Annotated in this window: 109 protein-coding genes, 1 tRNA gene and 1 riboswitch (1 of these 111 only partly in view); of the genes, 54 read left to right on the forward strand and 56 right to left on the reverse strand. The window is 62.4% G+C overall.

The window, feature by feature from the left end; genetic code table 11:
- From KP701_RS06770 to KP701_RS06800, 7 genes are all read right to left on the reverse strand, one after another.
- The coding region (locus KP701_RS06770) for a hypothetical protein (protein WP_215746460.1) at positions 1-348 on the reverse strand (348 nt) is incomplete at its 3' end.
- On the reverse strand, positions 345-1,352 hold the full coding sequence (locus KP701_RS06775; protein WP_215746461.1) for a VOC family protein: 1,008 nt from the start codon (positions 1,350-1,352) through the stop codon (positions 345-347). The genes KP701_RS06775 and KP701_RS06770, both read right to left, overlap by 4 nt.
- Before the next feature lie 92 nt (positions 1,353-1,444).
- Positions 1,445-1,864: a DUF1489 family protein gene (locus tag KP701_RS06780; protein WP_215746462.1), complete on the reverse strand. Its 420-nt coding sequence runs from the start codon at positions 1,862-1,864 to the stop codon at positions 1,445-1,447.
- 26 nt (positions 1,865-1,890) lie between these two features.
- Positions 1,891-2,991, reverse strand: coding sequence for a nucleoside hydrolase (locus tag KP701_RS06785; RefSeq protein WP_215746463.1), 1,101 nt, complete (start codon positions 2,989-2,991; stop codon positions 1,891-1,893).
- Positions 2,992-3,027: 36 nt separating this feature from the next.
- Positions 3,028-4,206 (reverse strand): radical SAM family heme chaperone HemW, encoded by a 1,179-nt coding sequence (hemW, locus tag KP701_RS06790; RefSeq protein WP_215746464.1) that lies wholly within the window; start codon positions 4,204-4,206, stop codon positions 3,028-3,030.
- On the reverse strand, positions 4,203-6,230 hold the full coding sequence (locus KP701_RS06795) for a potassium transporter Kup (protein WP_215746465.1): 2,028 nt from the start codon (positions 6,228-6,230) through the stop codon (positions 4,203-4,205). Before KP701_RS06795 ends, hemW begins: the two co-directional genes overlap by 4 nt.
- A 115-nt stretch (positions 6,231-6,345) precedes the next feature.
- Positions 6,346-7,044, reverse strand: a complete 699-nt coding sequence (locus tag KP701_RS06800; RefSeq protein ID WP_215746466.1) for a YggS family pyridoxal phosphate-dependent enzyme — start codon at positions 7,042-7,044, stop codon at positions 6,346-6,348.
- A 57-nt stretch (positions 7,045-7,101) separates the two neighbouring features.
- Between KP701_RS06800 and KP701_RS06805 the strand changes: the two genes are divergently transcribed.
- Complete coding sequence (locus tag KP701_RS06805) at positions 7,102-8,445, forward strand: RsmB/NOP family class I SAM-dependent RNA methyltransferase (protein ID WP_215746467.1); 1,344 nt, start codon at positions 7,102-7,104, stop codon at positions 8,443-8,445.
- Positions 8,446-8,494: 49 nt separating this feature from the next.
- Here KP701_RS06805 and KP701_RS06810 read toward each other — a convergent pair whose 3' ends face one another.
- The 4 genes from KP701_RS06810 to KP701_RS06825 form a co-directional block, all read right to left on the reverse strand.
- A complete protein-coding gene (locus KP701_RS06810) occupies positions 8,495-9,541 on the reverse strand; it encodes an aldo/keto reductase (RefSeq protein ID WP_215746468.1) in 1,047 nt (348 codons plus the stop codon).
- Positions 9,542-9,629: 88 nt separating this feature from the next.
- Positions 9,630-11,240: an ATP-binding protein gene (locus KP701_RS06815; RefSeq protein ID WP_215746469.1), complete on the reverse strand. Its 1,611-nt coding sequence runs from the start codon at positions 11,238-11,240 to the stop codon at positions 9,630-9,632.
- 5 nt (positions 11,241-11,245) lie between these two features.
- Complete coding sequence (locus tag KP701_RS06820; RefSeq protein WP_041111923.1) at positions 11,246-11,971, reverse strand: response regulator; 726 nt, start codon at positions 11,969-11,971, stop codon at positions 11,246-11,248.
- A 99-nt stretch (positions 11,972-12,070) separates the two neighbouring features.
- A complete protein-coding gene (locus tag KP701_RS06825; protein WP_215746470.1) occupies positions 12,071-13,126 on the reverse strand; it encodes a cysteine synthase A in 1,056 nt (351 codons plus the stop codon).
- A gap of 57 nt (positions 13,127-13,183) precedes the next feature.
- Between KP701_RS06825 and KP701_RS06830 the strand changes: the two genes are divergently transcribed.
- Positions 13,184-13,612, forward strand: a complete 429-nt coding sequence (locus KP701_RS06830) for a rhodanese-like domain-containing protein (protein ID WP_215746471.1) — start codon at positions 13,184-13,186, stop codon at positions 13,610-13,612.
- Here the strand turns inward: KP701_RS06830 and KP701_RS06835 are convergent.
- The 5 genes from KP701_RS06835 to KP701_RS06855 form a co-directional block, all read right to left on the reverse strand.
- Positions 13,588-14,508, reverse strand: a complete 921-nt coding sequence (locus tag KP701_RS06835; RefSeq protein WP_052327647.1) for a DUF2272 domain-containing protein — start codon at positions 14,506-14,508, stop codon at positions 13,588-13,590. The genes KP701_RS06830 and KP701_RS06835 overlap by 25 nt on opposite strands.
- Positions 14,509-14,563: 55 nt before the next feature.
- Positions 14,564-14,983, reverse strand: coding sequence for a hypothetical protein (locus KP701_RS06840; protein WP_215746472.1), 420 nt, complete (start codon positions 14,981-14,983; stop codon positions 14,564-14,566).
- 33 nt (positions 14,984-15,016) lie between these two features.
- Entirely contained in the window at positions 15,017-16,123 is a 1,107-nt protein-coding gene (gene mtnA / locus KP701_RS06845) for an S-methyl-5-thioribose-1-phosphate isomerase (RefSeq protein WP_215746473.1), read from the reverse strand.
- 163 nt (positions 16,124-16,286) lie between these two features.
- A complete protein-coding gene (locus KP701_RS06850) occupies positions 16,287-17,657 on the reverse strand; it encodes a glycosyltransferase family 1 protein (protein ID WP_215746474.1) in 1,371 nt (456 codons plus the stop codon).
- A complete protein-coding gene (locus KP701_RS06855) occupies positions 17,654-19,129 on the reverse strand; it encodes a glycosyltransferase family 1 protein (protein ID WP_215746475.1) in 1,476 nt (491 codons plus the stop codon). Before KP701_RS06855 ends, KP701_RS06850 begins: the two co-directional genes overlap by 4 nt.
- Before the next feature lie 402 nt (positions 19,130-19,531).
- Here KP701_RS06855 and KP701_RS06860 point away from each other — a divergent pair, with 402 nt between their 5' ends.
- On the forward strand, positions 19,532-21,526 hold the full coding sequence (locus tag KP701_RS06860) for a hypothetical protein (RefSeq protein ID WP_215746476.1): 1,995 nt from the start codon (positions 19,532-19,534) through the stop codon (positions 21,524-21,526).
- A gap of 110 nt (positions 21,527-21,636) precedes the next feature.
- Positions 21,637-22,869, forward strand: a complete 1,233-nt coding sequence (locus KP701_RS06865; protein ID WP_215746477.1) for an HAD-IIIA family hydrolase — start codon at positions 21,637-21,639, stop codon at positions 22,867-22,869.
- 20 nt (positions 22,870-22,889) lie between these two features.
- Here the strand turns inward: KP701_RS06865 and KP701_RS06870 are convergent, their stop codons facing one another.
- The 3 genes from KP701_RS06870 to KP701_RS06880 form a co-directional block, all read right to left on the reverse strand.
- Positions 22,890-23,798, reverse strand: coding sequence for a GDP-mannose 4,6-dehydratase (locus KP701_RS06870; protein ID WP_215746478.1), 909 nt, complete (start codon positions 23,796-23,798; stop codon positions 22,890-22,892).
- Between the two features lie 12 nt (positions 23,799-23,810).
- On the reverse strand, positions 23,811-24,794 hold the full coding sequence (gene gmd, locus KP701_RS06875) for a GDP-mannose 4,6-dehydratase (RefSeq protein WP_215746479.1): 984 nt from the start codon (positions 24,792-24,794) through the stop codon (positions 23,811-23,813).
- Positions 24,795-25,273: 479 nt separating this feature from the next.
- The gene (locus KP701_RS06880) at positions 25,274-27,022 is read right to left on the reverse strand and encodes a bifunctional diguanylate cyclase/phosphodiesterase (protein ID WP_215746480.1); all 1,749 of its coding nucleotides are present in this window, start codon (positions 27,020-27,022) and stop codon (positions 25,274-25,276) included.
- 118 nt (positions 27,023-27,140) lie between these two features.
- Here KP701_RS06880 and KP701_RS06885 point away from each other — a divergent pair, with 118 nt between their 5' ends.
- On the forward strand, positions 27,141-28,223 hold the full coding sequence (locus KP701_RS06885; RefSeq protein WP_252345462.1) for a glycosyltransferase family 4 protein: 1,083 nt from the start codon (positions 27,141-27,143) through the stop codon (positions 28,221-28,223).
- A gap of 2 nt (positions 28,224-28,225) precedes the next feature.
- Here the strand turns inward: KP701_RS06885 and KP701_RS06890 are convergent, their stop codons facing one another.
- Entirely contained in the window at positions 28,226-29,224 is a 999-nt protein-coding gene (locus tag KP701_RS06890) for an aldo/keto reductase (RefSeq protein ID WP_215746482.1), read from the reverse strand.
- A gap of 51 nt (positions 29,225-29,275) precedes the next feature.
- On the opposite strand from KP701_RS06890, the gene KP701_RS06895 reads away from it, so the two are divergent.
- The 5 genes from KP701_RS06895 (at position 29,276) to KP701_RS06915 (ending at position 35,208) form a co-directional block, all read left to right on the forward strand.
- Entirely contained in the window at positions 29,276-30,607 is a 1,332-nt protein-coding gene (locus tag KP701_RS06895; protein WP_371818908.1) for an O-antigen ligase family protein, read from the forward strand.
- 19 nt (positions 30,608-30,626) lie between these two features.
- Entirely contained in the window at positions 30,627-31,625 is a 999-nt protein-coding gene (locus KP701_RS06900; protein WP_041111934.1) for a GTP-binding protein, read from the forward strand.
- Positions 31,622-32,662: a WD40 repeat domain-containing protein gene (locus tag KP701_RS06905; protein WP_215746483.1), complete on the forward strand. Its 1,041-nt coding sequence runs from the start codon at positions 31,622-31,624 to the stop codon at positions 32,660-32,662. Before KP701_RS06900 ends, KP701_RS06905 begins: the two co-directional genes overlap by 4 nt.
- Before the next feature lie 162 nt (positions 32,663-32,824).
- Positions 32,825-34,813: a GAF domain-containing protein gene (locus KP701_RS06910; protein ID WP_215746484.1), complete on the forward strand. Its 1,989-nt coding sequence runs from the start codon at positions 32,825-32,827 to the stop codon at positions 34,811-34,813.
- Positions 34,814-34,836: 23 nt separating this feature from the next.
- Positions 34,837-35,208 (forward strand): response regulator, encoded by a 372-nt coding sequence (locus KP701_RS06915; RefSeq protein ID WP_215746485.1) that lies wholly within the window; start codon positions 34,837-34,839, stop codon positions 35,206-35,208.
- A 12-nt stretch (positions 35,209-35,220) separates the two neighbouring features.
- On the opposite strand, the gene KP701_RS06920 is transcribed toward KP701_RS06915, so the two are convergent.
- Positions 35,221-35,526, reverse strand: a complete 306-nt coding sequence (locus KP701_RS06920) for a SelT/SelW/SelH family protein (protein ID WP_215746486.1) — start codon at positions 35,524-35,526, stop codon at positions 35,221-35,223.
- Between the two features lie 145 nt (positions 35,527-35,671).
- On the opposite strand from KP701_RS06920, the gene KP701_RS06925 reads away from it, so the two are divergent.
- Positions 35,672-36,481, forward strand: a complete 810-nt coding sequence (locus tag KP701_RS06925) for a phosphatase PAP2 family protein (RefSeq protein WP_215746487.1) — start codon at positions 35,672-35,674, stop codon at positions 36,479-36,481.
- Between the two features lie 24 nt (positions 36,482-36,505).
- Here the strand turns inward: KP701_RS06925 and KP701_RS06930 are convergent, their stop codons facing one another.
- From KP701_RS06930 to KP701_RS06940, 3 genes are all read right to left on the reverse strand, one after another.
- Positions 36,506-37,948, reverse strand: coding sequence for a chloride channel protein (locus KP701_RS06930; RefSeq protein WP_371818909.1), 1,443 nt, complete (start codon positions 37,946-37,948; stop codon positions 36,506-36,508).
- Positions 37,949-38,146: 198 nt separating this feature from the next.
- Positions 38,147-39,040, reverse strand: coding sequence for a cation diffusion facilitator family transporter (locus KP701_RS06935; protein ID WP_215746488.1), 894 nt, complete (start codon positions 39,038-39,040; stop codon positions 38,147-38,149).
- Positions 39,041-39,049: 9 nt separating this feature from the next.
- Positions 39,050-40,105 carry a cation diffusion facilitator family transporter gene (locus tag KP701_RS06940; RefSeq protein WP_215746489.1) on the reverse strand — a complete coding sequence of 352 codons (1,056 nt, stop codon included), beginning with the start codon at positions 40,103-40,105 and terminating at the stop codon, positions 39,050-39,052.
- Between the two features lie 159 nt (positions 40,106-40,264).
- Between KP701_RS06940 and KP701_RS06945 the strand changes: the two genes are divergently transcribed.
- From KP701_RS06945 to KP701_RS06955, 3 genes are all read left to right on the forward strand, one after another.
- A complete protein-coding gene (locus KP701_RS06945) occupies positions 40,265-40,846 on the forward strand; it encodes a DJ-1/PfpI family protein (RefSeq protein WP_215746490.1) in 582 nt (193 codons plus the stop codon).
- Between the two features lie 64 nt (positions 40,847-40,910).
- Positions 40,911-41,528 carry a TIGR00645 family protein gene (locus tag KP701_RS06950; protein WP_215746491.1) on the forward strand — a complete coding sequence of 206 codons (618 nt, stop codon included), beginning with the start codon at positions 40,911-40,913 and terminating at the stop codon, positions 41,526-41,528.
- Positions 41,528-43,135: an NAD(P)/FAD-dependent oxidoreductase gene (locus KP701_RS06955; protein ID WP_215746492.1), complete on the forward strand. Its 1,608-nt coding sequence runs from the start codon at positions 41,528-41,530 to the stop codon at positions 43,133-43,135. The genes KP701_RS06950 and KP701_RS06955 overlap by 1 nt, the downstream gene beginning before the upstream one ends.
- On the opposite strand, the gene KP701_RS06960 is transcribed toward KP701_RS06955, so the two are convergent.
- Positions 43,132-44,415: an MFS transporter gene (locus tag KP701_RS06960; RefSeq protein WP_215746493.1), complete on the reverse strand. Its 1,284-nt coding sequence runs from the start codon at positions 44,413-44,415 to the stop codon at positions 43,132-43,134. The two genes, KP701_RS06955 and KP701_RS06960, sit on opposite strands and share 4 nt — an antisense overlap.
- A gap of 292 nt (positions 44,416-44,707) precedes the next feature.
- Here KP701_RS06960 and KP701_RS06965 point away from each other — a divergent pair, with 292 nt between their 5' ends.
- Positions 44,708-45,679 (forward strand): EAL domain-containing protein, encoded by a 972-nt coding sequence (locus KP701_RS06965; RefSeq protein ID WP_215746494.1) that lies wholly within the window; start codon positions 44,708-44,710, stop codon positions 45,677-45,679.
- A 64-nt stretch (positions 45,680-45,743) separates the two neighbouring features.
- Here the strand turns inward: KP701_RS06965 and KP701_RS06970 are convergent, their stop codons facing one another.
- Both KP701_RS06970 and KP701_RS06975 read right to left on the reverse strand, forming a co-directional pair.
- The gene (locus KP701_RS06970; protein ID WP_215746495.1) at positions 45,744-46,142 is read right to left on the reverse strand and encodes a YidB family protein; all 399 of its coding nucleotides are present in this window, start codon (positions 46,140-46,142) and stop codon (positions 45,744-45,746) included.
- Between the two features lie 164 nt (positions 46,143-46,306).
- On the reverse strand, positions 46,307-47,011 hold the full coding sequence (locus tag KP701_RS06975; RefSeq protein ID WP_215746496.1) for a pirin family protein: 705 nt from the start codon (positions 47,009-47,011) through the stop codon (positions 46,307-46,309).
- Positions 47,012-47,110: 99 nt separating this feature from the next.
- Here KP701_RS06975 and KP701_RS06980 point away from each other — a divergent pair, with 99 nt between their 5' ends.
- Both KP701_RS06980 and hemA read left to right on the forward strand, forming a co-directional pair.
- A complete protein-coding gene (locus tag KP701_RS06980; protein WP_215746497.1) occupies positions 47,111-48,070 on the forward strand; it encodes a LysR family transcriptional regulator in 960 nt (319 codons plus the stop codon).
- Positions 48,067-49,284: a 5-aminolevulinate synthase gene (gene hemA, locus KP701_RS06985; protein WP_215746498.1), complete on the forward strand. Its 1,218-nt coding sequence runs from the start codon at positions 48,067-48,069 to the stop codon at positions 49,282-49,284. The genes KP701_RS06980 and hemA overlap by 4 nt, the downstream gene beginning before the upstream one ends.
- A gap of 122 nt (positions 49,285-49,406) precedes the next feature.
- On the opposite strand, the gene KP701_RS06990 is transcribed toward hemA, so the two are convergent.
- Complete coding sequence (locus tag KP701_RS06990) at positions 49,407-51,275, reverse strand: Hint domain-containing protein (RefSeq protein WP_215746499.1); 1,869 nt, start codon at positions 51,273-51,275, stop codon at positions 49,407-49,409.
- Positions 51,276-51,701: 426 nt separating this feature from the next.
- Here KP701_RS06990 and KP701_RS06995 point away from each other — a divergent pair, with 426 nt between their 5' ends.
- The 3 genes from KP701_RS06995 to purF are packed head-to-tail and all read left to right on the forward strand — an operon-like array spanning position 51,702 to position 53,932.
- Entirely contained in the window at positions 51,702-51,902 is a 201-nt protein-coding gene (locus KP701_RS06995) for a hypothetical protein (protein WP_252345463.1), read from the forward strand.
- A gap of 1 nt (position 51,903) precedes the next feature.
- Entirely contained in the window at positions 51,904-52,467 is a 564-nt protein-coding gene (locus tag KP701_RS07000; RefSeq protein ID WP_215746500.1) for a CvpA family protein, read from the forward strand.
- Positions 52,468-52,492: 25 nt separating this feature from the next.
- Positions 52,493-53,932, forward strand: a complete 1,440-nt coding sequence (gene purF / locus KP701_RS07005) for an amidophosphoribosyltransferase (protein WP_215746501.1) — start codon at positions 52,493-52,495, stop codon at positions 53,930-53,932.
- Positions 53,933-54,014: 82 nt separating this feature from the next.
- On the opposite strand, the gene KP701_RS07010 is transcribed toward purF, so the two are convergent.
- The 13 genes from KP701_RS07010 to KP701_RS07070 all read right to left on the reverse strand — a co-directional run bounded on the left by KP701_RS07010 (position 54,015) and on the right by KP701_RS07070 (position 67,066).
- Positions 54,015-56,180 carry a histidine kinase dimerization/phosphoacceptor domain -containing protein gene (locus tag KP701_RS07010; RefSeq protein ID WP_252345464.1) on the reverse strand — a complete coding sequence of 722 codons (2,166 nt, stop codon included), beginning with the start codon at positions 56,178-56,180 and terminating at the stop codon, positions 54,015-54,017.
- Between the two features lie 201 nt (positions 56,181-56,381).
- Positions 56,382-57,866 (reverse strand): S10 family peptidase, encoded by a 1,485-nt coding sequence (locus KP701_RS07015; protein ID WP_215746503.1) that lies wholly within the window; start codon positions 57,864-57,866, stop codon positions 56,382-56,384.
- Positions 57,867-57,986: 120 nt separating this feature from the next.
- Positions 57,987-59,390, reverse strand: coding sequence for a lyase family protein (locus KP701_RS07020; protein ID WP_062501470.1), 1,404 nt, complete (start codon positions 59,388-59,390; stop codon positions 57,987-57,989).
- Between the two features lie 125 nt (positions 59,391-59,515).
- Positions 59,516-60,412, reverse strand: coding sequence for a DMT family transporter (locus KP701_RS07025; protein ID WP_215746504.1), 897 nt, complete (start codon positions 60,410-60,412; stop codon positions 59,516-59,518).
- A 55-nt stretch (positions 60,413-60,467) separates the two neighbouring features.
- Positions 60,468-61,466 (reverse strand): hypothetical protein, encoded by a 999-nt coding sequence (locus KP701_RS07030; protein WP_215746505.1) that lies wholly within the window; start codon positions 61,464-61,466, stop codon positions 60,468-60,470.
- Between the two features lie 129 nt (positions 61,467-61,595).
- A complete protein-coding gene (locus KP701_RS07035; protein WP_215746506.1) occupies positions 61,596-61,877 on the reverse strand; it encodes a DUF2089 domain-containing protein in 282 nt (93 codons plus the stop codon).
- A complete protein-coding gene (ccmI, locus tag KP701_RS07040) occupies positions 61,874-62,614 on the reverse strand; it encodes a c-type cytochrome biogenesis protein CcmI (protein WP_215746507.1) in 741 nt (246 codons plus the stop codon). Before ccmI ends, KP701_RS07035 begins: the two co-directional genes overlap by 4 nt.
- A 5-nt stretch (positions 62,615-62,619) precedes the next feature.
- Positions 62,620-63,090 (reverse strand): cytochrome c-type biogenesis protein, encoded by a 471-nt coding sequence (locus tag KP701_RS07045; RefSeq protein WP_215746508.1) that lies wholly within the window; start codon positions 63,088-63,090, stop codon positions 62,620-62,622.
- Positions 63,087-63,641 (reverse strand): DsbE family thiol:disulfide interchange protein, encoded by a 555-nt coding sequence (locus tag KP701_RS07050; RefSeq protein ID WP_011253172.1) that lies wholly within the window; start codon positions 63,639-63,641, stop codon positions 63,087-63,089. Before KP701_RS07050 ends, KP701_RS07045 begins: the two co-directional genes overlap by 4 nt.
- A 12-nt stretch (positions 63,642-63,653) precedes the next feature.
- A complete protein-coding gene (locus KP701_RS07055) occupies positions 63,654-65,633 on the reverse strand; it encodes a heme lyase CcmF/NrfE family subunit (RefSeq protein ID WP_194264256.1) in 1,980 nt (659 codons plus the stop codon).
- Between the two features lie 7 nt (positions 65,634-65,640).
- Complete coding sequence (gene ccmE, locus KP701_RS07060) at positions 65,641-66,144, reverse strand: cytochrome c maturation protein CcmE (protein ID WP_215746509.1); 504 nt, start codon at positions 66,142-66,144, stop codon at positions 65,641-65,643.
- Positions 66,141-66,308, reverse strand: coding sequence for a hypothetical protein (locus tag KP701_RS07065; RefSeq protein ID WP_167315815.1), 168 nt, complete (start codon positions 66,306-66,308; stop codon positions 66,141-66,143). Before KP701_RS07065 ends, ccmE begins: the two co-directional genes overlap by 4 nt.
- Positions 66,305-67,066, reverse strand: a complete 762-nt coding sequence (locus tag KP701_RS07070) for a heme ABC transporter permease (RefSeq protein WP_215746510.1) — start codon at positions 67,064-67,066, stop codon at positions 66,305-66,307. The genes KP701_RS07065 and KP701_RS07070 overlap by 4 nt, the downstream gene beginning before the upstream one ends.
- 174 nt (positions 67,067-67,240) lie before the next feature.
- On the opposite strand from KP701_RS07070, the gene KP701_RS07075 reads away from it, so the two are divergent.
- On the forward strand, positions 67,241-67,657 hold the full coding sequence (locus tag KP701_RS07075) for an EVE domain-containing protein (protein ID WP_215746511.1): 417 nt from the start codon (positions 67,241-67,243) through the stop codon (positions 67,655-67,657).
- Positions 67,658-67,663: 6 nt separating this feature from the next.
- On the opposite strand, the gene KP701_RS07080 is transcribed toward KP701_RS07075, so the two are convergent.
- Entirely contained in the window at positions 67,664-68,197 is a 534-nt protein-coding gene (locus KP701_RS07080; protein ID WP_041111960.1) for a hypothetical protein, read from the reverse strand.
- A gap of 141 nt (positions 68,198-68,338) precedes the next feature.
- On the opposite strand from KP701_RS07080, the gene KP701_RS07085 reads away from it, so the two are divergent.
- Positions 68,339-69,178, forward strand: coding sequence for an EcsC family protein (locus KP701_RS07085; protein WP_215746512.1), 840 nt, complete (start codon positions 68,339-68,341; stop codon positions 69,176-69,178).
- A gap of 27 nt (positions 69,179-69,205) precedes the next feature.
- The gene (locus KP701_RS07090; RefSeq protein ID WP_215746513.1) at positions 69,206-69,595 is read left to right on the forward strand and encodes an MAPEG family protein; all 390 of its coding nucleotides are present in this window, start codon (positions 69,206-69,208) and stop codon (positions 69,593-69,595) included.
- On the opposite strand, the gene KP701_RS07095 is transcribed toward KP701_RS07090, so the two are convergent.
- Positions 69,582-69,785: a hypothetical protein gene (locus KP701_RS07095; RefSeq protein WP_215746574.1), complete on the reverse strand. Its 204-nt coding sequence runs from the start codon at positions 69,783-69,785 to the stop codon at positions 69,582-69,584. The two genes, KP701_RS07090 and KP701_RS07095, sit on opposite strands and share 14 nt — an antisense overlap.
- A gap of 105 nt (positions 69,786-69,890) precedes the next feature.
- Between KP701_RS07095 and aat the strand changes: the two genes are divergently transcribed.
- The 11 genes from aat to KP701_RS16480 all read left to right on the forward strand — a co-directional run bounded on the left by aat (position 69,891) and on the right by KP701_RS16480 (position 82,576).
- Entirely contained in the window at positions 69,891-70,568 is a 678-nt protein-coding gene (gene aat / locus KP701_RS07100) for a leucyl/phenylalanyl-tRNA--protein transferase (protein ID WP_215746514.1), read from the forward strand.
- Entirely contained in the window at positions 70,565-71,482 is a 918-nt protein-coding gene (locus tag KP701_RS07105) for a DUF4412 domain-containing protein (RefSeq protein ID WP_215746515.1), read from the forward strand. The genes aat and KP701_RS07105 overlap by 4 nt, the downstream gene beginning before the upstream one ends.
- Entirely contained in the window at positions 71,479-72,099 is a 621-nt protein-coding gene (locus KP701_RS07110) for a hypothetical protein (RefSeq protein WP_215746516.1), read from the forward strand. Before KP701_RS07105 ends, KP701_RS07110 begins: the two co-directional genes overlap by 4 nt.
- A 166-nt stretch (positions 72,100-72,265) precedes the next feature.
- Positions 72,266-72,646: a hypothetical protein gene (locus KP701_RS07115; RefSeq protein ID WP_215746517.1), complete on the forward strand. Its 381-nt coding sequence runs from the start codon at positions 72,266-72,268 to the stop codon at positions 72,644-72,646.
- Between the two features lie 63 nt (positions 72,647-72,709).
- The gene (gene bcp / locus KP701_RS07120; RefSeq protein ID WP_215746518.1) at positions 72,710-73,216 is read left to right on the forward strand and encodes a thioredoxin-dependent thiol peroxidase; all 507 of its coding nucleotides are present in this window, start codon (positions 72,710-72,712) and stop codon (positions 73,214-73,216) included.
- A 59-nt stretch (positions 73,217-73,275) separates the two neighbouring features.
- On the forward strand, positions 73,276-76,542 hold the full coding sequence (locus KP701_RS07125) for a DUF3971 domain-containing protein (protein WP_215746519.1): 3,267 nt from the start codon (positions 73,276-73,278) through the stop codon (positions 76,540-76,542).
- Between the two features lie 126 nt (positions 76,543-76,668).
- A complete protein-coding gene (locus tag KP701_RS07130; RefSeq protein ID WP_215746520.1) occupies positions 76,669-78,078 on the forward strand; it encodes a replication-associated recombination protein A in 1,410 nt (469 codons plus the stop codon).
- On the forward strand, positions 78,075-79,082 hold the full coding sequence (locus tag KP701_RS07135; RefSeq protein ID WP_215746521.1) for an RluA family pseudouridine synthase: 1,008 nt from the start codon (positions 78,075-78,077) through the stop codon (positions 79,080-79,082). Before KP701_RS07130 ends, KP701_RS07135 begins: the two co-directional genes overlap by 4 nt.
- Entirely contained in the window at positions 79,079-81,598 is a 2,520-nt protein-coding gene (locus KP701_RS07140; protein WP_215746522.1) for an AsmA family protein, read from the forward strand. The genes KP701_RS07135 and KP701_RS07140 overlap by 4 nt, the downstream gene beginning before the upstream one ends.
- Complete coding sequence (locus tag KP701_RS07145) at positions 81,595-82,290, forward strand: ATP12 family protein (RefSeq protein WP_215746523.1); 696 nt, start codon at positions 81,595-81,597, stop codon at positions 82,288-82,290. The genes KP701_RS07140 and KP701_RS07145 overlap by 4 nt, the downstream gene beginning before the upstream one ends.
- A 154-nt stretch (positions 82,291-82,444) precedes the next feature.
- Complete coding sequence (locus tag KP701_RS16480) at positions 82,445-82,576, forward strand: hypothetical protein (protein WP_255314061.1); 132 nt, start codon at positions 82,445-82,447, stop codon at positions 82,574-82,576.
- Between the two features lie 81 nt (positions 82,577-82,657).
- Here KP701_RS16480 and KP701_RS07150 read toward each other — a convergent pair whose 3' ends face one another.
- The 4 genes from KP701_RS07150 to metZ all read right to left on the reverse strand — a co-directional run bounded on the left by KP701_RS07150 (position 82,658) and on the right by metZ (position 86,086).
- Complete coding sequence (locus tag KP701_RS07150; protein ID WP_215746524.1) at positions 82,658-83,092, reverse strand: lysozyme inhibitor LprI family protein; 435 nt, start codon at positions 83,090-83,092, stop codon at positions 82,658-82,660.
- 34 nt (positions 83,093-83,126) lie between these two features.
- Complete coding sequence (locus KP701_RS07155) at positions 83,127-84,293, reverse strand: bifunctional 2-C-methyl-D-erythritol 4-phosphate cytidylyltransferase/2-C-methyl-D-erythritol 2,4-cyclodiphosphate synthase (RefSeq protein WP_215746525.1); 1,167 nt, start codon at positions 84,291-84,293, stop codon at positions 83,127-83,129.
- Positions 84,294-84,377: 84 nt separating this feature from the next.
- The gene (gene apaG, locus KP701_RS07160) at positions 84,378-84,851 is read right to left on the reverse strand and encodes a Co2+/Mg2+ efflux protein ApaG (protein WP_215746526.1); all 474 of its coding nucleotides are present in this window, start codon (positions 84,849-84,851) and stop codon (positions 84,378-84,380) included.
- A 41-nt stretch (positions 84,852-84,892) separates the two neighbouring features.
- Positions 84,893-86,086, reverse strand: coding sequence for an O-succinylhomoserine sulfhydrylase (metZ, locus tag KP701_RS07165; RefSeq protein WP_215746527.1), 1,194 nt, complete (start codon positions 86,084-86,086; stop codon positions 84,893-84,895).
- Positions 86,087-86,159: 73 nt separating this feature from the next.
- Positions 86,160-86,239, reverse strand: a riboswitch (SAM riboswitch).
- Between the two features lie 109 nt (positions 86,240-86,348).
- Here metZ and KP701_RS07170 point away from each other — a divergent pair.
- Positions 86,349-86,422 (forward strand) — tRNA-Gly (locus KP701_RS07170).
- A gap of 20 nt (positions 86,423-86,442) precedes the next feature.
- Here KP701_RS07170 and KP701_RS07175 read toward each other — a convergent pair.
- The 5 genes from KP701_RS07175 to KP701_RS07195 all read right to left on the reverse strand — a co-directional run bounded on the left by KP701_RS07175 (position 86,443) and on the right by KP701_RS07195 (position 91,359).
- Positions 86,443-86,982 (reverse strand): hypothetical protein, encoded by a 540-nt coding sequence (locus tag KP701_RS07175; protein WP_215746528.1) that lies wholly within the window; start codon positions 86,980-86,982, stop codon positions 86,443-86,445.
- A 52-nt stretch (positions 86,983-87,034) separates the two neighbouring features.
- Positions 87,035-87,784 (reverse strand): 2OG-Fe dioxygenase family protein, encoded by a 750-nt coding sequence (locus KP701_RS07180; RefSeq protein WP_215746529.1) that lies wholly within the window; start codon positions 87,782-87,784, stop codon positions 87,035-87,037.
- A gap of 80 nt (positions 87,785-87,864) precedes the next feature.
- Complete coding sequence (locus KP701_RS07185) at positions 87,865-89,094, reverse strand: NAD(P)/FAD-dependent oxidoreductase (RefSeq protein WP_215746530.1); 1,230 nt, start codon at positions 89,092-89,094, stop codon at positions 87,865-87,867.
- Between the two features lie 98 nt (positions 89,095-89,192).
- Positions 89,193-90,428 (reverse strand): bifunctional glutamate N-acetyltransferase/amino-acid acetyltransferase ArgJ, encoded by a 1,236-nt coding sequence (argJ, locus tag KP701_RS07190; protein WP_062497502.1) that lies wholly within the window; start codon positions 90,426-90,428, stop codon positions 89,193-89,195.
- 4 nt (positions 90,429-90,432) lie between these two features.
- A complete protein-coding gene (locus KP701_RS07195) occupies positions 90,433-91,359 on the reverse strand; it encodes a peptidylprolyl isomerase (protein WP_011253199.1) in 927 nt (308 codons plus the stop codon).
- A gap of 45 nt (positions 91,360-91,404) precedes the next feature.
- Here KP701_RS07195 and KP701_RS16485 point away from each other — a divergent pair, with 45 nt between their 5' ends.
- The 16 genes from KP701_RS16485 (at position 91,405) to glmM (ending at position 108,282) form a co-directional block, all read left to right on the forward strand.
- Positions 91,405-91,527: a hypothetical protein gene (locus KP701_RS16485; protein WP_256445007.1), complete on the forward strand. Its 123-nt coding sequence runs from the start codon at positions 91,405-91,407 to the stop codon at positions 91,525-91,527.
- Between the two features lie 167 nt (positions 91,528-91,694).
- Positions 91,695-94,460, forward strand: a complete 2,766-nt coding sequence (gene secA, locus KP701_RS07200) for a preprotein translocase subunit SecA (RefSeq protein WP_215746532.1) — start codon at positions 91,695-91,697, stop codon at positions 94,458-94,460.
- A 34-nt stretch (positions 94,461-94,494) separates the two neighbouring features.
- Entirely contained in the window at positions 94,495-95,244 is a 750-nt protein-coding gene (locus tag KP701_RS07205) for a YebC/PmpR family DNA-binding transcriptional regulator (protein WP_215746533.1), read from the forward strand.
- The gene (ruvC, locus tag KP701_RS07210; RefSeq protein WP_062507447.1) at positions 95,241-95,747 is read left to right on the forward strand and encodes a crossover junction endodeoxyribonuclease RuvC; all 507 of its coding nucleotides are present in this window, start codon (positions 95,241-95,243) and stop codon (positions 95,745-95,747) included. Before KP701_RS07205 ends, ruvC begins: the two co-directional genes overlap by 4 nt.
- Positions 95,744-96,346, forward strand: coding sequence for a Holliday junction branch migration protein RuvA (ruvA, locus tag KP701_RS07215; protein WP_077802342.1), 603 nt, complete (start codon positions 95,744-95,746; stop codon positions 96,344-96,346). Before ruvC ends, ruvA begins: the two co-directional genes overlap by 4 nt.
- Positions 96,343-97,392 (forward strand): Holliday junction branch migration DNA helicase RuvB, encoded by a 1,050-nt coding sequence (gene ruvB / locus KP701_RS07220; RefSeq protein WP_041111981.1) that lies wholly within the window; start codon positions 96,343-96,345, stop codon positions 97,390-97,392. Before ruvA ends, ruvB begins: the two co-directional genes overlap by 4 nt.
- A gap of 52 nt (positions 97,393-97,444) precedes the next feature.
- Entirely contained in the window at positions 97,445-97,870 is a 426-nt protein-coding gene (gene ybgC / locus KP701_RS07225; protein WP_215746534.1) for a tol-pal system-associated acyl-CoA thioesterase, read from the forward strand.
- A 29-nt stretch (positions 97,871-97,899) separates the two neighbouring features.
- The gene (gene tolQ / locus KP701_RS07230; protein WP_172492883.1) at positions 97,900-98,691 is read left to right on the forward strand and encodes a protein TolQ; all 792 of its coding nucleotides are present in this window, start codon (positions 97,900-97,902) and stop codon (positions 98,689-98,691) included.
- Positions 98,692-98,694: 3 nt separating this feature from the next.
- Entirely contained in the window at positions 98,695-99,135 is a 441-nt protein-coding gene (gene tolR, locus KP701_RS07235; RefSeq protein WP_062029159.1) for a protein TolR, read from the forward strand.
- Positions 99,136-99,147: 12 nt separating this feature from the next.
- Positions 99,148-100,143 (forward strand): energy transducer TonB, encoded by a 996-nt coding sequence (locus KP701_RS07240; RefSeq protein WP_215746535.1) that lies wholly within the window; start codon positions 99,148-99,150, stop codon positions 100,141-100,143.
- A gap of 16 nt (positions 100,144-100,159) precedes the next feature.
- Positions 100,160-101,521, forward strand: a complete 1,362-nt coding sequence (gene tolB / locus KP701_RS07245) for a Tol-Pal system beta propeller repeat protein TolB (protein WP_215746536.1) — start codon at positions 100,160-100,162, stop codon at positions 101,519-101,521.
- A 487-nt stretch (positions 101,522-102,008) separates the two neighbouring features.
- A complete protein-coding gene (gene pal / locus KP701_RS07250; RefSeq protein WP_011253210.1) occupies positions 102,009-102,488 on the forward strand; it encodes a peptidoglycan-associated lipoprotein Pal in 480 nt (159 codons plus the stop codon).
- A 143-nt stretch (positions 102,489-102,631) separates the two neighbouring features.
- On the forward strand, positions 102,632-103,498 hold the full coding sequence (locus tag KP701_RS07255) for a hypothetical protein (RefSeq protein ID WP_215746537.1): 867 nt from the start codon (positions 102,632-102,634) through the stop codon (positions 103,496-103,498).
- Between the two features lie 23 nt (positions 103,499-103,521).
- A complete protein-coding gene (tilS, locus tag KP701_RS07260; RefSeq protein ID WP_252345465.1) occupies positions 103,522-104,754 on the forward strand; it encodes a tRNA lysidine(34) synthetase TilS in 1,233 nt (410 codons plus the stop codon).
- Positions 104,755-104,925: 171 nt separating this feature from the next.
- Positions 104,926-106,830: an ATP-dependent zinc metalloprotease FtsH gene (ftsH, locus tag KP701_RS07265; RefSeq protein WP_011253213.1), complete on the forward strand. Its 1,905-nt coding sequence runs from the start codon at positions 104,926-104,928 to the stop codon at positions 106,828-106,830.
- 93 nt (positions 106,831-106,923) lie between these two features.
- Positions 106,924-108,282, forward strand: coding sequence for a phosphoglucosamine mutase (gene glmM, locus KP701_RS07270; RefSeq protein ID WP_215746538.1), 1,359 nt, complete (start codon positions 106,924-106,926; stop codon positions 108,280-108,282).
- Positions 108,283-108,352: 70 nt separating this feature from the next.
- On the opposite strand, the gene KP701_RS07275 is transcribed toward glmM, so the two are convergent.
- Positions 108,353-109,096 carry a response regulator transcription factor gene (locus KP701_RS07275; RefSeq protein WP_215746539.1) on the reverse strand — a complete coding sequence of 248 codons (744 nt, stop codon included), beginning with the start codon at positions 109,094-109,096 and terminating at the stop codon, positions 108,353-108,355.
- A 188-nt stretch (positions 109,097-109,284) separates the two neighbouring features.
- On the opposite strand from KP701_RS07275, the gene fliI reads away from it, so the two are divergent.
- Together fliI and KP701_RS07285 are read left to right on the forward strand one after the other, a co-directional pair.
- Positions 109,285-110,643: a flagellar protein export ATPase FliI gene (gene fliI / locus KP701_RS07280; protein WP_215746540.1), complete on the forward strand. Its 1,359-nt coding sequence runs from the start codon at positions 109,285-109,287 to the stop codon at positions 110,641-110,643.
- A gap of 11 nt (positions 110,644-110,654) precedes the next feature.
- Positions 110,655-111,080, forward strand: a complete 426-nt coding sequence (locus KP701_RS07285) for a flagellar export protein FliJ (RefSeq protein WP_215746541.1) — start codon at positions 110,655-110,657, stop codon at positions 111,078-111,080.
- On the opposite strand, the gene KP701_RS07290 is transcribed toward KP701_RS07285, so the two are convergent.
- The 3 genes from KP701_RS07290 to KP701_RS07300 all read right to left on the reverse strand — a co-directional run bounded on the left by KP701_RS07290 (position 111,062) and on the right by KP701_RS07300 (position 113,396).
- Positions 111,062-111,493 carry a hypothetical protein gene (locus KP701_RS07290; protein ID WP_215746542.1) on the reverse strand — a complete coding sequence of 144 codons (432 nt, stop codon included), beginning with the start codon at positions 111,491-111,493 and terminating at the stop codon, positions 111,062-111,064. The genes KP701_RS07285 and KP701_RS07290 overlap by 19 nt on opposite strands.
- 68 nt (positions 111,494-111,561) lie before the next feature.
- Entirely contained in the window at positions 111,562-112,116 is a 555-nt protein-coding gene (locus tag KP701_RS07295) for a hypothetical protein (RefSeq protein WP_215746543.1), read from the reverse strand.
- Entirely contained in the window at positions 112,113-113,396 is a 1,284-nt protein-coding gene (locus KP701_RS07300) for an aminopeptidase (RefSeq protein ID WP_215746544.1), read from the reverse strand. Before KP701_RS07300 ends, KP701_RS07295 begins: the two co-directional genes overlap by 4 nt.
- A 54-nt stretch (positions 113,397-113,450) precedes the next feature.
- Here KP701_RS07300 and KP701_RS07305 point away from each other — a divergent pair, with 54 nt between their 5' ends.
- Positions 113,451-113,901, forward strand: partial view of a glycosyltransferase family 2 protein gene (locus KP701_RS07305; RefSeq protein ID WP_371818910.1) — the 5' portion only. 392 nt of this gene lie beyond the right edge of the window; 451 of the gene's 843 nt are visible here — the first part of the coding sequence; its start codon is at positions 113,451-113,453; the stop codon falls past the right edge of the window.

Genomic DNA, 113,901 nt, shown 5'->3' on the forward strand with positions numbered 1-113,901 from the left:
AGATGTGTATAAGAGACAGCCGCCACCTGGGCCGCCTGGTCCACCACCGTGCCCGCCGCCGCCCATATTGCCACCACCGTGGCCGCCCCCGCCGGGACCACGGCCGCCGGGGCCGCGTCCACCGCCAGGGCCACGTCCGCGATAGGGACCGACGCCATAGCCCGGGCCCCAGCCGCCACCCCAGCCACCGCCCCAGCCGGTATCGTAGCCGCCATAATAGCCACCGCCGCCATAGCCGCCGTAACCGTCATAGCCATATCCGTCATATCCGACGCAGCCTGACAGCATGCCAAGCAGGCAGAGCGCACCGCCAATGCGGGCGAAGGTCTTTGCTGTCCGACGGATCATTTCGCGTCTCCTGTCAGGCCGGTGTCATGCAACTCCATGACGCCGAAGGCAGCGCCCGCCGGATCGGCGAGAACGGCGATCATGCTGTTCTGGTGATCGAGATGCGGCTCGACCAGAACGCGGCCGCCAAGCTGCACGGCTTTTTCGGCTGCACTGCCCACACTGTCCACCTGCACGAAGCTGAGCCAGCGGGCCCGCGCGTTCGGCGGCAGACGCGGCGGGAGTGGATTGACCGTCGCACGGGCCACGGACTGCGATTCAAGAATATAACGCTGGTTGGTGTCAGGCGCCGGAGCGGCCTCGACCTGATAGCCGAAGAGCTTCTGGTAGAACCCCGCGCTGGCAGACGGCGTGGAAGTCAGGAGCGCGTTCCAGATCCAGTCTCCCTGCGCCGTAGGATCCGTATCGTTCGGATCGCCATGCGGGGCCTGCAGGGTCGCAAAGAGGGCTCCCTGCGGATCGGCGATGATGGCCTGCTCGCCCCGGCCCTGGATCATGGTCGGGCGAAACAGCACCTTGGCGCCCCACTGGCGCGACGACTTTGCCAGTGCGGGGACGTCCGCCGCTGAAATGAAAGGCAGCCAGAGCGGATGGGGCGGGTTGTCGGTGTCGGGCAGGGGGCGCTCGACCAGACCGGCCACGACATGCCCGTTTACGAGGGCTTCGGCATAATGCCCGCGTGAGACGGGGCGGTCCTGAAAGGTCCAGCCCAGAAGGCCGCCATAAAATGCCTTGGCCTTGGCAAGATCGGGAGTCGTGAGCTGGGCATAGACGATCTTGCCCGGCAGGACCTTGGCCTCGCTGGCGGGAGCCGGGGCCGTCGTCTGCGCATGGGCGCCGGAAAGCGGGGCTGTCAGGCCGAGACCAATGGAAAGAGCCGCTGACAGCGTGACGGCAGCCGTACCTGCTCGGGAAGGACGGGGAAAGGGCGGCAAGGCGGCACTCCTTCTGTTCTGGCCCGCACGCAGTGCCTGCTGGCACCCGGCGGGGCGGAGAGGGGACATCCTGTGGTTCCCCGGAATAGGGGCATGACGTTTCATGTCCCATTCCGTTCCCGGAATGCAGCAAAAATGAGGCAGGCCCCTGTCGGGGAAACTCAGATCAGGGCCAGCTCGGCCAGTTCGCGCCGCAGCTGGGGCGGAAGATCCGCAATTCCGTCCTGCGTCAGGCTGTTGCCCAGATCCGGCGGGGCATCTTTGGGATCGAGGTAGCGCCAGCCCTGAAAGGGGCGCATGGGGCGTGGCTGGACCGGGATGATGTCATCGGACACAACGATCAGCGTGCCCGTGCTGCCATCCGCGCGCTGGCAGGATTCCAGCCCGATGATCGGCTGCCGGCACAGGATCATGCCGTCCATCACGCGGTACAGCGAGCCACCGTCCAGCACCTCTTCGGCCCGTTTGGGCATGGTGCGGGTCTGGACGGTGGCGTGGCCGTTGACGCGGTAGTGGTTCAGTCGCTCGCGCAGGACTTCAAGGCTCGGGCAGCCGACGGCCAGCTTGATGATGTTCAGCATGTGTGTCGGGTGCCCTCCTTGAGTTCTTAGTGCGTGCCCAGAGCGTTCTGGGACTGCGAGACGAAATCGTTGATGAAGCGCGTCTTGTCGATGGACTGTACGATCTTCACCTTCCGCAGGTTAACACCCTTTGGAGCCGTGGAATCCGGCCAGATATGGGCGTGGCCGTAATCCATGCCGTGCTCGATATTGATATCCATGACGGCCGTGACGGACTTCGTGACCAGTGTGGGATCAACGGCGATGGCGGAGGTCAGTTCATCCCACAGCGGCAGGGGCGCCTGATACTTTTTCAGATAGTCCGTGACGGCGTTGTGCTTTTCGTCGATGCGGCCGGCGAGTTCGGGCGTCATCATGATGTCGTTCGAGACGTTGCCGACGCAGGTGATGGAGGCCCAGGGCGCGGTCAGGGTGATGCGCGCGGCTTCGGGGTCCATGATCATATTGAAGTCGGATGCGAAATCGGCATTGCCGGTGACGGACATCATGCTGGCATCGAGCAGACCGCCCATGAAAACAAGCTGTCTGGCGGTTGCGGCAAAGGTCGGGTCGATGCGGATGGCGAGGGCGAGGTTCGTCAGCGGACCGGCAGCGATAACCGTAACCTGATGCGGATGGGCATGGACCTCGCGGATCAGGAACATGGCGGCCGGGAGCGGATCAGCAGCGATATGCGGTGCGCCTTCAGGCAGTTTGCCAACGGGGGGCTGCGTAGCCGGGACGTGATCGATGGAGCCGAGACCGCCCCAGGCGCCCTTCCATGGAATGATGCCGAACTGCTGTTCGCGCAGCTTCGTCTCGGCCACCGTGTTGACCAGCGGCGTGGTGGCACCGTCAGCCACGGGGATCTGCGTCTGGCGGGCGATTTCCAGAAAGCGGAGGGCATGCGCCGTGCCCGCGTTTTCCCAGTCATCGCCGACGACGGAGGTCAGGCCGAGCAGCGTCACGCCGGGACGGTTGAGCAGCGGGATGATGGACTGAATGTTGGAGCCGCCCGGGCCTAGGAAGTCGTTGTCGAGCACGACATAGTTCGGAGCGGGGCTTGAGGCAGGAGCAGCGTTCGCAGCGGCGAACGGGGCCAGCACGGTGCAGGCGGCCAGAAGGGCAGAGAGAATGGGTCGGCGCATGGTCTCTTCCAGATGGATTAAGACCGGATCATGCCTTCAAGTGACAAGACGCGCCAGTATTGCTTCAAGCCGGAGCCGTCCTTCGCTCGTAGCGCGCAGGATGCCGTTGGCCTGTTCAAGGTAGTTTTCCTCAATGCAGGCTTCGAGCAGGGCCGGATTCACGCACTCCATGAGCGTGCGACCGGTACGGGCGGCGAAGCGGGCTTCGTTGATCCCTTCGGACAGGCGCAGGCCCATCAGCAGGGCTTCGCGGCCTTTTTCTTCCGGGGAGAGGAGCGTTTCTTCCGTGCTGCCGGAGCCTGTCTTTTCGACGCGTTCAGCCCAAGGCTCGGGGGCGCGATGGCGGCGGGTGGCGTACAGCTCTCCATCCAGCGTGAGGCGCCCGTGAGCGCCGGGGCCGATGCCGATATAATCCGCATAGCGCCAGTAGGTCAGGTTATGCCGGCTTTCCGCGCCGGGGCGGGCATAGTTCGAAACTTCATAGGGCAGCAGGCCGTGACGGGCGGCAATTTCGCCGGTCAGGTCATACAAACGGGCGGCCGTGTCTTCGTCGGGCAGAGTGAGTTCGCCGCGCCGGTGCATGGCTTCAAACTTCGTGCCGGGCTCGATGGTGAGCTGATACAGCGACAGGTGATCGGCCACGAGGTCGAGCGCGGTGGTCAGTTCGTCCGTCCAGTCGGCGTCGCTCTGGCCGGGGCGGGCATAGATCAGGTCGAAGGAAATGCGCGGGAAGAGCGTGCGGGCGGTTTCAAGCGCGCGGATGGCCTGCGTGGCGGAATGTTCGCGGCCGAGCTTGTGCAGCGCATCGTCGCGCAGACTCTGCACGCCGAGCGAGACACGGTTGACGCCCGCCTGACGGAAGGCCGCGAATTTTCCGGCCTCCACGCTGGTCGGGTTGGCTTCGAGCGTGATTTCCAGATCATCTTCCGCATCGAACAGGCGATGTGCGTCTTCGATCAGGGCGGCAACGGTTTCGGGGGCCATAAGCGAGGGCGTACCCCCACCGAAGAAGATCGAGCGCAGGGGGCGTTTGACGCCGTTGCGGGTCAGGCGGGCGGCATCATGTTCCAGTTCGCGGCGCAGGGCTGCGGCGAAGCGCTGCTGCGGGATCACCTCCCGGACATGGGAGTTGAAATCGCAGTATGGGCACTTCGCCAGACAGAACGGCCAGTGGATGTAGAGGGAAAGCGGCCCGGGTGGTGGTGCGGTTGTCAAATGGCGATCCGGACACCGAACTCCACAACGCGGTCAGGCGGGATGCGCAGGAACTCGGTCGTGGAGGCGGCATTACGCAGGAGGAGAAGGAAGATCCACATCCGCCAGAGCTGCATCTTCGGAACACGCGAGCGCACGACAAGCTCATGCGATGTGAAATAGGATGCCTGGATGGCGTCGAACGCCACGCCCAGCGCATTCAGTTCCAGCAGGGCACGGGGAAGATTGGGCATTTCCATGAAGCCGTAGCGGACGATGACGCGATGGATGTTGGGCGCCAGTTCCTGAACGATGGCGCGGTGGCCGCGCTCGGCTTCGGGCTTGTCGAGGTTTTCGACCGTTACGAACAGGATGTGGTCGTGCAGGACCTTGTTGTGTTTGAGGTTATGCAGCAGCGAGTTCGGCACGATGTCCGGGTTGGCGGTCAGGAACACGGCCAGACCGGGAACGCGGATCGTGCGGGACTGCGGCAGTCGGGCGAGGAAGGAGCCCATCGGCATGGAATCCGCCTGCTGACGGGCGGCGATGAGGCTGCGTCCGCGCTTCCAGGTGGTCATGATGATGGTGCTGATGATGCCGATTGCCAGCGGGACCCAGCCGCCATCGGGGATCTTGAGCACGTTCGCCGAGAAGAAAATGCTGTCCACGATGAAGAAGAAGCCGAAGACAATCCCGACCGTTGCGGACTTCCATTTGAAGACGCGGCGGAACACAACCATCGCCAGCACGCAGGTGCACAGGAACGTCCCCGTCACGGCAATACCGTAAGCTGCGGCGAGGGCCGAGGAGGAGCGGAAGGCCAGGACCAGCACCAGCGCGCCGAAAGCGAGGATCCAGTTGAGGGAAGGCAGGTAGATCTGCGCTTCCTCCGACGCATTGGTGTGCATGATGCGGGTGCGGGGCAGGTAGCCGAGCTGGATGAGCTGGCGGCACAGCGAGAAACTGCCCGAAATACCGGCCTGCGATGCAATGACGGTCGCAAACGTCGCCAGGATCAGCATCGGGATCTGCGCCCAGTGCGGCACCAGCAGGTAGAACGGGTTGGACAGGGCGTGCGGATCGCGGATCAGCAGGGCGGCCTGTCCGAAATAGTTGAGCGTCAGGGACGGCAGGACGAAAAACAGCCACGCCTTGCGGATCGGCGCGCGGCCGAAATGACCCATATCGGCGTAAAGCGCTTCCGCACCGGTGACGGACAGGACGACCGAACCCAAGGCGATGAACGACAGGTAGCCGTGCATGATGATGAATTCGAGCGCGAAAGTCGGGGACAGGGCGAGCAGGATATGCGGGTAAAGGAAAATGCCCTTGATGCCGAGAATGGCGAGCACGCTGAACCAGCAGACCATGATCGGCCCGAATGCCTTGCCGATCTTGCCAGTGCCCAGCACCTGCACCGAGAACAGGGCGACGAGCACGACCATCGCCAGCGGAATGATGATGTGGCTGGCCGAGGGAACAGAAGTCTCAATACCTTCCACGGCCGAAAGCACGGAAATGGCTGGGGTAATGATGCTGTCACCAAAGAACAGACAGGTGCCCGCAATGCCCACGAGGCCGAAGAGCCATCGGAAATGCTGTGACTTGCATACGCGCTGGGCCAGTGACATCAGCGCGATGATGCCGCCTTCGCCATCATGGTCCGCCCTCATGATGAGGATGACGTATTTGATGGTGACGATGAGCATCAGCGCCCAGAAGGTCAGGCTGGCGAGGCCCATGATTTCCCAGGGCTGGGCCGGCGCCTTCGGCGAACTGACGATGCTGACCGAAGATTGCAGGGCGTAGAGCGGGCTTGTGCCGATATCGCCATAGACCACACCCAGAACCGCCAGCAGCGCACCCATTCCTGCGGGACGGTGATGACTGGAGCCGTCCTCTTCGCCGCCGATTTCGTGGGTATGCCCTTCCGAGCGGGCCTGTTCGATCGTCTGGACGATTTCACCGGAGTCGTTGGGAATTCCTACGCCATGAGGAGGGTTGGAGGCGTGGTCACCGTCATGTTCAGGCATTGCTGGTTCCATTTACGGGCGTCAATAGAGTGCCGTTGTCTACTGTCGCAGCACCCTTCAAGCGCGGCTCCGCATCACGGCAACTGTCCCTCATGACAAGATTTCTGCGACGGACGCAAGCCGCGTGTCAGGATTGTGGCGCGGGACGGCTTCCGAAAATGGCGGTCCCGACCCGGACCAGCGTTGCATTTTCGGCAATGGCGGTTTCGAAATCCGCCGACATGCCCATCGACAGCACCGGTAGCCCGTGACGCTGGCTCATCTGGCGCAGGAGACGGAAATGCGGGGTGGGGTCATCACCTTCAGGGGGAATGCACATCAGCCCACGGATTTTCGGACCGAACCTTTCGAGCGAGGCTTCGATGAAAGCATCGGCCTCTTCGCGCGGAACGCCGGATTTCTGCGGTTCGTCGCCGGTGTTGATCTGCACGAGAAGCTCGGGAAGACGCCCGGCTTTCTGCGCACCCTTCTCGATGGAGTCGGACAGGGAGGGGCGGTCGAGGCTCTCGATCATGTCGGCGATCTGGCAGGCTTCGGCCGCCTTGTTGGTCTGAAGTCCGCCGATGATATGCAGCCGCAGGTCGGGCCAGCGCTTCCGGAGTTCGGGGAATTTCGAGGCAGCTTCCTGCACGCGGTTCTCGCCAAACAGGCGCTGGCCGGCGTTCAGGGCGGCTTCCACACTCTCGATCGGGTGGAACTTGCTGACGGCGACGAGCGATACATCGGCCTCTGCACGTCCGGCCTTTTCGCAGGCCAGGGCGATGCGATTACGGATGGCGGCGAGGTTTTGGGCAATCTGATCGAACATGCCCGGAGAAGACGCCATTGCGTCCGTGGCCGCAAGATGCGATTTCGGCAGGATGCGAGAGATCGATAGCCTGTCATGACCCAGACCCCTTCCAACACGTCGCCCCGCAATCCGGCCTCCAAAACCCGGAACGGCGGACCACGCCGCCCTCAGGGAGGCCGTACGCCGCAGCGCCGTCCCGCGCCCGATCCGACCCGGGATCTGGCCTTTGATATCGTCTGTGGCGTGGTCGAGCATCGCCGGATGCTGGAGACGACGCTGGACCGTGCGGGCGCGATGGACGCGCGCGACCGTGCGTCCGCACACCGTCTGGCGGCAACGACCCTGCGTCATCTCGGCAGCATGACCGAACTGCTCCAGCCGCTTCTGCGGCGCGAACCGCCCGAGCCCGTGCGCTGTGCGCTGCTCATGGGCGTGGCGCAGTTGCTGCATCTTGAAACACCGCCTCATGCGGCCGTGGGCACGATCGTGGACCTGCTTCGCCGACGTGGTCTGGCACCGTTCGCGGGGCTGGCCAACGCCGTCCTGCGGCGTGTCGCGCGTGAGGGGCAGGAGCTTCTGGACGGTCTGGACGAGGATCGGCTGGACGTGCCGCCCTGGCTGTGGAGCGCTTGGGGCAAGCGGGCCCGGGCGATTTCGCGTGGTTTGCACCGTGAGGCGCCGCTGGATCTGACGCTGCGTCCGGGTGCGGTTGCGCCCGAAGGGGGCGAAGTATTGCCGACCGGCTCTGTCCGCTACCCTGCCGGCACGCGGATCACAACGCTGGAAGGCTTCGAGGACGGTGCATTCTGGGCACAGGACGTGGCGGCGACGATGCCGGTGAAGCTCATGGGAGATGTGGCGGGTAAGACCGTCGTGGATCTCTGCGCAGCTCCCGGAGGCAAGACGGCGCAGCTTGCAACGGCGGGCGCGCATGTCGTGGCGGTCGAGCGTGAGGAAGCGCGGGCAAAGCGGCTTGAAGAAAACATCGCGCGCCTGAAGCTGACGGCGAAGACGGTTGTGGCTGATGCCGCAACATGGCGTCCGCAAACGCCGGTGGACATGGTTCTGCTTGACGCGCCGTGTTCCGCGACGGGGACGCTGCGTCGTCATCCGGATGTGCTGTGGATCAAGCGGCCGCGTGATGTGACGGCGCTGGCGGAAGGGCAGGATGCGCTGATCGACGCGGCAYACGAGATGCTCAAGCCGGGCGGCGTGCTGCTTTACGCCGTATGTTCGCTGCAGGACGAAGAAGGTCCGGAGCGGATCAAGGCCGCGATCGCGCGTGGTGGCTGGAAGTTCGATCCGTTTTCGGAAGAAGAACTGGCCAGCATGGCCGTCGCCCGGACGTGGGACGGAATGTTCCGCACCCATCCGGGCCTGTGGAGCGAACTCGGCGGCATGGACGGGTTCTTCGCCGCGCGACTGATCAAGGTCTGATTCCGCCCGGCACCGGGAACTCTGCGCTCCTGATGCCGGATGCTCCGCCTCAGGGAGCCGGGTTGGAGTGGACCTGATGGATGGCGTTGATCTTCTCTTCCAGCTCGGGAGTGATGGTCACGCTTTCTGCGCCAAGAATGGTGTGGAGCTGGTCGAGGGTCGTGGCACCAATGATGTTGGACGTCACGAAGGGCCGTGAGGTCACGAAGGCGATGGCAAGCTGAACGGGGTCAATCCCTTCTTCGCGGGCGAGGACGTGATAGGCCGTGACAGCCTCATCAACGCCGGGCTTCTGGTAGCGCTGGCCGCGATCGAACAATGTGGTACGGGCGCCTGCGGGACGGGCTCCGTTGAGATACTTTCCGGTCAGATAGCCCTGAGCCAGCGGCGAATAAGCCAGCAGCCCGACCTTCTCCTGAAGCGCCATTTCCGCCAGACCGATTTCGAACGTCCGGTTGATCAGGTTGTAGGCGTTCTGGATGGAGGCTACCCGGGGCAGACCGGTGCGGGAGGCTTCCAGAAACTTCGAGACACCCCAGGCGGTCTCGTTGGAGAGGCCGACATGGCGGATCTTGCCTTCGTTCACGAGGTCCCCGAGTACGCCCAGCGTCTCTTCAATGGGCACGGATGCTTCTTCCGGCAGGTCACGGAAGGTCGTGCCGCCTGCGCCGAACAGACCGATTTTCCGGTCCGGCCAGTGAAGCTGGTAGAGGTCGATGTAGTCGGTGCCAAGGCGGCGCAGGGAGCCTTCGAGGGCGTAGCGGATCTGCCGTGGGGTCAGGCGCGCTTCCTCGCCGTCAGGCCGGAACCACGGCATGGCGGTGCGTCCGACGACCTTGCTGGCGATGACGAGGCGGTCACGGCCACCACGGGCTTTCAGCCAGCTTCCGATGATGGTTTCCGTTGAGCCCTGTGTCTCGGCGCGGGGCGGGATGGAGTACAGCTCGGCGGTATCGATGAAGTTGATGCCGTGGTCCAGCGCCATGTCGAGCTGGGCGTGGCCTTCGGCTTCGGTGTTCTGCTGACCGAAGGTCATGGTGCCGAGGCAGATTTCGCTGACGGCAATGCCGGTGCGGCCAAGTTCACGCTGTTTCATGAGAAAGACCTGATCAGAAAATGGGGGAAGTCCCCAGCATGGAAGCACTGGCGCCATTGATCAAGGCGCTGGCTCTTCCATGCCGACACTACGGGGCCAGTGTGACGATGACGCGCAGGCCGCCGCTCGGACGGTTCTCAAGCCGGACATTGCCGCCCTGACCGTGCAGGATGGTGCGGGCGATCGAAAGGCCCAGACCGCTGCCACCGGTCTCGCGGTTGCGGCTGCTTTCGATGCGGACGAAAGGCTCGAACACACGGTCAAGCTCGCTTTCCGGCAGACCCGGACCATTATCCTCGATCAGGATCTTGACCACATTGTCCTTCTCGCCCGGATTGGTGGCGGGAATGAGCGTGACATGCGCGCTGCCCCCGTATTTCAGAGCGTTGAGGATCAGGTTGTTCAGCGCACGCTTCAGTGCCACCGAGCGGGCCTTGATCCGCACAGGAACATTGGGCGGCTCATAGAACAGATCGTCAGCCTTGTCCGGCACGCTTTCCGCAGCCTCGTCCATGATGGTCTGGAGCAGGGCGCGCAGGTCGAGCGAGACGATGGGTTCGGCGGAGGCACTGTCACGTCCAAAGGCCAGCGTGGCCGAGACCATGGATTCCATCTCGTCCAGATCAGCCAGAACCTTGTTGCGCAGTTCCTCGTCGTCAATGAATTCGGCGCGCAGTTTCAGGCGTGTGATGGGCGTGCGCAGATCATGGCCGATGGCCGTCAGCATGAGCGTACGATCCGTCACGAAACGGCGGATGCGCATGGCCATCGTGTTGAAGGCGATGGCGGCGCGGCGGATTTCGGACGGACCATTCTCGGGCAGCGCAGCCGTGTGGACATCCCGCCCCAGCGCTTCCGCGGCATTGGCCAGAGTCGTCACGGGTGCGATCAGACGCTGCGTGGCCCAGACGATCATCGCACTCCCGGCAATCGACATGACGAGGAAGGCGATCATGAAGGTCGGGGAACCGAACGGATTGGGCAGGGGGGTGACGAAACGCACCACGAGCCAGCAGTCCCGGTCCGGCAGGAGGATCGAGGTCGAATGCGTGCGCATTTTCTGCCCGATCAGGACCTTGCGCGGATAGAGCGAGGACGGCAGGAGCGCCCAGCGCATGAAGGGCGGCATGTCACGGCGCCGTATGGCGCCGGGAAAGCGGGGGTCGCCGTTCAGATGCTCGGCATCCGCGCGCTCACCATCGGCGTGGTCGGCGGGAAAATGAAACTCCGGTCCGCCACCCATTGGGCCCATCGGTCCGGGACCAGCACCGGGAAATCCCGGCCCCCCCATGTCGGGGCCAGAGTGTGGCCCGCCCGGATCCATCGGACCGGGAGGCAGAAATCCTTCATGGCCCTGCGGATCCTCATGCAGACGATGCAGGAAGGACGGCGACGTCATCGCCGGGAACGGGATTTCATGCCCCTCGATCAGCGGGTCCGGCTCCTTGAGTAGCAGGACGGTGACGTTGGAGGGGACGTGCAGGTCGTCGATCGCGTCGTGACGGTCGGCGGGTTTGGCTTCCGCGACCGTACGGTAGATGGAAAAGACCTGCACCTGTTCTTCGTGGACCTGGCTGCGTTCCTCCAGGTCAAAGCGGTCCAGCGCATGGATTCCGAGCCCTGCAGCTTCCACGACCGCAAGGCCCACGATCAGCAGAAGGCTGGTCCGGGCAACAAGAGACCGTGGCAGGATGTGCATCGGGTTCAGAGACGCTCCACTTCCGCTGCGAGCACGTAGCCACCGCCACGGACCGTCTTGATGACCTGTGCATTGCGCCCGTCATCCTCGAGCTTGCGGCGCAGGCGGCTGATGGCGACGTCAATGGCGCGGTCGAACGGTCCGGCCTGACGACCCCGTAGCAGTTCGAGCAGCATGTCGCGCGTCAGAACGCGGTTGGCACGTTCGAGCAGCGCCATCAGCAGATCGTACTCGCCGCCCGTGAGGGAAACTTCCGCCCCGTCCGGGTTCAGAAGACGGCGGCGCACGGGGTCGAGGCACCAGCCGGCGAAGTGGATCTTGCGGGTATCGGCGGCCTGACGCTTGTCTTCCACATCGACTGTCCGGCGTAGCACGGCGCGGATACGGGCCAGCAGTTCACGCGGATTGAACGGCTTGGCGACATAATCGTCCGCACCGAATTCAAGGCCAATGATCCGGTCCGTCTCATCGCTCATCGCCGTAAGCATGATGATGGGAACATTGTCCTGCGAGCGCAGCCAGCGTGCGACTTCAAGGCCGCTCTCGCCAGGCAGCATCAGGTCCAGCACCACCAGCTGGTAATGCCCGTTGGCCCAGGCCTTGCGGGCTTCACGGGCGTCACGGGCGGCCGTGACGCGGAAATGGTTGCGTTCAAGGAACTGGCTCAGCAGTTCGCGGATTTCGCGGTCATCATCCACGACCAGAAGATGGGGCAGGGTTTCCGTGCTCATGACCAGAGGCCTTTCGGGAATGCTGTGACCGCGTTCAGACTGCGTATGCCGCCCGACCGGAAAACGGTATTTCCGGCCGGGAGAGACAGTGGAGCGATGTTAGGCCAGCCACGGCGGAACAGGCAGGTTTTTCGCACGCAGGAACTCCGGATTGAACAGCTTGGACTGATATCGGGCGCCACCGTCGCACAGAATTGTAACAATCGTATGTCCGGGACCAAGTCTGCGTGCCGTCCGTATTGCCGCAGCAACATTGATTCCGGATGAACCGCCCACCGACAGACCTTCTTCGGAAGTCAGGGAAAAGATCTGCTCCAGCGCTTCGGCATCGGGGATGCGTTCGGCATCATCGGGATGAGAGCCTTCGAGATTGGCCGTCACACGGCCCTGTCCGATGCCCTCGGTGATGGAGCCGCCCGTGATGGTGAGGTCATTGGATTTGACCCAGCCATAAAGCGCGGACCCTTCCGGATCGGCGAGGACGATACGCGGGGCCATCTTCCCGGCAGCCTGCGCCTGATCGCGCAACCCGAGTGCGATGCCCGCCAGCGTTCCGCCGGTGCCGCAGGCGCAGGTGAAGGCATCGACCTTCCCGCCCGTCTGCTCCCAGATCTCACGCGCCGTGGTGGCACGATGGCCTTCGCGGTTGGCGGTGTTGTCAAACTGGTTGGCCCAGAACCCGCCGATCTCTTCAGCCAGACGGCGCGAGACGTGAACATAGTTGCCCGGATCGCGATACGGCTTGGCGGGAACAAGGCGGAGATCAGCGCCGATCATACGCAGGAAGTCCAGCTTCTCACGGCTCTGTGTTTCCGGCACGACGATCACGGCCTTGCAGCCGACGGCATGGGCGACCAGTGTGAGGCCGATTCCCGTATTGCCGGCCGTCCCCTCCACGACCGTACCGCCGGGCTTCAGCGCTCCGCTTTTCAGCGCGTCCTCGATGATCGCCAGGGCTGCACGATCCTTGACGGAGCCGCCGGGGTTCATGAATTCGGCCTTGCCGTAAATGTCGCAGCCCGTTTCTTCCGAAGCGCGTCTGAGACGGATCAGGGGGGTCCCCCCGATTGCGGCGGTCATGCCCGGAGAGATAGTCTGCCACCCCTTCGTGGGCGTCTGGGGGATGGTTTGGCGGTTCGGGGAGATGTCAGTCATAGTTCACTCCTGTGCTGGGTGAATTATAGAACGCGTTTTGGAAGGATGAGGAAGAGCATGAAGGTCCTGACGGCAAGACAGGCATGGGAAATGCTTGAAAAAGACCCTGAAAACGCTGCCGGCAATGCCGATGAAGGCACGCCGCGCCCCATTCTGGTAGATGTCCGGACACCGCCGGAATGGATGCATGTGGGCCTGCCGGACGCGGATGCGATGACCGCGCCGCTTCTGTGCATCACCTGGCAGCCGGACCGCCAGCAGGAATTCGTGGAAGCGCTGCTCGAAGCCGTCCCCGACCAGCAGACGCCGCTGCTGTTCCTCTGCCGGTCGGGTGTGCGCTCGCATCATGCCGCACTTCTGGCGGAAAACGCCGGTTATGCGGATGTCAGCAATATCGTGGACGGATTCGAGGACCAGCACGGCCCCGGCAAGGGCTGGCGCTCCAGCGGTCTGCCGTCCTCTTACATGCCGCTGTCGGGTTCCTGATCCGCGTCGTAATGGACTTCCAGCACGGCACACCACGGATAACGGCTGTCATAGCTGTGCCCTGAGCCATCGGCGATCATGCCGTTGGCGTCCGTGGGAACATGGGTGAGCGCCACGGCATCATCCACGTTGCCGCCGACAATGCTCAGCTCATGACCGAAGGGCTGGGCGTTCTGGTTGGTCGCGGACACGATGCCGCAATGCGCCGGAAAGCCGTAGCTCGTGGGCAGCATGGAGAAGGTGACGGTCTTGCTGCGTCCGCGCCCGACGCAGATCAGGTCGCCGATCTTCGGCGCATAGGTTCCCGGATCATGGGCTGTGACACCGCTGGACTGCCCGCTGGCAGCGGCGTTGATATAGGTCGAGTGATTGGGCGAATACGGGAAGCGGTCGTTGGCTCCGGCAACACGCATTACATAGGAAATGAAAGCTGCGGACCAGGCGTAATGGCCGTCATGCTCGATTTCAAAACGGGTGCCCTGGGAGTCCGTCTTGCCTGTCCAGCCGACTTCCGTCTCATACGGGTCCTGTCCGATCCACCAATATTCGCCAACGCGCTGCCACAGGCCGGGGAGGCGCTCGGGCTTCAGTGCGGCATCGGTGGGTTCTGGACGGTCTTCGGGGTCGTCGTCCGAGACGGGGGAGCCGAACATCCGCCATTCGCGCAGGGCGATGGCCGCGACGTCCTGCCGGTTGAACGGCTCGAAATTGCGGGTGGCAAAATCCGGGACGTGGCTGTCATAGCCAGCCGGACCAGTGGTTCCGTTCGCATACTGGGCGTTCGGCGTGCGGGCCGGGTACGGGCGGACACTCTGCTGGCTGGAACATGCAGCCAGTGCGAGCAGGGCGGCCGTAGCAGCTGCTCGCCTGAAAATATGCGAATCTGGCACTGTTATCCTCGTTGGGGGATCTGTTTCCCAGGCTGAATGAAGGGCCAAGACGACCGGGGCGTCAAGGACGGGCGCTCAGCGGGGCATGGCTGGTCGCATAGGCTGCCATGATTTCCGTACAGGCTTTCGCAAGCAGTGGCACGCCCGTGGGAAGGAACCAGATGCCGAGCAGAACTGTCGAAACCAGCGTGTTCACGATCATCCGCATCCGAGACATGGGCGCTGTTCTGAAGAGGAGCATGACCGTAACGATGCAGATGACCGGCAGGAGCAGGAGGTAGAAAAGCAGGCACCATCCGAAAAGCGGCTCGTTGGCGGGGCTGGACAGGGACATGCCAGCGCCGAGCCCGATACCCGGAAGAAAGACACTCGCGACCATTCCGGCAATGACGTTGGCCGTCAGGAAACCCCGTATGATGCGGAACCATAGTGGAAGGAGGGCCGCAGGTCGTTCCCCGGAGACCGGAACAGGAGCGGGCATTACGCAGTCCCGCTCCTGGCAGGAGGACACCCGTCAGAGGGCTTTCGTCTGCTCGGGAAAGAGGGACTGCAGACCAGCCTCCGAAGCCTCACAGCGGCCGCGTTCGGTGATGAGACCCGTCACGAGCCGCGCAGGCGTTACGTCGAAGGCGGGGTTTGCCGCCGGGCTGCCCTGCGGTGCGATCCGCACGCGGCCGGCTTCCCCGTTGCTGTCCAGTCCCGTCATGAACAGGACTTCGTCCGCGCTGCGCTCCTCGATCGGGATTTCCTTCACGCCATCGCGGACGCGCCAGTCGATCGTCGAGGACGGCAGCGCCACCCAGAACGGGACATTGTTGTCGTGGGCCGCGAGGGCCTTGAGATAGGTGCCGATCTTGTTGGCCACGTCCCCCTGAGCGGTCACACGGTCGGTGCCGACAATGACCATGTCCACACGACCGGCCTGCATGTAATGCCCGCCGGCATTGTCAGCGATCACGGTATGCGGCACGCCGTGGCTGCCGAGCTCCCAGGCGGTCAGAAGGCTGCCCTGGTTGCGCGGGCGCGTCTCGTCCACCCAGACATGCACCGGGATGCCTTCGTCATGTGCCATGTAGATGGGCGCGAGTGCCGTGCCCCAGTCCACGGTTGCGATCCAGCCGGCATTGCAGTGGGTCAGCAGGTTCACCTGTCCCTGATGGCCCTTGTGTTCCCAGATCTCGCGGATCAGCTCCAGCCCGTGACGGCCGATGGCCTCATTGACCTGCACGTCCTCATCACAGATCGCATCGGCCTCGACATAACCCGCCGCCACGCGCTCCGTCGGCGGCACGGCTTTGAGACGCGCAACCATCCGTTCGATGGCCCAGCGCAGGTTGATGGCCGTCGGGCGTGTGGCCACCAGAAAGGCCGCGGCCTTCTCCAGAGCCTCGTCCGACGCATCGTCCTGAAGCGCGAAGACCAGCCCATAGGCTGCAACCGCCCCAATCAGCGGCGCGCCACGCACCTGCATGCTGGTGATGGCGTCAGCGACGGCGCCCACATCCCGAAGCTCCAGGATCTCCACGTTCCAGGGAAAGCGGGTCTGATCGAAAATCCGGATGCTGCCCGCATCATCGGAAGGGCGCCAGAGACTGCGATAGGAAATGCCGTTGATTTTCAAGGGAACGCTCCTTGCGGACGGAAAAGGAGGGTGGGTCGCTGACCGGCCCGCAGGAACAGGGGCACGCGCGGCCCGCGACATGCTGGACCAGAGGTTCCTGCATGTGCGTGATCCGCCGCCCTAACTCAAGACCCTTCGCATGAAACTTTCACGCGAGAGAGATTCAGAGAACCCTGTCGAGAATGGCCCGGGCGCTGTCTTCCCAGGGAACAGGCCGGAATTCGGCCCGGACCTTCGCCGTCCATGCCGCCAGCCCCTCGGGATCCTCGATCGTCTTGCGGATCACCGTATAGGCCTCATCAAGGCTGTAGGGGCTGAAATATCGTCCGAGCGGCCCGCCTGCTTCGGGAATGGAGGTCGTGTTGGACACCACGCACGGGCGCCCCATGGAGAGGCTTTCCGTCACGGGCAGACCCCAGCCTTCGAAGAAGGACGGGAAAACGGTGAAGCTGCAATCGGCGTAAAGGCGGCGCAGGTCTTCGTCCGTCGGATTCCGGATGAACCGGATCTTGCCCTTCAGCCAGTCCGCGTTTTCGAGCTGCTGCATGAAATCGGAAACCAGCCAGCCTTCCCGTCCGGCAAAAACAAGGGTTGGCACCCGCTCCGCCGGCATCTCTTCCAGCATTCGTCTCCAGACCCGGAAGAGAAGGGCATGGTTCTTGCGGGCCTCAATGGTCGATACGAACAGCACATAAGGCTCACGCACCAGCGCTTCCGCACTCATACCCCCATCGGAAAGACCAAACCCGGTCCCCAGGGGAATGGGATGGACAGGAATATCCGTGCCGATGTCCTGTTCCGCAAGATACGCCCGTACGTCTTTTGCCGTGGCGTGGCTGATGGCGAAAAGCGTATCTGCGAGAGGCAGGATGTCCTGATGCCAGGCGCGGAAAGTCGTGATGATGCCGCGGTTGCACCATTCCGGACAGCGGATCGGGACCAGGTCGTACATGAGCAGCGCATAGGAGAGCCGCAGGTCGTCGCGCAGCCATCTGACGGTCTGGCTGTAACTGGCGTGGTGCCAGGGAGAGCCGAGGGTCAGGAAGACATCACCGGGACGGGCGACATCTGCGAGCTGTGTGCCTTCCGAAAAGGTCGGCAATTCAGGCCGGGCGCGGCGCGCTTCGAGGCGGGTCTGGAGAGCTTTCAGACCCAGCCGTGCGAATGTGCGGGGGAGCCCCGCGAGACCTTTCAGGATCCGGCTTTCCGTCCGCAGGAAGGCGGAGAGCGTGTCTTCCGGCGCAACCTGTTCGAGCGCCTGGACTGTCAGGGGCGGGGCATTGACCGAGGACGACCCGGGTTTGACGCTGCTGTTGGTGGCTTCGCGGAACACGGTTTCGACCATGGTCCAGTCGACGGTTCTGAAATCCCGGGCATCACTGGCACCAGAGCCACGGCGCACGAACTGGACATTGTGACCGGCGAGGTTGCGCAGGGCGGAACCGATTTCGAACACGACGCGCTGGATGCCGCTTGGCCGGCTGTGATGCAGCAGGTGATGCAGCAGATCGTCGATGTCGATCCACAGGGTCATGATGTCTGTCCGTTCATACGACCCATCAGATGGGCGGAATGGCAGGCGTCGAGGATTGCATCCGCGCTGCGTTCCCAGGGGACGGGCTGGAACTGCTCGCGGACCTCGTCCTGCCATTTTTTCAGGCCGGCCCTGTCCTCGATCGTCTCCCGGACGACACGATAGGCGTCGTCGAGGTCTTCGGGGTTGAAGTATCGCGTCAGTGGGCCGCCCGCTTCGGGAATGGAAGTCGTGTTCGACGCGATGCAGGGGCGTCCGTTGACGAGGCTCTCGGTCACGGGCAGTCCCCAGCCTTCATAAAGGGACGGGAAGATCGTGAACATGCAGCCATCGTACAGATGGGCCAGTTCCTCATCTGACGGGTCACGGAGAAGACGGATTTTCCCCCGCAGCCATTCGGTATTTTCAAGCTGCTGCATGAGGTCGGAGACGAGCCAGCCGACCCGGCCCGCAAAGACGAGGGTCGGGACCTGATCCCGCGGCAGCTCCGTCACGAGACGGCGCCAGATGCGGAATGCCAGCAGGTGGTTCTTGCGGGCCTCAAGGGTGGACACGAACAGCACATAGCTGCCTTTCGCGGGAAGGCCCTTGGGACGTTCGTTCCCGACCTTGCGGGGTGGCCCGAAGCCGCTGCCGATCGGGATGGTCTGTACGGGCGCCAGCAGTTTCAGGCGCTGTTTGCGGGCGTAATCCTCTACGGTCTCAGCCGTGGCGTGGCTGATGGCCAGAAGGCGACCGCACTGGGGAAGGGTTGTGTCGAGCCAGTGCCGGAAATCCCGGATCAGGGAAATCGCGCACCATTCCGGCCGGACGGCAGGAATGAGATCATAAAGCAGCAGGACAGGCTGGATGCCGTAGGCCTTGCGCATCCGGGCCAGACGTTCGCCGAAATCGGGTTCAGACCATGCCGCACCGAGGATCAGGAAGATATCACCGGGTTTTGGGACGTCGGCCGAAGTGGCTGCGGGTGCGGTTGGGGACAGGGGAGCCTGCACTGTGTTGCGCGACGGGGTGGCCCGCTGGAACTTCGCGCGGGCGTAACGGCGTAAGAGCTGCAGGGCTCTGAGCTGATTGACGGCGAGGTTCAGGAGCGGACGTGCCAGTTCCGGCGGCAGGCTCTCGATGCGCCGGATAACGGCATGACGCAGACGGCGCATCAGGGAGTGGGACGGCGCATGGGCAGCGCTGCGTTCCCCTGCCCGAGTGGGCGTTGTTTCGTCGGTATGGGTGGAAAAAAGCGTGTTCAGCGCGTCAAAGGAAACGGGAGAAAGGAGAGGGCCTGTCTCGGGGGGGGCACCTGTGTTCCGGCGGGTAAGAACGATACGGCCAATATCCGGTTTTGCGGCAGCCTGGTGGCGGATGACACTGAGTATTTCGAACACAAGACGCTGGATGCCGCTGGGGCGAGTGTTGTTTTCGAAATACCGGAAGATATCTTCGACATCGATCCAGATGGTGTACTCTTTGGTCATGTGTCCGAACTGGCTTCGCTATTGCCGACGAAATCGTCGGTCTTTCAAATATCGTTAACGCGATGTTATAGAAGAATCATCGTCTTGTGGGCAAGGGGTGGCCATAACGTCGCAGGCAGGTGAGTATTTTCCCTGAATATTCTGGGGATACATTTCATAAAACTTGCGACATATTTCCGACATATTTTATTTCATCTGGAAATACATTCGGGAACCCCGAGCGTTTTCTGAAGTATTCGGCTGCAAAGGCTCTGTAGGGCAAGGGGACGGGGCTGATTTTTCGCGGCCCCGTAACCATGACCCCGTGAGTTCCCGCGTTTTGTCCCTCGGGAACGTGGTCGTCCCCGAAGCAGGCTCGTTTTTTTTCTGACCGTTCCTTAAGACGGTTAGAAAAAGAAACGGATGTTTGCCAATGATTGCTGTCTCGTGAAAGCTGCCACAAAGATACGAACCGGTGCGTTCGTGCTCTATTTCGCACTTTCTGCCTTACTGCTCGTCAAAGGGTTTTCCCTGCGTCACCACCTGATTGGTATGGGGGCGGATGTGGAGTCCTTTGCCTGGATGCTTTACTGGTGGCCCTGGTCCATCGGACACGGCATCAATCCGTTTGTGACAGATCTGGCGTGGAATGGCCTGGGCTATAATCTGACCTGGGCAACCGCATTGCCGACGTTCGGGCTTCTTCTGGCGCCTCTGACATGGCTGGGTGGCCCGGTTCTGACAACCAATCTTGTGATCGTACTGGCTCCTGCCTGTGCGGCTTTCGCGGCATTCCTGTTGCTGCAGTCCGTGACCGGACGCTGGGGGCCGGCGTTTCTGGGGGGGCTGGTTTTCGGGTTTTCGCCGTATGAGATGGGGCAGTCGCTTGGTCATCTCAATCTGACGAGCATTGCGCTTGTTCCGCTCTGTCTGCTTGTGTGCAAAGCCTATCTCGACCAGACGATCACAAGACCCCGCTTTATTGCGGCGCTGTCGATGACGGCCTTGCTCCAGCTCGGCATCTCCACGGAGGTCCTGTTTACGTCTGCTGTGATGGGAGTTGTGACCTGGTGTGTGTTTGTGGCGACTGCGCCGGCTAAGGTACGACACATTTATTTTCTGCTGGCATGTGATGTTGTGCTTGCCGGGATTGTAACGGTTATTCTTGCATCGCCGTTTTTATTCTATCTGATCAAGGGTATGAAGGTCGTACCGGGGCAGTTGAATGATGCTGATTTCTATTCTGCGGACATTCTCAATTTTCTGGTTCCCACGCCGGTGACGTTTCCCGGTGGGGTACTGTTCAGTTCGATATCCGATCAGTTTACGGGGAATATCAGTGAGCAGGACGCTTATATCGGGTTGCCGTTTTTTCTTCTGGCCGTCTATTTTTCAACCATCGCCTTCCGGAGTTCGCTTCTGGCAAAACGGTGTGTGCTGGTATTCTGGATTTCCGTTCTTTTCTCGCTGGGCGGTGTCCTCCATGTGGGGAAGAACGTCGTTCATGTTCCCCTGCCATGGCATCTCGTGGACCATCTGCCGGTTGTGAGTTCGGTTCTTCCAGTCAGATTTGCGATGTTTACCAGTCTGGCTCTGGCTGTCCTGTGTGCGGTATTTCTCGCGCAACGCCAGTCACTCAGTCGCTATGGCGTTGTTCTGTGTGGGTTTCTGTTCCTGTTTCCCGCTCCGGCCGCGCAGGGCTGGGAAGCGACGACGTCCAGTCCGTTTTTCACCGAGGCCAGTATAAAGCGTCATTTCGGAAACGATCCCGTCCTGGTGGTACTGCCGTTCGGTTATCTGGATCATTCCATGGCGTGGCAGCTTCAGTCCGGTTACGCCTTCCGGCAGACGGGCGGATATCTTGGCTATACTCCGACCAGTGAACATAATGACGCTGTTCTTTCAGCCTTTCTGAATAACGCCATACCGCCACATTTTGATGAGCAACTGGGTTTTTACTGCGTCGCTCATCACGCGACCGCTATTGTTATCGGGCCCAGGACGAAGGACGTATTGAGGCAGGCGATCCTCGGAATACACTGGCCCGTGGAACGGGCTGGAGACATGATCATCGTGCGGGTTCCCCCGCGCGAGACGCTGCCGCTCTTTCACATCTCGGGAGACTATTGGCCCAGTTCCGCTGAAGTGAACTGGATGGGGCAGCAGATCGTGGTCGAGACGGGTGTTGTGCCAGGGCGGCTTGAAATTGGCCGGCCTTATACCGTTTCTTCGCCCGGAGTGTCGGTCTCTACAGGCAGTATTGTACGACATATTGATTTTCAGCCGGGAGCGAAGACGGTGATCGATCTTCCGGCCAACAGCAGGACGATCATCCGGGCAGATAAGGTGTTTGTCCCCGCAAAGGAGGGGATCAATATGGATCAGCGGGCCCTTTCTCTCCTGATTGGTCGGCGCTGATGCTACATGAGAGGGAGTTTTCGATGCTTTTACGGAGGATGGATATAAGAATTGAATTCTGTATTTCCATGATGATTTCTGCAGCATGGAAATCTGGCGCTGGATTTTGAATGAGGTGGGATGATTTCGTGGGGGGAATTACCGTTCGGCAGTGTGTAATTGTTCTTGAAGATGGCGTATCTGCTTCTTTGCCGGCAGAAAGCGCGCGTTCCAAGGCACTTGCTCCATGTGGAGACAGGCCGTTTCTGGCTTGGTTAATGCGGGAAATGCAGCGCTTCGGGGTCGAGGAATTTGTTGTTCTGGTATCTTCCTGCTCTGCTCAGCTTGAAGACGTGATCGAACAGATCCGTTCCTTTTTGCCAAAGCAGCCTGAAATTATTCTGAGTACCTGTCCTTTTTCTTCGGGAACGGGGGGCGCCCTTCTGAATTCAGAGCCCTTGCTGCAGGAGCGTTTTTTTTTCTGTCACGGAGAAGCGCTGTTTTCGGGTAATCTTTCGCGTTTTCTGCAACAGGCGCGAGAAGGCAACTCGGTCCTTGTCAGATCTGCCGACTGCCTGAGTCGTTACGGCAATGTTCGCCTGCAGCCTGATGGCGAATATGTGGAAGATTTATATTTTGAGCCTGCTCGGTCCAGTGCGGTGGGATTTGCCAGCAGCGGCATTTATATTTTTGATCATTCGGTTTTCGATCATCTGATTGAAAACTGTTCTCTGGAAAAAGATGTTCTTCCGGCTCTCGTGCGAAATCGTAACCTGAGAGCTGTGCCGCTTTCGGGGACGTTCTGGGATATCGGGAAGATGGCCGACGATGAGATCCAGGCTCTGGATGTGTCTGGGACCCTGCTTCGGCCGGCAGTGTTTCTCGATCGGGATGGTGTTATCAACCGCGATCATGGCTGGGTCGGAACACGTAAGCGGTTTGAATGGGAAAGCAATGTCCGCGAAACCATCGCCCGCATTGCGGATTGTGGATATCATATTTTTATCGTAACGAACCAGTCCGGGATTGCGCGCGGTTTTTATTCCGAGCGCGATCTTGAGCATCTCATGGACTGGGTGATCGACAGTATCCGGGAATACGGTGGAAATATTGATGACTGGAGATATTGTCCCATGCACCCTGAGGCGATTATTGAAAAATACCGCGGGGCGAGTATGGATCGCAAACCCGGACCAGGGATGCTTCTCGACTTGATGAAGCGGTGGGAATTATGTCCATCCAGCTGCCTCATGTTCGGGGATCAGCCTTCCGATATGGCTGCCGCTCGCGCAGCGGGTATGGAAGGCGTTACCGTGGGGCCTGCGTTGCTCGCAGAACTGATCGCTTCAAGGGAGGGTTTCTGACTCCCGGCGTCCCTTGAGGGTCAGGCCGTCGTCTTTCGCATGCAGTCTTCATAGACATCACGCAGGGTGTCTTCCCATGCGATCTGCCGTCTCCATCCCAAGGTCGAGGCGATGAGTGTCGCATCGCCTCGGGCAACCGGGATATCCGAGGGGCGTAACCTGTCAGGATCCGTGACGATCTCGGCATTGATGCCGCTGATGACCAGAAGATCGTCCAGAATGGAGCGAATGGAACGCGTCTCACCAGAGCACACATTCAAGATCGTGCCTGGTGTCAGAGGCTTCTTCGCTGTGAGGACATCAAGATAGGCGTCGCACACATCGCGCACATCGAGAAAGTCGCGCTGGGCGTCCAGATTGCCGACGCTGATTTCCGGTTTCTGAAGCCCTTTCGCGATGCGTGCGATCTGGGATGCAAAGGCCGGAACCACGAAATCGGGAGACTGGCCGGGACCGGTATGGTTGAACGGACGCATCCGGATAACCCGTAGGCCCTCTCTGGCCATTGCGCCCAGGGCCAGATCGGCAGCAGCCTTGGTCGCGGCATACGTATTGCCCGGGGCGAGGGGGGCATCCTCGCTTAGGGCCGTCCCGAGCTGGAACGTGGTGCCATAGGCTTCCGCCGTCGAGGCAAAGAGGAAAGTGCTGTGTGGAACATGGCGCAGCATGGCGCGTGCGACATTGAGCGTTCCGTGCAGATTGACGTCCCACGCGTGGTCCGGAGATTTCCGGGCTGCCCCAATGGTCGAAACGGCGGCGAGATGGATGCAGTGATCCGGTTTTTCGGCAGCGATGACCTTCTCAACAGCCTGCGCATCCCGGATATCCGGGATGCTAGCCATAATCTCGCTGCCGGGGAAACGTTTCCGCACTTGGTGTTGCAGGTGCTGTCCGACAAAACCCCTCAGCCCTGTTATGAGAAGGCGCATACGACCGTCCGCTTAAAGGCCGTTGCGTTTGCTGTGGCGGGCCAGATCAGCTTCCACCATCTCTGTAATCATCTCTTCCAGCGTGGTTTCCGGCTCCCAGGCAAGAGTTTTTTTCGCTTTACTGGCATCGCCCAGGAGTACTTCGACTTCTGCCGGACGCAGGAAGGCCGGGTTGGTGACAACGTGATCTTCGTAATTCAGGCCAACTGAAGAGAAGGCGATACGACACAGGTCACGGATACTTGTGGTGCGGCCTGTTGCGATGACGTAGTCGTCTGGAACTTCCTGCTGGAGCATCAGATACATGGCACGGACATAATCCCGCGCATGTCCCCAGTCACGGGTGGCATCCAGATTGCCCAGAGCCAGTTCTTTTGCCAAGCCGAGCTTGATGCGGGCGACGCCGTCCGTAACCTTGCGGGTTACGAATTCGATGCCCCGCAGCGGGCTTTCATGATTGAACAGGATGCCGGAGGAGGCATGCATCCCGAAGCTCTCGCGGTAATTTACGGTCATCCAGTGCGCGTAAAGCTTGGCGGCGGCATACGGAGAGCGCGGATAGAACGGCGTTTTTTCGTTCTGTACCGGCTCCTGGATCAGGCCATACATTTCAGAAGAGGACGCCTGATAGAAGCGGGCATCGCTTTTGACGATGCGGGCTGCTTCAAGCATGTTGACGGCCCCCATGCCGGTTACATTTCCGGTCAGCAGGGGCTGCTGCCAGGATGCGGCGACGAAGCTCTGAGCGGCAAGGTTGTAGATTTCGTCGGGCTTGACGGTTTCCACAATGCGAATGAGCGAGGACAGGTCGGTCATATTGCCGTCGAGCAACTCGACATCATCCAGAATGCCGAGCCAGCGGAGACGCTCGCCGATGACATCCGCGGAAGCTGAACGGCGCAGGAGGCCTACGACCCGGTAGCCTTTTCCAAGCAGAAGCTGACTGAGATAGGCGCCGTCCTGGCCAGTGATTCCTGTAATGAGAGCTGTAGGCATGTTTTTCCCAGTCCGGCTTGATGACAGTCTGTGCCCACAATACGGGCTCGTAGGGTTTCAGGGGTTAACCTTCCGTATCACAGTGGTCAATGTCTGAGCGGGTCCTGCCGGGACACTCGGGGACGGAAATAGGGACTGTCTTGTGCAACTCACGAAGAGGTGTCTGGGGAGACGGAAATATGCTCACACTATCGCAGGTAAGGGAGGCACCAGGACCCTCTCGACAGCTCGGAAGGGTTCCGGTTACAATCTGTAGCAAAATATATGAATGGAAAGATGATGGCATCTTACAGGAAACCTGAAAGGTCTTCGTTTCATATTCCTGCAGAGCCACAGGATGGCCGGTCCTCTGCAGCGGAGGGCAAGCCAGCGCTGTCGGCCGTGGAGAAGTATCGTCTGCTGCGTGAGACACGGCGTGTGCTCAGGCGCGAGCGTCTCGCCGGAGAGCGGAAAGCCGATCTGCGTTAAGAGGCGGATGCCTAGGGGCTGCTGTTCTGGCCGGATATGACGGGAGTATCGGTCATTCCGGGATAGGCTGACAGGTTGGCGAGGGGGGCGGGGCGCCCCATCAGAAAGCCCTGTGCCGTGCTGCAGGAGGTGTGCCGCAACATGTCGAGTTGGGCTGCGGTTTCGACGCCTTCGGCGATGACTTCCATCGACATGGCGTGACCCAGTGTCATGATGGCGCTGACGATGCTCTGGGCCTGCGGGTCGTTCAGCATGTCCCGGATGAATGAGCGGTCGATCTTGATCCTGTCGAAGGGGAAGCTGCGCAGGTAATTGAGACTTGAAAACCCGATGCCGAAATCGTCCATGACGATTTTGACGCCGAGAGCACGGATCTTGCTCATGGTTTCCAGATTGCGCTGCACGGCCTCGAGAAAGATGCTTTCCGTCAGTTCGAGTTCGAGCCGCTCCGCTGCCAGACCTGTCTGGAACAGGGTCTGGATTACGGCGGCGTACATGTCATCGTGAAGGAACTGGACTGCGGAAATATTGACGGCGACCCTGACATGCGAGGGCAGTCTGCTGACCTGGGCGCAGGCTTCGAGCAGCACCCAGCGGCCGATCGAGACGATGAGGCCGCTCTCTTCCGCTATGGGGATGAACTCGTTGGGAGAAATGACCCCTCTTGTGGGGTGCTGCCAGCGCAGGAGCGCTTCAACGCATTCGATCCGGTTTGTCCGGAGGCAGATCAGGGGCTGGAACTCCAGAAAAAACTGGTTTGTCTCAAGTGCCCGTTGCAGATCGTGTTCCAGCTCCGAGCGATGATGGACATCGGCCTGCATGAGGGGGGTGAAGCTGATCCAGTCCGGCGACTGAAGGCGGCGTGCCTCGTTCAGGGCCAGCTCTGCGTAGTGGCAGGCGGTTTCGAAACGATAGGTGTCGAACGGGATGAGGCAGCATCCGATGCTGGCCGTCAAATGGATCCTGTGCCCGTTTATCGAGAGGGTGGTGTGGAAAATATCCCGGACGATCTGGGCCCAGCGCGTTGCCTGGTCCGGGTGTTCGTAAGGGAAGGGGCAGAAAATGCCGAAATCGTCGCTGCCCAGTCGTGCGACGATGCACTCTTCGGTCAGGAAAGCCCGAAGACGTTGCCCGATTTCGCTGAGAACGTTATCGGCGATGCGGGTGCCATAACGCTCGTTAATGGTGCGGAAACGATTGATGTTGGCGTGCAGGAGGATCCCTGCAGGCTGGCGCGTTGTTCCGTTGCCGAGAAACGCGCTCACGGCTTTCTCGAACTCTTCCCGGCCGCCTAATCCCGTGACACTCTCCGGGGACAGGCTGCGGGAGGCGGAGAGGCAGGGGGGAAACGTGACGGCCAGGGCCAGGCAGTCCAGATCATTGCGTCGAAGGGGCGTCAGTCGGAATTCGACCTGAAAGCTCCGCCCTTCCAGGGTGCGGAGGACACCGGGATGGTAACTGTTATCCGGTGGGGTTTTCAGGGCTCCGGGAAGAATATCGCGGATGGAGGGGACGTTCTGGAGATCGGTTCCAACGCAGGAGAGAAGGGGCCTGTTGGCCTCAATGATCCGGCCCCGATAGAGGATGGCCAGTCCTTCGCTGGAGGCATCGGCGAGATGATGGATAGGAAACAGCGCCGTGATGTTTTCTCGTGATGTGCTGCCGAGTGTCTTTCCCCGGGGCGCAGTCTTCGGGAAGGTGACGTCCACACGATGTGGAGCTCCTTCCTGGCTGATCCTCTGGGAAATATGCACAATCATTTCTGTTCCTCTATCTCTCCAGAAGATGGCCCGGCTTCTGTTAAGAAACTGGAAATGTCAGACAGTCATGAACTGCCCAAACTGAAACAAAATGTTTCTGAACGAGGATCCGGCCATCATGCAGCACCCCGTCCTGACCATTCTGCCGCCGCGGGAGCGTTATGAGGCGGGGCATGCGGGGGCGATTTCCCTTCTTGTCAGCCGGGAAGCGCAGTTTTCGGATGTTGTGGCGGGGATGGGGCGGATTGGTACGCCTCTGCCCGGTGGGCAATACAGGCCGTTAATCCTGCCCCGGGTTCCGCTCTTACGGAATTGGCGTCTGCGTTTCGCCTGTGTGGCGATGATGCGGTTTTGTCGCCCTGCTTTGACGGAAATTCACAATCGGCCCGATCTGGCACGCTTTCTGGCCCGGTTCGGGCCCGTCAGACTGATTCTTCATAACGATCCCTGCACCATGCGCGGTGCGCGTTCCCTCCGGCAGAGAGAAGATCTTGCCCGGCATGTTCTGGTCTGTGGGGTCTCGGAGTGGGTGACCGGGCGTTTTTGTGAGGGATGCGGGCCGATCCGGACGGAGGTGCAGCCCAACTGTATCGACCTGTCCGTATTGCCGACGGTCGGTCTGCGGCAGAAAATAGTGTTGTTCGCGGGGCGGGTTGTGGCGGACAAGGGGGTGGATGCGTTTGTCCGCGCCTGGGGGGCGATCCGGGCGCAATATCCGGGATGGCGGGCTGTCATCATGGGGGCGGACCGCTTTGGACCTGACTCCCCGGAAACGCCTTTTCTGGAAAAGCTGAGGCCTCAGGCCGCGGCCGTGGGGATCATGATGACGGGATACCGGCCTCATGATGATGTGCTGGAGGCCATGGCCGGGGCGGCTGTTGTGGTGGTGCCCAGTCGCTGGGAAGAGCCTTTTGGCATGACTGCGCTGGAGGCCATGGGGTGTGGCGCGGCAGTTGTTGCGTCACCCGTGGGTGCGCTGCCTGATCTGGTGGGAGATGCGGCTTTGCTTGCAGCGCCGGACGAAGCCGGGGCTCTGGAACAGGCTCTGAGCCGTCTGATGGGCGACGAGGGGCTCAGAACCCGGTTGGGAGAACGGGGGCGGGAACGGGCAGCGCTGTTCGATGTTGCGGCTGCCCGTGTCCGGCAGGAAGAACTGAGGCGGGCGGCGATTGCATTCGCGCGCCGCCCGCCGCGGCTTTGAGGTCAGTCCCGTGCCGGGGGCGCCATAAAGGTCGGATCGATGGGATGGGGGATGTGCCGGGCCAGAATGTCATCCACGGCTTTCTTTTCCTCGTCGGTCAGGGACCAGCCGAAGACGTCCTTTACGCCTGAGACCTGACCTGGCTTGCGAGCGCCCCACAGGGCGATGACGGGGCCCTGGTCAAGAACCCAGCGAACGGCGAAGGCCATCACCGACTTGCCGCGCTTTTCGGCAAGCTTTTCGAACTCGTCCACGGCTGCGAGATACTTCTCGAAATTCGGCTTCTGGAACTTCGGATCGTTCGAACGCAGGTCGTCTTTCGGGAAGGTCGTGTCGCGGTTCATCTTGCCTGTCAGCAGGCCGCGGCAGAGGGCACCGTAGGCCAGAACGACGGCGTTGTGCTTTTCGGCGTAGGGCAGGATGTCCTTTTCAATCGTGCGTTCGAAAAGGTTCAGCGGGGGCTGGATCGTGGCGAGCGGGGCGACTTCGCGGAAGATGTCCATCTGCTCGGGAGAGAAGTTGCTCACGCCGAGGGCGCGGATCTTGCCTTCCTGATGGAGTTTCTGAAGCTCGCGGGCGCTCTCGTCGATCGGGGTTTTGTCGTCGGGCCAGTGGATCTGTTCGAGGTCGATCGTCTCCACGCGCAGACGACGCAGCGAGTCTTCGACTTCCTTGCGGATGCGGGCCGGGCGGGAATCCCGGAAGACCTTCATGTTCTTTTCGTCTTCGCCAACCCAGTGCAGGCCGAGCTTGGTGGCGACATGAGCCTTGTTGGGCTTTTCAGCCAAGGCGCGGCCGACGATTTCTTCGGAATGGCCAAAGCCGTAGACCGGGGCGGTATCGATCAGGTTGATGCCTTCATCGAGGGCCGCGTGAATGGTGCGGACACCGTTGTCATCGTCGGAGCCGCCCCACATCCAGCCGCCGATGGCCCAGGTGCCGAGGGCAACGCGGGAGAGGGGCGTGTCGATGCCGGGGATGCGGATGGTGTCGGATGCCATGAGTGTCTCCACTTGAAATGGACGGTAACGAAAAAGCGCTTCGGACTGTAAGTGGTTGCATGGCAGCGGGAAACCTTCCATCCACGCCAGATGCGTTTCTCTCCTTCTGTCCTGACCCGGATCGGCCGCTGGGCCGCCGTGGTCCTGCCTCTGGCCCTGACGCATGTGCGCGTGGCAGGTGAGGCCGATCTTGATCTTCTGGCCGTGCTGCTTCTGCTGCATTCGGGCCTCACCGGGCGGCGGCAGGGCGGATGGGACTGGTTCCGGGAGCCGTGGGTTGTTGCCACGTTCTGCTGGTGGGGCTGGCAGATGCTGTGCACGCTGTGGGTGTCACCGGGACATGGGGCGCTGGTTCAGTCCCTGCTGGCGATCCGGTTCCCTCTTGCTGCTGCTGCGCTGGGCTGCTGGCTTCTGAAGGATGCGCTCTGGCGCCGACGGGTGTTGTGGCTGGCCTGTGCGTGCGGGGTCTATATCGCGTTTCAGATGCTGATCCAGGCCGTGTTCGGGCGCAATCTGTTCGGGATTCCGCGCTTTCATGACGGAACGCTGACCGGGCCGTATGAACATCCGCGGGCTGCAGCACCTCTGTCCAGACTGATTTTGCCGCTGCTGATGGTCGGGTGTGCGGCGGTGGAAGGGGCGCGTAGCCGTCTGGTGCGGACGTTGGGGCTCTGTACGGCAACGGTTGTGGCGGTCGGGATCATGGTTCTGGCCGGGCAGCGGATGCCGCTTGCCTTGTCCCTGCTGGGGATTGGTGTCTGTGCGCTGCTCTACCGGCCGATGCGCCCGGCGGCGCTGGCGGCGGCGGCGATGCTGCCGGTTCTGGTTCTGGTGGCGCGGGTGTTTTCGCCGGGCAGCTTCTTCCATCTCGTGACGCTGGCGCGGCAGCAGCTCACGCATTTTGGACAGTCGCCTTATGGGGAAATCTATACGCATGCGGTCGTGATGGCGCAGGCGCATCCATGGATCGGGCAGGGTTATGATGCTTACAGGCATTTCTGTTCGGACCCGTCCACGTTCCATGGGATTTCCGGATTGTCTGAAGCCGTGCCGGAGCGGGGATGGCTGGATCTGTGTGTGCAGCATCCGCACAACCATTACCTTCAGGCACTGGTCAATGCCGGAGTGCCGGGGCTCATCCTGTTCGTGCTGATGATCGCGACATGGCTGAAGGCGATCTGGCCGGGGCGGAATGGCGCGGCAATTTCGATCGGACTGTTCGCGGCGGTGTTCATTCAGGAATGGCCGATCGCGTCGTCGTCGGACTTCCTGAACCTGCCCCTGAGCGGATGGGGCTTCCTGCTTCTGGGGCTGGCGCTGGCCTATCGGACATTCCGGGGTGGGGACGGGTTTCAAGCAGGCAGGGACCGGCCTATATCGTAAGGCAGATTACGGAGGCCTTATGTCCAGCACCCCTGACACTACTGCGACCCCGGCGCGGACCGGAACCGTTCCCGTGACGGTCCTCACCGGCTTTCTCGGCGCCGGCAAGACGACGCTTCTCAATCACATTCTGACGGCCGAGCATGGCCGTAAATATGCGGTCGTCGTGAACGAGTTCGGTGAACTCGGGATCGACAATGACCTCGTCGTGGATGCCGATGAAGAAGTGTTCGAAATGAACAACGGCTGCATCTGCTGCACGGTGCGCGGGGATCTGATCCGCATTCTGGGCAGTCTGCTGCGGCGCCGGAACCGGTTTGACGGCATCATCGTCGAGACGACCGGGCTGGCCGATCCGGCCCCGGTCGCGCAGACATTCTTCGTGGACGAGAACCTGCGGGAGAAGGCGCGGCTGGATGCGGTCGTGACGGTTGTGGATGCGTTCAACGTCATGGAAACGCTGGACGAAAGTCCCGAGGCCGTGAACCAGATCGCGTTTGCGGATGTGATCGTGCTCAACAAGGTTGATCTTGCGGATGAAGAACGCCGCAAGGAGATCGTGGCACGCCTGCGGAAGATCAATGCGGTGGCGCAGATCCATGAGGCGCAGCATGGCGGCGTCAAGCTGACGGATATCCTTGACCGTGGCGGCTTCGATCTGACGCGCGCGCTCAAGACGATGCCGGATTTTCTGGAAAACGAGCATCACTCGCACGAAGAGGGCATCACCAGCATTTCCCTGAGCATCAAGGATCTGATCGACCAGCGCAGGTTTCAGGCGTGGATCGGGGCGATCCTTCAGGAGCAGGGCGCGGACATCCTGCGGGCCAAGGGCATCCTGCACTTCAAGGGCGAGAAGGACCGCTTTGCGTTCCAGGCCGTGCACATGATGGCGGATGGCGATTTCATCGGTCCGTTCCGCGAGGGCGAGAGCCGGGAGTCCCGTCTGGTGTTCATCGGGCGCAATCTCAACCGTCCGCAGCTTCGTCGCGGATTTGAAAGCTGCATTGCGGAATGATGGGCGATCTTCTGACGGACCGGGGCGGAGAGTGCCGGTTCGAGAGCCCGGTCGTGCATGTGGTTTCCGCACGGAATGGCAACAGTTTTGCGGCGTTGACGGCGGACGGGGAGCTTGTGCTGATCCCTCGGGACTGTCTGCGGGATCCGGAAAGCTGGACGGTTGTTGCGGCGCATGATGGCGGGTTGTGTCTGGCGCAGGATTGCGCTCCTGATGCGTTCCTGTCCGGCGGCGAGGACGCAAAGCTCGTCCGGACCTTCGCCGATGGACGCAGCGAAACCCTGCATGAGGGCCGGCGCTGGATCGAATGTGTGGCGAGTATGACGGGGCATCTGGCGTTCTCGACGGGCAAGCAGATCGAGGTCCGGGCTGCGGAAGGGCGGCAGACGCTGAAGGTTCTGGAGCATCCTTCGACCGTGACCGGCATCGTGTTCGATGCGAAGGGCAAGCGGATTGCAGCGTCACATTATAATGGCGCGTCGATGTGGTTCGTGCAGGCGAAGGTCGATACCGTGCGGCCGTTCGAATGGAAGGGCAGTCATATCGCGATTGCCATTCATCCGGGCGGAGAGGCGCTGGTGACGTCCATGCAGGAAAATGATCTGCATGGCTGGCGGCTGTCGGACGGGCACAACATGCGCATGAGCGGCTATCCGAAGCAGGTGAAATCGCTGGCCTTCACGCGCAACGGCCGCTGGCTGGCGACGGCCGGGGCGGATGCGATTATCCTGTGGCCGTTCTTTGGCGGTGGGCCGATGGGCAAGGCGCCGGCCGAGCTGGCCCGTCTGCCGGGGCTGTTTGTCAGTGCGGTCTGTCCGAATCCGAAAGAGGACATCATCGCGGCAGGTTATGAGGACGGGACAGTCGTTCTGGCTGAAATCGGAGGGGGCGACCAGCGTGTCCTGCCGCTGTGCTCCGGACAGGATACGAAGCGGGGCAAGGTGACGTCGCTGGCTTTCACGCCACAGGGCGGGTCTCTGGTGTTCGGAACCGAAGAGGGTGTTCTGGCGGCGATCGACCTGTCCAGTGCGGGCTGAAGCCTGAAAGGGGCAGCAACTTTTCTGATGAATTGTTGCTGCCCCTGAAACACGGTATGTTCGCTCATGCCCAGCATGGACCCCGCCCCAAAAGCGTCTGTGAAGACCGTGGTTTCGTCGGACGCACTGCCGTTTCCGGCGGAGAGGTCTGCTGATCTGAATATGTACGGGGATCTGAAGGCGTTTTCGGATCTCGACCTTGATGACATTGCCATTGCGGCGGCGGCCGTCTGTCGCACGCCGATCGCGCTGGTGAGTATTCTCGACGGGGATCAGCTCTGGTTTTCCGCGCGGGTCGGTACGGATCAGCCGTCCGGGGCCCTGGCCAATTCGGGATGTGCTCCCGTCATCGCGCGCAGGGTTCCGGTGGTGATCCCCGATATGATGGCCGATCCCGAGACGCGGAAGAACGGTCTCGTCTGCGGGGAGCCGGGTCTGCGCTTTTATGCAGGCTATCCGCTGTTCACCGCAGAAGGCGAGGTTTTCGGCACGCTGTGCGTCGTGGATCTTCAGACACGTCCGCAGGGTCTCTCGCAGGCGGAAAGTGACGGGCTGGCGGCTCTGGCGCGTCAGGCCATGCGACTGATGGAGATGCGTCGGGAAACCGTGGCGCAGGAGCGGCGTCTGACGGCGCAGCAGATCCGCAGGGAGCGCGCCACCCGGCAGGCCAGACAGGCGGAGGCGGAGCGTCGGCACACCCTGGAAAAATACGCCATCCAGCAGGCGGCCGGTGCAGCCGGCGGGGTCGGAATCTATGAATATGATCTGACCAGCGGGGACATCGCCGTTTCCCCGGAAGTCTGCCGCATCATCGGCCTGCCCGTCACGGATGTCGTAACGGTGCGGCAGTGGGTGGCGCAGGTGCATGAAGACGATAAGCCGCAGATCCCGGCCCTGTCGCAGTTGCTGGACGGATCGGCACCGCTGAAACTCGAATATCGCGTGGTACGTGCGGATGACCAGCGGGAACGCTGGGTCCTGCGTCAGGGTGTGCTGGACCGTGATGAGGCGGGGCGTCCCGTTCGCCTGATCGGAACAATCCAGGACATCACGCCCGAGCGGAATGCGACCAGCCGTCTGACGACTCTTCTGGCGGTGGGCGATGCCCTGCGGACGGCCACGACGCGCAGACAGGCGCTGACGGAGTCCTGCCGCCTTCTGGGGCAGCGGCTGGAGGTGCAACGTGTCGGGTTCGCGGCCATTACGGTACGCGACGAACTCTTTACCGTCGATGAGGGATGGTGCGCGCCGGGGATGCCGGTGGTTTCGGGCGCGTTCTCCTTCAGGGCTTTTCGCCGGACGTCGGATTTCCTGCGCAGTGGAGCCGTCCTTATTCTGGATGATCTCTCCAGCCCGTCCTGGATGCGCGAGGAACGGGAGGCCTGTCGTGAGGTGCAGATCGAGGCGCAGATTGTCGTCCCGAAAATGGATCATGGCGAACTGACGGGCTGTCTGTTCGTTCACAGCGCGCTTCCGCGGGAATGGACGCTGGACGAGACGTCCTTCATCCGTACTGCTGCAGACCGGATTTTTGCGGCACTGGATGAGTGGGATGCCGAGACGCGTCAGGAGATCGTCAATCATGAAATCCTGCACCGTCTGAAGAATACGCTGAGCATCGTGCAGAGCCTGGCGCATCAGGGGTTCCGCAGCGTGGATGATCAGGGGCCGCTCACGACCTTCACCTCCCGTCTGGTGGCGCTGAGTGCGGCGCATGATCTGTTGATGCGCCGGAACTGGCAGTCCACGGATCTGGCGAGTCTGGTGCAGGGGGTGCTGACGCCGCTGGGCGTGGAGAACAGGGTTCAGGTCTCGGGGCCGTTTCTCAAGCTGGGTCCGGATACGGCGACGTCCTTCTCAATGCTGCTGCATGAACTGGCGACGAACGCCATGAAATACGGTGCGCTGAGTGTTGCTGAGGGGACGGTGTCCCTGCACTGGACGATGACGGGCACGGGTGAAGGGGCCGTCATGGCATTGCAATGGCGTGAGGCCGGTGGCCCACAGGTTACGCCACCCGCGCGCACCGGCTTTGGCGTGCGTCTTCTGAAGGCCGGACTGGGGCGGCACGGGAAAACGGAACTTCACTACGCCCCAACGGGTTTATGTGCAGACCTGACCGCCCCCATCCTGTCGCTTGCGACGGTCTGAGACACACCGGAGACCCGTTTTACATGCCGGAGGACCCTGACACACGGCCCACGATCCTTATCGTCGAAGACATTGTCTTCATCCGTATGATGACGGAGGACTACTTCGCGAATGCCGGTTTCAGGACCCTGAGCGCGCGTACGACGGCAGAGGCCATTGTGCTTCTCGAAACCGATCCGACGATCCGGTACCTGTTCGCGGATATTCACCTGCCAGGCGGTGAGGACGGCCAGAAACTGGCTGCCACGGCCCGGAAGCGCTGGCCCCCCGTGAAGATCATTCTGACCTCCGCCGACATGCCTGCGGATAAGGTTCGGCTGCCTGTGCGCGGACTGTTCGTTCCCAAGCCCTACAGTCTGGACCGGGTCAGGCAGGCTTTCGAGACGATGCCCTGATCGGACTGTGCCTCAGCGTTCCGGCTGCGGATCCGAGGTCCGGTCCGTGTGGCCGAGGTCGCGTTCGGGGGCAATGATGTCCCTGACGCGCTGTTTCAGTTCTTTCGGACCAGGAAAGCCGCCGTCGCGCTTGCGCTCCCAGATCAACGTTTCGTTCACATGGATTTCGAATCGGCCACCCGTATCGGGGATGAGCGCCACTTCGCCGAGGGCCTGACCGAAGGTGGAGAGCAGCTCCTGCGCCATCCAGCCCGAGCGGAGCAGCCAGTTGCACTGCGTGCAGTAGCGGATGGAAACACGGGGTGAAACAGGTGTCATGAAGATCCTGGGGAGGCTTTGGAATGTTTGTCCCGAGACAGTCTCATAAGAGTTTCATACGTAAAAGCCTTCGCGCCCGCAGCCGTGAACGTTAAGGATACGGACTGGTTCCTCATTCCGTTTTCCTGACTGGATTTTCCGGCTTATGCGTCCTGCCTTTCGTCTGCCCGCGGCACTGCTCCTGTGTGCGACTGTTCTTTCCGCCTGCGCACCTGCGGCGCATACGTCCGCTACCGCCCAGGGCGGCATCCTGCCTGACAGTGCGGCTCCGGACGAGCGCCTCGTCCTGGCTCCGCCGCCCGCCCCCGGAAGTGCTGCGCAGAGTGATGACGACCGGGTGTTTCATGTCACGCGTGCGCTGAAGGATACGCCGCGCTGGAAACTGGCGCAGAGCGATGCAGATCTGGATCCGGCGCATCTGGTCCGGGATTTCTCCTGTGCGGCGGGTTTCGAGATCGATCTGGCAAAGGCGCCGCATCTGGCCCGCGTGCTGGAGCGGATACGCCATGCTGTCGGACACCGGACTTCGGACGTGAAGAAATACTGGCACCGTACGCGGCCGTTCGTGGGCACGAATCTGCCGATCTGTACGTCTCCCGAAGGTCTGGGGCTGAACGCGTCCTATCCGTCAGGTCATACGACGGCGGGATACGGGATGGCGCTGCTTCTGGCGCATCTGATGCCGGAACATGCCTCGGCCATTCTCCAGCGCGGGCGTGTGTTCGGGGAAAGCCGGATCGTCTGCGGGGCGCACTGGAAGTCGGATGTTCAGGCAGGATATCTGAACGCGTCCTCGCTGATGGACGTGCTGCTGGCGCGGCCGGAACTTCAGGACGATCTGGCGTCGGCGCGGCAGGAACTGCTGGCCATGCAGGGAACGGCCCCGGCTCCTGAAGCGGGGACGTGTGCCGTCGAGCATGACGCCGCGATCCATTCCCTGCTCACCGAACCTTAAGTTCGTGACAGGTGCCCGGAGGGATCAGGGCACCTGTTTCCTGTCAGCAGGCGGTGGATGATTATGGTGAGCGCCTCGGTCATTGGCTTCCATGAAGCGGTCGGCCAGACTGCTGTAGAGCGAATGCGGGCAGATCATTTTTGAGACGCCGAATGCCAGAAAGGACGTGGCCAGAAGCGCCAGCGTGACCTGCTGGTTGTCGCACATTTCCATGACGATGATCGTTGCTGTCAGGGGCGACTGCGACATGCCGCAGAAATACGCCACCGTACCAAGCAGTACGACTGCGCCGGGCGTAGTGTGGGGCAGGAACTGCTCCACCCAGCCGCCGATCCCCGCCCCGATGGCGAGCGAGGGCGCGAACATGCCGCCCGGGATGCCGGAGCAGTACGAGACGATCATCGCCAGATATTTGAGGATGAAGAACGAGGCCGGGTAGTGCTCGGTCCCGTTGAAGATGGCGCGGGCCTGATCATAGCCCGTGCCATAAGTCGCCCCCTTGGAGACAAGGCCGATCAGGGCCAGCACGAATCCGCAGGCTGCGGCAAAGGCGATCGGGCGTTTGGCAGCGAACTGCCCCACCCTTCCGGGAATGCCGCGTGAGGCCTTGATGAGAATGGCCGAGAAGCTGCCTCCTGCAAGGCCACCGAGGATGCCGCAGGTCAGCACCGCGATCCATGCCGTGCCGACCGGCACGTCCACATCCGCATGGCCGAAATAGGTGTAATTGCCGATCAGCGCGATGGCGGTGACACCGGACAGAACCACGACGGTCAGGGTACGCCCCGAGGCCTTCTGCTCGAAGGAGTGGGATAGCTCTTCGATGGCGAACATGATTCCCGCGAGCGGCGTGTTGAAGGCGGCGGCCATGCCGGCAGCCCCACCGGCCAGAATCATGCTGCGCCGTGCGGTGATGTTCGACTGTCCAAGCAGCCGGGAGAAGGCGTGCATGATGGACGCGCCGACCTGTACGCTGGGGCCTTCACGGCCAATGGATGCGCCGCAGATCAGCCCGAAAGACGTCAGCAGGATTTTGCCAAGGGACGTCTTGAGAGACAGGACGCGGTCCACGACGGCAACGTTCTCGATGTGTAGTGTCGCGATCGTCTGCGGGATGCCGGAGCCCTGCGCGCCCTTGAAGATGGTGCGTGTGGCCCAGGTGATGAGGGCGAGTCCTGCAGGAGCGACAACCAGCATGGCGGTGGGGTGCCAGCCTACGATCTGATGGCGTACACCTGCCGCCCAGTCACCCAGCCGGGCGAACAGGACCGCCACGATGCCCACCAGAACCGCACCCACCCAGTAGACCGCTGTGCGGCGCCACTGGTGCGTCGTGACCTTCGCCGAGCGTCGCAGATGCAGGATGCGGTCCTTGCGGCGCATGGCATGCTGCGAGGAGCGGGCTTCCGGGAACGGAGGCTCGGGCGGGACGGCGGCGACGGGTGAAGGAGGCGGTGTATCAGCCAATATTCGGACGTCCGGGAGGGAGGGGCGGGGTGTGGAAGAGACGCCCGGTTCAGGCCCGTGCGCTGATGTTCTGCACGTGCCATTAACGCGGGAAAGGGGTCAAGAGTTCTTGCCCGATGGGGGGCAGGGGGCTCAATCCGTCTGGATATGTGTCATAAACCGCACAGTCTGATGCGGATTCTCCGCAGTCATGGTGGGTTATGTCAGGACGAGCGCACCGGAATGCTTGGCCTTGTCTTCGGGCTCAACATGGATGTGAATGGAGGCTCGGCCGAGTTCGGAGCGGATGGCGGCTTCGATCTGGTCGCAGATCTCGTGGGCATCGTGCACCGTGAGCGTGCTCGGAACCACGAGGTGGAACTCCACGAAAGACAGGGCGCCAACCTTGCGGATGCGCAGGTCATGGGCCTCGAGCGCACCCGTGGCGCTCTCGGAAATGACAGCCTTGACCGCATCCATCTGCTCGGGCGAAGGGGCTTCATCCATCAGCCCGGACAGGGAGTGCTTCATCATGGAGAAGCCCGCGCGCATGACGTTCAGCGCCACCAGTGCGGACAGTACGGCATCGAGCCGGTCCCATTTGAGCAGCGGGATCAGCGAGACGCCGATCACGAGCGCGATCGTGGCCCAGACATCCGACACGACATGCTCGCCCGCGGCCTGAAGCGCCTGTGAGGACTGTTTGCGGCCGACCGTGATCAGGGTGCGGCCCCATGCGAGATTGACCAGACCGGCCAGCGCGTTGAGCGCCACGCCCTGGAAGGGTGCATTGACCGGTTCGGGATGGCGCCAGTCATGGATGGCAATGACCAGAATGCCGATGGCCGTGAGGACGACCAGCACGCCTTCGATGACTGCGGAAAGATATTCCGCCTTGCCGTGACCGTAGGGGTGGTTGTCATCGGCGGGCATGGCCGCGACGGACATGGCCCAGAGCGTGCCGACGGCTGCGACGACATTCAGAATGGTCTCGATCGCGTCCGAAAGCAGGGCTTCCGAGCCCGAGACCACGTAGGCCGCGTATTTGATGGCCAGCACCACCACACTCAGCACGATGGAGGCGCGGGCGACCTTGATGCGGGTGGATGTCATGACAGGTCCTCAGCAGCAGGGCTGGTGCGTGTCGCAGACCGAGGGCTGTGTTTCAAGCTGAAAAGTGGGATGGGCGATATCAAAACGCGTCCGGACCAGTTCTGCGGCGCGGGCGATGACAAGATCCGTGCTGACGGGTTTCGTGGGATCGCAGACGAGATGGACAGTCAGGGCCGTCTCGGTCGTGCTCATGGCCCAGATGTGCAGGTGATGCAGTTCGGAGACGCCATCAAGCGACAGGAGGGCGGCCTGCACGGCATCAGGATCGATCCCTGCCGGAACCGCATCAAGCGCCAGATCCAGCGAACTTCGCAGCAGCGACCATGTTCCGATCACAATGGAGACGGAGACGATCAGGCTCATGATCGGATCGATCATCGTGTAGCCCGTGAACGCGATCAGCAGTCCCGCGATGACGACTGAAAAGGCCATGACAGCATCGGCCGCCATGTGCAGGAATGCGCCGCGCACGTTGAGATCGCTCGAGGCGCCTTTCATGAAGAGCAGGGCTGTCACGGCATTGACGGCGATCCCGACCAGCGCGACCCAGCTGATGACCTCGCCCTGGACATTCTGGTGCGAGAACAGGCGCAGGACGGATTCCCAGACGATGCCACCGGTGACGAGCAGCAGGATCATGGCGTTCGCGAGAGCCGAGAGGATTGTCGAGCGTCGCAGGCCGTAGGTAAACCGCGCGCTGGACGGGCGCGTGGCGAGAACCTGCGCCAGCCAGGCGCCCGCGAGACCAAGCACGTCCGACAGGTTGTGGCCCGCATCGGCCAGAAGGGACAGCGAATGCGCCCAGACGCCCCACAGGGCCTCACCCGCGACATAGGCCGTGTTCAGGGTGATGCCGACTGCAAACGCCATGCCGAAACTGGCGGGAGCATGGACGTGCTGGTGGCCGAATCCGAAACCGTGGCTGTGCCCGTCGCAATGGTCGTGATCATGGTGATGGTCATCATGATCGTGGTCCGCATGGTCATGTGCGTGATGCTCATGCGGAACGGTGGTGCCATGATGAGCGTGATCGCAGGCGCAGTCGTGATGGGGATCCGGGGTCATGGAGGCCAGTGCTGTGAGAATTGAAAGCCGACCTTACTGCATGTGAGGCGGCCGTCCCATATCTATTGCCGAACCGTGCATGGCATGGTGTCGTGACTGATATGAACGGCAGCGCTCCTGATGCGTCAGGATGTGCACACGAAGAAGGATAAAGAGACGATGGCTGAAAAGCGTATTCTCATGATCGCGGGTGATTTCGTCGAGGATTATGAAATCATGGTGCCGTTCCAGATGCTGCTTCTGGTCGGGCACAAGGTGGATGTCGTTTCGCCGGGCAAGAAGTCCGGAGAGCTGGTCGTCACGGCCATTCATGATTTCGAGGGGCACCAGACCTATACCGAAAAGCGCGGCCATAACTTCACGCTGAACGCGACCTATGCGGGCGTGACGGCCGGTGCCTATGACGCGCTGGTCATTCCGGGCGGTCGTGCGCCGGAACAGCTCAGCACTGATGAAAGCGTGCTGGATCTGGTCCGCGCTTTTGTGGAGAGCGGCAAGCCGGTTGCGGCAGTGTGTCACGGTCCGCAGCTTCTGGCGGCAGCGGGTGTCATCAAGGGAAAGAAGATTTCGGCCTATCCGGCATGCCGGGCGGAAGTGCTGCTCGCCGGTGCCGAGTACCAGTCCGTCCCGATGGATGGTGCGGTGACGGACGGGCAGTTCGTGACGGGACCGGCCTGGCCTGCGCATCCGGCCTGGATCGGACAGTTCCTCAAGGTTCTGGGCACGCAGATCACGCCGTAAGGGATTCACCGGCGGCGTTCACAACACTGTGGCGAAACGCGGCCTGAAATCGTAGAGAGGAAGCATGACGACTTCCTCTCATTCTCCCGATCCGCAGTCCACCCGACGTACCGGCAGTTTCGGCCGTGCCGAAGGCTTCATGGAGCGCGCCTTCTTTGCGACCCGATGGATCGCCGCACCGCTCTATTTCGGCCTGACGATCGGGCTGCTGCTGGTGGCGTTCAAGTTTTTCCAGCAACTGATCGGGCTGGTGCTGAAGGCGACGGGGCTGGATTTCGACGACGTGTTCGTCGGCGTGCTGGACCTGATCGATTTGGTCCTGCTGGCCAATCTTCTGCTGATCGTGATGTTCTCAGGCTACGAGAACTTCGTTTCCCGCCTCGATATCCGTACGCACGAAGATTATCCGAGCTGGATCGGGCATGTCACGTTCGGGGACATCAAGATCAAGCTCATGGCGTCGATCGTGGCGATGTCCGCGATCCATGTACTGGCCGATTTCATCCGCGTGGATGAAACGTCAACGCGCGCTCTGGAATGGAGCGTTGGCATCCATCTGGCCTTCGTCGTGTCCGGTGTGCTGATGGCCATCATGGACCGGATCATGGAAGGCTCGCCTGACACGCATCACGCTGATCCTGCACCGCCTGTCTCGAAAACGGCAGGAGACGGGCACCACTGATGATCCGCATTACCGAACTGCGCCTGTCACTGGACCATCCGGAGGAGGCTTTGTGCGAAGCAGTGCTCGCGCGCCTGAACATTGCCCCTGAAGACCTGAAGTCCCTGCATGTCGCGCGTCGTGGATATGATGCCCGCAAGCGCGGCCATATCGTGCTGGTCTATAATGTGGACTGCGATGTTGCTGACGAGGCTGCGGTGCTGGCAGCGCATGAGGGCGACCAGCATGTGCGTCCGACGCCGGACACGACGTATCATGCGCCGAAAGCGACGTTGCCTGAAGGCATGCCGCGTCCTGTCGTGATCGGCGCGGGACCGTGCGGGATTATGGCGGCGCTAACGCTGGCACAGGCCGGGCTGAAACCCATCATCATCGAGCGTGGTAAGGACGTAAAGGCGCGGACAGTCGATACGTTTGCCCTGTGGCGCAAATCCGTCCTGACGCCTGAGAGTAACGTGCAGTTCGGCGAAGGCGGAGCTGGGACGTTCTCGGACGGCAAGCTCTATTCGGGTGTTTCGGACCCGCGACATCTGGGGCGGCATGTTCTGGAAGAATTCGTACGGGCGGGAGCTCCGGAAGAAATCCTGACCATTTCCAAGCCGCATATCGGCACGTTCCGTCTGGTCACGATGGTCATGTTTATCCGTGCCGAGATCGAGCGTCTGGGCGGCGAGTACCGTTTCGAGACCCGTGTCGAAGGGTTCGAAATGGAAGGTGAGGGCACGGAGCGTCGTCTGCGCGGCCTGCATCTGTCCAGTGGCGAAACGCTGCCGGCGGAACGTGTCATTCTGGCTGTCGGACACTCGGCGCGTGATACGTTCGAGATGCTTCGCGACGCTCAGGTGGAAATGGACGCCAAGCCGTTCTCTATTGGTGTGCGGATCGAGCATCCGCAGTCAGTGATCGACGTGGCCCGTTTCGGGGCGAGCGCCGGGCATGAAATGCTGGGGGCGGCGGATTACAAACTCGTCCATCATGCGTCGAATGGCCGTGCGGTCTATTCGTTCTGCATGTGCCCGGGAGGGCAGGTCGTGGCGGCGACATCCGAAGAAGGACAGGTCGTTACCAACGGCATGAGCCAGTATTCGCGGGCCGAGCGCAATGCCAATAGCGGCATCGTCGTCGAGGTGAAGCCCGAGCTGGATTTCCCGGACGACGTACTGGGTGGCATGGCCTTCCAGAGGAAATGGGAAAAAGCGGCGTTCGTTGCGGGGGGCAACAACTACAATGCCCCGGCCCAGAGGGTCGGAGATTTTCTGGCCGCTCGCCCGTCCACATCGCTTGGTGCGGTAGTGCCATCCTATCAGCCGGGTGTGACGCCGACGGATCTGACGAAATGCCTGCCGACTTTCGTGACGGATGCCATCCGCGAGGCCCTGCCGCAGTTCGAGCGCAAGCTGCGCGGATTTTCGATGGAAGATGCGGTCATGACCGGCGTGGAAACGCGGACGTCCTCTCCGATCCGTCTGCGGCGTGACCGTGAGGGCCAGAGTCCGACATTGCGGGGTCTGTTTCCGGCCGGTGAGGGCGCAGGATACGCTGGTGGGATCCTGTCCGCCGGGATTGACGGCATCCGTGCGGCGGAGTGGCTGGCGGCCTCGCTTTAAGAGGCCGTCTCGTCACCTTCCATATGTTCGCCCGGAAGTTCTTTCGGGCGGATAAGGGCGATGGCACCGGTCACGAGGCTGGTGCCCAGTACGAAGATTTCCGCTGACAGCGGCAGGGTGAGGGCTGTGGGTCCGAACATGGGCACGAATTTCTGTGCCATGCCCTGCCCGATGGAGCCGAGCGCATAGCCCAGCCCCATGCCGAAGCTGCGTGTGTCGGACGGGAAGCGCTGCGCCAGATAATGTGGGACAAGCGCGAAGATGCCTGAAGCGGCCCCGCCCATGACGAAGGCAGCGACCAGCAGCATGTTCCAGCCTGGGGCGCTCAGGAATGGCCAGATTGTCAGCATCACGACAACCAGCGCACTGAGCATGACGCGGACTTCCCCGAACCGCTCTGCCAGCCAGCCGCAGAAGACCTTTCCGCTGAACGATCCGATGCAGTAGAGCGTAACCGGCCAGAAGACCGCCTGCTGGGTCAGATGATGGCTGCCGCGCAGAATTGTCGGATAATAGGTGTAGATCGCGGCTTTCTGGAATTCGAGAAAGCTCATGAACGCAATGGCCTGAAAGGCTGCGCCCGTCAGACGGAATTTCGGACGCAACTGGGGCGGCGCATGCTCCTTTCGTCCCTGTGCCAGACGTGCTTCGCGGTTGCGAAGCCACACCGGGCTTTCTGGTACGCCAATCCGGATGAACAGCGCCAGAGCGGCGGGGGCCAGACCGATGAAGAACAGAACGCGCCAGCCGTAATGCGGCAGGATCAGAGCCTGCACGCCGGCCGCGACAAAATAGCCGACTTCATAGCCGGACATCATGAGGGCGGAGGCCATGGGCCGTGTCCAGGCAGGGACGCTTTCCATCAGAAGCGCGGCCGAGGCGGTCCATTCGCCCCCAAAGCCGATTCCGAACATGAACTGTACGGCCATGAGCACATAAAAGTGATGGGAGAGGCCTGTCAGAGCCGAAAAGACCGCAAACCAGATCACGCCGAGCATGAAGGCCGGCTTGCGACCGTAGCGGTCGGCCAGCCATCCCCAGCCGGTATTCCCGACAGCACGACCGATGGACTGTCCCATCAGAACGGCCCCCAGATCGGCGATCGTACACCCGAAATCATGGGCGATGTCCGGCAGCGTGAACATGAGCGTCGTCTGGTCGAAAGCATCCAGAAACCAGCCCAGGAAAGACGCAAAAGTGACCTGCCAGTAGGGCAGGAGGGCGCTCAGGGAGCCTTGGGAAGAAGAGGTTACGGCGGAGCGGGTGGTGGCATCCGTCATGCAGAATGGGTCCTGTTCCGGCATCGGAGAGAAGCCGTGCCGAAGGGGTGTCACAGGCCCGGAAGAACGTCCGGGCGGGAAACCGTAACAGCTTTGTCCGGATTGATCGAACGAAGAGTTCGGGGGGCCAGGGAATGGATAGGCCGGGCGGGTATGAGAGCGCGACGTGTGCCCGGATCGCGCCATAAAAACCCATTCCATTAAGGAAAAATTAGGCTCTTGAGCGGCATTGTCCCCGACATGAAGAACGGAGGTGTCCGCATTGGATGATCTAGGACAGGGAGCGACTTCGGTGCCGGCAGCCCCTCAGGACCTGCATGCCGGCCGGACAGTCATGGCAGAAGGACTGTCCGACCTGCCGAAAGGCAAGACCGGCCACGCCTTATCGATGACTGCTTCCAGCGCAGGGATGTTTGCAACGACATTAAGGAGTCGGAGAGCGCGCCAGAAAAGTGCGCTGCCCCCTCTGCGATGGCTGCCGCGCTTCGTGGTGGGCCGCAGTGGAGCAGACAGGGTGATCGGGGCGCAGGTGGACATGAGCCAGCTCTGGCTCTCGGTTCCACGCCGAACCCTGCGCAAGAGCCGGCGCAAGAGCCTGGGTCAGCAGCAGCGGGAATTTGACTCGGATCTGCTGGGAAATGCCTGTGCACAGGCTGCGACATGGCCGAAAGGCATGCGGTTGATGGTCTCGCTGGAAGACGATCAGGCACCGGATGGAGATTTCAACAACCGCCTGAATACCGTTCTTCAGGACAGCGGTTTTCCGGTCAGCCGGCTTGATCTCGTGTTTCAGGAAAGTGGTCTGGCGCAGGACGACAAGGAAACATGTTACACGTTGTCAGCGCTGCGCGATCAGGGGTGCCAGATTTTTCTGGGCGGGTTTGGCAGCGCGCCTTCCAGTCTGAGTCTTCTGCGGGAACGCGCGATGGGAGGATTGCTGGACGGGGTTCAGTTCGATGCATCCATGCTCGCGCCCTCCGGCATGACCTGGCGTCAGTCCGGTGATGCTCCGCTGCTGGATGAATCCGCCACGGTCTTTTACCGCGCAGCTCTTGAGACCGTGAAGGCCCTGGGCCTGAAGGTCCGCAGTATCGGCGTGGATCTTCCCGAGCTTCTGGCTTTCGTACAGAAAGTCGGATGTGTCGAGGCATCCGGAACGGTGCTGGCTGCACCGGAAACGACCGCGCAGATCAGCGAGCGCTTCGAGGAAGCCGCGGGGGTTCCGCGCCGTCGTCGTATGGCAAGAACGGCGGAAGGTCTCTGAGGAGACCTTCCGCCGTATTGGCCGGAAAGGAACAGGACCACCTGTCAGAACGGGAGAGGATCGTTCAGTTGATTCTGCACTGATAGCTGAAGAGGCGTTCCGGATTTTCCCGGAGCATGGTGGCCAGCATCGGCAGCACTTCGGTCAGTGCCGTTTCAACGGCTTCAGGCGACTGGCCGGTCTGGTCACAGATATAGTTCAGCCGCTTTTCTCCCATGAGGTCCTCGACCTGTTCGGGAGACAGGGGCGTTGAAGGAGGAAGCCGGATTTCGCTGATGGTGGTGGCGAACTGGCAGTCCTCCTTCATCATCTTGATGGTGACTTCCGTCAGGCCGGAACGATCCGTGCTTGCGCCACTCAGCCAGTCACCGAAACGGGTGAACACGGATGTTGCGGCCTGGGCTTCGGTCTGGCCTTTGCCGGATACCGGAGACTTGGTTGTGAATGTGTTCTGAATGGTCATTGTCAGGCTCCTTCATCTCAGGAGAAAACGGGCCTTTGCCGGGCTGGTGGCCCTGCGATCACAACGCCCTTCAGGACTGAAGGCTGCGCGACCGGGACAACACCTTTCTGTGTGATCTGTCACAGAATCTCCGGGTGTTGTCACAATCCGCTGCATGGCTCGTTTCAGCGGAGCGCGGCACTTTCCACGAGAACGATTTCCGCATCTTCCAGCGCGGTGATCGTGAAGCGCTCCACGTCATGAATGGCGGCGCCATCCCTGTGTCCGACAATCCGGCCATCGATTTCCACGCTGCCAGTGGCGGGAACGAAATAGGAAAACATGCTGCGATCCGTCTCGTAGGTCAGCGTCTCTCCTGCCTTCAGCGTCGCTCCGAGAACCCGGCCGCGGGTACGGATCGGGAGTGCATTGTCTTCCGGAAAGCCGGATGCGAGCGGAACGAACCGGCCGTTGCGCTCGTGCCGGGGAAAAGGACGTGTCCCCCAGGACGGTGTGCTGCCCGTTTCATCCGGGATCAGCCAGATCTGGAAGAGCGTCGTGGCGTCGTCATCCCGGTTGAATTCGGAATGGATAATGCCACTTCCCGCTGACATGACCTGCACATCGCCTGCTTCGGTGCGGCCGCGATTGCCGAGACTGTCCTCATGCGTGATGGCTCCCGTACGGACATAGGTGATGATTTCCATGTCGCGATGGGGATGCGCGCCAAAGCCGTTATGGGGCGCGATGCGGTCGTCGTTCCAGACGCGCAGGCGTCCCCAGTGCATGCGGTTGCGATCGTGATAGTCCGAGAAGGAGAAATGGTAGCGGGCGTCGAGCCAGCCATGGTTGGCATGACCGAGGGTCTTGAAAGGTCTGATGTCCAGCATGGGATCATGCTCCTGAATTGATGTTCTGTCGTAGATAATGGGGTATGGAGACCATGAAGAAAACGGAAAGGATGGAAATGTGAAGTTTCCGAAAACGGCATGACAGCTCTGCCCGACTTCGAAGGCTGGGCCGTTTTCGCGCGGGTTGCGGAAAGCGGGTCCTTTGCTGCCGCCGCGCGCTCCCTGGGGCTGTCGGCTCCCACGGTGTCCAAGATCATGGGGCGCTTGGAACATCGTCTTGGCGCGACGCTGTTTCAGCGCAGTGCGCGCCATCTTTCCCTGACCGCAGAGGGAGCGGAATGTCTTGAGCGTGCGCGTCGCATCTTGTCGGAAGGAGAGGGGCTGGAAACCGAACTTCGTGAAGGAACGGCGACGCCACGCGGCATGATCCGGCTGGCAGCCCCGATGACTTTCGGCCGCGAGGTGCTCGGGCCAGCCTTGCCCGGATTTCTGGAACAGTATCCGGACATCACGCTGGAGATGGATCTGGATGACGGGGTCGTGGATCTGCTCGGCGGCAGGTTTGAAGCGGCGGTCCGGATCACGTCCGGTCTGCTGCGTCCGGCGGTGTCGGGACAGGCGTTTCTGCTGTGCCGGTCCGTGACGCGGTTTGTCTGTTCGGAGCAGTTTCGTGCCCGGCTTGATGAGGTGGAAAATCCCGAGGATCTGGCGGGACAGGCGGGGCTTCTTTACACCAATGCGGCCGTTCCGGATTTCCTGCGCCTCAGGCACACCGACGGTCGTCAGGCATCTGTCCGGCTGAAGGGGCGGATGAGTGCCAATAGCGGAGACATGCTCCTGCCGGCCATCCGGGCCGGACTGGGGATCGCTCTTCTGCCCGATTTCATGCTGAGGCCGGATATGGAAAGCGGCCGGATTGTGGAAGTGCTTCCCGGCTGGACAGGGGCGGAATTGTCCGTCTGGTTCATCGTCACGGGCTGCGGAGCCACGCGGACGCAGATGTCCGCAAGACTGCGGGTTCTGCTGGCTTATCTGGAGAGAGTGCTTGGCGAGATCGTGTCACAGGATTACAGTGCCGGGCAGGAGAAAACGCGATGAACTATGATGCGATGTTTCAGTCCGCCCTTGACGGTCTGCATGCGGATGGCAGCTACCGTTACTTTGCGGATCTGGAGCGCCGGGCCGGAAATTTCCCCAAGGCATTCCATCATGGCCTGGGCCGTGATGTCACGGTCTGGTGCTCCAACGACTATCTCGGGATGGGGCAGCACCCTGAAGTCCTGACGGCCATGCACAAGGCGCTGGACGAAACGGGCGCCGGAGCCGGCGGAACCCGCAATATTTCGGGCACCAACCACTATCATGTAGAGCTGGAAAAGGAGCTCGCCTCCCTGCATGGCAAGGAAAGCGCGCTGCTTTTCAACTCCGGTTACCTGTCGAACTGGGTGACGCTCGGGACCATCGCGGGACGTCTGCGTAACTGCGTCGTGCTGTCCGATGAGCTCAATCACGCTTCCATGATCGAGGGCATCCGTCATTCCCGCGCCGAGAAGCAGATCTTCCGTCACAACGATATCGAGGATCTGGAACGTCGTCTGAAGGAACTTCCCGTGGATGTTCCGAAGATCATCGCTTTCGAGTCGGTCTATTCGATGGATGGCGACATCGCCCCGATTGAGGCGTTCTGTGATCTGGCCGACAAATATGGCGCCATGACCTATCTCGATGAGGTTCATGCCGTCGGCATGTATGGCGATCACGGCGCAGGCGTGGCTGAGAAACTTGGTCTGTCCCATCGTCTGACGGTTATCGAGGGAACGCTGGGTAAAGGCTATGGCGTTGTGGGCGGCTATATCGCTGCATCCGCTGCCCTCTGCGATTTCGTTCGTTCCTTCGGGTCCGGGTTCATTTTCTCCACGGCTCTTCCGCCGATGATTGCGGCCGGTGCTCTGGCCAGCGTGCGTTACCTGCGCAGCAGCAGTGCGGAGCGTGAAGGCCAGCAGCGTGCGGTCGCCTATCTTCGTCAGGCCCTGGACAAGGCTGGCATCCCGCATGTCATGAACCCGAGCCATATCGTGCCCGTCATGGTGGGCGAGGCAGAGCTGTGCCGCAGCCTGTCGGACGAGCTGCTGAACCGCTTTGGCAACTACATCCAGCCGATCAATTTCCCGACTGTCCCCCGTGGCACGGAGCGTCTGCGTATTACGCCGACGCCGCTGCATACGAATGAGATGATCGACGAACTGGTCGAGGCTCTGGCAACGCTGTGGCAGGAGCGTCAGCTCAAGACTTCCAAGTCCGCTGCAGCCTGAAACGGAACGGGGGGGCGTTCGCACGCGAACGCCCCCCCGTTCATTTCCGGAAGTGTCATGAAAAAAGGCAGACCCTCTTCAGGGCCTGCCTTTTTTGTTTCAGGTCATCCGAAGACGGCTGATCAGGCTGCGGCTTTTGCCTCGGCCTGGGCACCGTGGGAGAGGATCTGCAGGCTGAGGATGCCACCGGACATCTTCAGCGTCTGGCCAAGGTCCAGACGGGCATTGCCGCCGGTCCAGCGCGCATGGCTGGTTTCGATACCCCACCATCCATCAGCATAGGGGTCCGAAAGATGGCTGGAGATACGGTGGGTGTGTTCGCCGCTCCAGATCGTGACTTCACCCACGAGAACGCCGAGTGTGCGGCGATCGTCAACGAAGGGTCCGATCCGGTCAGCCGGACGGGCGGCCTGACTGATGATGCGGACGCTCTGGCAGCCTTCGGGAAGCATGAAGACAAACTGCTCACCGTTGGCGCGGATCGGGTACAGGGCCGTGCCGTCTGCCAGGACGAGATGGGTCTCGCTCATGACATCTGCCGGCGGGGCCGCCTGCGGAGCGGTGTAACCCAGCGTCTCGGCGCGCAGGGCAATCGCTGCGAACAGGGGCTCGACATGCTCACGATCCGTGACCAGCGGCAGGGCGGCGTCCTTTTCCCAGCTCAGAGGGCGCAGACGGGTCACCTGGCTGCCCTGCATGAGGGTGTCCGGACGATGGCCTGCATCCAGGAAGCTTTCCGACAGCGCACCATTCGCCACCAGCACCGAATGCTGTTCGGTTTCGATATGGTAGTAGTCGTAGTCCGTGATGGAGTGGTCGTAGGCAATGCTCATGCCGTTGACCAGCATCCGGACCGGAACGAAGCTGCCTTCGAGCATCATGCAATGCTCGGGCGTGACCAGCAGATCACGACTGGGGATACCGTCGGCCAGTGCTCCGGCGCGCACGCGCACGGGAACGGCGTCCACATCGGCATGTCCCGTCGTTCCGGTCGTCGCATGGGCGTGTCCAACGCGCAGGATCGTCTGCGTGCTGGTCGTGCCATTGGCATAGACCATGACCTTATCGCCAGCCTCGAGGGTCTCGATGGCGCGTTCGCCTTCCGGCGTCAGGATCATGGTTCCGGCCAGGTAGCAGATCTGCCCGTTATAGCCGGTTGCGCCGCCAACGACGCTCCATGTTCCATCGGCATTGTGCACGATCGTCGGTGTGCCCGGGGCCGAATTCGGACCGAAGCAAACGTCTGTCAGGGTGATGCCGTTGCCATACTGATCGAAGGCAATTTTAAGCGTGTAGGTGCCGTTCCCATTGTCCGTGAACGTGGCGCTTGTCGGAGGCGTGTTGCCACTCCCGATGGTGATGACTGAATTTGCGTCATAACCCGTGATTGGCGTGTTTACCGTCTGGTTGTAGTCGGCAAAGACGAGCTGGCTGGATGTGCCATCCACTGCGTCACGGCCAAAGACGATCTTGCCGCCAGCGGTCGCATTGTTGACGTAAAGCGTCGCACCGTTCTGAAGAACCGTGGTGAGGGACGAGCCCATCTGGAACTGGGCATTTGCGCTGCCTATCGTCGTTCCGTCGAGGATCAGGGTGCCTGTGCCGCCGATGCTGTTGCTGTTGATAGAGACAGCCGGATTGCCGCTGATCTGCAGGGTGCCGTTTACCGTCGGGCTGTTGCCCAGGCTCACCGCATTGGACGTATCGATGTCCAGCGTACCGCCTTCGGCGACCGTGAGGCTGTTGACGTTGAAGACTGTGGCATTGGCATCGGAAGAGGTCGCCGTGACATCAAGTGTTGCGTTGGCGGCAACAGTGACCTTCTGGAGCGTTGTCGCACTTGCTGTCGCAAAGGCGATGGTCACAGCGCTGCCATCAGGATTTCCTGCCAGGACGTCGATCCAGGCCTTGTCCTGCGGGACGTTGTTATCGTTCCAGTTTGCTGCAGCGAACCAGTTTCCGGTTGCGCCACCCTTCCAGTAGTTTGTCATTTCTTAGAGTCCTGAGGAGGCCGGGAGCCGTTCCAAAGAAGAGGGGGTGGGTTCCAGGGCCTGACTGTGACGCGTTGTCTTATGCGGAGAGTTAATTATTAGATAATTTAAGCGCAAGATCATTCAGGTTTTAAAAATGAAAACGTCAGTGACAAAACGTTAAAGCGTTATTTTTCAGTTGCTTGCGCGAATCTCATCCGCTGTGGTCCAGAAGGTGACGCTGGACTTGAATCTCTGCTTTTCAGAGAAAACAGGACATGATTCTGGCAGGAAAAAACGGCGGCACGGGTTGCCTGTCAGCAGGCTTCCGACCATCATGTCGTGATGGTGTCACAGGAAAAATCGGTTCCCTTCCGTAAGAATCGGAAAGTAACGAAGCTTTCTCAAAGAATGGGAATTGCGGGAGCTTCCTGTGTACTGGATGTCATGATCAATGACCGGTCTGCCCTGGTCCGGGACAGCGCAGCTTTCATTGTGCTTCTGGAAAGAATCTGGAAAGCGCGTGATGTCGAGGCGAGCCTGGTCTGGTCGGAGCTCGACGAGCGGATCCGTCTGGCGGACGAGTTGCGTGCGAGTGGGATCCGTCCCTACAAGGGGGGCCGTTTCCGCTCGACGAAGCTGCCGTGACATGCCGCCCCTGCCAGACCTGTCCCATATCAACCCTGACGATTTGACCCGTCTCGACATCGTTGCCCTGATCATCATGGCGCTTTCGGCGTTATGGGGGCTGACGCGGGGTTTTGCGACCGAACTGGCCGGGCTTCTGGCCTGGGTGGGGGCGATTGTCCTGACCTACCGGTTCCACGGGATGCTCGAGCCTTATCTGGAACCCTATCTGCATCAGGCAGCACTGGCCGGGAGCGCGAGTACGGCGATTCTTTTTGTTGTCGTGCTGCTGGTCTTCACCATGATCGGCGCGCGGGTCGGTTCGGCGGCACGGGGCGTTCTGTCTGGCGGCGTGGACCGTATTCTGGGTGCCGTGTTCGGGGTGGCGAGGGGTTATGTGGCCCTGATCGTGCTTTATCTGCTGGCGGGGTCTTTTTTCGGGTCCTGGATGACCTATGTGATGCAGGGAAGCCTCATCGGCCCTTACATTGCCGCTGGAGCCACCCATCTGACAGGTTATCTGCCTCATTTCCTGCAACCGCATCTTGCGTCTCCGTTCACAAGCGGCCATGAGGCGTCCTTGTGAAACCAGTCCGGAAAGGCCGCGCCGCATGACCCAGTCCGACAGTCTCAACCGCCCCTACGAAGAGTGTGGGGTTTTTGGCGTCTGGGGTGTGCCTGATGCGTCCGCCCTGACGGCTCTGGGGTTGCACGCCCTGCAGCATCGCGGCCAGGAAGCCGCCGGTATCGTCAGTTTCGATGGCGAACGGTTCCACCAGCACAAGGGTCTGGGGCTGGTTGGCGACGTGTTCGGTGACAGTCGCGTCATGGCGACGCTGCCCGGCACGGTGGCCATTGGTCACAACCGCTATGCCACGACGGGCGGAACTCATGTCCGCAACGTGCAGCCGCTTTATGCCGATTATGAGTTCGGTGGTCTGGCCGTCGCGCATAACGGCAACCTGACCAATTCCGCGACCCTCAAGCAGGCGCTGGTCAAGCGTGGATGCATCTTCCATTCCTCCACGGATACGGAAGTCTTCATCCACCTGATCGCCATCTCGCTTTACACGACCGTGCTCGACCGGTTCATCGATGCGGTCAAGCAGGTCAAGGGTGCGTATTCCCTGGTGACGCTGACGCCGGATGACGGGTTGATCGGCATGCGCGACCCGCTGGGCGTGCGTCCGCTCGTTCTGGGCCGGATGCCGGGCTATGAGCAGGGTAATGGCGGCTGGGTGCTGGCTAGTGAGACCTGTGCGCTGGACATCATCGGGGCGGATTATGTCCGGGACATCGAACCCGGCGAGATCGTCGTCATCAACGGGGACGGATTGCGCTCCCTGCGGCCGTTCGGTGATCAGGGCGGGCGGTTCTGCGTTTTTGAATACATCTACTTCGCGCGGCCTGACTCCGTGCTTGAGGGCCAGCCGGTCTATGAGGCGCGGCGGCAGATCGGCTGCGAACTTGCGCGGGAGAGCGCGGTTGAGGCGGATGTCGTGGTGCCTGTGCCGGATTCCGGTGTGCCGTCCGCGATTGGCTATGCGGCGGAGAGCGGCATTCCGTTCGAACTTGGTATCATCCGTAACCATTATGTGGGCAGGACGTTCATTGAGCCGACGGACCAGATCCGAAATCTTGGCGTAAAGATGAAGCACTCCGCCAACCGTCCGGTTCTGGCGGGCAAGCGCGTTATTCTGGTGGATGATTCGATCGTCCGTGGCACGACGTCGCGCAAGATCGTGGACATGGTGCGTGCGGCCGGGGCGACGGAAGTGCACATGCGCATCACGTCTCCGCCGACGAAGCATGCATGTTTCTACGGGATCGATACGCCTGAAGAGAGCAAGCTGATGGCGGCGACGCACACGCTTGAGGAAATGGCACAGGCGATCGGTGCGGACAGTCTGGCCTTTGTCAGCTTCGATGGGCTTTACCGGGCGCTGGGTCACGCCAATCGGGCCGAGGGCGCGCGCCGTTACTGCGATGCGTGCTTCACCGGGGATTACCCGATCGAACTGGTGGACAAGGAAGGCAATCTGGTCGCGTAAGGCCGGATTTTCCCAGAGAACACAAAAAAGGCGCCGGGCCGCAGGTCAGGCGCCTTTTTTCATGCCTGAATGCGGGGAAGGCTCAGGGATATGGGTAGGGGGGCTGGGACAGGGCAGCCTCGGTGCTGGCATCCGCTGCCGAAGGCAGGATGGAGTCCAGCGGCAGGGTCATGACGGCTTCCAGGCCCGGGGTGAGCGTGGTGTAGGTCAGTGTGCCCGAGAGGCTGCTGACGACGGCATTCATCATGCGCGTCCCGAAACCCGTTCCCTTGAGCTGAGGCGTGCATTCGCCCTGATCCGAGACGGTCAGCACCAGACGGTCGCTGGTCTGGGCCAGGCCGACATGCAGCGGGCCGGCCTTGCCGTCATAGGCGTATTTGCTGGCGTTGATGACCAGTTCGGTCAGGACCAGGCCGATATTGATGGCGCGGTCGGCGGAGATCATGATCGGGAAGAGGGAGAGGTGCAGCTGCTCCTGCCAGTCCCCGCCCAGCGACGAGCACAGCTCCTCCATCAGTTCTTCAAGATAGCGGCCGAGATCCACGATGCCGAAATGCTCGTCCCGGTACAGGCGGCGATGCACGAGGCCGATGGCGGCGATGCGATGCTGGGCTTCGGTCAGGGCGGTTGTGGTTTCTTCGTTCGAAGCGCTGCGGGCCTGGAGCTTGAGGAAGGAGGCAACCATCTGCAGGGAGTTCTGCACGCGGTGATTGACTTCCCGGATCAGGAAATCCTTCTGGCGGAGCAGGCTTTCGCGCTCTTCCAGCGTGGCGGCAAGGGTCGCATTGAGCTCGCGGAGCTGCTGGGTCTGGTAGTCCGCGATCAGGACGCGGCGCAGGCGGCGGGCGGCCTGTTTCTGTTCGCTGGTCCAGCGCGTGCTGTGACCGCGGATCGTCTGTTCCCAGGTCCTGAAGGACGCGCGGGGACGCAGAACGTCGCTGCCTTCTGCCGTGTCTTTGTGAGGGTTTCCGGCCCATTCGATGGTCTGGATGATCTCGACGCGGCTCCAGATCAGGCAGGTCGGCGTCCGGAACGGGAGCGTGATGGCCAGAAGACCCGCCGAGCGTTCCGGCCACTCGGCTGCGGGGGGATAATCTTTCCCCAGCATGGTGCTGACGAAAATGCCGCCGTTCGTGCCCAGTCTCAGCCAGTCATGCAGCCGGTGCAGGTTGTCCGCATCGGGCAGTACGCCGGTCCCGGTAATGGTTCCGTCACTGATGACGGCAAAGCCATTGCACGGGAACAGGGACTGCAGTTCGCCCATGAAGCTGCGCAGGTTGCTTTCGATGGGATGGCGCACGTCGAAATGGGACGTGACGAACTCCATCGCATTGCGAAGGCGAAGGCGCTCCTGATAGGTGACCAGCTCTTCCTTGTTCCGCAACTGGCGCGACATGACGCCGGCCAGGGTGCGGCAGGCTGCGCGGATGTCTTCGGACAGGCAGCGTGGCGTCGCATTGTGGCAGGCGATCAGCCCCCACAATACGCCATCCACGACCAGTGAGACGGAGGCCGAGGCCCGCGTGCCCATATTGGCCATGTACTGGAGATGGATCGGCGAGACGCTCCGGAGTTGGACATCGCTGAGATCAAGTCCTGCAAGCCTAGCTTCCGGAGGGCGGATGGGGGCAGCCTCGTAAGTGATGTCGGGGATGACGCGGATACGGTTGCGCAGATAGAGGGCCCGGGCCTGCGTGGGAATGTCGCTGGCCGGGAAATGGTGGTTCATCAGGGAGGGGAAGGCGGCGTTGCGGCTTTCGCCGACCACACGGCCGGTTCCGTCTTCCATGAAGCGATAGACCAGAACGCGATCGAAACCCGTAAGCCGACGGAAGATCGCAGCGCCCTGGCGGCAGACGGATGTTGTATCCGGGCAGCGCTCGAAGCGGTCTGCCGTGCTGTCGATTTCGCCGAAAATGTCCCAGGTCAGCAGGTTATGCGCTTCGACCGGTTCAAGCTCGATGAGGAGATGCGTATCCTGGGCGTGGCGCAGGATGCTGAAGGTTTCGTCTTTCAGCCCCGCAACGCGCAGATCGGACAGGGAAGGCCGCTTTTCGTCGTGAAGGCGGCTTTCCGGGATTTTCAGGAGATCCGCCAGAGAGCGCCCGAGCCAGTCGGGAGCGAGACGCCCTTCGATATCGCCTGCGCCACCGATGATTTTCAGGCTCGTGCTGTCGGCGACGAGCAGGAGACCATAAGGCTGGATGGCATCCGGGCGATGGATTGGCTCGCGATCGCACGAGCTCATGACGGCATGTTCCAGCGAACAGCCCGGTTCGGGGGCGAGGGAGCGCTGGACTGTCAAATGGAGATCCACCTGAAAGAGGAAGAGACTGCCCGTGTCCACTGACAGACAGCGGACATGGAAGGCCCAGAAATCATTCCGTGCATTATCTGTTCCTCCATCAGGACTGTCAATTTATGACGTCCTGTTTCAGGTCTGGTTGGGTCAGGGCTGTCGACTGTCGGCCTGGATCCAGGATGCGACATCTGCCGAAAGAGCATGGCGGCTGGCCGGACGCGTATAGAGCATGTGGCCGCCCTGATAGAGATGCAGGGACACACGGTCCGCACCTACCGTCAGATGATCTTTCATCCAGCGCGCGGTGCCGAAGGGGCAGGCCACGTCGTAATAGCCATTGGCTACGAAGACTCGCAGGCCCGGATCGAGCGCCAGCAGACGGTTCAGGACCGGGATCTGATGAATGGGCGACGGGCCGCCCGCGCTCCATTTCCAGCTTCCGTTCACCTTGAAGGACAGCAGGTCGTAGGTCAGGGGCGTCTTGAAGCCGAGGTCGTTCGCCGCGTAGCCCGAGAAGGCGTTGCCATAGGCGCGGCCGAAGCCGAACAGCGTCGGATCGGGGCTTTCGTCCAGACCATCGGCCGAGGGGTCGGCGATGGACTGTGTGAAGTCGTACAGTCCGTACAGGCGGCCGTTACGGGACATGATGTCATGCGAGCCGATGGCCGGGATGCCGTGCTGACGGGCGATCACGTCCTGCGGCAGGCCGGTCCGCTGGGCGATCTCGGCATAGAGCGCCTGGCCTTCGGTGCCGGACGGGAGCTTGCCGGCGATTTTCGGCAGATAGGTGTTCAGGGACCACTGATAGGCGTCTTCGGCGGTCTTTTCCGTCACGTTCGGGCTCTGATGCGATGTGATCAGGCTGGGCATCATGAGGGCGGCGGAAAGCGGGTTCTCGTCTGAATCCAGCAGGGGCATTTCGATGGCCGGGGAGATCATCACGATGCCGTTGAGCAGGATGCCCTGTTCCATCTGGAGCGCATTTGCGACCTGGATGGAGCGGATGCCGCCATAGCTTTCGCCCACGAGATAATGCGGCGAGGCCTCACGTCCATTCGCTGCCGTCCACAGGCCGATGGCCTTGGCGAAGGTGCTGGCGTCCTGTTTCACGCCATAGAACTGGTCCCCGGCCTTCGCCGTATCGGTAGGACGGGAATAGCCTGTGCCCACGGCGTCGATGAAGACCATGTCCGTGACGGGAAGCCAGCTATCGGGGTTGTCACCCATCGTGGCGTGCGTGCCGTCCGTCGGGTCCTTGGCGGGCATGGTCAGGGCCTTGGGGCCAGCCGCGCCGAGGTTCAGATAGGCCGTGGCCGCACCCGGGCCGCCATTGAAGAAATACGAGACCGGGCGTGTGCCAGCCGGGACGCCGTCCTTGGTGTAGGACACGTAGAACATGCGGGCGGTCGGTTTGCCGTCATGGTCGCGCAGGATGAGCGTGCCAGCATGGGCGGTATAGGCGATGCCGTTCAGATGATGCTGGGTGACGGAATCCGCCGGGAGCAGGGCTGCCTCGCCGGTAAAGGCATCGGTGGGCTTGGTGGCGTCGGTCTTGGGAGCCTCGGCCGCCGCGGCCGTACAGACGGGGGAGAGAAGCGTTAAAGCGAGCAGGGCTGCGCGGCGGGTCATCATCTGACGGGCATCTCCGATAAAAGAAGCAGGAATATTTCGCCGTATCAGTCCTGAGGCGGAACGGCTACCGCTGCCGCATGAAGTTTTCGTCATGCGGCAGGGTGAGGGGCTGAGGACTGGTCAGGCTTTGGGCGGCGTGATGTTGGGACGCAGCATCAGGCGCGGGTCGGCGAAGCGGTCATACTCTTCCGATGTCATGAAGCCGAGTTCCAGTGCGGCTTCACGCGGGCTCAGCCCCTTTTCCATGGCGTGATGCGCGACTTTCGAGGCACGGTCATAGCCGATGGCGGGGGAGAGGGCCGTGACGAGGACGAGCGAGCGTTCCAGATCCTGCTTCAGCTTGTCGGTATTGGCTTTCGTGCCCTCGACGAGGAAGCGGCGGAAGTTCTCCGAACCGTCATGCAGAAGGGTGATGCCCTGCATGATGTTGTGGATCATGAGCGGCTTGTAGACATTCATGTCCAGCATGCCCGCGGCACCACCAAGGCCGACCGCGACGTCGTTGCTCATGACCTGAAGGGCGAGCATGGCCAGCGCCTCGGCCTGCGTCGGGTTGATCTTGCCCGGCATGATGGAGGAGCCGGGTTCGTTCTCCGGCAGGTGCAGTTCGCCCAGACCGGCGCGCGGGCCGCAGGCGAGCAGGCGGATGTCGTTGGCGATCTTGAACAGGCTGCCCGCTGTCGTCCGCAGTGCGCCGGACAGATGCACCAGTGCGTCATGGGCACCCTGTAGCGCGAACTTGTTCTCGCCTGCCGTGAAGCCGAGGCCGGTCAGGCGGGCGATTTCCGCACAGGCGCGACGGTCGAAGCCTTCATCCGTGCTGACGCCGGTGCCGAGTGCCGTACCGCCGAGAGCGAGGGGAAAGAGGCCGTCGCGGGCCTGTTCCAGACGGGCGATATTGTCCGTCAGCATCCCGGCATAGCCGTGCCATTCCTGACCCAGCGTGATGGGGACGGCATCCTGAAGATGGGTACGGCCGACCTTGACCAGATCGCGCCATTCCTCGGCCTTGGCGGCCATGGCGTCGCGCAGGCGGGTCAGGGCGGGGATGAGGCGGCGATGCGTGCCGAGAACGGCCGCGATGTGCATGGCGGTCGGGAAGTTGCAGTTGGTGGACTGCGACATATTGACGTGATCGTTCGGGTGCAGCGGTGTCTTGCTGCCGAGCGGGTTGCCGGTGATCTGGCAGCCGCGGTTCGCGATGACTTCGTTGACGTTCATGTTGAACTGCGTGCCCGAACCCGTCATCCAGACATGGAGCGGGAACATCCGGTCATGCTCGCCCTTCGTGATCTCGTCACAGACCGTATGGATCAGATCCGCACGCTCCTGAGACAGGCGACCGCTTGCGGCATTGGCCGTGGCGCAGGCGCGTTTCATGATCGCATAGGCCTCGATCATTTCACGCGGCATCAGTTCACGGCCGATGCTGAAATATTTCAGGGAGCGCTGCGTCTGCGCGCCCCACAGCACATCGTCAGCAACTTCGATCGGGCCCATGCCATCGGTTTCGGTACGGCTCATTGTCTGTTTTCGGCTTTCCTGCGGGTGATCCGGCTCATTCCAGGCGGGAAATTATCGCACAATTGCCGCAGGACAAAGGAAGACAGCCATAGAAAATCCAGACGTCGCCACAGCCCGCTGGGGGCTCAGGACTCTACGGTCTGGGCAACGGGGTGACGGCCATAGGTGTTGGTCAGGATCACGCCCGCCATCACGACGGCTCCGCCGATCAGGGTGCGCAGGGAGGGGACCTCGCTGGTGAGGAGATAGGCCAGGACCATCGTGACGGGCGGCAGCAGGTAAAGCAGGGCCGCACCGCGTGAGGCGCCGAGGTGCCCGATGACGAAGCCCCAGGCGGCATAGCCGAAAGCTGCCGGGAAAATGCCGAGTTCCAGCACAGCGGCCTGTCCCTGCCATGAGGCGTGGGAGAAGCTTGTGAGGCCCTGTGGCAGCCATGGGGTCAGGAAAATCGCGCCGGAAATCAGGACATAGGCGATTGTGGGAAGTGCGCCGTAGCGTCGGATCAGGCCTTTTTGCAGGATCGTGTAGAACGCTGCGCAGACAGCCGCACCAAAGACCAGTGTCGCCCCCGACCCGAAGGAGAGGCCACCGCTCTGCCCCTTTGCGATCAGCGCAACACCACTGAAGCTCAGGATCGATCCGGCCCAGCCCCAGCGGGACATGCGCTCGCCGAGGAACACCATGGCCAGAAGGCCTGCCATCAGGGGGGCTGCGCTGATGAGAAGGCTGGCCGCGCCGGATGAGACGGTCATTTCGCCGCAGTTGAACAGGATGTTGTAGACGGTGATCCCAATGATCCCGCAGGCCAGGATCTGCGGAATATCTGTCAGTTCCGGGCGCCGGGGACGCTTCCACAGCAGCCACAGGGCCGCCATGACGGCCGCAACGGCATAGCGCAATGCGGCCAGAGGTACGGGGGCAAGGTCATGCAGGGCAATCCGGACGACGGGATAGGCGCTCGCCCATGACAGGATGGCCACGGCGACGAAGAACGGCAGGAAACGCCCGGAAGAATGTGTCATGACTGCCCATTATCAGGAATATTTCCCGAACGGGAGACGGACTTTATGCGGGACCTCAGAATGTATGTTCGAAGGCCAGTGTTCCGATGACCTGACGGGTTGTATCGCGGCCTGAAAGGGTCAGTCCAACGCCGCCGAGAATGGAGGTGCTGGCGTTCCAGTTGTATTCGATGGCCGGTGCGGCGAACCAGTCGTCTTCCGCTGGCGTGTTGAATGACAGGTTCTGGGCGGCCGGTGTACTCTGAAAGATCTGGCGGCCCTGCACATGGGAACCGTTGGACCAGTCCCGGATCATGTCCAGAGCAAAGACGAAATGATCATTCAGGGAAAATTCGACGGATCCGCCAAAATTGCCGAAGGCCTCGGCATGGGCGCGGCCGGAAAAGCCCGCGCTGGTCCCGTAGACGCTCTGTCCGCTCAGGGGCACAGACGTGACGGGTTGTGTTCCGGTGGCCCAGAGGCGGACGCGAAAGGGGCGCATGGAACCGAATTTGAATCCTGTCTGGTCGATCAGACCATAACGGAAGGAATAGACGCCCGATCCGCTTCCATCCTGTGCCCGGGACAGCCGGTCATAGCTTCCCGTCGGGAAGTTCATGCCGATATCCACGGTAAGGGTTGTGTGCTGCCAGCTTCCGGGCCAGAGCCTGCTCTGTCGATCCAGCGCCACGCCTTGCAAAACAAATGGCAGGTCCGTGAATTTCAGACCGGACGGCGTTGCGGATCGCTGCCAGGAATACTGGACCTGTGGCGTGATGTAGACCGAGATGCGGTTGGTGATGCCGTATTTCAGGATGACGAGTGAACTGACGGAGCGCTGGACGCCGGGCAGGGGATGATAGTCTCCCTGTGAGCCGAACTGCCCGATGGGTGAGCCGACATAGAGATAGGGTTCGACATAGAATGCACCGGCTTTTGGCAGCGGCGTGGGCGGGGAGAACAGGGAGCCTGAATAGGCCTGTTCATCTCCGGGGCCCGCATGGGCCCGGGAGGCGGACACCAGTACAGCCGCGGTTAGGGACAGGCACAGGACAAGATCCAGCGGAAAGCGCACGGCTTCACAGACTTCCAGACAGTGACGGATGAAAGGAAAACGATTGTTTTCCCTTCTGGGTTCACAAACCTGATCGTCTGTTTCTGTCTGGAAGGCCGGATCAGGCTCTTGTCCGGGCCTGACGGGATATTATTTCAGCCAGCGATCGCCGCTGAAACGGTTGTGGGAGAAGAGAAAACCGGCCACCAGCCCGATGGCGGCGAACATGATCGTCCACAGCGAGATCGGCAGCAGCAGGGTCGAGAGCGCCGCGAGCAGGACCATTCCGGCGAAGGCGCAGACGGCGGATTCGAGGAGGCGCGGACCGTAATGGCGTTCAGCCCCGCAGCTGGGGCATTTTTCCGAGGTCGGGCGCATGGGCTGGCGGCAGACGGGGCACAGCGCGATGGCGTTGGCTTCGGGTTTTCTCACTGACCGTTATTCTCCTGATGTTCGCCGACCGCGATACGCGCTTCCACGGCCATACGCCAGGGCGCATCGGCCGGTGCCGCTGCGAGGGCGCGGCGATAGAGGTCAAGGCTCTCACCAGAGATATGGCTGCCGTTGCGACTTTCAAGTTCGGCGAGGCGGATGGCGAGTTCGGGCTCGAAATGCGCGTCGAGGGCGGCTTTCCAGTCCCGGATCGCATCATCCGTCAAACCGGCTTTCGCCTCGACCTGCCCCAGCAGGAAATGCCCGGTCGCATAGGTCGGTGAGCCGGGGGGGATGGTGGAGACCTGGGTCTGGAGCTTGTGGATCATCTGCAGGCCCTTCGCGTCCGGACCCGTCTGCCGTCCGCTTAGCGGCTGGGGCGGCAGGGAGGGGTGACCGTTGACGAGATAAAGCGCGAAGGCCAGCACCGGGATGCCGATTCCAACTGCAGCGACCGGCAGGGCGCGGCTGCGTTTTGCGGGCTCGGCGTTCAGGTCCTCGACGGCGGCTTCGCCATCCGCGGCCAGCAGGCGGCGCTGAACTTCCAGACGGGCGGCCTGATATTCCTCGTCATTGATAAGGGCGAGGGCGTGGTCGCGCTCCAGATCGCCAAGCTGTCCGCGATAGAGGGCGAGAGCGGAGTCACGCGCGTTGACGCGCCGGCGCAGGGTGCGCAGCCCCAGAAATGCGGGACACAGGGCCACCGCCGCGATTATCAGGATTCCCAACCAGAACAAAAAGTCTACTCCCGGCCCGAAAGGGCATCCAGACGCGCGCGCTCGTCATCCGTGAGCGGCGCAGGCGTGACGACGGTGCGGCGTTTGGTCGTACGCCATGCAATGACGAGTCCGGCCACCAGTGCGAGCGCCGGCATCAGCCAGAGCAGGGCGGTGGACCATGAAAACTGTGGGGCCAGACGGATGAATTCGCCGTAGCGTTCGGTCATCCAGTCCATGATCTGCTGATCGGATTTTCCGGCCGAGACCTGCTCGCGCACGACCTTACGCAGATCGCGGGCGAGGGGGGCGCTGCTGTCCTCGATGCTCTCGTTCTGACAGACGAGGCAGCGCAGATGGGCGCCGATGGCTTCGGCCCGCTTTTCCTGCGCCGGGTTGGGCAGCATTTCGGCAGGGTCGTCCACGGCGAGGGCCACGCCGCCGCCGATCAGACCAGCGGCGAGCAGCAGGGCCGGGAAGCGTCTGGACGCCTTCATAGTCCGGCCAGCCTCGGGCGGATTTCCGCCTCGTAGATCTGGGGATCGAGGGCGGCGCTGCCATGCCAGATGATCCGGCCGCCGGGTGCCACCAGAAAGCTCTCGGGCACGCCGGTCACGCCCCAGTCGATGGCGACGCGGCCATGACGGTCGGAGGCGACGCGGGCATAGGGGGAGCCGTCACGCTGGACAAAGCCGGCGGCGTTCTCGGGCTTGTCCTCATAGGCGATGCCCCAGATCGGCATGTTGCGCGAAATGGCACGCAGGCCGGGCATTTCCGCCACGCAGGGGATGCACCATGAAGCAAAGAAATTGACCAGAACCGGGCGGTGCTGGGCCCTGAGTTCCGCATCCGTGAAGCCGTCGCCGAGGCCGGGGAGTCCCGGCATGGCGAAGCTCGGGATGGGCTTGCCGACATTGGGGTTCTTGATGGCGCGCGGGTCGAAGGCGCCGCTGCGCATGTCGCTCAGCATCCGCCAGAAGCCGACGCCGAGGACGCCCGCGCCGATGATGGGAACGGCCGTGAGGATGCCGCGTCGTGTTGCGTTCATGTCCGTCTCTCCTCAGGCACGGGCCATGTTACGGGCGGCGGCGCGCTTGGGAGCGCCGATCCGCATGCGGCGGTCAGACAGCGAGAACGCGCCGCCGATGGCCATCACCAGTCCGCCCAGCCACATCCAGGGTGCGAGCGGGTTGCGGTGCAGGCGCAGGACATAGGTCGTGTCCTTGCCCGTGCCGTGCCGGTCACCGACCACGCCGTACAGATCGGTGATGAAATTGGTGTGGATGGCGACTTCGGTCGTGGTCTGGCTCTGCGTCGTGAAGTCGCGCTTTTCGGGGTGCAGGATTGTCACGAGCTTGCCGTTGTGACGGATGGCGATGTCGGCCTGCATGGCCTTGTAGTTCGGGCCGATATAGTCGTGTACGTCAAGCAGCGTCCAGTCGTCGCCAGCCAGCGAGCGGGTTTCGCCAATATGGACTTCGACGATGGCGTGCTGCGCCTGCGACATGCCGCACAGGCCGAGCACGGTGATGCCTGCGCCGATATGGGCGAGGGCGGCACCCCAGCTTGAACGCGGCAGGTGTTTCATGCGCTCCCACACACCCTGTGCCGAGGTATGGCCAATGCCGATCCGGCGCAGGACGTCGGAAGCGGATGCCGCGATGACCCAGATGGCAAGCGCGCCGCAGGCGATGGGCAGGACACCGGAGAGCTTCCAGAAGCACAGGACCAGACCAATCGCGGCAATGCCGGCGGCAGCATAGAGATGCGAGAAGGTCCGGGCGAGCTGCGCGCGTTTCCACGGCAGGGCGGTCCCGACGCCCATGGCCAGCAGGAGCGGCAGGGTCAGCGGGATCGTGGCGGCGTCGAAGAACGGTTTGCCGACGGAAATGGTGCGTCCGGCCAGAAGCTGCATGAAGGGCGGGTACATCGTGCCCGTCACGACAACAGCGCAGATCGAGCACAGCAGGATGTTGTTCAGCACCAGTGAGCCTTCACGCGAGATCGGCGAGAACAGGCCGGTCGAGGTCAGGGAGGGCGCGCGCCATGCGAACAAAGCGAGCGAGCCGCCGATGACGATGGCGAGCAGGGCCAGGATGAACACGCCACGGGCGGGATCGTTGGCGAAGGCGTGGACAGAGTTCAGGATGCCGGAGCGGACAAGAAAGGTGCCGGACAGCGAGAACGAGAAGGTCGCGATGGCCAGCAGGACCGTCCAGATTTTCAGGCCTTCGCGCTTTTCCACAACGATTGCGGAATGCACGAGCGCCGTGCCCGTCAGCCAGGGAATGAGGGAGGCGTTTTCCACTGGATCCCAGAACCAGTAACCGCCCCAGCCCAGCACGTAATAGGACCACCAGGAGCCCAGCGCGATACCGCAGGTCAGGAAGCACCAGGCCGCCACGGCCCAGGGGCGGACCCAGCGGCCCCATGCGGCGTCAACGCGGCCTTCGATCAGGGCGGCGACGGCGAAGGCGAAGGGGACGGCGAAACCGACATAGCCGGTGTAGAGAATGGGCGGATGGAAGGCGAGGCCCGGGTCCTGAAGGAGCGGGTTCATGCCCTGACCGTCCATCGGTGCAGGGAAAACACGGTCGAACGGATCGGAGGTCAGGAGGCAGAACATCTGGAACCCGGCGGAAACACCGCCGAGAATGGCCAGAACGCGTCCGCGCAGGATGTCCGGCAGGTTGCGGCCGAACAGCGAGACCGCACCGCCACAGACAGCGAGGATCAGCGTCCAGAGCAGGACCGAACCTTCGTGGTTTCCCCAAACGCCCGTGATTTTATACAGGAGCGGCTTGGAGACGGCGGAGTTCGCCGCGACGTTCTGGACCGAGAAATCGTCGCTGACGGCGCACATGATAAGGCACAGGAACGAATAGCCCAGCGCGATAAGCTGCGAGACCGCGAGATAGGGCGCGAGCCCCACGAGACGGGCATCGCGGCGGTTTGCGCCCCAGAGCGGGACGGCGAACTGCACGAGGGCGAGCACGCAGGCGAGGGCCAGGGCGAAATGGCCCTGTTCAGGTCCGAACATCAGGCGGTCAGCCCCCTGCTTTCTTTGCGGTCATGGTGTCCCAGCTCGACGCGTCCGGAGCCTTGCCGAAGCGCGGGTCCCATTTGCCGGTGCGCTTGAGTTCGTCCGCGACTTCCTTGGGCATGTAGGTCTCGTCATGCTTGGCGAGGACTTCGCTGGCCGTGAAGCCGCCGTCCTTCTGGACGATGCCGAGGGCGACGACGCTCTGTCCTTCGCGGAACAGGTCGGGAAGGATGCCGGTGTAATGGACCTCGACCGCGGCCTGTCCATCCGTCACCTGAAAGGCGTTCACGGGGGTGCCGTTCTCATTGATGCGGTGCAGGCTGCCGGCCATGACCATGCCGCCGAGGCGGATGGTGCGGTCTGGCGAAGGCGGGTTGGCCTTCACCTGCGAGGGCGCCATGAAGAACACGATGTTGGACGAGAACGCCCGCAGCGTCAGGGCGGCGGCGGAGCCGACACAGGCCAGACAGGCGATGACGATCCAGAGGCGACGGGTCTTGCGGGTCATGATGCTGACCTTTCACGACGGCGGGCATGGCCCTCAACGGCGGCCAGACGGGCCTTGGATTTCCGAAGGCGCAGGGCTGCACCGACACCGAGGACGAGCGAGCAGCCCAGCGTCAGGGCATAGGATGCTGCGATATAGGGCCAGTGGTTCGGGAGGTGCATCATGCGGCTTGACTGTCCCTGCGGTCGAGGCGCGAACGGGCCAGAAGCTGGCGCGCGCGGCTTTCATGGATGGCGGCGCTGAGCCGGGTGAAGATGACGGCCGCAACGCCAAGCGTGAAGCCGATCGTGGTGATCAGCAGCGGCCAGAGCATCATCATGGACATGGTGGGCGCGCCGGTCAGGGTAATGCTGTCGGGCTGGTGCAGGGTGTTCCACCACTGGACGCTGAACTTGATGATCGGCAGGTCGATCACGCCGGCCAGAGCGAGGATCGCGGCGGCGCGCTGGCCTCGGGCCGGTTCATCGAAGGCGCGGATCAGGGCGATATGGCCCAGATACAGGAAGAACAGCACCAGCATCGAGGTCAGGCGGGCATCCCACACCCACCATGTGCCCCACATCGGCTCACCCCAGAGCGAGCCGGTGATCAGGCACAACGCGGCGGCGCAGGCGCCAACGGGGCCGATCTCGATGGCGGCAAGATCCGCCAGCGGATGGCGCCAGACCAGCGAGAGCACGCCGCAGACTGCAAGGCCGAGGTAGCAGGACGAGGCCAGCCAGGCCATCGGGACATGCACATACATGATGCGCACGGTGTCACCCTGCTGCCAGTCGGCCGGGGCGATGAACAGGCCCCAGATGACGCCGACGACTAGGAAAAGGATGGCGCCACTGCTCAGCCAGGGCAGGAGCGCATGCGCCAGACGCAGGAACTGCCCCGGATTGGCATAGCGATGGAGCAGGTTGGGGGTAGGGCGCACTGGGACACGGACCTCGGCAGATTGGCAACTCGGCGATTGGTTCCCCTTTGAAATAGTCCGAAGCAATCATATTCGGAAGAGGCGCGTTGTCCCATTGTTCCGATCACTGTTATCACGTTTCACGGAATTGAGCGGTAAATGCCTCTGTAAATGCCCTTGGGGCGGGAGTGAAATGTGGCTTTCTGGCTGGTGAAATCGGAACCCGAGGCGTTCTCGTGGGCACAGCAGGTCGATCATGGCGTCGAGCCGTGGACGGGGGTGCGCAACTATCAGGCGCGCAACAACCTCTCGGCCATGAAAAACGGCGATCTGGCGCTTTTTTACCACTCCGTCAGCGAAAAACGCATTGTCGGCGTGGTTGAAGTGGTGCGGGAAGCCTATCCGGACCCGACGGCGGAGGACCCGCGCTGGGTCTGTGTGGATGTGAAGGCGATGGGGGCATTTGCCCATCCCGTGAGCCTGGCCGACATCAAGGCTGATCCTGCCCTGGCGAATATGGCGCTGCTGAAACAGTCCAGACTGTCCGTGGCGCCGGTGACGAAGCCGGAGTTCCGCCACCTGACGCAGATCGGGGGTTGGACGCGCCCCTGAGGAGGATCAGTGAATGGCGGAGGAGTCGCCGTTCACGAGAATGTTCGTCTGGCCGTTGACCGGGTGTCCGGCGTAGCTCGTGGGGGAGTCTTCGTCCTCATAGGGGGACTGCACCGGGGCGTTGAACTTCACCGGCATGCCGAACAGTGAGAAATGGGACGGCAGGTTGTTGGTGCCGTTGGTCTTCTGCTGGGCGTTCGTGCCGGGCATCCCGACCGGCAGATGCGTGCGGACGCGGTCGCTGTAGCTGGCGAGGGCGGCTTCCGAGTCTTCCACTTCCGTATAACCGTGCGGCGGGGCGGGGGCGCCTTCATCGGGCAGGGCGGACTGCTGGGCCGGAGTCAGGGGCTTGGCGGGTGCGCCGACGATCTGGCCGGCTGTTGGGCCCATCTGCGGAAGATTTGCCGTGCCGTGTGCGGCGCGGTGACGGGTGTGACCCGAGGAAGAAGAGCTGGAGGCGGCATGGGCCGAAAAACCGGCCGGGATGAGGAGGCTGGCTGCCAGCGGAGCAGACAGGAACCAGCGCGATAATACGGTCATTGTTGTAATTCTCCTCACCCCGCCGGGGGCGTCCCGGGTAGCGTCACAGAGCCGATATCCCCATGATGGCGCCATGTTAGGATATGAAACCTGCTATCCGGTAAACGGTTTCGGGTCTTACGAACAGGAGTTTTGATCGTCATGACCGCAGTGAATGACACGCAGCTTCCAACCAGCGAATTCGCCTCGATGGCGCTGGACGGGGATTCCCTTGCCCAGCTTCAGTCGGTTCTCGAAAAGGTGGAACAGGGCCGCGGGGTTCTCGTGCGTCTTGCAGACCTGATGGGGGGTGCGGTCGGACAGGCTACGCGACTCGGTATGCAGGGACTCGGCCTGGCGCCGGCGGTGCAGGAGAAGTTCCACAACGCGGCTGAGATCGCCATCGAACGGGCGTTCAAAGTCGCCATACTGGGGATCGACAACGAGGCTCCCGCCGTCCGTGAACCCTGGCGTGAGAATGTGGGGCAGGCCGCCGTGGCCGTTTCGGGCGCGCTGGGTGGTTTCGGCGGGATCTTCGGTCTGGCGCCGGATGTGGGCTTCACGACGCTGACCATCATGCGCGAGATCGCGCGCATTGCCCGCGAGGAAGGCGAAGACCTGCGTAACGAAGACACGCGCCGCGCCTGTCTGGAAGTCTTTGCCCTGCGCAGTTTTCCGGCGCGTCAGAGCGATGACGAGAGCGAACTCGGGTTCTTCTCGGCGCGCGCGCTGCTGCGCGGACGGCCGATCGTGATGCTGATGGCCGAAGTGGCCTCGCATTACGGGATCGGTCTGTCGCGCAAATTCGCGTTGCAGATGGTGCCGGTGGCGGGTGCGCTGTGTGGCGCATCGCTCAATGCGGCGTTCCTCGCGCATTACCGTGCTCTAGCCAGGGCACATTTCACGATCCGCCGTCTGGAACGCACGCATGGACTGGCCGTTAAGGAAGCGGCTGCCGACCTGCGTGCAGGTGGGGCGGGCACATCTGAAACATTTTCCTGACTTTCAGGGACTTCCGGGGAAAAGCCCATGCCGATCGGTCTTGTCTGGCTTGGATGGACACTGGTGCTGGCGGTCGTCCAGCTTTTCCTCACCGCCGCCGCCTGCCGTCAGCAGGACGGTCTGCAATGGGCGAGCAGCAACCGCGACGGTGAGCCGCCCCATTACACGGGGATGGCGGCGCGGCTGAAGCGGGCGCAGGCCAATCTGGCGGAAACGCTACCGATCTTCATCGGGGCGGTCCTGCTGGCCTGGGTCTCGGGCCGTTACAGCCCCCTGACGGGCTGGGGAGCCGGGATCTATTTTCTGGCACGGACGCTTTACGTGCCGGCTTACGCGTTTGGCTGGGGGCCGGTGCGCAGTCTGATCTGGGGTGTGTCGATGGCCGGTCTGATTCTGGTGCTGATCAGTCTGCTGTGAAGGATGCCTCGGTCATGGACGGGGGTTCGACGCCTTTGCGCATCATCCACAGATCCACGAGTGCGGAGATGACCAGGCAGACCGCGCTGATTTTGGCCAGAGTCATCAGCAGGCCGTGGGCTTCGGGGATTGCAAGACGCAGCGCGCCGAGAATGACGAGAATGATGGCATAGACGAAGGCAAGCGGCACTGGCGGTCTCCCTGACGATGGGTCACCCTTACCATGCCCGTTGTCGGCACGGCCATGTTTTCCCGTGACGCCCCGGATCATGACACGAGCAAAGACTGTACCCTCATGGACGACATAACGCCGGATCTTCTGCTGCGGGCCTATGCCTCGGGGATCTTTCCCATGGCGCCCGATGCCGGGAGCACGGAACTCTCATGGTACCTGCCTGAAGAGCGCGGGATTATGCCGCTGAACGGGATGCATGTTCCAAGGAAGCTCATGCGGCTGGTGATGTCCGGCAAAATGACGGTGACGGCCGACCGGGCTTTCGATGCGGTCATGCTGGCCTGCGCGGAGCCTGCGCCAGGGCGGGAGACGACCTGGATCAGCGGGCGCATCCGCGCTCTTTACGGTGCCCTGCACCGGCAGGGAAACGCCCATTCCATCGAGGTCTGGGACGGCGAAAAGCTGGTGGGCGGCCTGTATGGCGTGTCGCTGCGCGGGGGTTTTTTCGGCGAGAGCATGTTTTCGCGCGAACGTGATGCTTCTAAGGTGGCTCTGGTTCATCTTGTCGCAGGGTTGCGCAAGGGGCGGTTCACGCTGCTGGATACGCAATACACCACGCCTCATCTGACGCGGCTTGGCGGTATCGGGATTCCGGCGGCGGATTATCAGTCCCTGCTTCATCAGGCGCTGACCGTGCACGCGGTCTGGCCTGACGATTTCAGCCTTCAGGCCCTGCGGGAATCCATTGCGTCCCTGCGTGTGCCTGCCGGGTGCGCGCCTGCCGGAGATCCGCCATGACTGTTTTCACGCGCCCCGCCCTCATGTCTGCCGCGCCATTCGGGCTGCTGGCCGTCGGGCTGTGTCTGGTGACGCCGGCCCGTGCGGAGGATCATCCCCGCCTGACGCCGACGCGCGACGTCACGGTTGTCTACGAACTCACCACGCCATCCGCGCCGCCCAAAGCTGGGCCTAATACCGTCAAGGTGGCGTTCTCGGGTGCGGGCGATCTGCTGCGGATTGATTCGCAGGACGGCAATGGTGTGACGATTCTCGACCGGCCGGCGCAGCAGGTGACGCTCGTGATGATGAAGCAGCAGGTCTATACGCGCCTGCATCCCACCCATGGTCTGCATAATCCGTTCATGCTCGATCTGGACATGCAGTACACACCGGCAGGGCATGAAACCGTGGCGGGCGTGGCCTGTGAGCGCTGGGATATCCAGAGCAGCCATGGCAAGGCCAGCGCCTGCGTGACGGAGGACGGTGTCATTCTGGCTGAGAATGGCGTGGATGCGGATGGGGTGGAAGGATCGATCAAAGCCCTTTCGGTATCCTATCAGGATATTCCGTCCTCGACGTTCGAGCCGCCGGCGGGATTCCATGTTCTCGAGCCGAAGGCCCGGCCGGCCCATCAGAGCCAGGCGGGAAGTGCGACGCCGTCTCCCGTGCCGGAAACTTCAGGCAGCGACATGAAGACGACAATGCCTGAGGCAGCGTCTCCCGAGACGTCCGATTCCGATAGTCCCGTGATTGGCAGCCAGGACAGTCCGGCCCCGGCGACGACAACGCCTGGTCCTGACGCGCCCTTGCCGGGGCAGTCTTCCCAGCCTGATACGACCCAGCCTTCCGTTTCCAATGATTCTTCGGGGGATGGCTCGGTGTCTGCTCCGGATCAGCCGCCCAGCGGTCCTGCTGATGGAAATCACAAATGAGGCTGACGTTCTGGCACGCCGCAGGTGGCGCGGCCTGTGTTCTGATGGCGGCGGTATGCGCTTTTCCGGCGAGGGCAGATGTGCCGTCTGCTCCGGTTCCGGCACCTGCGCCTGAGCCGGGTTCGGCCCCGCTGGTGACGCCCCTGCATGACGCCGATATCGATTACGTCCTGACCGGCCCCTCCGGGCAGCGCCTGCACCAGCGCATGCGCTGGACGTCCGCGCTGTGGCGGCAGCGGGTTGAGCCGGAGGGCTCTGCTACGATCATGCTGACGGATTACCGCACGCATACGCTGATGGTGCTGGATGGCACGAACCGCACGGCGACTGTCATGTCCGCGCCGGGGGAGGGCTTGTCCGCGCCCGGGACACCGGCATCCGGATCATGGCGCAGGCTGGGGCAGGGCAGGATCGCGGGGGAAGCCTGCACGATCTGGGAAAGTGCGGACAGCGACCGTCATCCGACCACATTCTGTTACACGGATGACGGTCTGATGCTCGGGGCGGTCCATGATGGAAAGCCGGTCGTGGAAGCAGTTTCCGTCAGCCATGCCCCGCAGCCCGTCGAGATTTTTGACCCGCCGCCGGGCTATCACCGCGTCGATCCCGCGCACTGAGGTCGTGGGGTCTGAGGCGGGCAGGGCGCTGTTACAATTTGTCCGCCTCCTGCCATGATTGGCGCCTCTTGCTGCCATTTTCAGCGGGCATGATCTTTCTCATGGACGGAAAAGACCCCTTTCATCCGGGGATTTCCGGTCCACGTGTTTCGAGGAGAAAGATGCCATGCGTCGCATCACACGTGCAGTTTTTATGGCCGCTCCCCTGCTGATCGGTTCTGCCATTGTCCCGAATGTTCTGGTGCCGCAGGCCCAGGCTCACTGGCATGGTGGCGGTCGCGGTCCTGGTCCCGGTTATGGCGGCCCGCGTGGCGGCTGGCACGGGGGTTACCGCGATCACTCTGGCGCTATTGTGGGCGGGATCCTTGGCGGTTTGGCTCTGGGTGCCGTGGGTGGCGCGCTTCTGGCGCAGCCTTATGCACCTCCGCCGCCGCCTCCGCCGCAGGTTGTTTACGCTCCGCCGGCAGTCGTTTATGCCCCGCAGCCGCAGGTTGTTTACGGACCGCCGCCGGGTCCGGCCTATCCGGGGATGTATCGGGGTTACTGATCTCGGCAAACTGAACGCTTTGTGTCCACTTTGCCTTGATCGGACCGGAAGGGTGAGGCAATCATGCCCGTCATGACAGCTTCTTCCTCCAAAACGGACCTTCAGCCGGGTGACCGGGCGCCGGATTTCACGCTTTCCGCCTCGGGTGGACGCACGGTCAGCAGTGCGGAGCTGAAGGGGAAGCCCTATCTGCTCTATTTCTATCCGAAGGCCGATACACCGGGCTGCACCACGCAGGCCTGTGGTCTTCAGGAAGTCCTGCCGAAGTTTGAGGCCGATGGCCTGACCATCATTGGCGTCAGTCCCGATCCGGTGGCGAAAATTGAAAAATTCGCCACCAAATACGGGCTCCAGTTTCCGCTGGCCTCGGATGAGGATCATGCCGTCGCCGAGGCTTATGGAACATGGGTTGAGAAATCCATGTATGGCCGGACCTATATGGGAATGGAGCGCAGCTCCTTCCTGGTGGACGGGCAGGGCATCATCCGGAACGTGTGGCGCAAGGTGAAGCCTGCGGCCCATGCGGCTCTGGTGGCTGAAGCGTTCCGGGATCTCTCTTCGGGAGCCTGAGGGCTTTCCCCACAAACTTTTACGAGGGAGACAGGCCGGAAACGCGCCGATGACCGTCTATGGCCGTCCCCGACTTCCCGCGCCCTCCCCGCAGGCGTTTCCATCCTTTCTGCCCGGGGCCGCATTTCCCCCGGCATCTGCATATCGCACGCTGGGCGGCGCTGGCCTGTGTCACGCCGATTGCGCTTTTTGCCGCTGCGGGAAGTGTCTTCCTGTGGGAGCTGGCGCATGGTCCGGTGGACATCACGCGCGTCTCGCATCTCGTGGAGCCTGTCTCCATCGCGGCGGGCAAGCGTCCCGGACATCCGGCCGGCCGTCTGAGCTGGGATACGCTGCGCATCCAGTGGCAGCCGGCCGCGGGCGGCGTTCCCGCCGGGCTTGTGCTGATGGCGCGGGGGCTGAAGGTCACCCGCTTCGATAATCTGATCGCTGAACGTGCCGACGAGGCCGATGCCGTCCTGTCGCTGAGCGCCCTGTTCGAGGGTGTGATCGCGCCGCGGACCCTGCGGCTTGAGAACGCTACGCTGGCCCTGCGCCGTCTGCCTGATGGCGATGTGGACATGGATCTGCCAAACCAGAAGCGCGGCGGTCGGGGTGTGCCGACGCGGCTGGACCGGCTGCGGGCCATTGATGTCCACAATGTTTCCATCACCCTTGCCGGACTGCCGCAGGACCGGACCGCCGTGATCGGGCCGGTCGAGATGCAGGCGCGCCGCATCCGGGAGGCGCCGCATTCGCCGGATTTCGTCTGGACGGGAACGGCCCGGACGATGGTCATGCTCGACGGGTTGCGTACGACCCTGACCGCGCAGGCCAGACAGGTCGGGAATACGGGCAGGCTGCATCTGGACAGCACGCCGTTCGAGCCTGCGGAGCTTGGTGTTTTCAGCCCGCTGGCGGCGGACTGGCATGTTCCGGTGTCGGTCGGCGCTGATGCGGTTTTTGTGCCGCATGGCATGGATGAGCAGCCGTCGGAGCTGACGCTGAACCTGACGCTGGGCGATGGGCAGGTTTTCCAGAAAACGGTCGAGCCGATTCATCTTCATGCCGGACAGGCGAGCGTGCATCTGCGGATGGATCGCCCGGGTCTGGACGGGGGAGCCACGGTTTCGGTGCCGTCTGCCGGGCTGGATGTGGCGGATAACGCGGGTGCGCTGACGCATGTGCATGCCTCGGCCAGTCTGAGACTGGATAGTCTGCGCCAGCCACGGGTGATGGATGGGGACGCGGAAGCCGGGCTGGACGGGGTGCGCTTTGCGACGCTGGGTTCCATCTGGCCGGCGAGCATCATCAAGGGCGGGCGGCGCTGGATTTCCCGGAACATCACCGACGGCACGGGACGGGATCTTGAGGTCAGGGCCCATCTGCATGGCGAGCACGGGCCGGACAGCATCCTGCCGGTCTCGGTTCAGGGGCAGTTGACGGGGCGCGGGCTGACGGTGAACTGGCTGCGGCCGGTTCCGCCAGCGACGGGCCTGGATGCATCCCTGCATTTCGACGGGCCGGAGACGCTCGTGATTGATCTGAGCCGGGGTGTTCAGCCCACGGGCGTGAAGGAGAACGTGCTTCTTCCCGACGGGGAGATCCGGATTGGCGATCTGTATGCCAAGGATCAGACCGGCGATATTTCCACGCATCTGACGGGGCCTCTTGCGGGGTTCATGTCCGCGCTGGCGCACCCGCGGCTGCATCTTCTGGCGCGGCATCCGCTGCCGTTCACGCATCCGGAAGGGATGGTGGACGCGCATGTGCGTCTGACGCTGCCGCTTGTCGCGCACATTCCGGACGGGGCGCTTCATGTCTGGACACAGGCCACGTTCTCCGGCGTGCATCTGGGCAATGTGCTGATGGGGCAGCCGGTGGACGGGGCGTCGGGGAAGATGTCCGCGACCGAGGATGGGCTGGACCTGACGGGGGACGGACGGCTTGCGGGGATTCCCACGCATGTCGTGCTGCATGAGAACTTTCAGGGCGGGGCGCCGTCGCGGGTGTTGCAGACGATTGATGCGCGGTCGGTTCTGGACCCGCAGTCCACCGCGAAGGCCCGGATTGCGCCGGGGGGGCTGTTTGACGGGCATGCGGTTCTGAATGCACATTTCGTGCAGCAGGCCAATGAGATGTCCGATCTGAAGCTGTCGCTGGACATGGCGCAGGCGGCGCTGACAGTGCCGATCTGGGCCAAGCCGATGGGTGAGCCTGCGACGGCCATGGTGCATATCGGGTTCCAGAAAGGGCGGATGTCGGTTCTGGATGGATTGCAGGCGCATGGGACCGGGCTTTCCGTAGCGGGGCGCGGCGTGACCCGGGCAGGCAAGCTGACGGGGATCGTGCTTGAGGGCTTCAGGATCGGCCGGACGGAGGGCGATGCGCGCATTGCCCTGCCGCAGGCCGTGGATCAGCCGATCGGCGTGACGGTCGATGCGGATCCGCTGGATCTGGCGCCGATGTTCGCGCCCCATCCGCCGACAGCGGCGGCGCCTGCATCGCAGGGCAGCTCGGGGGCGAAGGGTGCCTCCATGGGAGACAACTGGTCCATCAGCCTGAATGCGCCGCATGTTTATTACGGGCCGAAGGCACAGGTAGGTGGTGTCGTCTCGCAGATCGAACTGCGGAACGGGCATCTGACATCAGGGCGGTTTGCGCTCGATGCGCCGACGCGGGTCCGGGCGGTTCTGGCCGATACGGGGCGCGAGCATCCGTTTGTGCTGGATATCGACAATCTGGGGACGCTGCTTGAGGGCCTGGGGTTGTATGACCGTATCCGGGGTGGGCAGACGCATCTGGACGGGGTGTTTACGCCCGACGAGACGACAGTGCGGAAGGTGCCGGAAGGTCGGAATACGAAATCGGCCGGGCTGTGGGGCGGGCTGCCGCCTTTCCGCGGGCATGTGGAAATGGGGCCATCGCAGTTTCTGCGGCCGCCTCTGACGCTGACGGCGGTATCGGACCTGTCTCCGCTGCACTGGCTGACCAATCATCTGGACCGCTTCGAGATCAGCCATCTGGCCACGCGCCTGAGCCTGGCAGGGAACCTGCTGGTGCTGCATGACGGCGTGATCGGCAATCAGGCGCTGGGGGCCACGATGGAAGGGCCGATTGACCTGACGACATCCACGCTGAATCTGAACGGGACGATCGTCCCGCTGTTCGGGCTCAATGCGCTTCCGGGGCGGCTGCCGGTGCTGGGGCATCTGCTGTCTCCCGAGAAGGGGGGCGGGCTGCTGGCGGCGACGTTCGATCTGCATGGGACGGTCGAGAAGCCGGATCTGTCGATCAATCCGCTGTCGATGCTGCTGCCGGGCGTGATGCGGCGCATCCTTCATTAAGTCGGCGGCCGGGGTTATGCTCCGGTAACGTGAGGCCGGGGATTTTCCTGAGCGGTCGGGCTTCCCATATCCGGGGAGCAGGCCTTCTGACGGGGCTTCGGGGAGCGGGAGACGCCAGTGACCGACATGACAGATCTTTTCGGCGGTGCTCCGGAAGCGAACCGTGCTCCGGGACATGCCGCAGCCCGTGGGCCGTCCCGTGCGCCGGAGAAGATGCGGCCGCAACGCCCCATCGAGGCGCCGCAGGTTCAGCGTCGGCCGCCGTCACGCACCCAGCCTCTGGCGGACCGTCTGCGGCCGAAGCGGCTGGAGGATGTGCGGGGGCAGGATCATCTGCTTGGGCCTGAGGGCACGCTCACGCGGATGCTGGAACGGGGTACGCTGTCCAGCCTGATTCTGTGGGGCGGTCCGGGATGTGGCAAGACGACGATCGCGCGGCTTCTCGCAGGGCGTGCTGGACTGTTTTATTCCCAGATTTCGGCTGTGTTTTCCGGGGTGGCGGATCTGCGGCGGGCGTTTGAGGAAGCGGATCAGAAACAGGCGGCGACCGGCAAGGGGACGCTGCTGTTCGTTGACGAGATCCATCGCTTCAACCGGGCCCAGCAGGATGGGTTTCTGCCTTATGTGGAGCGCGGGACGGTGGTTCTGGTGGGCGCGACCACGGAGAATCCGTCTTTTGCGCTGAATGCGGCGCTGCTCTCGCGATGTCAGGTTCTGGTGCTCAACCGGCTGGATGATGCGAGCCTTGAGAGCCTGCTGCTGCATGCGGAAGAGGAAGTCGGGCGTCCTCTCCCACTTGATCCGGAAGCGCGGGCCAGTCTGCGGGCCATGGCGGACGGAGACGGGCGGTATCTGCTGAACATGGTCGAGCAGCTTGTGGCGCTTGATCCGTCGAAAGTTCTGACGCCGCGCGATCTGGCGGCGATCCTGTCGCGCCGGGCCATCCTGTATGACCGGGATCGGGAAGAGCACTACAATCTCATTTCTGCGTTGCACAAATCGCTGCGGGGCAGTGATCCGGATGCGGCTCTGTACTGGTTTGCGCGGATGCTGGAGGGCGGGGAGGACCCGCGCTACATCGCCCGGCGCCTGACGCGGTTTGCGGCCGAGGATGTGGGGCAGGCCGATCCTTCCGCGCTGCCGATGGCGGTGGCGGGGTGGCAGACCTATGAACGGCTGGGATCTCCGGAAGGGGAGCTGGCGCTGGCGCAGGTCGTGGTGCATCTGGCGACCGCGCCGAAATCCAATGCGGTTTACACGGCCTATAAGGCGGCCCGTGCCCTGGCGCGCGATACCGGAAGCCTTATGCCGCCGTCGCATATCCTGAACGCGCCGACGAACCTGATGAAGGATATCGGGTACGGCAAGGGCTATGAATACGACCACGACAGCGAAGACGCGTTTTCGGGTCAGAACTACTTTCCGGACGGGATGCCCAGAGCGTCCCTTTATCATCCCACGGACCGCGGACATGAGGGGCGTATCAGAAAACTTCTGGACATGCGGGCCGCCAAGAGGGCATCCCGCGAACCATGACAGTTACCAACCGCATCGTGACCGAGGATGAGGCCGATATTCGCCTCGACCGCTGGTTCAGACGTCACTACCCCAATCTGACGCAGGGCGCGCTCCAGAAACTGTGCCGCAAGGGACAGATCCGCGTGGAGGGAGGGCGTGTTCAGACCAATACGCGCCTGATCCCCGGCCAGAGCGTCCGTATCCCGCCGCTTCCGGATGTGGACAAGCCCGCACCTCTGCCGCCACCGGATCCGATGCTGGCGCGTGAGATCAAAAAGATGGTGATCTATGAGGACGAGCATCTGCTGGTTCTCGACAAGCCATCGGGCCTTGCGACGCAGGGTGGACCGGGCATTACCAAACATGTGGACATGATGCTCGACGGTCTGCGCCCTGAAGGCGGGGACCGGCCGCGTCTGGTCCACCGTATTGACCGTGATACGTCCGGCATCCTGCTGATTGCCCGCACGCCGGGTGTGGCGGCGAAACTTGCGGCGGCGTTCCGTGGGCGCGATGTGGAGAAGACGTACTGGGCCGTGGTCGTCGGGCGGCCCTCGCCGGAATCCGGCATTATCGACCAGCCGCTGGCGAAGATCGGTGCGGGTGGTGCGGCTCTGGTGATTGCGGCGTCACGCGATGAGGAAGACGCGGCTTCGGCCAAGACGGAATATGAAACGCTCGATGCGGCCGGCAAGAAGCTGAGCTGGCTGAAGCTGTCTCCGCTGACCGGGCGGACGCATCAGCTGCGCGTGCATACCGAATCCATTGGAACACCGATCGTTGGTGATCCGCGCTATGGCGGGAAGGCCGCGCATCCGGAAGGGTTCATCGACCGGCTGCATCTGCATGCGCGCCAGCTCGATATTCCGCATCCGGCCGGGGGGCGTCTGATCGTGACGGCACCTCTGCCGCCGCATATGCGCGAAACATTCCGCACGCTGGGATTCGTGCCGGGTGAGACGCCCGCGCCCAAGCGTGTCCGGGGCGGGAACAGCAGCAAGGGCCGGGGGCCTGCGAAATGAAGAAGCTGACCGGCGCTCTGATTGCCGTCATCGTTGCCATTGTGGGTGTGAGTGTGGCCACGCATGTTCTGATCGATCAGGATGCGCTGCGCGAGCGTGTGGCGGTGGCGCTGAAGCACCAGACGGGGCTTACGATGCAGGTCCGTCATTCGTCGGTGCAGCTTCTGCCCTGGCCGGCGTTCGAGGCGTCCGACGTCGTGCTGACGCGCGATGGTCAGACGCCGGTTCTCAAGGCTCATACGATTCATGCGGGTATTGCCGTCTTTGCCCTGCTGCATCGTGAGGTCCGGTTTCAGGACTTCGTGGTTGAGGGCGCGACGGTCAGTCTCGTTCGCGGTCTGGACGGGCAGGCCAACTGGTCCATGACGCCGGATCGTGAGAACGAGGATGCGTCTCTCCCGGTGCATGGTCAGAGCGGGCAGCGGATTCAGGCGCACTGGGATCTGTCTCTGGACGGGCTACATGTCGCACAGGCTTCCGTGCTCTGGAATGACCGTCTGACCCGCACGAGCGGTTCGTTCGGTCTGGATACGCTGGATCTGGCAGGGCTGCGCAGTTCCAGCCCTTGGATCAGCCTTCAGGGGCATCATGCGGGCACGCCGTTCACGCTCAAGGGGCATGTCGGCAATCTGTCGCAGATCCGGGGGACGCAGCCCTGGGCGTTTAGCATCGGGACGACGCTGGGCGATGGCGAAAAGCGCGACTGGCTTAATCTGGACGGGCGGATCGGCAATCCGTCCCGGATGGAGAACGTGGTTCTGACGGCACAGGGCGAATGGCCCAATCTTCAGGACGCGCACCGTCTGTTCCCGCATGCCAATCTTCCGAATGTCCCGGCCCTTGGCGGGGATGTTGCGGTTCAGGGCAGTCCCGGTCCGCTGACGGATCTGGATGGGGACGCGCTGCTGCATCAGGTTCTGGCCGGGATGACGCCGACGCGCGTGCATCTGCATGCCGGTTATGTCGCACTGCGGCAGGGCGTGTTGCGGAACCTGCATGTCGACTCCGCCGGGCCGGATGCGGCGCTGACCGCCACGGCGGATACGCAGTGGCGGGATACGGCCTGGCATGTCGAAGCCGGGGCAGGGACGATGCAGCAGGCGCTTGCGGCCTGGCGCGACGGGTTGAAGACCGCTGTTCCGCTGACGGTGGAGCTGCGGAGCCAGACGACGCTCCTCTCCGGTGCGCCGGCCGTCACTGCGCCGGACAATGCGCGCTTCGCTCTTTCGGGAACGATTGGAGCGGAAAATGGACATCTCGTAGCGGAAGGGAGTGGCAAGACGCTCCATCTGCCGGGAGCGGTACTGCATGATGTCAGTGTGCATGGCACGCTGGACGCGCAGGACCGCGAGAACCTGTCGCTCGATGGACTGACCTTCGGCAGTAAGGAACTCTCCGTGGACGGCGCTCTCAAGCTGGTTCTGGGGCATGACGTTCCGCCGGTCGCGAGCGGAAACCTGCATGCCGCGAAAATGGATCTGGATGTGCTCAAGGGGCTGTGGCTCCAGTCTGCGCAACCGGCTGCTCCGGTTGTGGCGCCCGCTGTTCCGGGTGTTGCCGTGCCGCAGCCTGTGGCGCCGCAGAATGAGGGTCCGGTCCCGGCTGTGAGCGATCATCCTTCGGCTGAGTCGGCCCCTGCGGACCCGACGCCGTCCTGGGTGAAGCGGTTGCGGGCGCAGGATGTGAACCTGCATCTGACGGCGGATCATGTCGTGTTTGCGGGGCGGGATTATACAGATCTGGCGACGCGCCTGACGCTTTCTGGTGGCCATCTGCGTCTGGATCCGATTTCCGGTCAGGCCCAGGGACTGCCACTTTCGGGAATGGCGGAACTGGATGCCAGTGCGCTTCCGGTGACGGGCAGTGTGACGTTCCAGCCGCTGATGCTGCCGGCCGGTCTGCTGGAGACGCAGCTTGGGATGCCGCTTCTGCTTCAGGGGCCGGTGCAGGTCGTGGGGCAGCTTTCGGCGAAGGGCAACAGTTCGCAGGAGCTGCGGCAGTCGCTGGACGGGCATCTGGGCATCTCCATGGTGGATGGCCAGGTGCAGAGCGAGCTTCTGGGGCAGATGGCAGGGTCGGCGGCCAGTGTCGTGCTCGGGAAAGGGGGGCGTTCGCTCCGCTGTCTGGGGCTGCACATGAGCATTGCGAACGACGTCGCCCATATCGACACGCTAGGGCTTCAGTCCGGGCGGTTCTCGACGTCGGGCAGCGGGACTGTCGGGCTTGGGACGCAGGCGCTGGATCTTCGTCTTCTGCCAGTGGTGGATTTTGAAGGGGCGGGCGCGTCCACACCCGTGGTTCTGACGGGCACGCTGGGCGCGCCGCATGTCGAGCAGGATCGTGACGCGGGTGGCAATTTCCATGTGACGATTGGCGGGGACAGCAATACAGCCGATCCCTGCACGGCACCGCTGGCTGCGGCGCGGGAAGGGCAGGCTGGTCCGGCCCCTGCGGCGATCAAGGCCCATCATTCGAAGGCCGGGGATATCCTGCGGGCTCTGGGAGTTCTGCATTGAGCGGGCATAAGCGTTTCTGGAAAGCGGTTTCGGTCGTATCGGAGAACGGGCTGTTCCAGCCACGTCTGGATGGACGGCCGATCCGTCTGCCGCAGGGTCATGTTCTGGCTGTGCGTTCGTCTGCGCTGGCTGAGGCCATTGCGGGTGAGTGGGGGCAGATTGCGGAAGGCGCGGCTTTCACGCCGGATTCCCTGCCTTTGACGCGGATGGCCGGGACGATGATCGAGCGGATTGCGCCCGATTCGCAGGTCGCGCGTGACATGCTGCTCGGACTCGGAGTGGACGACGGACTGTGCTACTGCGCAGAGGGGATCGAGCCTGTTGCGGCGCAGGTTTTCGCGTGGCTTTCGGGTTACGGGCTCCACCCGAATGTAACTGATGGTCTCATGCCGGTTGTGCAGCCCGAGGGCTATCTGGAGGCTCTGGGGCAGCTTCTGGCGCCCCAGGGTGATCTGGAGCTCGCGGTTCTGGGCGTTCTGACGCAGGCGACGGGCAGCCTGCTTCTGTCACTGGCGGTCGTGGGTGGTGCTGTCAGCCTCGTGGATGCGGTGCTCTGGGCCAATAATGATGAAAAATCCCAGCTTGCGACCTGGGGGCAGGATGATGAACTCGTCCGCACGATGGAGAACCGCGAGAAGGACATTCTCGATGCGGGCATGTTCCTGACGCTCGGGCGGCAGGTTTCGATCTGAGAGGAAAATGCCCTGAATGGGGCATGATCTTGCCATATTCGGGGATCATTGAAGCTCCAGCCATGAGACAGAACGAGATGATTGGTGACTCGCCCCGGGCAGGGATCGGGCGCTATCTCCGGATCTGTCGAACACTGTGAGATTCGAGGAAGATATGTCCGTATCCGTTCGTAGGCCCCTGCTGCGCCACATGGGTACCCGTGTTGTGAAGACCTGTTCCATCGGGGCATGGCTTTTTCTGGCTGCGACGCCGCTGATCGTGGTGGTCTGCGCCATTCACGGCTGAGCCTCGGCACCATCAGACACAAAAAAGCCCGGCCCCTTTTGGGAGTGCCGGGCTTTTTTTGTGTCTTCAAAGCTGGAATGTTCAGTTCCGGGGGCTGAGTGCGGGTTCGGGAAGGATCGGGGTTGTCCGATCCGGAAAGGTCAGCCAGTTCTGCCAGAGTTCGTAGGTCCGCTCTTCGGTGAGCTTCAGCCGACAGGACAGTTCCATGGATGTTCTGATCGTGCTGTCTGACCAGCGGCCCGACACGGCCTTGCATTCTGCCTGACGGAAAGCCCACCAAGCGGATTCGCCTTTGCGGAAATCCGCCTGTGTCCGTGACGCGATGCCCGGCCCCTGCATCCGCCGGAGCGCTGCTTCCGTGTATCGCTTCAGTTGCGCCTCGGCCTGAGCCAGACGGGAACTGAAGCAGGACTGGATTTCTGGCGTCGTCCTGCCTGGGCAGACCGGGGCCGCCAGTGCCGGCTGGGCCAGCAGCAGGGCCGTGACGCAACAGACGGGCAGGTGGCGGATCCTCATGGCAGTGCTCCGTGTACGGACGGTGAAATGAAGGTCAGGCTTCTCCGGTATCGGGAACCATAATGCTCACCGTGGCGGTGGCGGCAATCCCTTCTTCACGGCCCGTGAAGCCCAGACGTTCGGAAGTCGTGGCCTTGACCGAGATGCGGCTGACGCTGACCTTGAGAAGATCAGCCAGGCGGTTGCGCATGGCTTCGGCGTGCGGGCCGATCTTGGGGCGTTCACAGATCAGCGTGACGTCGGCATTCACGAGAAAGCCGCCGCGCTCGCGGATGCGCTCACCGGCATGGACCAGAAAGCGGGCCGAATCCATATCCTTCCATTCGTTGTCGGACGGCGGGAAATGGCGGCCGATATCGCCTTCGGCCAGCGCGCCGTAGATGGCGTCGCACAGCGTGTGGATGCCGACATCGGCGTCGGAATGTCCGGCGAGGCCCTTCGTATGGGGCACCTCAATGCCGCACAGGATCAGCTTGCGGCCTTCCTCGAAGGCATGGACGTCATAGCCCAGTCCGACGCGGGGCAGCAGGTTCCGGTCAATCACACCTTCAAGACGCATCAGGTCCTCCGCAACAGTCAGTTTGATATTGTTTTCCGACCCTTCGACGATCGCGACCGGATGGCCAGCCTGTTCGAGCAGGGCGGCATCATCGGTGCGTGCGTCACGAAGGGTGCGGTGAAGTTCGAGCAGGGTGCCGAAGCGGAAACCCTGCGGGGTCTGGGCGCGCCACAGCCCGTCCCGCGGGACGGTATCGACGATGATGCCGTCGGCAGCCTTCTTGATCGTGTCGATGACGGCGACGGCCGGGATCACGCCTTCATGGGTTTTCAGGGCGTTGATGACGTTCTGCACCACTTCTGCCGGGACGCAGGGGCGGGCACCATCATGAACCAGCACCAGATCGGGTGGCTCGGGCAGTTTCGCCAAAGCCTCAAGGCCGTTGCGCACGCTGTCGTGGCGTTCTGCGCCGCCGCTGACGGGAGGCAAAATATCCAGTCCCTTGAGGCTGTCGGCCAGCAGGGGATCATCCCCGACCGGCAGGAGCACGTCCACATGTGGCAGGAGGGCTTCGGCGGCTCTGCGGATGACGGGTTTGCCCCGCAGCATCCGGAACTGCTTGGAAGAATTTTCCTCGCTCTGCGAGGAGGCGTCAAAGCGCCGGCCACGACCGGCGGCAAGAAGGAGGGCAGCGATACGCATGGGGGAGGAATGGGCCGGGATGGCGGGAACGTCAAGCTTGTGTGACTGTTCTCCTGCCTCTCCGTGTGGCCCGCCCACGACCGGTCAGTGCACCAGTGTGCTGTCGTGGGGGCTGTCGAGGCTGAAAACGGGGATGCTGACGTCAAAGCGGTGGCCTGAACGTGGCTCGACCATGTGATAGGTGCCGCGCATGAAGCCGGTCGGCGTCGTGAGCATGGCGCCGGACGTGTAATCGAACTGTTCGTTAGGCGCGATCACCGGCTGTTCGCCGACAACGCCATCGCCATGGACATGTTCTTTGCGCCCAAGTCCGTCCACGATTTCCCAGCTCCGCGAAAGGAGCTGGAAGGTGTCTTTCCGCTCGTTCTCGATGCTGATGTGATAGGCCCAGGCGTATTGATGCTCTTCGGGATGGGACTGGTCGTCCAGCCAGAAGGTCCGGACCGTGACCGTCACGTCGTCCGTGGTTTCGCTGAAGCGGGGAGCGCTTTCCATGGCTTCGGCGAGTGCCGTCTCGGGATCGGCATGAAGATGGGGGTGGGATGACTTGTCAGGCATGACGCCATTGTAAAGCCATCCCGGGCATTTGTCAGGAAAACTTATGCGAGGGCCGCGACAGCCGCCGCACCGCGCTTGAGATCATCGATCAGGTCTGCCGGATCTTCCAGACCGACGGAGAGGCGGATGGCGCCGTCCGTGATGCCGAGACGGGCACGCTCTTCCTCGCTGACGCGCATATGCGTCGTCGTGGCGGGATGGGTGGCCAGGCTGCGGGCGTCGCCGAGATTATTGGAAATCGCGATGACCCTGAAAGCGTTCATGAAGGCGAACGCACCCTCACGGTCCTTGTCCACCACGAACGCGACCATGGACCCGCCATTGCTCATCTGGGCCTTGGCCAGTTCATGCTGCGGATGGTCGGCGCGGCCCGGATAGCGGACCTGAACGATTCCCGGCAGTTCGGCCAGCGCATCGGCTACGGCGGCGGCGTTGCGGGCCATGGCATCCGTACGGAGTTGGAGGGTTTCCAGACCCTTGAGCAGGACCCAGGCATTGAACGGCGACAGGGCGTTGCCCGTGTTGCGGGTGAAAGGCTGGAGTGTCTCGTTGATCCACTTGCTGGAGCCGAGCACCGCGCCGCCGAGGACGCGGCCCTGACCGTCGATATGTTTCGTACAGGAATAGACGATCACATCCGCGCCAAGCCTGAGCGGGGACTGGCCGAGCGGGGTGGCGAAGACGTTGTCCACGATCAGCAGGCCGCCTGCCTTGTGCGTCAGCTCCGCGACGCGGGCGATGTCGAGCACGTCGAGCATCGGGTTGGACGGGCTTTCGATCAGCACGGCGGCTGTTGGCCTGGACAGTGCGCGCTCCCAGGCGTCGTAATCCGTGCCGTCCACCAGTTCGGTCTCGATGCCGTAGCGGGGCAGGAGGTTGGTTACGATCCAGTAGCAGGAGCCGAATATGGCGCGGGAAGCCACGACACGGTCACCGGCCTTTACAGTCGACAGGATGGCCGAGGAGACGGCGCCCATGCCGGTGGCGGTGGCAACGCAGGCTTCGGCGCCTTCGAGAAGGGCCAGACGCTCCTGAAGCGTATCGACGGTCGGGTTTCCGAAGCGGGAATACTGGAAGTGCTGAACGTCGCCCGTGAAGGTGGCGGCGGCCTGTTCGGCGCTGTCATAGACGAAGCCGGATGTCAGGAAGAGCGCCTCGGACGTTTCACCGAACTCGGTGCGGTTCGGGGCTTCGTGCAGGAGACGGGTGGCTGTGCGCCAGTTTTCTGAAGACATGATGTGTCCCTCCATAAAACGCCCTGTTTGTGCAGGGCGCATGTGGCGGGCCGTGGAAGTCCTGGAAATCGTTCGATAACGATGCAGGGCCTCTTTAGCGCAGTTCTTTAGCCTCGCCGCAAGCCGGCCGCTCAAATCACGAGGGTCAGGCACGCCATGACGTTTCTGACAGGCAGGACTATGAGCCGTATTTCGGTTTTGCGTCAACACCTTGAAGGCGGATTGCAGAGGGATCGCAGAGCGGTTATGCTCGGGGTCGTTAGCGGGCGTAGTTCAATGGTAGAACGGCAGCTTCCCAAGCTGCATACGGGGGTTCGATTCCCCTCGCCCGCTCCAGACTTCCTGAAAAACAGTGGTTATTTGGGCATCGGCGGTGCGCTGAGCGTGTCCTGATATTCCTTGCCGTTCCAGACCCAGCGGTCGTTCGGGCTAACCAGCAGGTCATGCATGCCCTTGTGGCGCGTGGGCAGGACGGAAATATCACCGTTCACGGAGTCCAGAACCGTGTTCCAGGTGTCGTTGTGCTTCAGATAGACGGAGGTCGTGCAGCCTGCGGAACCGCAGAGGCGGGCGGACTGAAGCTGCACGAACAGGGCTTCGTCATTCTTGCCCGAGGACAGCGGAGCGGAGCCGACGAGCACGACCGGCTGGTCATGATGTTTGGCCGCGTCCTGAAGATCATCTTCGTTCAGTTTGCGGGCGTCTTCATCCAGCTTCGTGCCCGGATGGGCCGTGAGGATGACGGGAGCCGCACCGGCGTTGGCGGACTGTGCCGCATGCCGTATGTGATGGCGGGTCTTGCCTGTCGCGGCATCCGCACAGGACAGGGCTCCGGGGAGCATGAAGGACAGGGCCAGAACCGCCGCGGGGCGGGAAAGAATCTGCTGGATCGACATGAGACCTGTCATAACACGAAATTGAAGAAGAACATCTGTGAAGCTTCGGGTGTCATTCGTGACGGAGCGTCACCACCAGCACGTCCCGATAGGCCGGCTGTGACGGATCGACGGGCTGGACGGCCGTGACGCCATGATAGACGCGGTGGTCGTCCACGATGGCGGCATCCAGCGGGTTGGTCAGCGTGAAAGAACCGAGCGGTTCCTTGCGCATGCCGTGGATCGTGGTAACGCCCTGTTCGACGTTGTGGCGGGCGACCATCAGCACGAGAACCCAGTCCACGCCATCGCGATGCAGGCCTTCGGGCGTGGGGCGCCCTTCATTGTCCGGTCGCGCTTCGATGCGGAACTGGTGGACCTCCACATGCCAGACCGGCGGCTTTTCCGTCGGTGGCGTCAGGGCATCCGCGATCCGGCTGATCGTGTGGATGGCGGCTGTCATGGCGGGATGGGTGGCGATGGCGTCCGTTACGGCCGGAAACCAGCGTTCGACCCCGCCATTCAGCAGATTGTAGTCCCGGCTCTGATAGTGGGGCTGGTGCTTCTTGCGGGTGATGATGTCGCCCGAGACGGCGAAAGTCGCATAACGGCGGCGACGGTAACGGCCACCATCCGCCATGTAGCGGTCAAGACCCAGATGGTTCCAACTCTCGGCGAAACCCTGCCAGTCCTTTAGGCCTTCATGCTCCAGAAGAGGACGCGTAACGTCGGCCTGCAGGAAGGAAAACCCTTTTTCCAGCAGCGTATCTTCGATGCCGGTCAGAACCCTGTCAAAGGGCGGAGGGAGATCGGTTGGATTCATGAGTTCTTGGACCCGGGGACGCAGGGTTGGATGATGCTGCGTCCCACATTCCCTCTTTGACGGGCTTCTGAAAAGGGATTTCAGGCGCCCAGATCAGGTTTAACCGGCGAAAGATGTTCGCGGACCGTGCTACAGGCCGTGGGAGCCACGCCAAGGATGCCTGCGAGGTGCTGACGGTAAAGCCCTTCATGGATCAGACGTGCGGCCAGACCCGACAGCAGACCGCCACCGAAGCTGCGCTTGGCGTCCAGCATGCCCCAGCCGTTATAGTCACCCAGAGCCACGACAGCGCCGCGGTCGTTATAGGCGAACGGGGCAGGGGTCTTGCCCGCGATGATGTCCGGCAGGGCGCGGCCGAGATACTGGCCTTCCTGGCGTGCGGCCTGCGCCGTCGGCGCGATCGGAGCTGCGTCGATGCGGGAGCAGTCGCCAATCGCGAAAACGGCCGGGTCCTGCGTGGTCTGAAGCGTGGTGGTCACGCCGAGTTGACCCGAGCGCCCGCGTTCCAGACCTTCGAGAAGGTTCGTGGCATCCGAGGCGCGCACGCCGGCGGCCCAGACGCGGAGGCTGGCGGGGATGTGCTCGCCGGATTTGAGGCTGAAACCGGTCTCGTCCGCGCCGACTACCATGGCTTCGGTCCGCACGGAGATGCCGAGCTTTTCGAGCTGCTGCGTGGCAGCGGAAGACACGGCTTCGGGGAAGGCCGGGAGGATACGCGGGCCGGTTTCGATCAGGACGGCGTTCAGCAGGGATTTGCGAACGGCTGGTCCCAGACCGCGGGCGTCATCGATGGACTTGCACAGTTCGGCAATCAGCTGGACGCCGGTTGCGCCACCACCCACGATGCCGACCGAGAGCTTCTCGCCAGCGGCACGGGCTTTCTGCACGGCTTCGCGGAAGGTGGCGAAGAGTGCGTCAGCGTCGTTCAGGCTGTCGATGAACATGCAGTGATCGACGATGCCCGGAATGCCGAAATCGTTCGCGCGCGAGCCGAGAGCGACCACCAGATAATCGTAAGGCAGTGTCGCGCCGGTATCGAGCGAGACGGTCTTGTTCTCGCGATTGACGGCGACAGGGCTGCCCTGGACGAAGGCGAAGCCGAACTTTGCGGCCGTGTCGCGGAAGGGGATGCAATTCCCCTGATGCTGCATGGTGCCCGCAGCGAATTCGTGCAGAGCCGGCTTCCAGTAATGGACGGGGCTGCGGTCAACGAGTGTCAGGGAGATGTTCTGGCGACGGCCCAGCGCTGCAGCGGCTTCAAGCCCCCCAACGCCACCGCCAAGAACAAGCACGCGAGCTCCAGCAGACATGGATTTTTCCTCATATCAAGTGCGAAACGGCACCCGGATTTTGCTAACGGCAGAGGCGGGGACGCACAAGCCCCGCTCTCGCTGACGTGTTGGGATGGTCAGCTGCGGTAGGAGCCGTTGATGTCTATGTAGCCATGCGTCAGATCGCAGGTCCAGACGCGGGCCTGTCCGTCGCCCAGGCCGAGATCGACGGCAATCTCGATCTCCTGACCCTTCATGTGGGCGACGACCGGGGCTTCATCGTAATTCTCGACGACACCGCCATCTTTCGCGATCCACGTGCCGCCGATAGCGACGGAGAGACGGTCGCGGTCTGCGGGTTCACCGCTTTTTCCGACCGCCATGACCACGCGTCCCCAGTTGGCGTCCTCGCCGGCAATGGCGGTTTTGACGAGCGGGGAGTTGGCGATGCACAGCGCGATGCGGTGGGCGGAGAGGTTGGAATCCGCTCCGGTGACGGCGATACGGACAAGCTTTGTCGCACCTTCGCCATCGCGGACCACCATCAGCGCGAGCTCCAGCAGGAGATCATTCAGCGCAAGGGTAAACTCGGCGAGAGCGGGGTCGTTGACGTCATCGACTTCGGGATTGTCGGCCAGTCCGGTCGCGAAAATCATCAGCATGTCCGAAGTGGACGTGTCCGAATCGACGGTAATGGAATTGAAGCTCTGGGCGCAGCCGGAGGCCAGCAGGGACTGCAGCACGTTCTGCGGCAGTCTGGCGTCCGTTGCGACATAGGCCAGCATCGTGGCCATGTCAGGGGCGACCATGCCCGATCCCTTGGCGATGCCCTGGATGCGGACAGGAGTGCCGTTGATCTTCACATCGCGACGGGCGGCCTTGGGGAAGGTGTCCGTCGTCATGATGGCGCGCGCGGCATCGGCCCAGCCGTTTTCTTCCAGTCCCGCCCTGGCGGCAGGAAGCGCAGCGATGATGCGGTCCTGCGGCAGTTTTTCGCCGATCACGCCCGTGGAGGCGAGAAAGACGTCCTGCGGGGGGCAGTCGAGAAGCTGTGCGGTGGCGTCCGCGCAGTCTTCGCAGGCCTGGATTCCGGCGCGACCGGTAAAGACGTTCGCGTTGCCTGCATTGACGAGCAGGGCGCGGGCATAGGGGGTCGTCAGGGCCTCGCGGCACCACAGAACCGGGGCGCCCGGGCAGGCATTCTTCGTATAGACGCCCGCGGCGACCGTGCCGGGGACAAATTCCGCGAGCATCAGGTCCGTGCGGCCCTGATAGCGGATGCCCGCGGCGACGGCGGAAAGCCGCACGCCCGCAATCGTTGCAAGGTCCGGAAGAGGACGAGCGAGCGGAGAGACGGGGAGCGGCTTTGCCATGGACTTACTTCTTTGCAGGTGCGGCAGCCGGAGCTGCATTCGGGATCGCCTTGCCCTGTGCGTCGTAGTGAACGACCTTCACCTGGGATTCAGCGGCCTGAACGATGTCACGCACCTTGTCGCGGATCAGCTCCTGACGGACCTGGTCGTGGACCTGGTCGAAGGTCGGGATCGGGGCCGTACGGGTCGCGAGGACCTGGATTACGTGCCAGCCGTACTGGGTGTGAACCGGGGTCTGGGAGATCGTGTTCGGCTTCATGGCGAAAGCAGCCGCGGAGAAAGCCGGCAGCATGTCTTCCTTCTTGAACCAGCCAAGATCGCCACCGTTCGCACCAGCGGAACCCTTGTCCTTGGAAAGCTGGGCAGCAAGCTTGCCGAAATCAGCACCCTTGCCGAGCTGGGCAATGATGTCCTTGGCCTGGGCTTCGCTGTCCACGAGGATGTGGCGGGCGTGGATCTCTTCTTCCGGCTTCTTGTTGGCGTAATGCGACTGGTAGAAGTCATGCATTGCGGAATCGGTGACCAGCGGGCCGACCTTCTCTTCGAGATAGGCGTTCTGCAGCGCATTCGCGGCAGCGGCATCCATGGCAGCTTTCACGTCCGGCTTGTGGTTCAGGCCTTCCTTTTCGGCAGCGAACTGCACGGCCTTCTGGTCAACGAGCTGGTTGACGATCAGCGGGACCAGGACGGACGGCTGGATCTGGCGGGCCTGCGGCGGGAGGTTGCCCGCTGCGCGCTGCACGTCGCCCAGCGTGATCTTCGCACCATTGACGGTGGCGATCAGCATGTCGGGGTTGGGGGCAGCGGCCGGAGCGGCTGCTGGTGCTGCGGCGGCAGGGGCTGCTGCGGGAGCGGCGAAAGCCGTCGATGCTGCGACCGACGTGCCGGCCAGAAGGGCGGCGAGAGCGAAAGTGGAGCGGGAAAGCCGCATGTGGGGACTACCTCGGATGTAACCTGGAAAAGGATGGCCTGCACCATGACAAAGGCTGGTCCGCCCTGCAAGGGTGCGGTCCGTTACCATTCATTCACGCGCCCTTCACGCACGCTGCAGGCGGGTGTCGCGCGAGGTGCGGGGCCGGTCGGGGATGTGACACTGTGATGACAATGAGAACATTTCATCGGGGTTCCGGGCGGGCTCTCCATTGACCCTTTGCGGCCCGGGTCCTATCTCCAGCAGACGTGAAAATCCTGACGGCCCGGTGTGGCGGGTCTTTCCGATAGTGGAAAGAGCTGGCGCTTCGGGTCTTCGGCATCTCAAGGTTCAGCATGTTCGCACGCCTCGCCCGCGCCCTTTTCGGTTCTGCCAACGATCGCACGCTCAAGGCGTATCAGCGCCGTGTGCCCGAGATCAATGCACTGGAGCCTGCGGTCCAGGCCCTGTCTGACGAGCAGCTCCGGCACAAGACGACCGAGTTCAAGGAGCGGCTGGAAAAGGGCGAAACCCTTGATGGTCTGCTGCCGGAAGCCTTTGCGGTCTGCCGCGAGGCGTCGCGTCGTGTTCTGGGCAAGCGTCACTTTGATGTGCAGCTGATCGGCGGCATGGTCCTCCATGCGGGACGTATTGCCGAGATGCGGACTGGTGAGGGCAAGACCCTTGTTGCAACGCTGGCGGTCTATCTGAACGCGCTGAGCGGCAAGGGCGTGCATGTCGTTACGGTGAATGACTATCTGGCGCGGCGCGATGCGGAAGAAATGTCCATCCTCTACAGCTTCCTCGGGCTGACGACGGGTGTGATCGTGCCGAACCTGTCGGACGGGGAGCGCCGAGAGGCTTATGCCGCGGACATCACCTACGGCACGAACAACGAGTTCGGCTTCGACTATCTGCGCGACAACATGAAATATTCGCTCGCCGACATGGTGCAGCGTCCGTTCAACCACGCGATCGTGGATGAGGTGGACAGCATCCTGATCGACGAGGCGCGGACCCCGCTCATCATTTCCGGCCCTGCGGATGACAGCTCCGATCTGTACCGCTCTGTTGATGATGTGGTTGTGAAGCTGGTGCAGGAGCCTGACGTCTATGACAAGGACGAGAAGCTGCGGTCTGTCACGCTGACCGAGCACGGCTCGCACCGTGTCGAGGAACTTCTGGCCGAAGCCGGCGTGCTTCAGGAAGGCGGGCTGTACGACATCCATAATGTCGCGGTGGTCCATCATGTCCAGCAGTCCCTGCGGGCGCATACGCTGTTTACGCGGGATGTGGATTACATCGTGCGTGACGGCAAGGTCGTCATCATCGACGAGTTCACGGGCCGCATGATGGACGGGCGCCGGTATTCGGATGGCCTGCATCAGGCGCTGGAAGCCAAGGAGCATGTGGAGATCCAGCAGGAGAACCAGACGCTCGCCTCCATCACGTTCCAGAACTATTTCCGTCTCTATCCGAAGCTGTCCGGCATGACCGGTACGGCCATGACCGAGGCTGACGAGTTCGCGGAGATCTATCACCTTGACGTGGTGGAAATCCCGACGAACCTGCCGGTGAAGCGGATCGATACGGATGACGAGGTCTATCTGACAGCGGCCGAGAAGTTCAGCGCCGTGGCCGATCTGATCAAGGAAATCCACGAGACTGGCCAGCCCATCCTCGTGGGCACGACGTCGATCGAGAAGAGCGAATATCTCTCCCATATTCTGACGCAGCGCGGCATTCCGCATAATGTCCTGAATGCGCGTCAGCATGAGAAGGAAGCGATCATCGTGGCGCAGGCGGGGGCGCCGGGAGCCATCACGATCGCCACGAACATGGCGGGCCGCGGGACCGATATCAAGCTCGGCGGCAATATCGAGATGCTGGTCAAGGCCAGCACCGAAGGCGTCGATGACGAGGCGCAGCGTGAGTCCGTCGAGCAGAACATCCGCGCGATCGTCGAAGAGCATCACGAGGAAGTTCACAAGGCGGGCGGTCTGTATGTGATCGGCACCGAGCGGCATGAAAGCCGCCGTGTGGACAACCAGCTGCGTGGCCGTTCGGGGCGTCAGGGTGATCCGGGCAATTCGCGCTTCTTCCTGTCGCTTGAAGACGATCTGATCCGCATTTTTGCCAGCGACCGCATGGGCGCGATGATGCAGAAGATGGGGCTCAAGGAAGGTGAGGCGATCGTTCATCCCTGGCTGAACAAGGCTCTGGAAAAAGCGCAGAAACGGGTCGAGGCGCGCAACTTCGACATGCGCAAGAACACGCTCAAATATGACGACGTCATGAATGACCAGCGCAAGGAGGTGTATGCCCAGCGCCGGGAATACATGGCGACGGACGACCTGTCGGGCGTGATCGCCGAGCTGCGCGAGCACACGATCGAGGATCTGGTGCATGCGCATATTCCCGAGAAGTCCTTTGCCGAGGCCTGGGATACGGAAGGGCTGACGAAGGAAGTCTCCCGCATTCTGAACCTGGATCTGCCGATTGCGGACTGGGCGAAGGAAGACGGCATGGATTCCGAGGGCGTGATCGAGCGGATCGAAGCGGAAGCCGCGAAAGCGCAGGCAGCACGGACAGCCAATATGGGCCCCGAGCTGATGCGCCTGATCGAGAAGCAGGTCGTGCTGACGACGTTCGATGCGGTGTGGAAAGAGCATCTGCACGGGCTGGATCAGCTGCGTCAGGGCATTGGCCTGCGGGCTTATGGTCAGCGTGATCCGCTGAACGAGTACAAGCAGGAAGCCTTTCAGATGTTCACGGCAATGCTGGATGACATGCGCATCCGCGTGACGGAAACGATGTGCCGCATCCAGGCCGTGTCCGAGCCGCCGCCATTCCCGGTCATCAACACCGAGACGTCCGGACCGTCCGAGGAGCCTGCGGGACTGTTTGCGCAGGGTACGACGGGGGGCGACATTCCGGCGCCGCAGCCGATGGCGGGTTTCCCGTCCGCTGCCCCGATGCCGCCGCGTCCGCAGCCTGTTCCGGCGGGTGCGGAGCCTGATGCGGCAACGCTTCAGCGCTGGTATGCGGAGACGCCGCGCAACGCCCTTTGCCCGTGCGGATCGGGTCTGAAGTTCAAACACTGTCATGGCAGGCTCGCCTGAGCCTCTGACACGCAGATAGAGGAAGGAGCGACCGATGGCCGGTCATTCACAGTTTAAAAACATTATGCACCGCAAGGGTGCGCAGGATGCCAAGCGCGCCAAGCAGTTTGCCAAGGTCCTGCGTGAAATCACGGTTGCGACGCGCTCCGGCCTGCCTGATCCGGCGTCCAACCCGCGTCTGCGTGCCGCGATTTCCATGGCGCGTGAAGTCAACATGCCCAAGGACAATGTCGAGCGCGCCATCAAGAAGGCGTCCGGCGCTGCGGGTGGCGACGACTATGTGGAAGTGCGCTACGAGGGCTACGGCCCCGCTGGTGTTGCGATCATCGTTGAAGGTCTGACGGACAATCGCAATCGGACGGCGGGTGAAGTCCGCGCTGCATTCTCCAAGCATGGCGGATCGCTGGGTGAGACGAACTCGGTGTCGTTCATGTTCCAGCGTCTGGGCGTGATCAGCTATCCGCTGGATGTGGCCTCCGAGGACGAGATGCTGGAAGCGGCGATCGAGGCCGGTGCGGACAATGCAGAGACGACCGAGGAAGGCCATGAAGTGACCTGCGCGATGGAGAACTTCTTCGCCGTGCGTGACGCGCTTGAAACCCGTTTCGGAGAGCCGCAGTCGGCCAAGCTCGACTGGCGTCCGGAAAACAGTGTGACGCTGGACGAGGACAAGGCGCGTTCGGTCATGAAGCTGATCGACGTGCTGGAAGACAGCGACGATATTCAGGCCGTCTATGCGAACTTCGACATTCCCGACGACGTGGCTGAGGCGCTGGCTGCTTGATCCGCCTGATGGGCATTGACCCCGGCCTGCGTTTCATGGGCTGGGGCATCATCGACGTGAACGGCAATCACCTGAAGCATGTGGCCTCGGGTGTGATCGGGACTGATGGGTCCGAATCCGTGCCGCTGCGTCTTTGTGAACTGCATGGCGCGCTGAAAAAGCTGATCCGTGAATATGCGCCGGCCGAGGCGGCTGTTGAGGAGACTTACGTTAACCGCAACGGCTCCTCGACGCTCAAGCTCGGCTATGCGCGTGGGGTGGCTCTGCTGACGCCCGCCTATGAAGGGCTGCCGGTTGCGGAATACGGGGCGATGACGGTCAAGAAGTCCGTGGTCGGGACCGGGTCTGCGACCAAGGAGCAGGTGACGATGATGGTGAAGCGGCTTCTGCCGGGGGCGGAGATCCGCAAGGCCGACGCCTCCGATGCGCTGGCCGTTGCGATCTGTCATGCCCATCATCGTGCGAGTGCGGCGCATGTCGTGGCCGGGAAGCGCATGGCATGATCGGGCAGTTGACGGGACTTGTCGGGCAGATCGAGGGCGAGCGCTGCATCGTGGACGTCAATGGTGTGGGGTATGTGGTTTCGGCCTCGACCCGCACGCTGGCAGCCCTGCCGCAGCCGCCGTCCGTGGCGCGCGTGCTGATCGAGACGATCGTGCGCGAGGATGCGATTCAGCTTTTCGGTTTTGCGACGACGGATGAGCGGGACTGGTTCCGTCTGCTGACGACCGTGCAGGGCGTGGGCGCGAAAGTGGCGCTGGCGATCCTGTCGGCGAACAGTCCGGGCGAGCTTCTACTGGCCATCAATGCCGGGGACAAGGGCTCGCTGACCCGTGCAGCCGGTGTCGGGCCGCGTCTGGCGGACCGGATCCTGAGTGAGCTGCGCAACAAGGTCGCCAAGATGCCGGGCGGGGGCGGGACCGTATCTGCACCGGGGATCGTTTCGGGGCCGAGTGTCGAGAATGATGCGCTGCTGGCGCTGGCGGGGCTCGGATTCCGCCGGGCCGAGGCTTGGCCTGTGCTGAGCAAGGTGCTGGCCGAGAACGAGAATGCGACGCTTGATCTGGCAATCCGGCTGAGCCTGAAGGATCTCGCGCGATGAGCGACGACTACCGCGAAACCGATCCAGCCCGTCAGCCCGAGGATATGGGCGAGGGCAGTCTGCGGCCTGAAACGCTTGCGGATTTTACGGGCCAGAAGGCCAGCCGCGAAAATCTGGCGATTTTTATCGAGGCGGCGCGGGCTCGGAATGAAGCGCTGGATCATGTTCTGCTGCATGGACCTCCGGGTCTGGGCAAGACGACGCTGGCGCAGATCGTGGCGCGGGAACTGGGTGTGGGGTTTCGGGCAACATCCGGGCCGGTCATTCAGCGTGCGGGCGATCTGGCGGCAATTCTGACGAATCTCCAGCCGCGTGACGTGCTGTTCATTGACGAAATCCACCGTCTCCAGCCGGCGATTGAGGAAGTTCTCTATCCGGCGATGGAGGATTTCCAGCTCGATCTGATTATCGGCGAGGGGCCGGCTGCGCGGTCCGTGCGGATTGATCTGGCGCCGTTTACACTCGTGGCCGCGACGACGCGGGCCGGTCTTCTGGCGACGCCTTTGCGGGACCGGTTCGGAATTCCGCTGCGGCTGGTGTTCTATACGCCGGAAGAACTCCGGGCGATCGTCTCGCGCGGGGCTCTGAAGCTCGGGATGCGCCTGACGGATGACGGGGCGGAAGAGATCGCCCGACGCTCCCGTGGAACGCCGCGTATTGCGGGGCGTCTGTTGCGCCGGGTGCGGGATTTTGCTCTTGTCTCGAAGCATGCGGTCGTGGACCGGGCGCTGGCGGATGCGGCTCTGGGACGGCTTGAGGTTGACGAGCGCGGGCTGGATGCGATGGACCGGCGCTATCTCAAGCGGATTGCCGAACATCATCATGGCGGTCCGGTCGGTGTGGAAACGCTGGCGGCGGGGCTTGCCGAAGCGCGCGATACGCTGGAAGACGTGATCGAGCCCTACCTGATCCAGGAAGGGCTGGTTCTGAGGACGGCCCGCGGGCGGATGCTGGGTGAAGCGGGATGGCGTCATCTCGGCCTGACGCCGCCGGCGAGCCAGGTGGACCTGCTTTCCTCGCTGGAGCAGGACGATTCCGCGCCCTGAAAAGCCCTGAACATGGTTCGGGGTGCGGGCGCACCATGACTGGAGAAACAGTATGGCCACGCACAAGATCAGGTTCCGGGTTTATTACGAAGACACCGATGCGGGCGGTATCGTCTATCACGCGCGCTATCTGGGCTTTGCCGAGCGTGCGCGGAGCGAGGCGATGCGGGATGCGGATGCGTCCGTCACCGAGCTTCTGAATGATTTCGGACTGGTCTTTGTCGTGCGTCAGGCGGCGATCCGGTACCGCTCACCGCTCCGACTCGATGACGAGATGGAAATCGAGACGGCGCTGGAGGCCATGACTCCGACGCGGCTGAAACTTTGTCAGACCGTCCGGAATTATTCCGGGGGTGGCGAAACGGCTACGGTTATCGATGTTGAGCTGGCCTGCCTGAATGCAGCGGACATGAAACCTGCCAAAATTCCGCCGCGGTGGCGTGATGCAGTAAGAAAACTGGAGGCAGGAGAGGTCTGACCCACTTTCCTGTTTCGTCATGAAGTGCAATGGAGAGTCCTGACCCGCAAGGGACAGGATCTGTACAGGAGAGAACAGTGGATCATGAGGTAAGTTCGAGTGCGCTTGGGGCGGTCGGTGCGGCCGGTCTTTCGCCTCTGGACCTGTTCCTGCACGCCTCCATCGTTGTAAAGCTGGTGATGCTGGGTCTGCTGCTGTGCAGCGCCGGCGTATGGGCGATCATTGCGGAAAAAATCATTCTCATCCGTCGCGTCAACCGTGAAGCGACCGAGTTCGAGGACCGTTTCTGGTCGGGCGGATCGCTCGACGATCTTTACGAATCCGATGGTGCGCGTCCGACGCATCCGATGGCGGCCGTGTTCGGCGCGGCCATGGGGGAATGGCGCCGTTCCGCACGGATTGGCGGAATCGACCTGTCGCGTGGTGGCGTGCGCGAGCGCGTGGACCGCGCGATCGACATCACCATCATGCGTGAAAACGACCGCCTGACGCGCCGTCTGATCTTCCTTGCGACGATTGGCCCGGTGGCACCGTTCGTCGGTCTGTTCGGAACGGTCTGGGGCATCATGCATTCTTTCGCGTCCATCGCGCAGATGCACAACACGAACCTTTCGGTTGTGGCGCCTGGTATTTCCGAAGCCCTGTTCGCCACGGCGATCGGCCTCGTGACGGCCATTCCGGCCTATATTGCCTATAACGGTCTGAGCAATTCCTTCGAGAAGTTCGCGGATCGCATGGAAGCCTTCGGCACCGAGTTCGCGGCCATCCTGTCGCGTCAGTCCGAGGAACGTGCGGACGATACGACCGGCGGGAAGGCCTGAACCATGGGAATGTCTGCGGGAGGACGGGCTGGAGGTGGCGGACGCCGTAAGCGTCGGCCCGCGTCGGAAATCAACGTCACGCCACTGGTGGACGTCATGCTGGTGCTGCTCATCATCTTCATGGTGACGGCACCGATGCTGACCAGTGGTGTCAATGTGGATCTGCCGAAGACGGATGCCAGCCCGGTCAATTCGGATTCCAAGCCGATCACTGTGTCCCTGCGGACGGATGGGTCGCTCTATCTGGGGGACCAGCAGGTGACGTCGGACCAGTTGATCGACCAGCTCAAGGCACAGTCGCAGAATGATCCGACCCACCGTATTTTCGTCCGTGCCGATGCGCATATCGACTACGGGCAGGTGATGCAGGTTATGGGTCAGATCACGTCGGGTGGCTTCACGCATGTTGCGCTTCTCGCGCAGCAGCCCCAGAGCGGCCAGTAAGAGGCCGCTGTCGTGGTGCGTCCACGCCGCTCTGATAACAGGCGCTTTCGTCATGCGCTTTACGGATCAGCCGCCATTCATCTGGGGCTGATCGCGTATCTGCTTGTGCAGATTCCTCCCGAAAAACCGCCCGAGCCACCGGAGCCCCCCACGGTTCAGATGGAATTCGAGCAGGCAGGACCGCCGACCCACCCGGTCAAGGGCGATCATCCGGCACCTGCACCCGCTCCGGCGCCCGCACCGGTGAAGAACGAGGCACCTCCCGCCCCGACGCCGCCCCTGAAGGCGCCGACGGAAGAGCCGCCTCCGCCACCACCACCGCCTCAGCCCGTGCCGCCTCCGCCGGAGACGCCGCCGCAGAAGCTGCCGGACATCAAGCTGCCGCCGAAGATGACGGATGAGTCGCCCGAGCCTGTGCCGGCCTCGCCGCCCAAGCCGTCACCGCCGTCGAAATCGACGATGGTCGCGCCGCCAAGCCCGCAGACGCAGAAGGCCGACAAGCTGCCGGATATGCCGAAATTTTCGCATATGACGCAGCCGAATGCGGCGAAGAAAACCGAAGCGGACAGTCATTCGCTGCTGGCGACGCTGGATAATTTCCGGGCGGACCAGAAGCAGACTCACGCGCCGACCGCGAAGGCCAATCCGCCGCAGGGTGGTGCGCCGAACGGAGGCGGTGTGCCGAATGGTGACATCACGAAGTCGCTGTCCATGGCGGATCAGAAGGCCATCGGTGGCTCCGTGCGCCGCTGCTACACCGAAGATACCGAAGCGCGGAACTATGCGAGCTTTGTCGCGCATATGGTCGTGACCGTTGATGCGACCGGCGAGGCCCGGATTGTCAAATTTGCGCCTGAAACGGCTGCGAAGATGGCCGCAGATCCCTCTTACCGCGTTCTGGCGGAGCGGGCGCGGGATGCTGTGCTGAGCCCCACCTGTGCCCATCTGCCCATTCCCTCCAAGATGCTTGGTCAGACGCATGAGCTGCGTTTTGTCTTCAGGCCGTAATCCACGAGGAAGTCTCATGTCCTTCATTCCCGATACCGAAGCCGAGGCCCTGAGCGCGCTGTTCTCGCGCCGCTCCGTTCTGGGAGCGACCGCCGCGGGCGGTCTCCTGGCGACGCCTCTGGCGGCTTTTGCCCAGTCAGGGGCGGCCTCCGGCCCTGGCGAAGCGGAAATTACCGTCGATCAGGCCCGTCAGGAGCCGATCCCCATTGTCATCCCGAATTTTGGTGCGGGACTGGGTGAGCAGATTTCCGGCGTGATTACATCCGATCTGAACGGAACCGGCCTGTTCAAGGTCATGAGCGGCAGTGTGCCTCCCGGCTCCACGCCGGATTTCAGCGCGCTCAAGGCCCAGGGCGCCCGTGCGGCCGTGGCCGGTCAGGCCGTTGGTGCGGGGAGTGTGCGCGTCGAGATGCGTCTGTGGGACGTGCTCTCCGGGCAGCAGCTTCAGGGTACAGCCTATACGGCGTCCAACAGCAACTGGCGGCGGATCGCGCATATCATTGCTGACGTGATCTATGAGCGGATGCTGGGCGAGAAGGGCTATTTCGACACCCGCATCGCCTATATCGCCCGAACCGGCCCGCGCCATCACCAGATTACCCGTCTGGCTCTGATGGATCAGGATGGTGCGAACGAGCGCATGCTGACGGGGGGCGAGTGGCTGACGCTGACGCCGCGTTTCAACCCGGTGCGTGACCAGATCGCGTTCATGTCCTACGCCAACAACCGCCCGCGCGTATATCTGTTCGATCTGGCGTCTGGCCGTCAGCAGATTCTGGGCGAGTTCGCAGGCATTTCCTTTGCTCCGCGCTTCTCGCCGACGGGTGGATCGGTCGTGCTGTCCGCCACGCGCGGCGGCGGGTCTGACATCTTTGTTGTCGATCTGGCGTCCCGTGCGAAGCGACAGATCACCAATTCCAATGGCGCGATCGACACCAGCCCGTGCTTCAGCCCGGATGGCAGCCAGATTGTGTTTAACTCGGATCGTGGTGGCAGCCCGCAGCTCTATATCATGAGTGCGTCCGGCGGAGCGGCGAAGCGGATTTCCTATGGTAGTGGCCAGTATGGTTCGCCGGTCTGGTCCCCGCGTGGAGACCTGATCGCCTTTACCCGGATTGGCAGCGGCGGGTTCTCGCTTGGTGTCATGAATCCGGACGGTACGGGCGAGCGTATCCTGACGCAGGGCTTCACGGTTGATGGGGCCACGTTCTGTCCCAATGGCCGTGTGCTGGCGTTCTGCCGCCAGAGCGCGTCCGGTGCGGGCGGTGCGGGCTTCGCGTCCGGTATTGGTACGATCGATATCACGGGCTTCAACGAGCGTCCGATCCGGATCTCGACGGGTGCGTCCGACCCGGCCTGGTCTCCGCGGAACAGCTGAGGTCAGGCTCCGCGCTTTCGGTTGGAAAGCGCGGATTTTCAGGGGTGAAAAACCCCGTTTTCCAGAGTCCCATTGCTGCGTTGATTCGGTCTGTGGCCGTCAGGGCCATGTAGACCGGCTCTCGATGCTACGCCTGCAACGCTGAGCTGCTACGCGGGCAGCGCATGTATTCAAACTGCAAAACTGCAATGGTGAGACGAATATGGCGGAATTCTGCCATATTTGTCATAGCTTGTGTGACATTTCTGCCGAGTTTTGTGGTTCCGAAACTGAATCGAACTTTCCGGCCTCAACCCGCGTTAAGACGACACTTGACCCATGATTTGAGTCATGAGTATGGGCGCTTATGGCCACTGGTTTTCAGGCGCGGCAGACAGGGATCGAAACCGATTCCTGCTTGTTCCGGTCTGGAAAGAAGTGGTCCGGGATAACGCGGCATTTTCCGCATTCGGTTCCAGATGTGGGGCCGTTCTCAGGATTGAGACACATGAAGTTCAAGGTATTTGGCGCGCTTGGTCTGGCGCTTGTTCTCGCAGCCTGTTCCAACGGCAACACCAACAAGGGTGACAGCACCGGCGCTGGCGCCGTCGCTCAGGAAGCCGGCCCGACGCCCGGTAGCGAAGCCGATCTGGTCGCCAATGTCGGCGATCGCGTCTTCTATGAGCTGAACCAGTCCCAGCTTTCTGAAGAAGCCCGCGCAACGCTGGACAAGCAGGTTGCCTGGCTCGCCAAGTACCCGCAGGTCAGCATCCAGGTTGCTGGCAACTGCGATGACCGCGGCACGGAAGAGTACAACATTGCTCTCGGCCAGCGTCGTGCAAATGCAGCCCGTGACTATCTGGTCGCCAAGGGCGTGAGCGCTTCGCGCATCACCACGATCTCCTACGGCAAGGACCGTCCGACCGCCGATGGCGATGACGAGCAGTCCTGGGCCCAGAACCGTAACGCCATCACGTCTGTTCGCTGAACCGACGTTTCAGGCCTGACGGACTGGGATGATGAGCGGCCGGGGGATTATCCCCCGGCCGTTTCTGTTTTATGACTGGGCCATGTCGCACGCGAGACCTGCCTGCGTGCCCGTGACCGTGAGTTTGTCTCAGGAGATCCGTTATGGTGCTGTCCCGTTCCCTGCGTGCCGTCTTTCTGGGCACGGCTCTTTCCGTCCTGTTGCCCGTCGTCCCGGCGCTGGCTCAGGATGCCCCTGACAGCGGGGAAATTTCTTCACGCGAAGCCATTGCCCTGCAGGACCAGATCGCATCTCTGCGGCAGCAGCTCTCTCAGGTTCAGAACGGTGGGGGTCTCGCTGCGCCAAGCACGACGGCGGCTCCGCAGGTTTCGGCCGCAGACGGCAATCTGACGGCGCAGCTTCTTGAGCGTGTTTCGGCTCTGGAAGAACAGAACCGCCAGATGCGGGGCGAGCTGGATCAGCTCAGCAATTCCGTCCGGGACAATCAGGCCAGCGTGTCCAAACAGATTTCGGACATGCAGTTCTCGTCCCAGAATGGCGGTGGATCATCGGGCCCGGTTCCTGCCAAGGCCGCCACTGAGGAAAAGGCATCTGCCCCTGCTGCAGAGGACGCCGAGCAGCCGAAGACGGCTCTGGATGCCCTGAAGGCCGGAAACGCCTCCCTGCATTCGGGCAATTACACGGATGCGGAAAGCAATGCCCGTTTCGCCATCAAGACGGCGCATAGTGTGCCCGGCAAGATGGATGCACAGTTCCTGCTGGCCCAGTCTCTGGCCGGGCAGAAGCAGTACCGTCAGTCCGCCGTTGCCTATTACGACGCCTATACCAAGGCGCCCAAGTCCCTGAAGGCTCAGGACTCCCTGCTTGGTGTGGCGGCTTCGATGCTGGCGCTCGGGGACAAGGGATCGGCCTGTCAGGCGCTGGATAAGCTCAAAGCCGAGTTCCCTGCACCCGCGCCGCGTGTGAAGACGGCCGAGACGACGTTCCGGAGCCGCGCCGCCTGTCACTGAGCGATGTCTTTCTGAGTTCGGGGATGGAGCCTCCGGTTGGGGAGCAGGAATTTGCCGACCGGATGGCCAGGCTTGGTCCGTGGCCACCCGATGTTGACGACGCACCGGTCGGGCTGGCTGTCTCGGGGGGCGCCGATTCCATGGCGCTCGCGTTTCTGGCCCGGCGCTGGCGGCGGAATGTTGTGGCGTTCGTCGTGGATCATGCCTTGCGCCCTGAGTCTGCTGCCGAAGCGCAGCTGACGGTTCGCCGTCTTGCCGGGATGAACGTGAAGGCCCGGCTTCTGACGCTTGCACCGTTTCCGAAAGGCCGGATGCAGGAGCGCGCACGTCAGGCCCGGTTCGAGGCTCTTGAGGCGGCCTGTGTTGCGGAAGGCTGTCTGGATCTTCTGGTTGCGCATCATGCAGGCGATCAGGACGAGACGGTGTGGATGCGGCATCTGCGGGCGAGCGGCCCGCTGGGGCTGAGCGGCATCCAGCCTGTTTCCGTTCGCGGGCGTATCCGGCTGGTTCGGCCGCTTCTTGCATTCTCCACAGCGCGTCTGCGCCTGACTTTGCAAGCGGAAAATCTGCTCTGGATTGAGGATCCGTCGAACGCCAACCGGCGTTTCGAGCGGGTTCGTCTGCGGCAGGATCTGACGTTGGAGCAGAGACAGGAAGCCCGCGTTCTGCAGCAGATAGCCCTGCAGGAGCGTCAGCGCCTTGAGGCGGTACTGGGGGGACAGCTTGGTCGCCACGCCGTTTGGTATCCTCAGGGCTGGGCTTTCCTCGGGCGGGAAGGGATAAACGAGGAGACCCTGGCAGTTCTGATCCGGCTGGTTTCGGGAAGTGCCTATCGTCCGGCGCGTGAGGCTGTGCAGACCCTGATGAAACAGGGCTATGGAACGCTGTCAGGGGTTCAGGTCCAGCCGGCGGGGCGGTTTGGGGACGGGATCATTCTGATGCGGGAGGAAAGGGCGCTTGGTCCGTTCGTGCCCGCGAAGGCTGGAGCGGTCTGGGATGGACGCTGGCGCCTTCTGACTCCCGATGTTCCACAGGGAAGCCTGATCGGGCCTCTGGGGGATGCAGTTCATACGATGGATCTGCGCAGGCTGGGCGTGCCCTATGCGGCTGCCCGATGCCTGCCGGGGATCTGGCATGAGGGGCAATTGGTTTTGTGGCCGCGTCTGGGAACTGCTTTCGGCGAAATGGCCGCTGAAGTTGACTTTTCCTGGTCGGTTGGCGTGCCTGCGACCGGGGAAAATCATTTCCGGACGTAAAAAGAGCTTCAAAAACGCAAGAAATGCGTTTTCCTGCCCCCGATGGGGTAGGATCGTGGACGCGGAGGCTTATGTTATGAAGTCAACGCAGAATGTGACCGGTCGGCCAGTTGTGACGGGGGTTCCCGGACCGCATCTGACGGAACAGTCTGAAGGACGACAGAGAGCGAGATGAACAATTTAGGCCGTAACGTCGCGATCTGGGTGGTCATCATCGTGGTCGGAATGGCAGTGCTGACAGCCTTCCAGCCCGGTGGCGGCCAGCATGCAGCCCAGCAGATCGCCTATTCCGATTTCATCCATGATGTGGACCAGCATCAGGTCCGTTCCGTTGTGATCCAGGAGCAGAATGTCTCCGGGACGCTGACGAACGGAACGTCTTTCGAGACCTACGCTCCGCTTGATCCGAGCCTTCCGGCCCGTCTGACAGCCGCGAACGTCGAAGTGACGGCCAAGCCGATGGAAAGCGGCGAAAGCCCGATCCTGCGTTATGCAAGCGCCTACCTGCCGGTTCTGCTGCTGCTCGGGCTGTGCTTCATGGTTTTCCGTCAGATGCAGGGTGGCGGCGGCCGGGCCATGGGCTTCGGCAAGTCCCGTGCCAAGCTGCTGACGGAGAAGACCGGCCGTGTCACGTTTGAAGACGTTGCCGGTATTGATGAGGCGAAATCCGAACTGCAGGAAATTGTCGAATTCCTGCGTGACCCGCAGAAATTCACCCGTCTGGGTGGCAAGATCCCCAAGGGGGCGCTGCTGGTCGGACCTCCGGGTACCGGTAAGACGCTGCTGGCACGCGCCATTGCGGGCGAGGCCAATGTGCCGTTCTTCACGATTTCCGGTTCGGACTTCGTGGAAATGTTCGTCGGTGTTGGTGCTTCCCGTGTGCGTGACATGTTCGAGCAGGGCAAGAAATCCGCGCCCTGCATCATCTTCATTGATGAAATCGATGCCGTGGGCCGTCATCGTGGCGCCGGTCTCGGCGGGGGCAATGACGAGCGTGAGCAGACTCTCAACCAGATGCTGGTCGAGATGGATGGTTTCGAGAGCAATGAGGGTGTCATCCTGATTGCCGCGACCAACCGTCCGGACGTTCTGGATCCGGCCCTGCTGCGTCCCGGCCGTTTCGACCGTCAGGTTGTCGTGCCCAACCCGGATGTGGCCGGTCGTGAGAAGATCCTGCGCGTTCACATGCGCAAGGTTCCGCTCTCGTCGGATGTCGATCCCAAGGTCATTGCACGGGGTACGCCGGGCTTCTCGGGTGCGGATCTGTCCAATCTCGTGAACGAGGCTGCGCTGATGGCAGCCCGTCAGGGACGGCGCACGGTTGGCATGGCGCAGTTCGAAGAGGCCAAGGACAAGGTCATGATGGGGGCGGAGCGCCGTTCCATGGTCATGACTGAGGACGAGAAGCGCTCAACGGCCTATCACGAATCCGGACATGCCATCTGCGCCATCTTCACGCCGGGTAGCGATCCGATCCACAAGGCGACCATCGTGCCGCGTGGACGTGCGCTGGGTCTGGTCATGACGCTGCCGGAGAAGGACAATATTTCCTACAGCCGCAAATGGTGCCTGGCCCGTCTGGTCATCGCCATGGGTGGCCGTGTTGCCGAGGAAATCATCTTCGGACGTGAGGAAGTCAGCGCCGGTGCTTCGGGTGATATCAAGAGCGCGACTGATCTTGCACGGCGTATGGTCACCGAATGGGGCATGAGCGACACGCTGGGCATGATTGCCTATGGTGATAACGGACAGGAAGTATTCCTTGGTCATTCCGTGACCCAGAGCAAGAATATTTCGGAAGAGACAGCCCGGGAAATCGACAAGGAGGTCAAGGTCCTGATCGACACGGCTTACAAACAGGCCCACGATCTGTTGACCACCCGTATCGATGACCTGCACCGCCTGACCGCAGCACTTCTGGAATATGAAACGCTGACGGGTGAGGATGTCGGTCGCATCATGCGGGGTGAGGCCATCGAGCGTACATCGGACGACGAACAGGTTCCCGATAACCGTCGTGCATCTGTTCCGACCACGCGTCCCGGCGCGTTTGATCCGGCGCCTCAGGCGGGGTAATCAGGCAGCCAATCGCACCAACGGGCGCGTCATCGGGAGCTTTCCCGATGCCGCGCCTTTTTCATTTCTGGCAGACAGGCAGGATTCTTCATTATGGCCACCAAAAGGTCTCTGTTCGGTACTGATGGCATCCGGGGAACGGCCAATACCGCGCCCATGACGGTCGAGATCGCACAGAGGCTGGGGCAGGCGGCCGGTCTGTATTTCATGCGCAGTCAGAACCGCCGGCACAGCGTCGTGCTCGGCAAGGATACGCGCCTTTCGGGCTATATGCTGGAATGTGCCCTGGTTGCGGGTTTTCTGTCGGCCGGGATGGACGTCATTCTGGTCGGACCGCTGCCCACGCCTGCCATTGCCATGCTGACGCGCTCCCTCCGGGCCGATCTGGGTGTGATGGTCTCGGCATCGCATAACCCCTTTACCGACAACGGCATCAAACTGTTCGGACCGGACGGTTTCAAGCTTTCTGACGAGGTGGAAGGCGAGATCGAGGATCTGATGTCGCAGGATCTGTCCGCGCGGTTGGCGTCACCGGCGCAGATTGGTCGGGCGTCACGTCTGACGGATGCGGCCGGGCGCTATATCGAGAATGCGAAGGCCTCTTTTCCGCGTGGCCTGCGTCTGGACGGCCTGAAGATTGTCATCGACTGCGCCAATGGCTCGGCCTATCGCGTGGCGCCTACGGCGTTGTGGGAGCTTGGTGCGGAAGTCATCAAGATCGGCTGCTCGCCTGATGGGCTGAACATCAATGACGGCGTTGGATCAACGCATCCTGAAACGCTGTGCGCTGCCGTCAGGGAGCATGGGGCGGATTTCGGTATTGCGCTGGATGGTGATGCGGACCGTGTCCTGATTGCGGATGAGAACGGTAATCTTGTGGATGGGGACCAGATTATCGGCCTGATCGCAGCCTTCTGGAAGCAGCATGACCGGTTGCGGGGAAATACGGTGGTGACGACCGTCATGTCCAATATGGGGCTGGAAAAGGCGCTGGCAGAGAATGGTCTCGAACTTCAGCGTACGGCGGTTGGTGATCGTTATGTTGTCGAGCGGATGCGGGAAATCGGGGCCAATCTGGGCGGCGAGCAGTCCGGTCACATGGTCCTGTCGGACTATGCTACCACCGGCGATGGTCTGATTGCTGCGCTGCAGGTTCTTGCTGTGTCGGTCGAGACCAAGCGGCCGGCCAGCGAGATCTGTCGCTTCTTCACGCCCTATCCGCAGCTTCTGAAAAATGTCCGTTATTCAGGGACCAGCCCGATGAGCAGCCCTGATCTCGCAGCGGCAAAGGCCTGGGCAGATGAGCGGTTGGCCGGAAGTGGCCGTCTTGTCCTGCGGGCAAGCGGGACTGAACCGCTGATCCGTGTCATGGTCGAGGCGCAGGATGAGGCGCTGGTGCATGAGGTTGTGGACCATGTCTGTGATGTCATCCGCGCGATTGCGCACGCCTGATTCTGGCAGATTGACTGTAAAAAGTGGGAACCTGCCGTGAGCGGCAGGGGCGCCTGATCTCGAGGGGCGGTCAGACGGCCGTGACGGCTGCGGGAACGCTGTTTCTGGAAGTGGCGTCTGTCGTGACGGGGATTTCCGCGGTGTCGTCTTCGCGCAGGATGTAGCCGCGTCCCCAGACGGTAGCGATCAGGTTTCCGGCGCCAACATTCTGGAGCTTGCGACGCAGCTTGCAGATGAAGACGTCGATGATCTTCATTTCCGGCTCGTCGATGCCGCCATAGAGGTGGTTGAGAAACGCGTCCTTGGTCAGGACGGATCCCTTGCGGATTACCAGCAGTTCCAGAATGGCATATTCCTTGCCCGTCAGGTGCAGCGGTGCACCATCGACCGTGACGTTCTTGCCATTCAGATCCAGTTCCAGATTGCCGACGCGAAGCTTCGGCTCGGCAAAGCCACGGGAGCGCCGCATGACGGCCTGCAGACGGGCGACCAGTTCGCCTGCGTCGTAAGGCTTGGTCATGTAGTCGTCTGCACCCATGGAGAAGGCCCGGATTTTCGCCTGGGGGCGCAGCAGGGCGGAGAGGACAAGAATGGGCGTCGTGATACGCGCGGCCCGGGCACGGCGGATGACTTCGTAGCCCTCAAGGTCGTTCAGCATCAGTTCGAGCACCACCACATCGTAGTCATAGTGACGAAGCATCTCGATGGCCTCTTCGCCAGACGGCGTGTGGTCCACGGTGAAAGACGCGGTCCGCAGGATCTGGGACAATGTGGTGGCGGCTGACTGATCGCTGTCGACAAGAAGGATACGCATGTTCTCAACTCCCGGCTTGGTGAAGCAATGGTTACTACCCAAGGTTGTGTGTGTCGATAGACATGGATCAAAAATCGTAAAATTGTCATTATTTTTCCCGTCAGAGGAGAACGTTAGGGTTCTCTTAAGGGTGTGGTTGTAGGGTTGAAAGATCGGAACAATCCGCGGAAAACGGTCAGAAACTGCCAATGGACGACTACGACAGACTGCTTGCAAGGCTTTCGAACCTCACCTGCGACTGGGTTGTAGGGAGCGTTAAAGACGTTATCGGTCTCTGTCTGACCGTCATCGGACTCGAAGGTTTCATTACGATTGGGGACCGAGTCGCGATAAGGGCGCGTGATGGACGGGTTGTACAATCCGAGGTTGTGGGGTTTCAGGGCGATGTCGCGCGGCTCATGTCCTTCGGGCCTCTGGACGGAATTGGTCCAGGCTGTGAGGCCAGGATTCCGCTGAACCGCCATGATGGTGGTCTGGGCGTCAATGAAAGCTGGCTGGGCCGCGTTCTGGATCCGCTGGGACAGCCGATCGACGGGAAGGGGCCTCTGTTTCCGTCGTTTGAGCGGCAGCCGGTCCAGTGTCCTCCGCCCAATGCTGCAAGCCGGGCGCGGCTTGGCGATCGTATCGACCTCGGGGTTCGGGCGCTTGATACTTTCACGACCTGCCGGCGCGGACAGAGGCTCGGGCTTTTCGCAGGGTCGGGTGTGGGGAAGTCGACATTGCTGTCCATGCTGGCAAGGGGAGCTGACTGCGATGTCGCCGTGATCTCGCTTGTGGGTGAGCGTGGGCGCGAGGTGCGGGAGTTCATCGAGGACGATCTCGGGCCGGAAGGGCTGGCGCGTAGTGTGCTGGTGATCGCGACTTCGGATTCACCGCCACTGATGCGTCGTGAAGCGGCCCTGTCCGCCATGGCCATCGCGGAATATTTCCGGAACCAGGGCAAATCGGTCCTTCTGCTGATGGATAGCGTGACGCGGTTCTGCATGGCGCTGCGTGAAATCGGTCTGTCGGCCGGAGAGCCGCCGGCGACGCGGGGTTATCCGCCTTCGGTTTTTGCCGAGCTGCCGCGTCTTCTGGAGAGGGCAGGGCCTGGCTATGCCGATCAGGGTATGATCACGGCGCTCTTCACGGTTCTCGTGGAAGGAGATGACCAGAATGAGCCGGTTGCGGATGCCGTGCGTGGCATTCTGGACGGGCATATCATTCTTGACCGCAAGATCGGCGAGCAGGGGCGTTATCCTGCCATTGATGTTCTGCGTTCCCTGTCGCGTGCGGTTCCGGGATGCAATTCGCCTGAGGAAAACGCTCTGACGCAACGCGCGCGTGCCGCGATGGCGACCTATCAGCGGATGGCGGACATGATCCGGCTGGGGGCCTACAAGCCCGGAACGGATCGTGAGGTGGATGAAGCCATCGCCCTGATGCCAAAGCTGAACGAGTTTCTGTCTCAGGGGCGGAACGAACGCACCACGCGCGCCGAGGCTTTTGAACAACTGGCGCAGATCATGCAGATGCCGCTGAAAAACCTGCCCCCGAATGAATCGTAAAGGACCTCACAATGGAACCCTCACCTCTTGAGACACTGATTACCCTGCGGGAGCAGGAGCTCGATCTTGTGGAACGCAGCTTTGCAGAGGCCGTGGCGCGGGAAACGGCGGCGGAGGAAAAACTGACTGTGGCGCAGGCGGAGATCCTGAACGAACAGCGGATCGCGTCCAGCCCTACAGCGGATGACGGCGCTGTGGAGGCATTCAGTCGGTGGCTTCCCGCGGGGCGGCAGGCGGTCCTGGAAGCGAGGGAGCGCTGTCGGGAAGCGGCGATGGATCGCGAGGCAGTGCGTTCAGCCCTGATCGCTGCCCGGGCAGCGATGGAGGCTGTCAGGATCTTGCGGAAAGAGCAGAAGGAAGAAGAGCGGCAGGCAGACCTCAGAAAGGAACAGAATGCTCTGGATGAACTCGCTGTCCGTCAGTTCGGCAGGTCGTGAGAGGGGCCATGCCCGCGTAGAGCCGTCTCGATCTGGGCAGCGGTGCCAATCAGGGCGCAGGCGACCGGATGGGTGCTGTCGCGGACGAAGGCCAGGACGAGGTCGGGATCGCTCGGGAAAAGGTCGCTTTGCAGCGTGATGACCGGTGTCATTTCGCCGTTGCGGGATGCTCCTTCTGCTGCATGTGAAAGAAGACGGGCAACAGCTTTTTCCAGTGCGGGAAGAAGCACCGTGTGGGGGGCGTCATGATGTGCGGTATGGGTCGCAATCAGTTCTTCCCAGCCGCTACGGGTTACGAAAGCGGGGATGCCGTCAGGCGGCGTATCGCGTTCGGCACGCAGAAGGGCGCCGGACTGGGCCATGCCGAGGATATCCAGGGCTGGGAGAATCGCGGGGTCGAGTTTGATGGACATTCGGGTCTTTGGTTCGTGAGGGGAAGAGGCCGGCTTATTCCATGGAAGGCGCGGCCTCTGTGCCGTTGTCAGTGCGGTGGGTTGCCCATGGCCTGCATCAGGGCTGTGACCTGTTCGGGCTGGGCCTTGAAGAGGGCGACATTGGACGGGTTGGGACTTGGCATTCCCGTCGGAAGCTGTCCGTTGCTGGCGGCCAGAGTCATGCCGAATGTGGTCATGCCCATCACAAAGCTCTCGGGAGTGAAGCCGTGGCTTTGCAGGACGGGTGCCAGTCCCGGAACCTGACTGATCTGCCGGATTGTTTCTGCAAGACCCGTGCCATGAGAGTTGGGGGGCTGGATATTGCGGGCCTGAAGTTCAGCAATCGTTGCTGCGGCGCGGGTCATGAAATCAGGCGGCAGCGGGTAATGCATGGCCCGCTCCGTATCCGCGCGGACCTGAGGGGGGACCTGCTGGGTCTGCTGCGGCGCGCCCTGAAGGGGGTCGCTTCCGTCAATCTGGGTCTGGCTCTGGGCGCCGCCCTGATAGGCGGAGGGCGGATAGGACTGTGCCTGTGCGGCCAGAGGCAGCATTGCAACGGAAACGAGAAGGGCCGAGAGCCCTGTCATGCGGGGAAATGTCATGCCTGCACCCATTCGCCTGCGCGCATCAGTGGCACGCGGTTGCCATTCTTGAGACCATCAAGGTCGATCTTGTCCGAACCGATCATCCAGTCAATGTGGATGAGGGAGTCGTTGACGCCTCGCTCCAGCAGTTCTTCCGGCGTCAGACCTTCGATATCGACCATGCACTTCGTATAGGCCTGACCGAGGGCGATGTGGCTGGACGCGTTTTCGTCGAAGAGCGTGTTGCGATACAGGATTTTGCTGGCCGAGATGGGCGAGGAGTGCGGCACGAGAGCCACTTCACCGATCCGGGCCGCGCCTTCATCGGTGCTGAGGATGCGCTTGAGCACGTCTTCGCCATGGCTCGCGGACGCTTCGACGATCCGCCCGTTTTCAAAGCGGACAGCGATGTTGTCGATCAGCGTGCCCTGATGGAAAAGCGGCTTGGTGCTGCTGACCCGGCCATCGACCCTGCTGCGATGGGGCGTTGTGAAGATTTCTTCCGTCGGGATATTCGGGTTGCAGACAATGCCGTTGCCCGATTTTTCCGAGCCGCCCGCCCAGAGATGGCCATCCGCGAGGCCAACCGTCAGATCGGTGCCGGGGCCGTTGAAATGCAGGGCCTCGAAGCGGCTGTCATTCATGTATTTTGCCCGGGCGTGCAGGCGGGCGTTATGGGCTTTCCACTCGGCGACCGGATCGGCCACATCGACACGGGAGGCCTTGAAGATTCCTTCCCACAGGGCTGCGAGTGCTTCATCGGCCGGAAGCTCCGGGAAGACCTGTGTGGCCCAGGCCGGGGTGGCGCAGGCGATGATGTTCCAGTTCACGGCGAACTGGGTGATGATTTCCATTGCCGGGCGGTTGGCCTTGGAATTGGCGCGGTTGGCGCGGGAGATACGCTCGGGGTCCTGGCCCTTCAGAAGGGTCGGATTGGCGCCCGTGATGGCCATGCGGGCTGCGCCTTCACGGAAGGCGCGTGCCATGCCATCGGCCAGCCATGTGGGTGCGACGTCGAAGGCTTCGTCCGGGGCATGGATGAAGCGGGCCAGCGTGGTCTCGTCATCCGCGTACAGTGTCGTCACAAGGGAAGCGCCAGCCTTGTAGGCGTGCTCCGTCACGCGGCGAACCAGCGGGACGGCATCCAGCGGTGCTGTGATGAGAAGCTGCTGGCCCGGCGCGATGTTCAGGCCAACGCGGACGGCAACCTCGCCCAGGCGATCAAGGAGCTGTTCGTGCGAAAAGGTGGAAGGAGCGGACACGTTGGACTCTTTCGCAGTGATCATTCTGTCCGTCATGGTGTGCCCTGTGACGGCGAAGTGCAAGAGAGCTGCGTGGGATCGGGCTGTGACGTGACAGGTCTGCGGACGCGCAGTATCGTCACGGGCATGCAACCCGGACTTCATATTTTTGCCGATGCTGGCGAGCCAGACCAGCGGCCATTCGATGTTGCGGTTGTCATGCCGAGCCTGCTGCGGCCTTCCATCGTCCGGGCGCTCCAGTCCATTTTTGAGCAGAAGGGTGGATTGCGGGTCCAGATCATGATCGGTCTGGATCGGGCACCAGGCGAGGGTGCGGACGAACTGGTGCGGCAGGCGCTCGAAGGACGTCCGCCCGGCTGGGTCGTCGAAGTGCTGTGGCCCGGCTATTCCACGTCCCAGAGGCATGGCGGATTTGGCCGTGCAAAGGATGGTGGCGTGTTGCGCAGTGTGCTCAGCCAGCTCTCGAACGCGCCGCGGATTGCCTATCTTGATGACGACAACTGGTGGGCGCCGGAGCACCTGTCCTCCCTGCTGAAGGCGA

The organism is Gluconobacter sp. P1C6_b, from assembly GCF_018811945.1.
Taxonomy (GTDB): Bacteria; Pseudomonadota; Alphaproteobacteria; order Acetobacterales; family Acetobacteraceae; genus Gluconobacter.

Coding starts and splice junctions, on each gene's coding strand:
- KP701_RS06775 (WP_215746461.1), bottom strand. CDS start 1,352: ATGTCCCCTCTCCGCCCCGCCGGGTGCCAGCAGGCACTGCGTGCGGGC.
- KP701_RS06780 (WP_215746462.1), bottom strand. CDS start 1,864: ATGCTGAACATCATCAAGCTGGCCGTCGGCTGCCCGAGCCTTGAAGTC.
- KP701_RS06785 (WP_215746463.1), bottom strand. CDS start 2,991: ATGCGCCGACCCATTCTCTCTGCCCTTCTGGCCGCCTGCACCGTGCTG.
- KP701_RS06795 (WP_215746465.1), bottom strand. CDS start 6,230: ATGGAACCAGCAATGCCTGAACATGACGGTGACCACGCCTCCAACCCT.
- KP701_RS06800 (WP_215746466.1), bottom strand. CDS start 7,044: ATGGCGTCTTCTCCGGGCATGTTCGATCAGATTGCCCAAAACCTCGCC.
- KP701_RS06810 (WP_215746468.1), bottom strand. CDS start 9,541: ATGAAACAGCGTGAACTTGGCCGCACCGGCATTGCCGTCAGCGAAATC.
- KP701_RS06815 (WP_215746469.1), bottom strand. CDS start 11,240: ATGCACATCCTGCCACGGTCTCTTGTTGCCCGGACCAGCCTTCTGCTG.
- KP701_RS06820 (WP_041111923.1), bottom strand. CDS start 11,971: ATGAGCACGGAAACCCTGCCCCATCTTCTGGTCGTGGATGATGACCGC.
- KP701_RS06825 (WP_215746470.1), bottom strand. CDS start 13,126: ATGACTGACATCTCCCCGAACCGCCAAACCATCCCCCAGACGCCCACG.
- KP701_RS06830 (WP_215746471.1), top strand. CDS start 13,184: ATGAAGGTCCTGACGGCAAGACAGGCATGGGAAATGCTTGAAAAAGAC.
- KP701_RS06840 (WP_215746472.1), bottom strand. CDS start 14,983: ATGCCCGCTCCTGTTCCGGTCTCCGGGGAACGACCTGCGGCCCTCCTT.
- KP701_RS06850 (WP_215746474.1), bottom strand. CDS start 17,657: ATGACCCTGTGGATCGACATCGACGATCTGCTGCATCACCTGCTGCAT.
- KP701_RS06855 (WP_215746475.1), bottom strand. CDS start 19,129: ATGACCAAAGAGTACACCATCTGGATCGATGTCGAAGATATCTTCCGG.
- KP701_RS06860 (WP_215746476.1), top strand. CDS start 19,532: ATGTTTGCCAATGATTGCTGTCTCGTGAAAGCTGCCACAAAGATACGA.
- KP701_RS06865 (WP_215746477.1), top strand. CDS start 21,637: ATGAGGTGGGATGATTTCGTGGGGGGAATTACCGTTCGGCAGTGTGTA.
- KP701_RS06870 (WP_215746478.1), bottom strand. CDS start 23,798: ATGCGCCTTCTCATAACAGGGCTGAGGGGTTTTGTCGGACAGCACCTG.
- gmd (WP_215746479.1), bottom strand. CDS start 24,794: ATGCCTACAGCTCTCATTACAGGAATCACTGGCCAGGACGGCGCCTAT.
- KP701_RS06880 (WP_215746480.1), bottom strand. CDS start 27,022: ATGATTGTGCATATTTCCCAGAGGATCAGCCAGGAAGGAGCTCCACAT.
- KP701_RS06885 (WP_252345462.1), top strand. CDS start 27,141: ATGCAGCACCCCGTCCTGACCATTCTGCCGCCGCGGGAGCGTTATGAG.
- KP701_RS06890 (WP_215746482.1), bottom strand. CDS start 29,224: ATGGCATCCGACACCATCCGCATCCCCGGCATCGACACGCCCCTCTCC.
- KP701_RS06900 (WP_041111934.1), top strand. CDS start 30,627: ATGTCCAGCACCCCTGACACTACTGCGACCCCGGCGCGGACCGGAACC.
- KP701_RS06905 (WP_215746483.1), top strand. CDS start 31,622: ATGATGGGCGATCTTCTGACGGACCGGGGCGGAGAGTGCCGGTTCGAG.
- KP701_RS06910 (WP_215746484.1), top strand. CDS start 32,825: ATGTACGGGGATCTGAAGGCGTTTTCGGATCTCGACCTTGATGACATT.
- KP701_RS06915 (WP_215746485.1), top strand. CDS start 34,837: ATGCCGGAGGACCCTGACACACGGCCCACGATCCTTATCGTCGAAGAC.
- KP701_RS06920 (WP_215746486.1), bottom strand. CDS start 35,526: ATGACACCTGTTTCACCCCGTGTTTCCATCCGCTACTGCACGCAGTGC.
- KP701_RS06925 (WP_215746487.1), top strand. CDS start 35,672: ATGCGTCCTGCCTTTCGTCTGCCCGCGGCACTGCTCCTGTGTGCGACT.
- KP701_RS06935 (WP_215746488.1), bottom strand. CDS start 39,040: ATGACATCCACCCGCATCAAGGTCGCCCGCGCCTCCATCGTGCTGAGT.
- KP701_RS06940 (WP_215746489.1), bottom strand. CDS start 40,105: ATGACCCCGGATCCCCATCACGACTGCGCCTGCGATCACGCTCATCAT.
- KP701_RS06945 (WP_215746490.1), top strand. CDS start 40,265: ATGGCTGAAAAGCGTATTCTCATGATCGCGGGTGATTTCGTCGAGGAT.
- KP701_RS06950 (WP_215746491.1), top strand. CDS start 40,911: ATGACGACTTCCTCTCATTCTCCCGATCCGCAGTCCACCCGACGTACC.
- KP701_RS06955 (WP_215746492.1), top strand. CDS start 41,528: ATGATCCGCATTACCGAACTGCGCCTGTCACTGGACCATCCGGAGGAG.
- KP701_RS06960 (WP_215746493.1), bottom strand. CDS start 44,415: ATGACGGATGCCACCACCCGCTCCGCCGTAACCTCTTCTTCCCAAGGC.
- KP701_RS06970 (WP_215746495.1), bottom strand. CDS start 46,142: ATGACCATTCAGAACACATTCACAACCAAGTCTCCGGTATCCGGCAAA.
- KP701_RS06975 (WP_215746496.1), bottom strand. CDS start 47,011: ATGCTGGACATCAGACCTTTCAAGACCCTCGGTCATGCCAACCATGGC.
- KP701_RS06980 (WP_215746497.1), top strand. CDS start 47,111: ATGACAGCTCTGCCCGACTTCGAAGGCTGGGCCGTTTTCGCGCGGGTT.
- hemA (WP_215746498.1), top strand. CDS start 48,067: ATGAACTATGATGCGATGTTTCAGTCCGCCCTTGACGGTCTGCATGCG.
- KP701_RS06990 (WP_215746499.1), bottom strand. CDS start 51,275: ATGACAAACTACTGGAAGGGTGGCGCAACCGGAAACTGGTTCGCTGCA.
- KP701_RS06995 (WP_252345463.1), top strand. CDS start 51,702: ATGATCAATGACCGGTCTGCCCTGGTCCGGGACAGCGCAGCTTTCATT.
- KP701_RS07000 (WP_215746500.1), top strand. CDS start 51,904: ATGCCGCCCCTGCCAGACCTGTCCCATATCAACCCTGACGATTTGACC.
- purF (WP_215746501.1), top strand. CDS start 52,493: ATGACCCAGTCCGACAGTCTCAACCGCCCCTACGAAGAGTGTGGGGTT.
- KP701_RS07010 (WP_252345464.1), bottom strand. CDS start 56,180: ATGAGCTCGTGCGATCGCGAGCCAATCCATCGCCCGGATGCCATCCAG.
- KP701_RS07015 (WP_215746503.1), bottom strand. CDS start 57,866: ATGATGACCCGCCGCGCAGCCCTGCTCGCTTTAACGCTTCTCTCCCCC.
- KP701_RS07020 (WP_062501470.1), bottom strand. CDS start 59,390: ATGAGCCGTACCGAAACCGATGGCATGGGCCCGATCGAAGTTGCTGAC.
- KP701_RS07025 (WP_215746504.1), bottom strand. CDS start 60,412: ATGACACATTCTTCCGGGCGTTTCCTGCCGTTCTTCGTCGCCGTGGCC.
- KP701_RS07045 (WP_215746508.1), bottom strand. CDS start 63,090: ATGAAGGCGTCCAGACGCTTCCCGGCCCTGCTGCTCGCCGCTGGTCTG.
- KP701_RS07050 (WP_011253172.1), bottom strand. CDS start 63,641: ATGAACGCAACACGACGCGGCATCCTCACGGCCGTTCCCATCATCGGC.
- KP701_RS07055 (WP_194264256.1), bottom strand. CDS start 65,633: ATGTTCGGACCTGAACAGGGCCATTTCGCCCTGGCCCTCGCCTGCGTG.
- ccmE (WP_215746509.1), bottom strand. CDS start 66,144: ATGACCCGCAAGACCCGTCGCCTCTGGATCGTCATCGCCTGTCTGGCC.
- KP701_RS07065 (WP_167315815.1), bottom strand. CDS start 66,308: ATGATGCACCTCCCGAACCACTGGCCCTATATCGCAGCATCCTATGCC.
- KP701_RS07080 (WP_041111960.1), bottom strand. CDS start 68,197: ATGACCGTATTATCGCGCTGGTTCCTGTCTGCTCCGCTGGCAGCCAGC.
- KP701_RS07085 (WP_215746512.1), top strand. CDS start 68,339: ATGACCGCAGTGAATGACACGCAGCTTCCAACCAGCGAATTCGCCTCG.
- KP701_RS07090 (WP_215746513.1), top strand. CDS start 69,206: ATGCCGATCGGTCTTGTCTGGCTTGGATGGACACTGGTGCTGGCGGTC.
- aat (WP_215746514.1), top strand. CDS start 69,891: ATGGACGACATAACGCCGGATCTTCTGCTGCGGGCCTATGCCTCGGGG.
- KP701_RS07105 (WP_215746515.1), top strand. CDS start 70,565: ATGACTGTTTTCACGCGCCCCGCCCTCATGTCTGCCGCGCCATTCGGG.
- KP701_RS07110 (WP_215746516.1), top strand. CDS start 71,479: ATGAGGCTGACGTTCTGGCACGCCGCAGGTGGCGCGGCCTGTGTTCTG.
- KP701_RS07115 (WP_215746517.1), top strand. CDS start 72,266: ATGCGTCGCATCACACGTGCAGTTTTTATGGCCGCTCCCCTGCTGATC.
- bcp (WP_215746518.1), top strand. CDS start 72,710: ATGCCCGTCATGACAGCTTCTTCCTCCAAAACGGACCTTCAGCCGGGT.
- KP701_RS07125 (WP_215746519.1), top strand. CDS start 73,276: ATGGCCGTCCCCGACTTCCCGCGCCCTCCCCGCAGGCGTTTCCATCCT.
- KP701_RS07130 (WP_215746520.1), top strand. CDS start 76,669: ATGACAGATCTTTTCGGCGGTGCTCCGGAAGCGAACCGTGCTCCGGGA.
- KP701_RS07135 (WP_215746521.1), top strand. CDS start 78,075: ATGACAGTTACCAACCGCATCGTGACCGAGGATGAGGCCGATATTCGC.
- KP701_RS07140 (WP_215746522.1), top strand. CDS start 79,079: ATGAAGAAGCTGACCGGCGCTCTGATTGCCGTCATCGTTGCCATTGTG.
- KP701_RS16480 (WP_255314061.1), top strand. CDS start 82,445: ATGTCCGTATCCGTTCGTAGGCCCCTGCTGCGCCACATGGGTACCCGT.
- KP701_RS07150 (WP_215746524.1), bottom strand. CDS start 83,092: ATGAGGATCCGCCACCTGCCCGTCTGTTGCGTCACGGCCCTGCTGCTG.
- KP701_RS07155 (WP_215746525.1), bottom strand. CDS start 84,293: ATGCGTATCGCTGCCCTCCTTCTTGCCGCCGGTCGTGGCCGGCGCTTT.
- apaG (WP_215746526.1), bottom strand. CDS start 84,851: ATGCCTGACAAGTCATCCCACCCCCATCTTCATGCCGATCCCGAGACG.
- metZ (WP_215746527.1), bottom strand. CDS start 86,086: ATGTCTTCAGAAAACTGGCGCACAGCCACCCGTCTCCTGCACGAAGCC.
- KP701_RS07175 (WP_215746528.1), bottom strand. CDS start 86,982: ATGTCGATCCAGCAGATTCTTTCCCGCCCCGCGGCGGTTCTGGCCCTG.
- KP701_RS07180 (WP_215746529.1), bottom strand. CDS start 87,784: ATGAATCCAACCGATCTCCCTCCGCCCTTTGACAGGGTTCTGACCGGC.
- KP701_RS07185 (WP_215746530.1), bottom strand. CDS start 89,094: ATGTCTGCTGGAGCTCGCGTGCTTGTTCTTGGCGGTGGCGTTGGGGGG.
- argJ (WP_062497502.1), bottom strand. CDS start 90,428: ATGGCAAAGCCGCTCCCCGTCTCTCCGCTCGCTCGTCCTCTTCCGGAC.
- KP701_RS07195 (WP_011253199.1), bottom strand. CDS start 91,359: ATGCGGCTTTCCCGCTCCACTTTCGCTCTCGCCGCCCTTCTGGCCGGC.
- KP701_RS16485 (WP_256445007.1), top strand. CDS start 91,405: ATGACAAAGGCTGGTCCGCCCTGCAAGGGTGCGGTCCGTTACCATTCA.
- secA (WP_215746532.1), top strand. CDS start 91,695: ATGTTCGCACGCCTCGCCCGCGCCCTTTTCGGTTCTGCCAACGATCGC.
- KP701_RS07205 (WP_215746533.1), top strand. CDS start 94,495: ATGGCCGGTCATTCACAGTTTAAAAACATTATGCACCGCAAGGGTGCG.
- ruvA (WP_077802342.1), top strand. CDS start 95,744: ATGATCGGGCAGTTGACGGGACTTGTCGGGCAGATCGAGGGCGAGCGC.
- ruvB (WP_041111981.1), top strand. CDS start 96,343: ATGAGCGACGACTACCGCGAAACCGATCCAGCCCGTCAGCCCGAGGAT.
- ybgC (WP_215746534.1), top strand. CDS start 97,445: ATGGCCACGCACAAGATCAGGTTCCGGGTTTATTACGAAGACACCGAT.
- tolQ (WP_172492883.1), top strand. CDS start 97,900: ATGGAGAGTCCTGACCCGCAAGGGACAGGATCTGTACAGGAGAGAACA.
- tolR (WP_062029159.1), top strand. CDS start 98,695: ATGGGAATGTCTGCGGGAGGACGGGCTGGAGGTGGCGGACGCCGTAAG.
- tolB (WP_215746536.1), top strand. CDS start 100,160: ATGTCCTTCATTCCCGATACCGAAGCCGAGGCCCTGAGCGCGCTGTTC.
- pal (WP_011253210.1), top strand. CDS start 102,009: ATGAAGTTCAAGGTATTTGGCGCGCTTGGTCTGGCGCTTGTTCTCGCA.
- KP701_RS07255 (WP_215746537.1), top strand. CDS start 102,632: ATGGTGCTGTCCCGTTCCCTGCGTGCCGTCTTTCTGGGCACGGCTCTT.
- tilS (WP_252345465.1), top strand. CDS start 103,522: ATGGAGCCTCCGGTTGGGGAGCAGGAATTTGCCGACCGGATGGCCAGG.
- ftsH (WP_011253213.1), top strand. CDS start 104,926: ATGAACAATTTAGGCCGTAACGTCGCGATCTGGGTGGTCATCATCGTG.
- glmM (WP_215746538.1), top strand. CDS start 106,924: ATGGCCACCAAAAGGTCTCTGTTCGGTACTGATGGCATCCGGGGAACG.
- KP701_RS07275 (WP_215746539.1), bottom strand. CDS start 109,096: ATGCGTATCCTTCTTGTCGACAGCGATCAGTCAGCCGCCACCACATTG.
- fliI (WP_215746540.1), top strand. CDS start 109,285: ATGGACGACTACGACAGACTGCTTGCAAGGCTTTCGAACCTCACCTGC.
- KP701_RS07285 (WP_215746541.1), top strand. CDS start 110,655: ATGGAACCCTCACCTCTTGAGACACTGATTACCCTGCGGGAGCAGGAG.
- KP701_RS07290 (WP_215746542.1), bottom strand. CDS start 111,493: ATGTCCATCAAACTCGACCCCGCGATTCTCCCAGCCCTGGATATCCTC.
- KP701_RS07295 (WP_215746543.1), bottom strand. CDS start 112,116: ATGACATTTCCCCGCATGACAGGGCTCTCGGCCCTTCTCGTTTCCGTT.
- KP701_RS07300 (WP_215746544.1), bottom strand. CDS start 113,396: ATGACGGACAGAATGATCACTGCGAAAGAGTCCAACGTGTCCGCTCCT.